96 protein-coding genes, 1 tRNA gene and 1 pseudogene (1 of these 98 running past the window's edge) are annotated in these 113,618 nt (G+C 69.0%); 55 read left to right on the forward strand and 43 right to left on the reverse strand.

Annotated features, from left to right (window positions below):
- The 5 genes from ACFQ27_RS02375 to ACFQ27_RS02395 form a co-directional block, all read left to right on the forward strand.
- Positions 1-559: efflux RND transporter periplasmic adaptor subunit (locus ACFQ27_RS02375; RefSeq protein ID WP_377352271.1), on the forward strand; the 559-nt coding region annotated here is incomplete at its 5' end.
- Entirely contained in the window at positions 556-3,786 is a 3,231-nt protein-coding gene (locus tag ACFQ27_RS02380) for an efflux RND transporter permease subunit (RefSeq protein ID WP_377352273.1), read from the forward strand. The genes ACFQ27_RS02375 and ACFQ27_RS02380, both read left to right, overlap by 4 nt.
- A gap of 5 nt (positions 3,787-3,791) precedes the next feature.
- On the forward strand, positions 3,792-4,130 hold the full coding sequence (locus ACFQ27_RS02385) for an ArsR/SmtB family transcription factor (protein WP_374345836.1): 339 nt from the start codon (positions 3,792-3,794) through the stop codon (positions 4,128-4,130).
- A 31-nt stretch (positions 4,131-4,161) separates the two neighbouring features.
- On the forward strand, positions 4,162-4,728 hold the full coding sequence (locus tag ACFQ27_RS02390; RefSeq protein WP_377352275.1) for a helix-turn-helix domain-containing protein: 567 nt from the start codon (positions 4,162-4,164) through the stop codon (positions 4,726-4,728).
- 3 nt (positions 4,729-4,731) lie between these two features.
- A complete protein-coding gene (locus ACFQ27_RS02395) occupies positions 4,732-5,235 on the forward strand; it encodes a GNAT family N-acetyltransferase (protein ID WP_377352277.1) in 504 nt (167 codons plus the stop codon).
- A gap of 3 nt (positions 5,236-5,238) precedes the next feature.
- Here the strand turns inward: ACFQ27_RS02395 and ACFQ27_RS02400 are convergent, their stop codons facing one another.
- Together ACFQ27_RS02400 and ACFQ27_RS02405 are read right to left on the reverse strand one after the other, a co-directional pair.
- On the reverse strand, positions 5,239-6,258 hold the full coding sequence (locus ACFQ27_RS02400) for a 2'-deoxycytidine 5'-triphosphate deaminase (protein WP_374345801.1): 1,020 nt from the start codon (positions 6,256-6,258) through the stop codon (positions 5,239-5,241).
- Between the two features lie 97 nt (positions 6,259-6,355).
- Entirely contained in the window at positions 6,356-6,574 is a 219-nt protein-coding gene (locus ACFQ27_RS02405) for a hypothetical protein (RefSeq protein ID WP_374345802.1), read from the reverse strand.
- Between the two features lie 206 nt (positions 6,575-6,780).
- Between ACFQ27_RS02405 and metZ the strand changes: the two genes are divergently transcribed.
- Positions 6,781-7,965: an O-succinylhomoserine sulfhydrylase gene (gene metZ, locus ACFQ27_RS02410; RefSeq protein WP_377352278.1), complete on the forward strand. Its 1,185-nt coding sequence runs from the start codon at positions 6,781-6,783 to the stop codon at positions 7,963-7,965.
- Positions 7,966-7,972: 7 nt separating this feature from the next.
- On the opposite strand, the gene ACFQ27_RS02415 is transcribed toward metZ, so the two are convergent.
- The gene (locus ACFQ27_RS02415) at positions 7,973-9,703 is read right to left on the reverse strand and encodes an alpha/beta hydrolase (RefSeq protein WP_377352279.1); all 1,731 of its coding nucleotides are present in this window, start codon (positions 9,701-9,703) and stop codon (positions 7,973-7,975) included.
- Positions 9,704-9,787: 84 nt separating this feature from the next.
- Positions 9,788-12,115, reverse strand: a complete 2,328-nt coding sequence (locus ACFQ27_RS02420; RefSeq protein ID WP_377352281.1) for a heavy metal translocating P-type ATPase — start codon at positions 12,113-12,115, stop codon at positions 9,788-9,790.
- 76 nt (positions 12,116-12,191) lie between these two features.
- Between ACFQ27_RS02420 and ACFQ27_RS02425 the strand changes: the two genes are divergently transcribed.
- The 5 genes from ACFQ27_RS02425 to ACFQ27_RS02445 all read left to right on the forward strand — a co-directional run bounded on the left by ACFQ27_RS02425 (position 12,192) and on the right by ACFQ27_RS02445 (position 17,734).
- A complete protein-coding gene (locus ACFQ27_RS02425; RefSeq protein WP_374345806.1) occupies positions 12,192-12,467 on the forward strand; it encodes a metal-sensitive transcriptional regulator in 276 nt (91 codons plus the stop codon).
- A 91-nt stretch (positions 12,468-12,558) separates the two neighbouring features.
- A complete protein-coding gene (gene ptsP / locus ACFQ27_RS02430; protein WP_374345807.1) occupies positions 12,559-14,823 on the forward strand; it encodes a phosphoenolpyruvate--protein phosphotransferase in 2,265 nt (754 codons plus the stop codon).
- A 361-nt stretch (positions 14,824-15,184) separates the two neighbouring features.
- On the forward strand, positions 15,185-16,144 hold the full coding sequence (locus ACFQ27_RS02435; protein ID WP_377352283.1) for a helix-turn-helix domain-containing protein: 960 nt from the start codon (positions 15,185-15,187) through the stop codon (positions 16,142-16,144).
- A 51-nt stretch (positions 16,145-16,195) separates the two neighbouring features.
- Positions 16,196-17,335: a flavodoxin-dependent (E)-4-hydroxy-3-methylbut-2-enyl-diphosphate synthase gene (gene ispG, locus ACFQ27_RS02440; RefSeq protein ID WP_374345809.1), complete on the forward strand. Its 1,140-nt coding sequence runs from the start codon at positions 16,196-16,198 to the stop codon at positions 17,333-17,335.
- Between the two features lie 105 nt (positions 17,336-17,440).
- The gene (locus ACFQ27_RS02445) at positions 17,441-17,734 is read left to right on the forward strand and encodes a hypothetical protein (RefSeq protein ID WP_374345810.1); all 294 of its coding nucleotides are present in this window, start codon (positions 17,441-17,443) and stop codon (positions 17,732-17,734) included.
- A gap of 80 nt (positions 17,735-17,814) precedes the next feature.
- Here the strand turns inward: ACFQ27_RS02445 and ACFQ27_RS02450 are convergent, their stop codons facing one another.
- Both ACFQ27_RS02450 and ACFQ27_RS02455 read right to left on the reverse strand, forming a co-directional pair.
- Positions 17,815-18,096, reverse strand: a complete 282-nt coding sequence (locus ACFQ27_RS02450) for a hypothetical protein (protein ID WP_377352285.1) — start codon at positions 18,094-18,096, stop codon at positions 17,815-17,817.
- Positions 18,097-18,244: 148 nt separating this feature from the next.
- The gene (locus ACFQ27_RS02455; RefSeq protein WP_377352286.1) at positions 18,245-19,018 is read right to left on the reverse strand and encodes a hypothetical protein; all 774 of its coding nucleotides are present in this window, start codon (positions 19,016-19,018) and stop codon (positions 18,245-18,247) included.
- Between the two features lie 202 nt (positions 19,019-19,220).
- Here ACFQ27_RS02455 and prfA point away from each other — a divergent pair, with 202 nt between their 5' ends.
- The 5 genes from prfA (at position 19,221) to ACFQ27_RS02480 (ending at position 24,626) form a co-directional block, all read left to right on the forward strand.
- A complete protein-coding gene (gene prfA, locus ACFQ27_RS02460; RefSeq protein WP_374345814.1) occupies positions 19,221-20,297 on the forward strand; it encodes a peptide chain release factor 1 in 1,077 nt (358 codons plus the stop codon).
- A 30-nt stretch (positions 20,298-20,327) separates the two neighbouring features.
- Positions 20,328-21,707, forward strand: coding sequence for an adenylosuccinate lyase (purB, locus tag ACFQ27_RS02465; RefSeq protein ID WP_377352288.1), 1,380 nt, complete (start codon positions 20,328-20,330; stop codon positions 21,705-21,707).
- Positions 21,708-21,722: 15 nt separating this feature from the next.
- Positions 21,723-22,499 carry an MOSC domain-containing protein gene (locus ACFQ27_RS02470; RefSeq protein ID WP_377352289.1) on the forward strand — a complete coding sequence of 259 codons (777 nt, stop codon included), beginning with the start codon at positions 21,723-21,725 and terminating at the stop codon, positions 22,497-22,499.
- Positions 22,496-23,365, forward strand: coding sequence for a peptide chain release factor N(5)-glutamine methyltransferase (prmC, locus tag ACFQ27_RS02475; RefSeq protein WP_377352290.1), 870 nt, complete (start codon positions 22,496-22,498; stop codon positions 23,363-23,365). The genes ACFQ27_RS02470 and prmC overlap by 4 nt, the downstream gene beginning before the upstream one ends.
- Positions 23,366-23,615: 250 nt before the next feature.
- Positions 23,616-24,626 carry a DUF4167 domain-containing protein gene (locus ACFQ27_RS02480; RefSeq protein ID WP_374345820.1) on the forward strand — a complete coding sequence of 337 codons (1,011 nt, stop codon included), beginning with the start codon at positions 23,616-23,618 and terminating at the stop codon, positions 24,624-24,626.
- A gap of 118 nt (positions 24,627-24,744) precedes the next feature.
- Here ACFQ27_RS02480 and ACFQ27_RS02485 read toward each other — a convergent pair whose 3' ends face one another.
- Positions 24,745-26,745: a TonB-dependent receptor gene (locus ACFQ27_RS02485; protein WP_377352292.1), complete on the reverse strand. Its 2,001-nt coding sequence runs from the start codon at positions 26,743-26,745 to the stop codon at positions 24,745-24,747.
- A gap of 137 nt (positions 26,746-26,882) precedes the next feature.
- Here ACFQ27_RS02485 and ACFQ27_RS02490 point away from each other — a divergent pair, with 137 nt between their 5' ends.
- The 3 genes from ACFQ27_RS02490 to ACFQ27_RS02500 all read left to right on the forward strand — a co-directional run bounded on the left by ACFQ27_RS02490 (position 26,883) and on the right by ACFQ27_RS02500 (position 28,734).
- Complete coding sequence (locus tag ACFQ27_RS02490; RefSeq protein WP_377352294.1) at positions 26,883-27,368, forward strand: Fur family transcriptional regulator; 486 nt, start codon at positions 26,883-26,885, stop codon at positions 27,366-27,368.
- 302 nt (positions 27,369-27,670) lie between these two features.
- Positions 27,671-28,096: an alternative ribosome rescue aminoacyl-tRNA hydrolase ArfB gene (gene arfB / locus ACFQ27_RS02495; protein WP_374345823.1), complete on the forward strand. Its 426-nt coding sequence runs from the start codon at positions 27,671-27,673 to the stop codon at positions 28,094-28,096.
- A gap of 95 nt (positions 28,097-28,191) precedes the next feature.
- Positions 28,192-28,734: a hypothetical protein gene (locus tag ACFQ27_RS02500; RefSeq protein ID WP_377352296.1), complete on the forward strand. Its 543-nt coding sequence runs from the start codon at positions 28,192-28,194 to the stop codon at positions 28,732-28,734.
- A gap of 37 nt (positions 28,735-28,771) precedes the next feature.
- On the opposite strand, the gene clpB is transcribed toward ACFQ27_RS02500, so the two are convergent.
- The 11 genes from clpB to ACFQ27_RS02555 form a co-directional block, all read right to left on the reverse strand.
- Positions 28,772-31,354 carry an ATP-dependent chaperone ClpB gene (gene clpB, locus ACFQ27_RS02505; RefSeq protein WP_374345825.1) on the reverse strand — a complete coding sequence of 861 codons (2,583 nt, stop codon included), beginning with the start codon at positions 31,352-31,354 and terminating at the stop codon, positions 28,772-28,774.
- Positions 31,355-31,471: 117 nt separating this feature from the next.
- A complete protein-coding gene (locus ACFQ27_RS02510) occupies positions 31,472-31,822 on the reverse strand; it encodes a response regulator (protein ID WP_374345826.1) in 351 nt (116 codons plus the stop codon).
- Positions 31,819-32,799, reverse strand: a complete 981-nt coding sequence (locus ACFQ27_RS02515; protein WP_377352395.1) for a sensor histidine kinase — start codon at positions 32,797-32,799, stop codon at positions 31,819-31,821. Before ACFQ27_RS02515 ends, ACFQ27_RS02510 begins: the two co-directional genes overlap by 4 nt.
- A gap of 232 nt (positions 32,800-33,031) precedes the next feature.
- Complete coding sequence (locus ACFQ27_RS02520) at positions 33,032-35,263, reverse strand: arylsulfatase (RefSeq protein WP_377352298.1); 2,232 nt, start codon at positions 35,261-35,263, stop codon at positions 33,032-33,034.
- Between the two features lie 69 nt (positions 35,264-35,332).
- Positions 35,333-37,258 carry an alpha/beta hydrolase family protein gene (locus ACFQ27_RS02525; protein WP_377352299.1) on the reverse strand — a complete coding sequence of 642 codons (1,926 nt, stop codon included), beginning with the start codon at positions 37,256-37,258 and terminating at the stop codon, positions 35,333-35,335.
- A gap of 22 nt (positions 37,259-37,280) precedes the next feature.
- On the reverse strand, positions 37,281-38,699 hold the full coding sequence (locus ACFQ27_RS02530; protein ID WP_377352300.1) for a M20/M25/M40 family metallo-hydrolase: 1,419 nt from the start codon (positions 38,697-38,699) through the stop codon (positions 37,281-37,283).
- A 228-nt stretch (positions 38,700-38,927) separates the two neighbouring features.
- Positions 38,928-39,359 carry a DUF1178 family protein gene (locus ACFQ27_RS02535; protein WP_377352301.1) on the reverse strand — a complete coding sequence of 144 codons (432 nt, stop codon included), beginning with the start codon at positions 39,357-39,359 and terminating at the stop codon, positions 38,928-38,930.
- Complete coding sequence (locus tag ACFQ27_RS02540) at positions 39,359-40,189, reverse strand: carbon-nitrogen hydrolase family protein (protein WP_377352303.1); 831 nt, start codon at positions 40,187-40,189, stop codon at positions 39,359-39,361. Before ACFQ27_RS02540 ends, ACFQ27_RS02535 begins: the two co-directional genes overlap by 1 nt.
- Positions 40,190-40,449: 260 nt before the next feature.
- A complete protein-coding gene (grxC, locus tag ACFQ27_RS02545) occupies positions 40,450-40,707 on the reverse strand; it encodes a glutaredoxin 3 (RefSeq protein WP_374348863.1) in 258 nt (85 codons plus the stop codon).
- A gap of 31 nt (positions 40,708-40,738) precedes the next feature.
- Positions 40,739-41,494, reverse strand: a complete 756-nt coding sequence (locus ACFQ27_RS02550) for a ComF family protein (protein WP_377352304.1) — start codon at positions 41,492-41,494, stop codon at positions 40,739-40,741.
- Between the two features lie 47 nt (positions 41,495-41,541).
- A complete protein-coding gene (locus ACFQ27_RS02555) occupies positions 41,542-41,895 on the reverse strand; it encodes a hypothetical protein (protein ID WP_377352305.1) in 354 nt (117 codons plus the stop codon).
- Between the two features lie 245 nt (positions 41,896-42,140).
- Here ACFQ27_RS02555 and ACFQ27_RS02560 point away from each other — a divergent pair, with 245 nt between their 5' ends.
- The 5 genes from ACFQ27_RS02560 to ACFQ27_RS02580 all read left to right on the forward strand — a co-directional run bounded on the left by ACFQ27_RS02560 (position 42,141) and on the right by ACFQ27_RS02580 (position 47,112).
- On the forward strand, positions 42,141-43,058 hold the full coding sequence (locus ACFQ27_RS02560) for a methyltransferase domain-containing protein (protein WP_377352307.1): 918 nt from the start codon (positions 42,141-42,143) through the stop codon (positions 43,056-43,058).
- Positions 43,059-43,646, forward strand: a complete 588-nt coding sequence (locus tag ACFQ27_RS02565; protein WP_377352309.1) for a hypothetical protein — start codon at positions 43,059-43,061, stop codon at positions 43,644-43,646. It abuts the gene before it with no gap.
- A gap of 207 nt (positions 43,647-43,853) precedes the next feature.
- Entirely contained in the window at positions 43,854-44,258 is a 405-nt protein-coding gene (locus ACFQ27_RS02570) for a helix-turn-helix transcriptional regulator (protein WP_377352310.1), read from the forward strand.
- 105 nt (positions 44,259-44,363) lie between these two features.
- The gene (locus ACFQ27_RS02575; RefSeq protein WP_377352311.1) at positions 44,364-44,900 is read left to right on the forward strand and encodes a DUF4199 domain-containing protein; all 537 of its coding nucleotides are present in this window, start codon (positions 44,364-44,366) and stop codon (positions 44,898-44,900) included.
- 55 nt (positions 44,901-44,955) lie between these two features.
- Positions 44,956-47,112 (forward strand): acylase, encoded by a 2,157-nt coding sequence (locus tag ACFQ27_RS02580; protein ID WP_377352312.1) that lies wholly within the window; start codon positions 44,956-44,958, stop codon positions 47,110-47,112.
- A gap of 147 nt (positions 47,113-47,259) precedes the next feature.
- On the opposite strand, the gene ACFQ27_RS02585 is transcribed toward ACFQ27_RS02580, so the two are convergent.
- Positions 47,260-50,499 carry an amidohydrolase family protein gene (locus ACFQ27_RS02585; protein ID WP_377352313.1) on the reverse strand — a complete coding sequence of 1,080 codons (3,240 nt, stop codon included), beginning with the start codon at positions 50,497-50,499 and terminating at the stop codon, positions 47,260-47,262.
- 290 nt (positions 50,500-50,789) lie between these two features.
- Between ACFQ27_RS02585 and ACFQ27_RS02590 the strand changes: the two genes are divergently transcribed.
- Both ACFQ27_RS02590 and ACFQ27_RS02595 read left to right on the forward strand, forming a co-directional pair.
- Positions 50,790-51,509, forward strand: a complete 720-nt coding sequence (locus ACFQ27_RS02590; protein WP_374347023.1) for a helix-turn-helix transcriptional regulator — start codon at positions 50,790-50,792, stop codon at positions 51,507-51,509.
- A 63-nt stretch (positions 51,510-51,572) separates the two neighbouring features.
- Complete coding sequence (locus ACFQ27_RS02595) at positions 51,573-52,094, forward strand: DUF1993 domain-containing protein (RefSeq protein ID WP_377352314.1); 522 nt, start codon at positions 51,573-51,575, stop codon at positions 52,092-52,094.
- Positions 52,095-52,127: 33 nt separating this feature from the next.
- On the opposite strand, the gene ACFQ27_RS02600 is transcribed toward ACFQ27_RS02595, so the two are convergent.
- From ACFQ27_RS02600 to ACFQ27_RS02615, 4 genes are read right to left on the reverse strand one after another with little or no spacing between them, the layout of a single operon-like run.
- On the reverse strand, positions 52,128-52,586 hold the full coding sequence (locus ACFQ27_RS02600) for a VOC family protein (RefSeq protein WP_377352315.1): 459 nt from the start codon (positions 52,584-52,586) through the stop codon (positions 52,128-52,130).
- A gap of 53 nt (positions 52,587-52,639) precedes the next feature.
- Positions 52,640-53,503 (reverse strand): P-loop NTPase fold protein, encoded by an 864-nt coding sequence (locus tag ACFQ27_RS02605; protein ID WP_377352317.1) that lies wholly within the window; start codon positions 53,501-53,503, stop codon positions 52,640-52,642.
- 9 nt (positions 53,504-53,512) lie between these two features.
- Complete coding sequence (locus ACFQ27_RS02610; RefSeq protein ID WP_374347009.1) at positions 53,513-53,641, reverse strand: hypothetical protein; 129 nt, start codon at positions 53,639-53,641, stop codon at positions 53,513-53,515.
- Positions 53,642-53,685: 44 nt separating this feature from the next.
- Positions 53,686-54,108, reverse strand: coding sequence for a (deoxy)nucleoside triphosphate pyrophosphohydrolase (locus tag ACFQ27_RS02615; RefSeq protein WP_377352319.1), 423 nt, complete (start codon positions 54,106-54,108; stop codon positions 53,686-53,688).
- Between the two features lie 280 nt (positions 54,109-54,388).
- Between ACFQ27_RS02615 and ACFQ27_RS02620 the strand changes: the two genes are divergently transcribed.
- Entirely contained in the window at positions 54,389-55,816 is a 1,428-nt protein-coding gene (locus ACFQ27_RS02620) for a DEAD/DEAH box helicase (protein WP_374347005.1), read from the forward strand.
- Positions 55,817-55,847: 31 nt separating this feature from the next.
- On the opposite strand, the gene ACFQ27_RS02625 is transcribed toward ACFQ27_RS02620, so the two are convergent.
- The 4 genes from ACFQ27_RS02625 to ACFQ27_RS02640 form a co-directional block, all read right to left on the reverse strand.
- The gene (locus ACFQ27_RS02625) at positions 55,848-57,776 is read right to left on the reverse strand and encodes an alpha/beta hydrolase family protein (RefSeq protein WP_377352321.1); all 1,929 of its coding nucleotides are present in this window, start codon (positions 57,774-57,776) and stop codon (positions 55,848-55,850) included.
- An 86-nt stretch (positions 57,777-57,862) separates the two neighbouring features.
- Positions 57,863-59,221 (reverse strand): tetratricopeptide repeat protein, encoded by a 1,359-nt coding sequence (locus tag ACFQ27_RS02630; RefSeq protein ID WP_377352323.1) that lies wholly within the window; start codon positions 59,219-59,221, stop codon positions 57,863-57,865.
- Positions 59,222-59,277: 56 nt separating this feature from the next.
- Positions 59,278-60,771 (reverse strand): bifunctional glutamate N-acetyltransferase/amino-acid acetyltransferase ArgJ, encoded by a 1,494-nt coding sequence (gene argJ / locus ACFQ27_RS02635; RefSeq protein WP_374347000.1) that lies wholly within the window; start codon positions 60,769-60,771, stop codon positions 59,278-59,280.
- Positions 60,768-61,769: a peptidylprolyl isomerase gene (locus ACFQ27_RS02640; protein ID WP_374346998.1), complete on the reverse strand. Its 1,002-nt coding sequence runs from the start codon at positions 61,767-61,769 to the stop codon at positions 60,768-60,770. Before ACFQ27_RS02640 ends, argJ begins: the two co-directional genes overlap by 4 nt.
- A 213-nt stretch (positions 61,770-61,982) precedes the next feature.
- Here ACFQ27_RS02640 and ACFQ27_RS02645 point away from each other — a divergent pair, with 213 nt between their 5' ends.
- The gene (locus tag ACFQ27_RS02645; protein ID WP_374346995.1) at positions 61,983-63,155 is read left to right on the forward strand and encodes an acetyl-CoA C-acyltransferase; all 1,173 of its coding nucleotides are present in this window, start codon (positions 61,983-61,985) and stop codon (positions 63,153-63,155) included.
- A gap of 254 nt (positions 63,156-63,409) precedes the next feature.
- On the opposite strand, the gene ACFQ27_RS02650 is transcribed toward ACFQ27_RS02645, so the two are convergent.
- Positions 63,410-64,636 (reverse strand): glycoside hydrolase family 1 protein, encoded by a 1,227-nt coding sequence (locus ACFQ27_RS02650; protein ID WP_377352325.1) that lies wholly within the window; start codon positions 64,634-64,636, stop codon positions 63,410-63,412.
- A gap of 157 nt (positions 64,637-64,793) precedes the next feature.
- Between ACFQ27_RS02650 and secA the strand changes: the two genes are divergently transcribed.
- Positions 64,794-67,550: a preprotein translocase subunit SecA gene (gene secA, locus ACFQ27_RS02655; RefSeq protein ID WP_377352326.1), complete on the forward strand. Its 2,757-nt coding sequence runs from the start codon at positions 64,794-64,796 to the stop codon at positions 67,548-67,550.
- Entirely contained in the window at positions 67,551-68,372 is an 822-nt protein-coding gene (locus ACFQ27_RS02660; protein ID WP_374346989.1) for a class I SAM-dependent methyltransferase, read from the forward strand.
- Here the strand turns inward: ACFQ27_RS02660 and ACFQ27_RS02665 are convergent.
- Positions 68,356-68,703 (reverse strand): hypothetical protein, encoded by a 348-nt coding sequence (locus ACFQ27_RS02665; RefSeq protein WP_374346988.1) that lies wholly within the window; start codon positions 68,701-68,703, stop codon positions 68,356-68,358. The genes ACFQ27_RS02660 and ACFQ27_RS02665 overlap by 17 nt on opposite strands.
- 203 nt (positions 68,704-68,906) lie before the next feature.
- On the opposite strand from ACFQ27_RS02665, the gene ACFQ27_RS02670 reads away from it, so the two are divergent.
- Positions 68,907-70,004, forward strand: a complete 1,098-nt coding sequence (locus ACFQ27_RS02670) for a serine hydrolase (RefSeq protein WP_374346987.1) — start codon at positions 68,907-68,909, stop codon at positions 70,002-70,004.
- On the opposite strand, the gene ACFQ27_RS02675 is transcribed toward ACFQ27_RS02670, so the two are convergent.
- Together ACFQ27_RS02675 and ACFQ27_RS02680 are read right to left on the reverse strand one after the other, a co-directional pair.
- Complete coding sequence (locus tag ACFQ27_RS02675) at positions 70,001-71,905, reverse strand: methyl-accepting chemotaxis protein (protein WP_377352329.1); 1,905 nt, start codon at positions 71,903-71,905, stop codon at positions 70,001-70,003. The genes ACFQ27_RS02670 and ACFQ27_RS02675 overlap by 4 nt on opposite strands.
- A 612-nt stretch (positions 71,906-72,517) precedes the next feature.
- Positions 72,518-75,274, reverse strand: coding sequence for a long-chain-fatty-acid--CoA ligase (locus ACFQ27_RS02680; protein ID WP_377352330.1), 2,757 nt, complete (start codon positions 75,272-75,274; stop codon positions 72,518-72,520).
- Between the two features lie 226 nt (positions 75,275-75,500).
- Here ACFQ27_RS02680 and ACFQ27_RS02685 point away from each other — a divergent pair, with 226 nt between their 5' ends.
- The 5 genes and pseudogenes from ACFQ27_RS02685 (at position 75,501) to ACFQ27_RS02705 (ending at position 79,306) form a co-directional block, all read left to right on the forward strand.
- On the forward strand, positions 75,501-76,514 hold the full coding sequence (locus ACFQ27_RS02685) for a sulfate ABC transporter substrate-binding protein (RefSeq protein ID WP_377352331.1): 1,014 nt from the start codon (positions 75,501-75,503) through the stop codon (positions 76,512-76,514).
- Positions 76,511-77,365, forward strand: a complete 855-nt coding sequence (gene cysT / locus ACFQ27_RS02690; protein ID WP_377352333.1) for a sulfate ABC transporter permease subunit CysT — start codon at positions 76,511-76,513, stop codon at positions 77,363-77,365. Before ACFQ27_RS02685 ends, cysT begins: the two co-directional genes overlap by 4 nt.
- Positions 77,362-78,258 carry a sulfate ABC transporter permease subunit CysW gene (gene cysW / locus ACFQ27_RS02695; RefSeq protein ID WP_377352335.1) on the forward strand — a complete coding sequence of 299 codons (897 nt, stop codon included), beginning with the start codon at positions 77,362-77,364 and terminating at the stop codon, positions 78,256-78,258. The genes cysT and cysW overlap by 4 nt, the downstream gene beginning before the upstream one ends.
- A pseudogene (locus ACFQ27_RS02700) lies at positions 78,230-78,928 on the forward strand (sulfate/molybdate ABC transporter ATP-binding protein); the annotation flags it as partial. The gene cysW and the pseudogene ACFQ27_RS02700, both read left to right, overlap by 29 nt.
- Positions 78,929-79,084: 156 nt before the next feature.
- Entirely contained in the window at positions 79,085-79,306 is a 222-nt protein-coding gene (locus ACFQ27_RS02705; RefSeq protein ID WP_374347021.1) for a TOBE domain-containing protein, read from the forward strand.
- Here the strand turns inward: ACFQ27_RS02705 and ACFQ27_RS02710 are convergent.
- Positions 79,294-80,754: a sulfatase-like hydrolase/transferase gene (locus tag ACFQ27_RS02710; RefSeq protein WP_377352337.1), complete on the reverse strand. Its 1,461-nt coding sequence runs from the start codon at positions 80,752-80,754 to the stop codon at positions 79,294-79,296. The genes ACFQ27_RS02705 and ACFQ27_RS02710 overlap by 13 nt on opposite strands.
- 212 nt (positions 80,755-80,966) lie before the next feature.
- Between ACFQ27_RS02710 and ACFQ27_RS02715 the strand changes: the two genes are divergently transcribed.
- Together ACFQ27_RS02715 and ACFQ27_RS02720 are read left to right on the forward strand one after the other, a co-directional pair.
- Positions 80,967-81,263, forward strand: a complete 297-nt coding sequence (locus tag ACFQ27_RS02715) for a UrcA family protein (protein ID WP_377352338.1) — start codon at positions 80,967-80,969, stop codon at positions 81,261-81,263.
- Between the two features lie 154 nt (positions 81,264-81,417).
- Positions 81,418-81,783 (forward strand): VOC family protein, encoded by a 366-nt coding sequence (locus tag ACFQ27_RS02720; protein WP_377352340.1) that lies wholly within the window; start codon positions 81,418-81,420, stop codon positions 81,781-81,783.
- Between the two features lie 4 nt (positions 81,784-81,787).
- On the opposite strand, the gene ACFQ27_RS02725 is transcribed toward ACFQ27_RS02720, so the two are convergent.
- The 3 genes from ACFQ27_RS02725 to pdxH all read right to left on the reverse strand — a co-directional run bounded on the left by ACFQ27_RS02725 (position 81,788) and on the right by pdxH (position 84,687).
- Positions 81,788-82,312, reverse strand: a complete 525-nt coding sequence (locus tag ACFQ27_RS02725; protein ID WP_374346969.1) for a thioredoxin family protein — start codon at positions 82,310-82,312, stop codon at positions 81,788-81,790.
- Between the two features lie 222 nt (positions 82,313-82,534).
- Entirely contained in the window at positions 82,535-84,028 is a 1,494-nt protein-coding gene (locus ACFQ27_RS02730) for a bifunctional aminoglycoside phosphotransferase/ATP-binding protein (RefSeq protein ID WP_377352342.1), read from the reverse strand.
- Positions 84,025-84,687: a pyridoxamine 5'-phosphate oxidase gene (gene pdxH, locus ACFQ27_RS02735; RefSeq protein ID WP_377352345.1), complete on the reverse strand. Its 663-nt coding sequence runs from the start codon at positions 84,685-84,687 to the stop codon at positions 84,025-84,027. Before pdxH ends, ACFQ27_RS02730 begins: the two co-directional genes overlap by 4 nt.
- A gap of 164 nt (positions 84,688-84,851) precedes the next feature.
- Between pdxH and ACFQ27_RS02740 the strand changes: the two genes are divergently transcribed.
- From ACFQ27_RS02740 to ACFQ27_RS02750, 3 genes are all read left to right on the forward strand, one after another.
- Entirely contained in the window at positions 84,852-85,187 is a 336-nt protein-coding gene (locus ACFQ27_RS02740; protein ID WP_374346963.1) for a hypothetical protein, read from the forward strand.
- 44 nt (positions 85,188-85,231) lie between these two features.
- Positions 85,232-86,851 (forward strand): NAD(P)/FAD-dependent oxidoreductase, encoded by a 1,620-nt coding sequence (locus ACFQ27_RS02745; RefSeq protein WP_377352347.1) that lies wholly within the window; start codon positions 85,232-85,234, stop codon positions 86,849-86,851.
- A gap of 184 nt (positions 86,852-87,035) precedes the next feature.
- Complete coding sequence (locus ACFQ27_RS02750) at positions 87,036-88,883, forward strand: ATP-binding protein (protein WP_377352349.1); 1,848 nt, start codon at positions 87,036-87,038, stop codon at positions 88,881-88,883.
- A gap of 3 nt (positions 88,884-88,886) precedes the next feature.
- Here ACFQ27_RS02750 and ACFQ27_RS02755 read toward each other — a convergent pair whose 3' ends face one another.
- Positions 88,887-90,188, reverse strand: a complete 1,302-nt coding sequence (locus tag ACFQ27_RS02755; RefSeq protein ID WP_377352350.1) for an alpha/beta hydrolase family protein — start codon at positions 90,186-90,188, stop codon at positions 88,887-88,889.
- Between the two features lie 89 nt (positions 90,189-90,277).
- On the opposite strand from ACFQ27_RS02755, the gene ACFQ27_RS02760 reads away from it, so the two are divergent.
- Complete coding sequence (locus ACFQ27_RS02760; RefSeq protein ID WP_374346956.1) at positions 90,278-90,997, forward strand: DnaJ C-terminal domain-containing protein; 720 nt, start codon at positions 90,278-90,280, stop codon at positions 90,995-90,997.
- Here ACFQ27_RS02760 and ACFQ27_RS02765 read toward each other — a convergent pair whose 3' ends face one another.
- Positions 90,998-91,756, reverse strand: a complete 759-nt coding sequence (locus tag ACFQ27_RS02765; RefSeq protein ID WP_377352352.1) for a CPBP family intramembrane glutamic endopeptidase — start codon at positions 91,754-91,756, stop codon at positions 90,998-91,000.
- Between the two features lie 129 nt (positions 91,757-91,885).
- On the opposite strand from ACFQ27_RS02765, the gene aroC reads away from it, so the two are divergent.
- The 3 genes from aroC to ACFQ27_RS02780 all read left to right on the forward strand — a co-directional run bounded on the left by aroC (position 91,886) and on the right by ACFQ27_RS02780 (position 93,939).
- Positions 91,886-93,007 (forward strand): chorismate synthase, encoded by a 1,122-nt coding sequence (aroC, locus tag ACFQ27_RS02770; RefSeq protein ID WP_374346952.1) that lies wholly within the window; start codon positions 91,886-91,888, stop codon positions 93,005-93,007.
- Between the two features lie 165 nt (positions 93,008-93,172).
- Complete coding sequence (locus ACFQ27_RS02775) at positions 93,173-93,658, forward strand: response regulator (protein ID WP_377352353.1); 486 nt, start codon at positions 93,173-93,175, stop codon at positions 93,656-93,658.
- A gap of 59 nt (positions 93,659-93,717) precedes the next feature.
- Positions 93,718-93,939: a hypothetical protein gene (locus ACFQ27_RS02780; RefSeq protein ID WP_377352354.1), complete on the forward strand. Its 222-nt coding sequence runs from the start codon at positions 93,718-93,720 to the stop codon at positions 93,937-93,939.
- A gap of 5 nt (positions 93,940-93,944) precedes the next feature.
- Here the strand turns inward: ACFQ27_RS02780 and queE are convergent, their stop codons facing one another.
- Both queE and queC read right to left on the reverse strand, forming a co-directional pair.
- On the reverse strand, positions 93,945-94,577 hold the full coding sequence (gene queE / locus ACFQ27_RS02785) for a 7-carboxy-7-deazaguanine synthase (protein ID WP_377352355.1): 633 nt from the start codon (positions 94,575-94,577) through the stop codon (positions 93,945-93,947).
- 10 nt (positions 94,578-94,587) lie between these two features.
- Positions 94,588-95,313, reverse strand: coding sequence for a 7-cyano-7-deazaguanine synthase QueC (gene queC / locus ACFQ27_RS02790; RefSeq protein WP_377352357.1), 726 nt, complete (start codon positions 95,311-95,313; stop codon positions 94,588-94,590).
- A 400-nt stretch (positions 95,314-95,713) separates the two neighbouring features.
- Here queC and ACFQ27_RS02795 point away from each other — a divergent pair, with 400 nt between their 5' ends.
- From ACFQ27_RS02795 to ACFQ27_RS02820, 6 genes are all read left to right on the forward strand, one after another.
- Positions 95,714-98,572: a TonB-dependent receptor gene (locus ACFQ27_RS02795; RefSeq protein ID WP_449304993.1), complete on the forward strand. Its 2,859-nt coding sequence runs from the start codon at positions 95,714-95,716 to the stop codon at positions 98,570-98,572.
- Positions 98,573-98,942: 370 nt separating this feature from the next.
- Positions 98,943-101,747 carry a TonB-dependent receptor gene (locus ACFQ27_RS02800; RefSeq protein ID WP_377352361.1) on the forward strand — a complete coding sequence of 935 codons (2,805 nt, stop codon included), beginning with the start codon at positions 98,943-98,945 and terminating at the stop codon, positions 101,745-101,747.
- Positions 101,748-102,123: 376 nt separating this feature from the next.
- On the forward strand, positions 102,124-104,616 hold the full coding sequence (locus tag ACFQ27_RS02805; RefSeq protein WP_377352362.1) for a TonB-dependent receptor: 2,493 nt from the start codon (positions 102,124-102,126) through the stop codon (positions 104,614-104,616).
- A gap of 243 nt (positions 104,617-104,859) precedes the next feature.
- Positions 104,860-105,966, forward strand: coding sequence for a response regulator (locus ACFQ27_RS02810; protein ID WP_374346941.1), 1,107 nt, complete (start codon positions 104,860-104,862; stop codon positions 105,964-105,966).
- A 65-nt stretch (positions 105,967-106,031) separates the two neighbouring features.
- Positions 106,032-106,655, forward strand: coding sequence for a class I SAM-dependent methyltransferase (locus ACFQ27_RS02815; RefSeq protein WP_374346939.1), 624 nt, complete (start codon positions 106,032-106,034; stop codon positions 106,653-106,655).
- Positions 106,656-106,663: 8 nt separating this feature from the next.
- Positions 106,664-107,629, forward strand: a complete 966-nt coding sequence (locus ACFQ27_RS02820; RefSeq protein WP_377352364.1) for a Gfo/Idh/MocA family protein — start codon at positions 106,664-106,666, stop codon at positions 107,627-107,629.
- A 4-nt stretch (positions 107,630-107,633) separates the two neighbouring features.
- Here ACFQ27_RS02820 and ACFQ27_RS02825 read toward each other — a convergent pair whose 3' ends face one another.
- The gene (locus tag ACFQ27_RS02825) at positions 107,634-107,846 is read right to left on the reverse strand and encodes a hypothetical protein (RefSeq protein ID WP_374346935.1); all 213 of its coding nucleotides are present in this window, start codon (positions 107,844-107,846) and stop codon (positions 107,634-107,636) included.
- A gap of 193 nt (positions 107,847-108,039) precedes the next feature.
- On the reverse strand, positions 108,040-108,276 hold the full coding sequence (locus tag ACFQ27_RS02830; protein ID WP_374346933.1) for a hypothetical protein: 237 nt from the start codon (positions 108,274-108,276) through the stop codon (positions 108,040-108,042).
- 340 nt (positions 108,277-108,616) lie between these two features.
- On the opposite strand from ACFQ27_RS02830, the gene ACFQ27_RS02835 reads away from it, so the two are divergent.
- Positions 108,617-109,234, forward strand: a complete 618-nt coding sequence (locus ACFQ27_RS02835) for an SOUL family heme-binding protein (protein WP_377352365.1) — start codon at positions 108,617-108,619, stop codon at positions 109,232-109,234.
- 48 nt (positions 109,235-109,282) lie between these two features.
- Here the strand turns inward: ACFQ27_RS02835 and ACFQ27_RS02840 are convergent.
- Positions 109,283-109,359 (reverse strand) — tRNA-Met (locus ACFQ27_RS02840).
- 97 nt (positions 109,360-109,456) lie between these two features.
- Between ACFQ27_RS02840 and ACFQ27_RS02845 the strand changes: the two genes are divergently transcribed.
- Positions 109,457-110,485, forward strand: a complete 1,029-nt coding sequence (locus ACFQ27_RS02845) for a glycosyltransferase (RefSeq protein WP_377352367.1) — start codon at positions 109,457-109,459, stop codon at positions 110,483-110,485.
- Positions 110,485-112,206 (forward strand): asparagine synthase (glutamine-hydrolyzing), encoded by a 1,722-nt coding sequence (asnB, locus tag ACFQ27_RS02850; protein ID WP_377352368.1) that lies wholly within the window; start codon positions 110,485-110,487, stop codon positions 112,204-112,206. Before ACFQ27_RS02845 ends, asnB begins: the two co-directional genes overlap by 1 nt.
- Positions 112,207-112,252: 46 nt before the next feature.
- Here asnB and ACFQ27_RS02855 read toward each other — a convergent pair whose 3' ends face one another.
- Complete coding sequence (locus ACFQ27_RS02855) at positions 112,253-113,365, reverse strand: NAD(P)/FAD-dependent oxidoreductase (RefSeq protein WP_377352369.1); 1,113 nt, start codon at positions 113,363-113,365, stop codon at positions 112,253-112,255.
- 187 nt (positions 113,366-113,552) lie between these two features.
- Here ACFQ27_RS02855 and ACFQ27_RS02860 point away from each other — a divergent pair, with 187 nt between their 5' ends.
- Positions 113,553-113,618 carry the 5' portion of a pentapeptide repeat-containing protein gene (locus ACFQ27_RS02860; RefSeq protein WP_374346923.1) on the forward strand. Its footprint extends 1,158 nt past the window's final position, so 66 of the gene's 1,224 nt are visible here — the first part of the coding sequence; its start codon is at positions 113,553-113,555; the stop codon falls past the right edge of the window.

Consider the following 113,618-nt stretch of genomic DNA (forward strand, 5'->3'; position numbering starts at 1 on the left):
CCAGCGGGGCGCCAGCGCCGAACTGGCCGGCCAGGGCGCGATCCTGGCCCCGGCCGCCGGCCGGGTGCTGACCGCCAGCGTGCCCGTGGGCTCGGTGGTCATGCCGGGCCAGAGCCTGGCCCAGATCACCGCCGGCCCCCTGGTGGTCCGGATCGAAGTCCCCGACGCTGACGCCGCGACCTTGAAGGTCGGCCAGGCGGTCACCCTGGATCCCGCCGACCTGGGCGGGGCGGTCACCCAAGGCCAGATCACCCAGATCTATCCGGCGGTGGCCGGCGGCCAGGTGAAGGCCGACGTGACCGCGCCGAACCTGCCCGCCAACCTGATCGGCCGGCGCGTGCGGGCCAGTGTCGCCATCGGCGAGCGCCAGGCCATCGTGGTCCCGCGCCGCTATGTCTCCACCCGCTTCGGCATCGACTATGTGCGCCTGGTCGCCAAGGACGGCGCGGTGACCGAGGCTCCGGTCCAGACCACCGCCGGCCCCAATGCGAGCACGCTGGAGGTGCTGTCCGGCCTGCATGAGGGCGATGTCCTGGCGCCGGTGGGAGCCGCACAATGAAGCTGGGGATTTCCGGGCGCCTGACGCGCGCCACCATCGCCTCGCCGCTGACGCCGCTGTTCCTGCTGGCGGCCATCGCGGTGGGCCTGCTCGCCCTGGTCAGCATCCCCCGCGAGGAGGAGCCGCAGATCAGCGTGCCCATGGTCGACATCATGGTTGGCGCGCCGGGCCTGCGTGCGCCGGATGCGGTCGAGCTGGTCGGCAAGCCGCTGGAGACCATCGTCAAGAGCGTCAACGACGTCGAGCACGTCTACACCTTCGCCGACGACAACAAGGTCATGGTCACCGCCCGCTTCAAGGTGGGCGTGGACCCGGACGCCGCGGCCGTGCGCATCCATGAGAAGCTGCGCGCCAACTATGACCGCATCCCCGCCGGGATCCCCGAACCCCTGGTTCAGACCCGGGGCATCAATGATGTGCCGAGCCTGGTCCTGACCCTGTCGCCCAAGCCGGGCGCGGAAGGCCTGTGGAGCGACCAGGCCCTCTATGAGGTGGCCGGCAAGCTGCGCACCGAAATCGCCAAGGTCGACGATGTGGGCCTGACCTTCCTCGTCGGCGGCCGGCCGCAGGAGCTGAGGATCGAGCCCGATCCCGCCCGTCTGGCCCAGCACGGCGTCTCCCTTGGCGCGCTGATGGACACCCTCCGCCAGGCCAACCGCGCCTTCCCGGCCGGCTCCCTGCGCGACGGCGGCCAGGCGGTGGACGTCACCGCCGGCCGGACGCTGGCCACCCCCACCGAAATCGGCCTCCTGGCCCTGCCCTCCACCAAGGGCGAGACGGTCTATGTCCGCGACGTGGCCAATGTGGTCGCCGCCCCGCGCGAGGACCAGGCCCGCGCCTGGCGCGCCGTTCGCGCCGACCAGGGCTGGACGCAAGGCCCCGCGGTCAGCCTGGCCATCGCCAAGCGCAAGGGCGCCAACGCCGTCGTCGTCTCTCATGCGGTCCTGCAACGGGTGGAGGGCCTGAAAGGGACCCTGCTGCCCGCCAGCCTGGATGTGGCTGTCACCCGCGACTATGGCGAGACGGCCAATGAGAAGGCCAACGAGCTCCTGATGCACCTGGGGCTGGCGACGGTGTCCATCGTCATCCTGATCGGCTTCGCCATCGGCTGGCGCGAGGCGGGCGTCACGGCGGTGGTGATCCCGACCACCATCCTGCTGACCCTCTTCGCCTCGAACCTGATGGGCTACACCATCAACCGGGTCAGCCTGTTCGCCCTGATCTTCTCCATCGGCATCCTGGTCGACGACGCCATCGTCATGATCGAGAACATCGCCCGGCACTGGGCGATGAGGGATGGCCGCAACCGCGTGGACGCGGCCGTGGACGCCGTGGCCGAGGTGGGCAACCCCACCGTCGTCGCCACCCTGACCGTGGTCTCGGCCCTGCTGCCGATGCTGTTCGTCTCGGGCCTGATGGGCCCCTACATGGCGCCGATCCCAGTCAACGCTTCGGCGGCCATGGTGTTCTCGTTCTTCGTGGCCGTGGTCATTGCGCCCTGGCTGATGATCCGCTTCGCCCGCAAGACCCTGGATCATATTGGGGGCCATGGCGGCGGCGATCATCACGGCGAGGGCAGGCTGGGCGCGCTCTATCGCAAGGTCGCCGGCCGGGTGATCCGGGATCGCCGCAGCGCCTGGCGCTTCCTGGCCGGCGTGGGCGTCGCGACCCTGGTCGCCTGCGCCATGTTCGCCACCAAGACGGTGACGGTGAAGCTGCTGCCCTTCGACAACAAGTCCGAGCTGCAGGTGCTGTTGAACATGCCGCGCGGGACCTCGCTGGAGGACACCCAGCGGACCCTGATGGCGGCGGCCAATGTCACCCGCGGCGTCGCCGAGGTCACGGCCATCGACGCCTATGCCGGCACGGCCTCGCCGTTCAACTTCAACGGCCTGGTGCGCCACTACTATCTGCGCAACGCCCCGGACCAGGGAGACCTGGCCCTGACGCTGGCGCCCAAGGGTGAGCGCAGCCGCAACAGTCACGCCATCGCGCTCGACCTGCGCCGCAAGCTGGCTGCGCTTGCCCTGCCCGCCGGCGCGGTGATCAAGGTGGTTGAGGCGCCGCCCGGACCGCCCGTCATGGCCACCCTGCTGGCCGAGATCTATGGCCCCGACGCCGCCAGCCGCCGCGCCGTGGCCGAGAAGGTGAAGGCCTTCTTCCGCCAGACGCCCTACATCGTCGATGTGGACGACAGCTACGCGCAGGCCCAGCCGACCCTGCGCCTGGTCCCCGACCGCACGCGGTTGGAGGCCCTGGGCGTCGCCGACCGCGAGGTGTTCGATTCCATCGGCGCGGCGCTTGGCGGCCAGGTGGTGGGCTACGCCCATCGCGGCGCCGACCGCGACCCGCTGGAGATCTCCGTGCGCCTGCCGCAATCGGCCAGGACCTGGGGCCAGGGCCTGGCCGCCCTGCCCGTCGCTCGGGGCCAGGACGGCAGGCTGGTCGAGCTGGGCGAGGTGGTCGACGCCTCGACCGAGGCCGGCTCCACCCACATCTTCCGCCGCGATGGCCGGGACATCGACATGGTGATGGGCGAGCTCGCCGGCGCCTATGAGGCCCCGATCTACGGCATGATGGATGTCGACAAGGCGATCCGGAAGGCCGACTGGCCCGCCGGCCTCAAGCCCGACATCCGCATGCACGGCCAGCCGACGTCCGAGGCGAAGCCGACGGTTCTGTGGGACGGCGAGTGGGAGATCACCTGGGTGACCTTCCGCGACATGGGCGCGGCCTTCGGGGTGGCGATCCTGGGGATCTATGTCCTGGTGGTGGCGCAGTTCAAAAGCTTCCGCCTGCCCCTGGTGATCCTGACGCCGATCCCGCTGACCCTGGTCGGCATCGTCATCGGCCACATCCTGTTCCACGCCCCGTTCACGGCCACCTCGATGATCGGCTTTATCGCCCTGGCCGGGATCATCGTGCGCAACTCGATCCTCCTGGTGGACTTCATCCGCCATCAGCAGGGCGAGGGCCGGCCCCTGCGCGACGTGCTGCTGGACGCCGGCGCCATCCGCTTCAAGCCCATCGTGCTGACGGCGGCGGCGGCGATGATCGGAGCCTCGGTGATCCTCACCGACCCGATCTTCCAGGGCCTGGCCATCTCCCTGCTGTTCGGCCTGGCGTCATCGACCCTGCTGACGGTGCTGGTGATCCCGGCGATCTACATCGTCCTGCGCGATGACGGGCGACCTCAGCTTGCGGACCCCGCTGGAGCGGCTACATGACACTTATGGCGAACATCGTTCTTGAACCCTGCGCCGACAGCGCCGCCGAACTTCAGGCCTGTGTCAGCGAGGCTGCGCGGCTGTTGAAGCTGTTGGCCAGCGAGCAGCGCCTGCTGCTGCTGTGCCGGCTGATCGAGGGCGAGGCCTCGGTGGGCGACCTGGCCGAGCATGCGGGCCTGGCCCAGTCCACGGCCTCGCAGCACCTGGCCAAGATGCGGGCCGAGGGCCTGGTCGCCACCCGGCGCTCGGCCCAGACCATCTTCTACCGCATCGCCGATCCCGCCGCCCTGACGGTGCTGAACACCCTGTCAGGCCTCTATCGCGGCGCCGCCAAGGCCGCTTGAAGCCGATCCATTCGTCTATTATCAGAGACGAATGGATACTTTCGTTGACGATGCGGGGCTGCGCCTGGCCGTCCGCCTGCGGCTGGAGCGCGAGGCGCGCGGCTGGTCCCTGTCCGACCTCGCCGAGCGCTCCGGCGTCTCTAAGGCGGCGATCAGCAAGATCGAGCGGGGCGAGACCAGCCCCACCGCCGCCCTTTTGGTGCGCCTGGCGGCCGCCTTCGACCTGACCCTCGCCGGCCTGCTGCTGCGCGCCGAGAGCAATGGCGAGCGGGTCAGCCGCGCCGCTGACCAGCCCCTGTGGCGCGACCCCGCCACAGGCTATCTCCGCCGCCAGGTGTTCATGCAGCCGGACCATCCGGTGGAGCTGGTCCGGGTGGACATGCCGCCCGGCGGGCGGGTGGAGATGCCCGCCTCCTCCTATGCCCGCATCCGCCAGGTGGTCTGGGTGCTGGAGGGCGAGATGACCCTCACCGAGGGCGGAACCCGCCACCTGCTGGCGGCCGGCGACGGCCTGGGGTTCGGCCCGCCCTCCGACGTGGTGTTCGAGAACGCCTCCACCGCCCCGGCCGCCTATGTCGTGGCCCTGGCCCGGAGCTGAGCCATGTTCGAGATCAGAGCCCTGACCCTCGCCGACCTCGACGCCCTGGCGGCCCTGCTGGTGGAGACCGTCGATGGCGGCGGATCGGTGAGCTTCATGGCGCCGCTTGCTCTGGAGGACGCGCGCAGCTTCTGGCGCAAGTCGCTGGAGGCGGCGTCGCGCGGCGAGCGCGTGGTGCTGGGCGCCTTTGCGGACGGCGAGCTCGCCTCCACCGTCACCCTCCACCTGGACTGCCCGCCCAACCAGCCGCACCGAGGCGAGATCGCCAAGATGATGACCGCGACCGCGCATCGCGGCCGCGGCGCCGCCAGCCTGGTGCTCAGCTGCGCAGAGGACATCGCCCGCAAAGCTGGCCGCACCCTGCTGGTCCTGGACACCGCCTCTGAGGGCGGAGCATCCGGGCTCTACGAGCGGCACGGCTGGATCTATGCGGGCGAAATCCCCGACTATGCGCTGAAGCCTCACGGCGGCCTGGTAGGCACCAGGCTCTACTACAAGCGGCTCTGACCTCTACTCCCAGGGCTGGAAGTGCTTGGACAGCTTCAGGCCCTGGCGCTGGTAGTGGCTGCCGTTCTGGCCGTAGAGGCGGGCCGGGCGGGCGGTGAGCGGCTCATAGACCATGCGCGCGACGACCTGACCGTCCTCCAGCAGGAAGGGTGTCTCGTGGCTGCGCACCTCGAGCACCCCGCGGGAGCCGACGGCGTTCGCCTCTTCCGTGCCGAAGCCGGGATCGAAGAAGCCCGCATAGTGGACGCGGAACTCGCCCACCGATGGGTCGATCGGGGTCATCTCGGCGGCTTCCAGCACCGGGATCTCGATCGCCTCCTTGGAGGCCAGGATGTAGAACTCGCCCGGATCCAGCAACAGCTCGCCATTCCTGGGGATCAGCGGCTCCCAGTAGTTGCGCGGGTCGTGGCCGTCGACGTGGTCCATGTCGATGACCCCGGCATGGCGACGGGCGCGGAAGCCGGCGACACCGTCGGTCAGGTCGACACCGACGCTGACCGTCTTCAGCTTGGGCGGCTCGCCGGTCTTCAGGCGCAGCTGGTTCAGCCGCGTGCCGGTGCGCACCAGGATCGAGAAGGTCTGGGGCGCGATCTCCACATAGGTCGGCCCGTGATAGCCGGCTTGGACATCGTCAAAGGCGGGCTGGTTGTCCGACAAGAGGCGCACGAAACAGTCCACCCGGCCGGTGGAGCTTTTCGGATTGGCGCGGGCGCTGATCCCGGGCGGCAGGGCCAGGCGCTCCTGCAGCTCGGCGATATAGACACAGCCCTTCTCCAGCACCGCCCCGCGGGTCAGGTCGAGCTCGTGCATCGCCACATCCAGGATGCGGCTGGCGACGGTGCGGTCATAGCGGGGCAAGAACGACGCGCGCACCCGCCAGGCCCGCGCGCCCAGGCGCAGGTCGAGGCTGGCGGGCTGGACCTGATCGAGATCGAAGGGCGTGGCCGAGGTGACGGCGCCCTGGGCGATCAGGTCTTCAATGGACTGGCAGGGCAGAATCCCGCCTTGGGCAGAATGGGTCATCGGCCGGACACTCGCCGCCGGGGCCGCCGATTGCAAGGCCTGCAACCTTCAAGACCGCAGCGGCGGGCGCCGGCCGATCCCCTCCCCCCAGGAGGGTTCAGTAGCTGCGGGCGGGACGCTTGGCGGCGATCTCGGCCAGCAGATAGATGGTGGCGCCCAGGCCCAGCAGGCCGACGGCTTGCGCGAAGCCCTCGACCAGCATCAGCGGCGCCGGAACCAGGCTCGCATAGGCGGCCGGAACGAACGAAATGACGACCTGGAGCGCGCCCAGCGCCGACAGGATCAGGCCCAGAAGCCGAAACAAGGTGAGCATCATTGGTGTTTCCTCCCTGCTCTTTTGCGGGAGGCTAGGCCGGACGAACGGTGTTCCGTAGACGATTCAGCCCTGAGCGCATGCGGATGCTTGACCCGCTCGCCTGGGAGGCGTTCAAGCGCGGCGGCTGAAGACCCGCGCAGGAATTCTGATTTCCTTCAGGTTCGCGCCTGGGCCATCAGCGCTTCAGACCCCGACAGGAGCCGACCATGGCCGAGACACCGCAAGACTGGCAGACCGAAACCAAGCTGGTGCGCGGCGGCATGGTGCGCTCGCCGTACGGGGAAATCTCCGAAGCCCTCTACCTGACCCAGAGCTTCTCCTATGAGAGCGCCGGGGCCGCCGACCGCCGCTTCTCCGGCGAGGAGCCGGGCTTCATCTACCAGCGGTTCGGCAACCCCACGACCCAGATGTTCGAGGATCGTCTGGCCCTCCTGGAAGGCGCCGAGGTCTGCCGCGCCACCGCCTCCGGCATGGCCGCGGTGCATGTGGCCCTGATGGGCCTGGTGCGGGCCGGCGACCATATCGTGGCCGGCCGGGCCCTGTTCGGTTCCTGCCGCTGGATCCTGTCGGAATGGATGCCGCGCTTCGGGGTCGAGGTTACCTATGTGGACGCCACCGACCTCAGCGCCTGGAAGAACGCGGTGCGGCCCAATACCAAGGCGTTCCTGGTGGAGAGCCCGGCCAATCCGCTGCTGGAAGTGACCGCCATCGGCGCCGTGGCCGAGATCGCCCATGCCGCCGGCGCCAAGCTGGTGGTGGACAATGTGTTCGCGACCCCGGTGTTCCAGAAGCCCTTGGCCCTGGGCGCCGACATCGTCGTCTATTCGGCCACCAAGCACATCGACGGCCAGGGCCGGGTGCTGGGCGGCGCGATCCTGGGCGCTGAGGCCGTGATGACCGAGGCCTACAAGGACATCCTGCGCCACACCGGCCCGGCCCTGTCGCCCTTCAACGCGTGGGTGCTGCTGAAGGGTCTGGAGACCCTGGAGCTGCGCGTCACCCGACAGGCGGAGAACGCGGCCAAGATCGCCAACGTCATCGCCGCCCATTCCAAGGCCAAGGCGGTGCTCTATCCCGGCCGTCCGGACCATCCGCAGGCGGCGATCATCGCCAACCAGATGACCGGCGGCGGCAATGTGGTGGCCTTCGACCTGGGCGACCGGGCCTCGGCCTGGCGGTTCCTGGACGCCCTGGAGATCGTCGACATCTCCAATAACCTGGGCGACGCCAAGTCCATGGCCACCCATCCGTGCACCACCACCCACCGCTCCATGCCCGAGGCCGAACGGCTGGAGATCGGCCTGACCGAGGGTTGGGTGCGGATGAGCGTCGGCCTGGAAAGCAGCATCGACCTGGCCCGCGACGTCAGCCGCGCGCTGGACGCGGCCTGACGGTCGGTCACTTCGCCGCCGGGATCGGCGGCTTGAAGTCGGGGGACCAGTGGGTGGCGGTGCCGGCGGTGACGTACCAACAGATCAGCAGGGCGCAGATCAGCGCCCCTGGGACATAGGCGTTGGTCCTTCGATAGGTGAAGGCGCCGATGATCCCGACCACCGCCATCAGCGGGATGAACTGGATCGCGATGATGACGTTCAGCGGCTCGGACGGGGTGGCGAGCAGGCCCGTGGTGAACAGGCTGGCGTACTGGACGCCGACCAGGATCGCGAAGCCGCCCGCCATGGCGACGGCGGCGGTCAGGTAGGCGGCGACCGGCCCCTCGCCCTTCACCGCCAAGTCGGCGCTGAGCGGCCGCAGGGCGACCAGGAAATAGGCCGTCCAGAGCGGCAGATAGCTGAGCGCGTAGCGGGCGTGGACGGCGTCCAACGGCTTCAGCCCCAGGACCCAGAAGCGGTAGTCGACCTTGAACAGGGCGTCGACCAGGGCCAGGGAGCCATAGCCCACCGCCATGACCGCCACGGCGAGCAGGATGGCCGGCCCGCCCAGCTTGGCCAGGTTCGACTTGCCCCGCCGCAGGACGAGGCCCAGGACCAGGGTGATCAGGCCGTTGAGGATCGCCCAGACCAGCAGCTGGTTGGTGACCCACTGGGGGAAGGCCTTCATCGGGAAGAACAGGTTCCCGAGCTTCATGAACGGGAAATAGGTCACGGCCGGGATGGCGATGATCAGCAACAGGCTGATCAGCCAGCGCCCGTCGCGCTTGAGCGTGGTGGGCTGGGGCTCAGCCGCCAGGCCCGCGAACAGCGGCGCGCCCAGCAGTAACTCGAAGGTCCCGAGCAGCAGCAGCACGAAGCCGACGAAGGCGGCCAAGGTGCCGACCTCCTTCCAGATCCAGACCTGGTTGTTCGGATCCAGCGGCCGGGCCTCGCCGTTCAGGGTGGTCTGGAACCAGTCGACGGCATGGCCGATCCCGGCGCGGGAGAAATGCTCCCACGGATGGGTGATCGGCGGGTTCCAGAGGATGCGGCCGGTTCCGGCGGCGATATCGCCATAGAGCCTGCCCTCCACCACCGGGCCGGACACGCCGAACAGACCTTGCAGGCGCGTGGAGGTGGCGACCATCGAGCCCTTGGGAACCTGCCACATCAGGACGGAGAACTCGTCGAACTTGCCGAACACCAGGGCGACATTGCGCGGGCTCGTCGGGGTGGCGGTGGCCGGGGCGCCCAGCAGGCCAGGGGTCGTGCCCTCCAGGACGATGGACCGATAGCCGTCGGGCTGGTCCGCCGCGGCCGAGAGCACGGCGCCGGCGCCGAGGCTGTGGCCCTCCAGCCCGATATTGCCGCGATCAACTTCCGGGCGGGACTGGAGATAGCGCAGGGCCGCAGGCCCGCCGAAGCCCTGGGCGGCCACCGTGGCGCCGGAATAGCCGTGGCCGGTCATATCCATGGCCAGCACCACAAAGCCCCGGCGCGCCAGCTCAATGGCGAAGGGGCTCTGCATCTCGCGGGTGTTGATATAGCCGTGGCTGACCAGCACGGCCGGGGCCGGATGGGCGGCGGTCGCGTTGGGCGGCAGATAGAGCAGGCCGCTCATCACCACCCCCTTGTCGCCCGGAAAGCGGACGTCGGTGACCTTGACCCCACCCGTGGTCTGGACCGCGTGGGCCAGGGCCGCGCCGATCAGGATCACCAGCCAGCCCAAGACGAATAGCCGCCACTTGCCGCGCATGGCCTTCACTCCCCCCAGTGTTTGTTAGGCGGGACTATGGGCGTCACGCGACCTTGCGGGAACCGGCAAAATGGGTCGGCCGAGCTAGAGCTTCACCCCGCGAAGCCTGAGCGCGTTGGCGACGACGCTGACCGAGGACAGGGACATGGCGGCCGCAGCCACCGCCGGCGACAGCACCAGGCCGAAGGCCGGGTACAGCACGCCCGCCGCCAGCGGCACGCCCGCCAGGTTGTAGGCGAAGGCGAAGGTCAGGTTCTGGCGAATGTTGCGCAAGGTCGCCCGCGACAGGATCGCCGCCCGTTCAAGCCCGGCTAGGTCGCCTGACAACAGGGTCACCCCGGCGCTCTCAATGGCCACGTCGGCGCCGGCGCCCATGGCCACGCCCACGTCGGCGGCGGCCAGGGCGGGCGCGTCATTGACCCCGTCGCCGGCCATGGCGACCACGCGGCCCTCGGCCTTCAGCCGGGCGACCACGGCGGCCTTGTCCGCCGGGGAGACCTCCGCCTCGACCTCGGTCAGGCCCAGGCGCTGGGCCACCGCCTGGGCGGTGACGGCGTTGTCCCCCGTCAGCATGACCACGCGCAGGCCCCTGGCCTTGAGGCGGGCAAGGGCGTCAGGCGTCGAAGCCTTGATCGGGTCGGCGATGGCCAGCAGGCCGGCCAGGGCGCCGTTGATGGCGACAAACACCACCGTCGCGCCCTCGCGACGCAGGGCGTCGGCGCGCTCGGCCAGCGGGGCGGGATCGACCCCATGCTCGGCCAGCAGGGCGCGGCCGCCGACCACCACGGCACGGCCCTCGACCCGGCCCAGGACCCCCTGGCCCACGGGAGAGCGGAAGTCCTGGGGTTCAGCCAGGGTCAGGCCTCGGTCCCGGGCGGCGCGGACGATGGCCGCGGCCAGGGGGTGTTCGCTGGCGCGCTCCAGCCCGGCCGAGAGACGCAGCAGTTCGGCCTCGTCGCGGCCGTCGGTGGGGACGACGGCGGTCACCGCGGGCTGACCCTCGGTCAGAGTGCCGGTCTTGTCGACCACCAGGGTGTCCACCGCCTCGAAGCGCTCCAGGGCGGCGGCGTCGCGGAACAGGACGCCGGCCTGGGCGCCCCGGCCCACGCCGACCATGATCGAGATCGGCGTGGCCAGGCCCAGGGCGCAGGGACAGGCGATGATCAGCACACTGACCCCGGCCACCAGGGCGTAGGCCAGGCGCGGCTCCGGCCCGAACAGGCTCCAGCCGACGACGGCGGCGAGGGCGGCGGCGACCACCCCCGGCACGAACCACCCGGACACCCGATCGGCCAGGCGCTGGATCGGCGCCCGGCTGCGCTGGGCCGCGGCGACCAGCTGGACGATCTGGGACAATAGGGTGTCGGCCCCGACCTTCTGGGCGGTCATGACGAAGCCGCCGGTGGTGTTCAGCGCGCCCGCGGTGACGGGATCGCCGGGGGCTTTGGCGACGGGCATGGCCTCGCCGGTGACCAGGCTCTCGTCCACCGCCCCGTGGCCCTCGGCGACGACGCCGTCGACCGGGATCTTCTCACCGGGCCGGACGCGCAGGCGGTCGCCAGGACGGATCTGGTCGACCGCGACGCTCTCGTCGCCTCCGTCGGCCCGGACCCGCAGCGCCGTCTTGGGCGCGAGGTTCAGGAGGGCGCGCAGGGCGCCTGAGGTCTGCTCGCGGGCGCGCAGTTCCAGGATCTGGCCCACCAGCACCAGCACCACGATGACCGCGGCGGCCTCGAAATAGAGCGGCGGCTCGCCATGCATGCCACGGAAGGCGGCCGGGATCATGGCCGGCGCCAACGTGGCGGCGACGCTGAACAGCCAGGCCACCCCGGTCCCCAGGGCGATCAGGGTGAACATGTTGAGGTTGCGGGTGACGACCGAGGCCCAGCCGCGGGCGAAGAAGGGCGCGCCGGCCCACAGCACCACCGGGCTGGCCAGGGCGAACTCGATCCAGGCCAACAGGTCGGGCGCCAGCGGCCAGTGCAGGCCGGTCAGGTGCGGTCCCATCTCCAGCACCAGCAGCGGCAGGGCGAGCGCGCCACCCAGCCAGGCTCGGCGGGTGAAGTCCTCAAGCTCCGGATTCGGCGGCGCCTCGGCGGTGACCAGCTCGGGCTCCAGGGCCATGCCGCACAAGGGACAGGAGCCCGGTCCTTCCTGGCGGATCTCCGGGTGCATGGGGCAGGTGTAGATGGTCCCAGGCGGGGCCGGCGGATCGGGCTCGCGCGGCTCCAGGTAGCGCGCCGGGTCCGCGGTGAACTTCGTATGGCAGCCCTGGGCGCAGAACCGATAGGTGCGCCCCTCGTACTCGGCGAAGGGCTTCTGGGCCTTCCGATCCACCTTCATGCCGCACACCGGATCGATGTCGAAATCCCCGTCGGGCTGGGCGGGGGCGTGGTTGTGATGATGGGCCATGGCGGATCTCCCTGCCCGCCAGATATACCCCCCGGGGGCATATTGCAATTACCCCCCATGGGTATAAGCTTCACCTATGGACCATGCCGCCAAGCCCAAGCTGCTCAATCGCCTGAACCGGATCGAAGGCCAGGTGCGGGGGATCGCCCGCATGGTCGAGGAAGACCGCTACTGCATCGATGTGCTGACCCAGCTGCAGGCGGTGCGCGCGGCCCTCTCCAAGGTGGAGACGGAGATTCTGAAGACCCACCTGGACCACTGTATCGAAGGGGCCATCGTCTCGGGTGACGCTGCGGAACAGCGCAGAAAGGCCGGAGAGCTGATCGAACTGCTCAGTCGAACGGCGCGGTGAAGCGTCGCAAGCAGGGAGGCCCTATTTCCGTCTCCGTTCCGACGTCCAAAGCTGCTAGACGAATGATCAGGGAGAGGAGAGCGGGGCCTTGATGCCGTCACCGACAGTCGCCATTCGCGGCCAGCGCAGCCTGTTGCGCCAGATCCGCGAAGCCTTGGCCGGGGGCGGTCCCGCCCAGGCGCGGCTGGACATGGTCGTGCGGATCATCGCCCGTTCGATGGTGGCCGAGGTCTGCTCGCTCTATATGCGCCGGGCCGTCGGCGACATGGAGCTGTTCGCCACCGAGGGCCTGGATCCCGGCGCCGTCCACGTCACCCGCATGAAACCGGGCGAGGGCCTGGTCGGCGAGATTATGCGCCTGGGCCGGCCGCTGAACCTGTCCGACGCCCCGAACCACCCGGCCTTCTCCTATCGCCCGGAAACCGGCGAAGACCCCTTCCACGCCTTCATGGGCGTGCCCCTGCTGCGCGGCGGCCGGGCCATCGGCGTGCTGGTGGTCCAGAACCGCACCGAGCGGGTCTATTCCGACGACGAGGTCGAGGACCTGCAGATCGTCGCCATGGTGCTGGCCGAGATGGTGGCCGGCGGTGAGCTGGCGACCGAAGGCCCGCTGAACGGCATCGACCTGGCGCCGACCAAGCCCGAGCGCATGAAGGGGGCCAAGTTCGCCGACGGCCTGGCCCTGGGCGTCGCCGTGCTGCACGAACCGCCCGTGGCGCCGTCCCAGCTGCTGGCCGAGGACATCGGCGCCGAGGACGCGCGGCTGAAGACCGCCATCCACGAGCTGCAGGCCCAGATCGACAGCATGCTGGAAGGCCAGCACGGCCTGGTCGAAGCCTCTTACGAGGTGCTTGAGACCTACCGCATGTTCGCCCACGACCGGGGCTGGAACCGGTCGCTGGAAGAAGCCGTACGCAACGGCCTGACCGCCGAGGCGGCGGTGGAGCGGGTGCGCTCGGAGCACCGGGCCCGCCTGGGCCAGGCCCGCGACCCTTACCTGCGCGAGCGGCTGCACGACTTCGAGGATCTGGCCGACCGGCTGCTGCGCCACCTGTCCGGCGACGGGGCCACGGCCCGCGCCCTGCCCGACGGCGCGATCCTGATCGCCCGGAACCTCGGTCCCGCCGACCTCTTGGAATATGACCGCACCAAGCTGAAGGGTCTGTTGCTGGAGGAAGGCTCGGCGGCCAGCCATGCGGCCATCGTGGCCCGCGCCCTGGACATCCCTTGCGTCGGCCGCCTGACCGGCCTGCGCGACAAGGTCAGCGAAGGCGACCCGGTCATCGTCGACGCCGAGACCGGCGAGGCCTATCTCCGCCCGCGTCCGGACGTGGTGAAGGCGCTTCAGGCCCGCCTGGAAGTCCGCCTGCAGCGCCGGGCCGAGTTCGCCAAGCTGCGCGACACCCCGGCCTTCACCCGCGACGGCGCCAAGATCACCCTGCTGATGAACGCCGGCCTGGACGTCGACCTCGACATCCTGGCCGAGACCGGGGCGGAGGGCATCGGCCTGTTCCGCACCGAGTTCCAGTTCATGGTGGCCGAGGAAATGCCCCGGTTCAGCGCCCAGGCCGCGCTCTACGCCCGGGTGATGGACGCCGCCGGCGATCTGCCGGTCACCTTCCGAACCCTGGACCTGGGCGGCGACAAGGTGCTGCCCTATCTTGAGGCTGAGCGGGAGGACAATCCGGCGCTCGGCTGGCGCGCCATCCGCATGGGCCTGGACCGCCCGGCCCTGCTGCGCCTGCAGCTGCGGGCCCTGATCGCCGCCGCCCGCGGCCGGGCCTTGCGCATCATGTTCCCCCTGGTGTCCAGTGTGGACGAGTTCCGCGCCGCCCGCGCCCTGGTGGACACCGAGGTCGCCTGGGCCCAGCGCCGCGGCCGGCCCGCGCCGTCGCGCCTGGACGTCGGCGCGATGATCGAGGCGCCGGCGGTGATCTGGCACCTGGACGCCCTGTTGCCGATGACCGACTTCGTCAGTGTCGGGACCAATGACCTGATGCAGTACCTGTTCGCCGCCGACCGGGGCAATCCGCGGGTGTCGGACCGCTACGACTTCCTGTCGCCGCCGGCCCTGCGCGCCCTGGAGGCGATCCAGCGCGGCTGCGCCGAGACGGGGACGCCGGTGTCGGTCTGCGGCGAGATGGCGGGGCGGCCTCTGGAGGCCTTCGTCCTCACGGCTCTGGGCTTTGAGCGGCTGTCCATGCCGCCGGCCGGGATCGGCCCGGTGAAGCAGATGGTGCTGTCCTGCGACCGGGAGGCCGCACGGCGCGGGGTTTCGACCCTGATCAAGAGCTCGGCCGGCTCGATCCGCAATGAGATCGAAACCCTGGCCCGCAAGCTCTATCTCGCCATCTAGGAGAAGTGGCGGGGGCGCTGTCCCTGCGACGCTCAGGAAAAGCCCGCCAGGGTAGCGTGAACAGCAGAACAGCCACGCTCGCGCGAGGCGCGAATTAACCATTCAGTCCGAAATATTCTATTGATTTCCGATGATTAGCGTGATACTTCAAATATAGAGTTAAGATCCGGCACGTCCGGGTCTTTTTGGGGGCGTAGAGGCGCGTGAGCGCCGACACGGAAGAGCAGGGGTGCGTGTAGCCATGCCGCTCGATACTGGCGGGGTTACGAATCTTCATTTGCCGACGGACTGGGATCGGGATCCCAGCGTCGCAGAGTCCTATATGCCCACCTTGGATTCCGCTCCTGATATTGGCGTCGCGTTGAAGACCGCCCGCGAGTTCCGCGGCCTGTCGCTGCAGGACGTCGCCGACCAGACCCGCATTCGCCGCGCCTATCTGGCCGCCATCGAAGAGATGCGGCTGGACGAGCTGCCCTCGCGGCCCTTCACGATCGGATATGTGCGCGCCTACGCCACGGCCCTGGGCCTCGACGCCGAGGCCGCCGTCGAGCGGTTCAAGGCCGATGAACCGGCCCCGGACGAGCCCCTTCGCGCCCCGGTGGGCGTCCGGCGCGATGGCGATCCGCGCCTGATGACCATGGTTGTCCTCGGCCTGCTGCTGATCGGCGCTGTCGTGCTGTGGAACGTCGCCCAGCGGGCGATGAACGAACAGGCCCCGCCGCCCTCCACCGCCCCGGCCAACGTCGCCGCCACGGTGGCGACCGCCAGCGGCCCGGTGTCCCTGGGCGCGCCGTTGCCGGCGCCGGTCGAGTCCACGACGCCGACCCCCTATGTGACGCCCGGCCTGGAAGCCGCCGCCGCGGCCTCGGGCTCCGCCGACGCCGTGGACGCGGTCCGCAAGGCCGCCGCCAAGAACCCGCAAGCCGAGGCGGTCGATCCGAACGCCCGCCCCATGCCGCAGGTCTTCGCCCCCGACGGCGCCGTCTATGGCGCCCCGGCCAACGCCTCGGTGGTCACCCTGCAGGCCCGCAAGCCGACTTCGCTGATCGTGCGGGGCGCGGACGGCTCGGTCTATTTCGCCCGCCAGCTGGCGGCCGGCGAAGCCTATCGGGCCCCGACCCTGAAGGGCGTCACCGCCGATGTGGTCGAGGCCGGCGCGGTCCAGGCTTTCGTGGCCGGCCAGAGCCGCGGCCTCTTGCCCGTGGGCCTGAACTCGGTGACCAAGCTGGCCGCCACGGCCCCGGCGCCGGTCGTCGCCCCTGTGGCCCCCGCGGCCCCGGCGATCACCCCCGCCAAACCGACGACCGCCGCGCCGCGCTGACATCGAACCGGCCTTGGGTTTTCCCGCGGCTGGGCCTATTTTCCGCACGCCATGACCGTGCAAGATCACACCCACGTCCGCCCGTGGCGCGCCATTGACCGGCGCGTCTCCCGCAAGATCCGCGTCGGCGATGTCGAGGTGGGCGGCGATGCGCCGATCACCGTCCAGTCGATGACCAACACCCTGACGGCGGACGCGGGCGCGACCATCGACCAGATCCGCCGGCTGGAAGAGGCGGGGGCCGACATCGTGCGGGTGTCCTGCCCGGACGAGGACTCCACCGCGGCCTTCTCGACCATCGCCAAGGCGGCCAAGGTCCCGCTCGTGGCGGACATCCACTTCCACTACAAGCGCGGCATCGAGGCGGCCAAGGCCGGCGCGGCCTGCCTGCGGATCAATCCGGGCAATATCGGCTCGCCCGCGCGGGTGAAGGAAGTCATCCAGGCCGCCCGCGACCATGGCTGCTCCATGCGCATCGGGGTCAACGCCGGCAGCCTTGAGCCCCACCTGCTGGAAAAGTACGGCGAGCCCTGCCCCGCCGCCATGGTCGAGAGCGCGCTGGACCACGCCCGCATCCTGCAGGACCACGACTTCCACGAATTCAAGATCAGCGTGAAGGCCTCCGACGTCTTCATGACCGTGGCCGCCTACCAGCAGCTGGCAGAGGCCATCGACTGCCCCCTGCACGTGGGCGTCACCGAGGCCGGCGGCCTGCGCTCTGGCACCATCAAGTCGTCCATCGGCATGGGCTCCCTGCTCTGGGCCGGGATCGGCGACACCATCCGGGTCAGCCTGGCGGCCGATCCGGTGGAGGAGATCAAGGTCGGCTTCGACATCCTGAAGTCGCTCGGTCTGCGCCACCGCGGCGTGAATATCATCGCCTGTCCGTCCTGCGCCCGGCAGGGCTTCAACGTCATTCAGACGGTGGAGACCCTGGAACAGCGGCTGGCCCACATCTCCACGCCCATGAGCCTGTCGATCATCGGCTGCGTGGTGAACGGCCCCGGCGAGGCCCTCTTGACCGACGTCGGCTTCACCGGCGGCGGCAAGGGCGCGGGCATGGTCTATCTGGCCGGGAAGCCGGACCACAAGATGGACAACGACCGCATGGTCGACCACATCGTCGAGCTGGTCGAGGCCAAGGCGGCCGAGCTGGAGAAGGCCCGCGCCGGCCTGCAGGCCGCCGAGTAGGGTTCGGCGAACGGCGCGCAAGAATCTCAAACCTGACGCCCGCGTCACCACTTGCGCGAGCGCGCCCAGCTTGATTAGGTGCCGCCTCCATCAGGGAGAGACATCATGTCCGCGGACGGCAACTGGAAGATCACCATCAACTCGCCCATGGGCGCGCAGACGGTCGATGCTTCGATCAAGACCAACGGTGACACCTTCACCGGCACCACCAAGGGCGCGATGGGCGAACAGGCCGTCGAAGGCAAGGTCGCCGGCGACAAGCTGACCTGGTCCACCGCCATCACCTCGCCCATGCCGATGACCCTCGAGTTCGAAGCCACCGTTTCGGGCGACAGCATGAGCGGCAACGTGAAGCTGGGCGCCTTCGGGTCGGCCTCGCTGACCGGCGTGCGCGCCTAGAGCCTTCGGGTTTAGAAGTTTACGGGAAGGGGCGGAGCGGCCGAGGGGTCGCCCCGCCCCTTTTTGTTGTCTGATCGGGCTCAGCCGTGCCGGCGCTGGCGGCCGCCGGTGCGCAGGAAGGCCTCGGCCTCGGCGGTCAGGGCCCAGCGATAGGCGCCGGGGCCGAAAGGACGGCGGAACAGGGGCTGGACTCCGCCATAGCCGGCGTCGCTGCGGCTGTGAGCGTCAAACACCGCCACGGCGCGGGCGCGCAGGTCCAGATCGGCGCTGTCCTGGCGGCGGTTTTCTTCCAGGCGGGCGATGACCTGATCGCGGTGGGCCGCGCCGCCCAGGTTAAGCAGGGCCTCAGCGATCTCTCCCACCAGGGGATCGATCCGGCTTGCGGAGCGGACCGGACGGCGTTGGGGAGGAAGCGGCCTGGACATGAGGGGAAGCTAATCCCGGCGGGTTGAGTCGAAAACCGGATGCACCGGAGCGGCGTCCGCCTTCACCCGGCAGGCGAGACTATGCTTAATGATGGCCGTCGTGGCCGTCGCCATGCCCATGATCATCGTGTCCGCCCGCCGGCGCCGGCGGCTGGATCCGCGGCGGCGCCTCGGCCAGTTCGCTCCAGCTGCGCTGTTCAAAGCCCTGATCAGCCACCTGCCAGACCAGGTGCACCAGCCGTCGGGCCAGGTCGGGATCGCCGCGCACGCCGCGGCTGGCCTGTTCCTCGGGCGTCCAGGCCAGGCGATCGACGGTGTCCTTGACCGACTTCAGCAGGACCCGCTTCTCGACCAGCTTATGCAGGCGCTGCTTGGGGCTGTAGGTCTTGTAGGTGGTCTTCTTCCACCACCAGACGCCCTCAGTGACGAAGCGGCCGCGACCTTCCGGATCCAGATCATCCAGCAGCATGTCCAACAGGGCGCGAGCGTCGGCGATCACCCCGTGCGGCGGGGCCTTGCCCTCCAGCACCTTGGCGAGCGAGGCCCAGACATATTGGAAACGCGGGGGAAAGTCGGTGGGGACCGCGCTGCTGAAGACCGGCGGCGGCGGTCCGGCCGGCTTATGGGCCGCATGCGGATCGGGCTTCTTGTCCTCGGGCTTGGCGGCGCAGGCGCAGACCAGGACCGTCGCGCCGAGGCCGCACCGGCACATCCCTGGACCAATCATCGGGGCGCCGATCATCTGCGGCGGCGCCAGGGCGTAGGGCTGGACCACCAGCGGCGCGGCCGCTGCGGGCTGGGGCGCGGCCTGTGGCGCAGGCGCGTGCGCGCCGCCCTCATGATGACCCTCCCCACTCATTTCGTCCGCTATCCCCCGAAGCGATCCCCGAAACATGGTTAACGACCATCAAAGCGCGGGCTTGGCAAGGGCTTGCCGCAGCGCAGCGCCACAGCGGCGGCGTACGGCGCGCCTGTAGGCCGCAGGGCGCGAATTCCGCCTGCGCGGGTGACGGCGGCGCGCCCAGGAGCTAGAAGGCCGGCTCGACCAAGGCAGGACCGACGTGAGACTTCCCCAGGCCAGACTAGACCAGGTGCTCGACCGCTTTCGCGAGATCGAGGCGCGCATGGGCGCGGCCACGGACGGGGGCGAGATCGTGCGCCTGTCCAAGGAGCACGCCGAGCTGAAGCCGGTGGCCGACGCCGTCATGTCCCTGGCCAAGGCCCGGGCCGAGGCGCCGGCCCTGGAAGAGATGGCGGCCTCCGGCGACGCCGAGATGGCTGAGCTCGCCCGCGAGGAACTGGCCGAGCTGAAGGACCGGCTGCCCGAGCTCGAACACGAGGTCGCCCTGCTGCTGGCCCCCAAGGACAAGGACGAGAACGCCTCGGCCATCCTGGAAGTCCGCGCCGGCACCGGGGGCGACGAGGCCGCCCTGTTCGCCGGCGACCTGTTCCGCATGTACCAGCGCTACGCCGCCACCCGCGGCTGGCGGGTGGAGATCGATTCCGTCTCCGAGGGCGAAGTCGGCGGCTACAAGGAAATCATCGCCTCGATCAGCGGCGACGGCGTGTTCGGCCGGCTGAAGTTCGAAAGCGGCGTCCACCGGGTCCAGCGGGTGCCGGAGACCGAGGCTGGCGGGCGCATCCATACCTCGGCCGCCACGGTGGCCGTGCTGCCCGAGCCCGAGGACGTGGAGATCGAGATCCGCGACCAGGACCTGCGCATCGACACCTATCGCTCGTCCGGCGCCGGCGGCCAGCACGTCAACAAGACCGACTCGGCGGTGCGCATCACCCACCTGCCCACCGGCATCGTGGTGACCAGCTCCGAGAAGTCGCAGCACCAGAACCGGGCGCGGGCCATGAAGGTGCTGCAGGCGCGCCTGTACGAAATGCAGCGCGATGCGCTCGACACCGCCCGGGCCGAAAGCCGCAAGAGCCAGGTCGGCTCCGGCGACCGGTCGGAACGCATCCGCACCTATAACTTCCCGCAAGGCCGGGTGACCGACCATCGGATCAACCTGACCCTCTACAACCTGCCCAAGGTGATGGAGGGCGAGGCCCTGGATGACGTGATCAATCCGCTGATCGCCGAGGACCAGGCCGCCCGCCTGGCCGCCCTGGAAGACGAATTCAACTAGGCGGACACCCGCCCGAGCCCCGGAGTCGCCGTGACCTCCCTGCCCCCCCAGCCGCTCAGCCCCCTCGATGGCCGCTACAAGTCCGCGGTCACCGGCCTCGCCGACTACCTGTCCGAAGCCGGCCTGAACCGGGCCCGGGTCGAGGTCGAGGTGGAATGGCTGATCGCGCTGACCGACCGGTCGCTGTTCGGCTCCAAGCCGCTCAGCGACGGCGACAAGGCCAAGCTGCGCGCCCTCTACCAGGATTTCGGCCAGGCCGAGATCGACTGGCTGGCCGAACGCGAGGCCATCACCCGCCATGACGTCAAGGCGGTGGAATACCTGGTCCGCGACCGGCTGGAGCAGCTGGGCCTGGGCGCCATCGCCGAGCTGACCCACTTCGCCTGCACGAGCGAGGACATCAATTCGACAGCCTATGCGCTCACCGTGCAGCGCGCCGTCTCCCGCGTGTGGTTGCCCAAGCTGCGCACCGTGACCGAGCTTTTGGCCGATCTGGCGCAGAAGCACCGCGACGCCCCGATGCTGGCCCACACCCACGGCCAGCCGGCCACGCCCACCACCATGGGCAAGGAGATCGGCGTCTTCGCCTGGCGCCTGCAGCGGGTCATCCGCCAGATCGAGAGCACCGAATACCTGGCCAAGTTCTCGGGCGCGACCGGCACCTGGTCCGCCCACCTGTCGGCCGAGCCCGGCGTGGACTGGCCGGCCGTGAGCGGAGCCTTCATCAGGTCCCTCGGCATCGACTTCAACCCCGTCACCACCCAGATCGAATCCCATGACTGGCAGGTGGAGCTGTATGACCGGGCGCGGCATGCGGGCGGCATCCTGCACAACCTGGCCACCGATGTGTGGACCTATATCTCGATGGGCTACTTCACCCAGATCCCGGTGGCCGGGGCGACGGGCTCGTCGACCATGCCGCACAAGATCAATCCGATCCGCTTCGAGAACGCCGAGGCCAACCTGGAAATCGCCGGCGGCCTGTTCGCGACGCTCGCCCAGACCCTGGTGACCTCGCGCCTGCAGCGGGACCTGACCGACTCCACCACCCAGCGCAATATCGGCGTCGCCTTCGGCCACTCCCTGCTGGCGCTCGACAACCTGCAGCGCGGCCTGGGCGAGATCTCCCTGTCGCAGACCGCCCTCGACGCCGACCTGGACAGCAACTGGGAAGTCCTGGCCGAGGCCATCCAGACCGTGGTGCGGGCCGAGATCGTGGCCGGCCGCTCGAAGATCAGCGACCCCTACGCCCTGCTCAAGGACCTGACCCGCGGCCGCCGCGTGGGCGCCCCGGAGCTGGCCGAGTTCGTGCGTGGGCTGGACATCGGCGAGGCCGCCAAGGACCGCCTGCTGGCCCTGACGCCTGCGACCTATGTGGGCCTGGCCTCCCGGGTCGTCGACGAACTCTGACCGCCCGAGGAGCCCATGGACGCTCACGTCGCCGCCCTCTACCGCCATCCGATCAAGGGCTTCACCCCGGAGCGCCTGAACACGGCCGCGCTCAGCGCCGGCGCCTGCTTCCCCAATGACCGTCTGTTCGCCGTGGAGAACGGTCCCTCCGGGTTTGATCCCGCCGCGCCGGCCTATGTGCCCAAGCAGAAGTTCACCGTGCTGGCGGCCATCGCCGAGGTGGCGCGGGCGCGCACCGCCTATGACGACGCGACCGGCGTGATGACCGCCACCGCCCCCGGCCTGCCGGCCTTTTCCGGCCGCCTGACAGAGCCTGCGGCGGCCGAGGCCTTCGCCGCCTGGGTCGGACAGTTGATCGGCGACGAAGCCAAGGGCCCGCTGAAGCTGGTCCAGGCCGACGGCCACCGGTTCATGGACCACCCGCTGGGCCACGTCTCCATCGTCAACCTGGCCAGCGTGCGGGACCTGGAGGCGAAGATGGGCCGTGAGATCGACCCGCTTCGCTTCCGCGCCAACCTCTATGTCGAGGGCTGGCCGGCCTGGGTCGAGAACGACTGGGTGGGCCGCGAGCTGATGGCCGGCTTCGCCCGCGCCAAGGTCTTCAAGCCCATCGTCCGCTGCGCCGCGACCCATGTGGACCCGACGACCGCTGAGCGGGACGCCGACATCGTCAAGGCGCTGTTCGACAGCTACGGCCACATGTTCTGCGGCATCTATATCCACGTCACCGACGGCGGTTCGGTCAGCGTGGGCGACGCCGTCACCACCCCACAAGCCGAGGCCCGAGCATGAGCCTGACCCTTCTGCAGGCCTGGCAGGGCGCCAAGGCCCGGCTGGAAGCCGCGGGCATCACCGGCCCGGTGATCGACGCCCGCCTCTTGGTGGAGGCCGCCGCCGACGCCACTCGCGCCGATATCGTGACCGACCCCTACCGGGCGCTCTCGCCCGAACAGGAAGCGCGGCTGGAGGACTATGTCAGCCGCCGCGCCCGCCGCGAGCCGGTCAGCCATATCCTGGGCCGCAAGGGCTTCTGGAAGATCATGCTGTCGGTGACCAAGGACGTGCTGACGCCGCGCCCCGACACCGAGGTGATCGTCGACGAGGTGCTGAAGGCGTTTCCCGAGGGCATGGCCTTCCAGATGCTGGACCTGGGCGTCGGCTCGGGCGCGATCCTGCTCTCCGTCCTGGCCGAGCGGCCGGCGGCCAAGGGGCTGGGCATCGACATCTCCGAGGACGCCCTGGCGGTGGCCCGCGACAACGCCGCCAATCTGGGCCTGGCGCGGCAGGTGGCCCTGCTGCGCGGCGACTGGACCGCGGGCCTGGGCGACGCGAGCTTCGACCTCGTGGTCTCCAACCCACCCTATATCGCCACCAAGGTGATCGAGACCCTGGACCCGGAGGTTCGGGACCACGAGCCGCGCCTGGCCCTGGACGGCGGTCCCGACGGGCTGGACGCCTACCGGCTGCTGGCGCCGGAGATCCTGCGGGTGCTGAAGCCTGGCGGGGTGTTCGCCGTCGAGATTGGCTATGATCAGAAGGACGCGGTCGAGGCCCTGTTCCGCGACGCGGGCGCGGCCGAGGTGCGGACCGTGCTGGACCTGGGCAATCGGGACCGCGTGGTGACCGGCGTGAAAAACCCCTTGGAAATCCGGCTCTGAATCGCTAATTCAGATTCCTGTCTCCACCCAATTCGCCGGTGCTTCAGGTTTCGGACCCCAGGGAACAGGGATTCGACGACCGCTCCGGCAGGCGCACCGTTTGCAAATGTGCGCGCCTCAAGCCCGGGCGGACGACGGGGAACACTTACGTCTTCAACACGAGATTGCTGGGCCCGACGCCCAGGCATGGCGAAGGAACAGGCCGCGCGTATCCGCTTAGGCCCCAGAGCGCCCAGATGGTTAGCAAAGAATGAGAGATTTCAAGGGTATGAAGCGTCAGCGCGGCCGCAATCGCGGCGGCGGCGGCGGGGGTAAGCCCCAGCAGCAGAACGCGAACCGGGCCTTCGATTCCAACGGGCCGGAAGGCGTGAAGGTCCGCGGCAACGCCCAGCACGTCTTCGAAAAGTACCAGCAGCTGGCGCGCGACGCCGGCACCTCCGGCGACCGGGTGCTCGCCGAGAACTACCTCCAGCACGCAGAACATTATTTCCGCACCATCCGGGCCATGCAGCCGCAGCGCCCGGCGAGCGAGATCCTGGGCCGCGACCAGTTCGTGTCCGGCTTCGACCTGGACTTCGAGGACGAGAGCGGCGGCCAGGCCGCCCCCGCCGAAGCCGAGGCCGATGGCCAGCCGTCCGAGGGCGAGACCGAGGGCCGCGAGCGCAACAACGGCTGGCGCGACCGCGACGACCGTGGCGACCGCAACCGTGACCGCGACCGGGATCGTGACGACCGCCCGCGCGGCGACCGCGACGACCGCCCCCGTGAAGACCGCCAAGGCCGCAATCGCGACCGCGACGACCGCTATCGCGATGATCGCCCCCGTGATGAGCGTCCCCGCGAAGACCGCGCCCGTGACGACCGTCCCCGGGACGAGCGTCCGCGCGAGGACCGCAACCGCGACCAGGGCGACGACCGTCCCCGCAATCGCGACCGCAATGACCGCTATGAGGGCGGCGGCCGCCGGGATCGCTGGCGGGACCGCGATGACCGTCCCCGTGAGGAGCGCGCCGATCCGCTGGCCGTGGTCGAGCCCCAGGCCCAGCCGCTGGTGGCGGTTGAGGATCGCCCCTCCCCCGTCCTGCGCGACGAAGACGGCGGCGAGAGCCACGCCCCCGCCTTCCTTCAGGCCAAGCCGCCCCGCGCGCCCGCGCCTGAGGCCGCCGCCGGTGACGAAGACGGCGCCGCCAAGCGCCCGCGCCGCCGCCGCGCCCCGCGCAGCTTCGAAGGCGGCGCCGCGCCGGAGAGCGAAGAGGCCTGAGGCTTCGGCTAGCCAGGTATGAAAAAGCCCCCGCGGGTGACCGCGGGGGCTTTCTTCTTAGGGCCTTGCGGATCCACGCGGTCGGGGGGCGTCTCGCGGGATCGGGACCCTAGAACCGTCAGAAGCTGTAGCCGACACCGATCCGCAGGCTGCGGCCCGGCAGCGGGGCCAGGTCCTTCAGGAACGAGGCGTGCTCGCGCGCCTGGGAGTCGGTCAGGTTGCGGCCATCGATCAGGATCTTGAAGTCCTGGTTCTTGAGCGGGCGGAAGACCAGCGAAGCGTTCAGCATCTCATAGCTGTCGGTGGGCAGCTCATGCTCGGCCACCCGGTTCTGGTCCGCCACGTGGCGCAGCTCGAGCTTGCCGGTCCACCAGCCGCCCTCGAAGATCGCCCGGCCGGTCACCGACCAGGGCGGCACCCGCGCGGCGGGGCCCAGGTCGGTCTCGCCATGCACATAGTCGGCGCCGCCCTCGAAGGTCAGGCTGCGCTCGCCGTCCTGCCAGAACAGGTAGGAGACCTCGGCCTCGGTCCCGTAGAACTTGGCCTCGGTCTGGACGAAGTGGAACACGTCGAGGCCGCTGCCCGCGTCCACCGCGCCGGTGCGGTAGAGGTCGATGAAGCCGTCGTACTTGGTCACATAGAGGTGCAGGTCGGCGTTCCAGCCACCGGCATTGTAGTGCAGGGTCGCATCCGCGGCGTAGGACACCTCGTTGTCCAGCTTGGTGTCGCCGACCTCATAGGCCAGGGTCGCCGGGTGCGGGCCGTCGGCGAACAGTTCCTCCTCGCTAGGCGCGCGGCTGGTGCGCGACAGGGCCAGGCCCAGGAACCAGCCCTCGGCCGGTCGGACAAAGGCTCCCAGCGAAGCCGAGACATTGGTGAAGTCCGCCTTGCCGGCCAGGCTGTCCAGCTTGCGCTGATCCAGGCGCAGGCCGCCTTCGACACCCCAGCTGTCCTTGTCCAGGCGTTGCAGGGTGAAGACGCCGGCCTCGGTGATCTTGGTGCGCGGCACCAGGGCCTCGTCGCCGATGGCGTCGAAGTCACGCTTCAGGGCCTGGACGCCCACCGCGCCCTGCCAACCGTCCTGGGCGCGCTGGATGAGCTCGACGCGGGCCTCCCAGCCGTCGGACAGGAAGGTGGTGCCCGGATCCGGGCCCTCGAACTCCGTGTGGGTATAGTCGGCGTAGCCGGCGGCGAACTTGATCTTGTCGAAGGGACCGAGGTCGACGTTCAGCGCCCCGCGGGCGTCGTAACGGGTCTGCTTCAGCCGGATCGAGACCGGATCAGCCTCTTCGGTCGGAACGCCATAGGTGGTCTCGGTGCGCTTGGCCGCCAAGCCGATGAAGCCCGCATCGCCGGTGTAGCTCATGCCCGCGCCATAGGCGTCCAGCTTCAGGGCGGTGTTCGCAACCTTGCTGTCATCGCCGCCCAGGAAGTCCTCGCCGTCCTCAGCCGCCAGCCGCGCCGACTTGGCCGGGACCGGGATGCTGTAGTCCTTGCTCTCCTTGTGGACCCCGTCGATCGTGAAGTTCCAGGGGCCGGTCCCGGCCTTCAGGGCGCCGGAATAGCTCTGACCCTTGTCCACGGTGGAGCCATCGGCCAGGACGCGGCCATGGACGCCGTCCACCGGCTGGTCCGGAATGCGGTCGTCGATGATATTGACCACCCCGCCGATGGCCGAGCCGCCATAGGCGAGCGCCGCCGGACCGCGCAGCACCTCGATGCGCTCGGCCTCCTGCGGGTCGGTGGCCACCTGGTGGTCGGGGGACAGGGCCGAGGCGTCGATCTGGCCCACCCCGTTGGTCAGCACCATCACCCGAGGGCCGGACAGCCCCCGGATCACCGGGCGGCTCGCGCCGGGACCGAAGAAGGTGGAGCGCACGCCCGGCATGCCGTTCAGCACATCGCCCAGGCCGCCCGAAGGCGCCTGGTCCAGATCGTCGCGCTTGACCACGTCGACGCTGGTGGTGGTGGAGTCGATGGAGACTACATAGGGCGCGCCCGTGACCACCAGTTCGGAGACGGCGTTGGGCGTCCCGGCCTCTTCGGCGGCGTGGGCGGCGCCTGTGGCCAGGGACAGGGCGGCCGCGCTGGCGGCGGCGAACAGGGCGGTGCGACGCATGAAAGTCCCCTGCAGAGGGGTTGAAAACCGCACCCTCTGTTATGAAATAACACTAAGGGATCGTTATGAGATAACATAACCAGCCGTCAAGCCCGGATACGCCTTCGGTTGCGGGAAATCGCGGAGACGAGTAGCCAATGGACATGGGAGCCGACTGTCATCACGCCGAGGGCGCACATCCGGGCCTGAAGGGCCAGGCTCTCAGCCACGCCCTGGTTGAGGCCGAGCGCCGCTGCGCCGCCACCCAGGAGCGCCTGACCGCCCCGCGCCGCCGGGTGCTGGAGCTGTTGCTGGAGGCCAATGGCCCGTTGAAGGCCTACGACCTCATCGCGGCCTTCGGCGCCCATGGCGAACCGGCCAAGCCGCCCACCGTCTATCGCGCCCTGGAGTTCCTGGAGCGCCTGGGTTTCGCCCACCGGATCGAGAGCCTGAACGCCTATGTGCCCTGCCGGCTGGACGGCCAGGGCCACCGGGCGGCCTTCGTGATCTGCGAGTGCTGCGGCGCGGCCGAAGAGTTCGAACCCGACTTCGACGCCCAACTCGCCGCCGCCGCCCCCTCCCGCTACGCCGTCCGCGCGGTGACTCTGGAAGCGCGGGGGCTGTGTCCGGCGTGTCAGGGCTAGAGAGCTTGGCCTAGGCGGGCTGTTTGTCCACGAACCACACGAACCCCACGAACAAGCCCGCCCCAAATCCCGCTCATCCCGGCGAAGGCCGGGACCCAGGTGAAGTCCAGGGCGTCCGAACTGTGATCACCAGCGCCATATGATCTGGACCCCGGCGTTCGCCGGGGTGAGCGGGTCGGGGATGAGGTCCGTTCGTGTGGTTCGTGTGGTTCGTGGACAGTCTGACGGCTCAGCCCCGTGCATTGCAGCCGCCGCCAGCGTACCCTGTCCCCACCCCTTCAACCGAGCCCCTCCGCGACCCCATGATCGAGATCCGCCCCGGCCTCTCCCTGGACGAGAGCGAGATCGTCGAGCGGTTCATCCGCGCCGCCGGGCCGGGGGGCCAGAACGTCAACAAGGTCTCGACGGCGGTGGAGCTGCGCTTTGACGTGCGCCGCTCGCCCTCCCTGCCCAATGAGGTGGCGATCCGGTTGATGAAGCTGGCGGGGCGCAGGCTGACCCAGGACGGCGTCCTGGTGCTCACCGCCATGACCCACCGGACCCAGGAGCGGAACCGGGCCGAGGCCCTGGAACGGTTGGTCGAGCTGGTCCGCAAGGCCGCCGAGCCCCCGCCGCCGCCGCGCAAGAAGACCAAGCCCACCCTCGCCTCCAAGGTCCGCCGGGTAGAGGCCAAGGTGCGGCGCGGCGGGGTCAAGGCCGGCCGCGGCAAGGTGCGCCACGACGACTGACGAGAGGCGGCAATGCCCAGAGCTGGGCGCCGCTCGCCGAACATGCTCATCGAAGACCTTGGCGCGCGCGCGTCAGCGGGCCTATGGTGACCGCCATGAAACGGACCGTCCGCCTCGCGCTCGCCTCGTCCCTGCTCCTGGCCGTCGCCGCCTGTGAGACCGCCGCGCCGCCGCCGCCCCCGCCGCCTCCGGGCAATGCGGGCCCGCCCTCGGCCAATGTGTTCCGCCCGGCGGACTTCTCCTGGTCGGCGGTGCCGGGCAAGGGGCGCATCGACGGCAAGCTCGCCTTCCGCAATGGCCAGGTGACCTATAGCTGCGCCGGCGCCGGCGTGATCCTGACGCCGGAGACCCTGTGGACCCGGCGGCGGATGACCATCCTCTACAATTCGCCCAACGCCGCGGCTCTGCCCGCCGACGAGGTTCGCGCCCGCACGCCGTCCGCGCCCAATGGCGACTATTCCGCCTTCGTGCGCCGGACCACCTGCGATGCGAACAACCGCTTCAACTTCCAGGGCCTGGCCAACGGCGCCTGGTTCGTGATCACCGTGGCCAAGCCCATCGGCGGCGGCGTCCCCGACATGGCCATCATGCGCCGCGTCGAAATCCGCGCCGGCAAGGCGGTCAACGTCGAGCTCTAGATATCCTCCCCCGCTAGCGGGGGAGGAGCTTAGAGCCCTAGTGCACCCGGGCCTTGCCGATGGCCAAGGCGTCCGCCTCGGCGTCCACGGCGATGACCGAGCCGTCCTCCAGGTCGCCGGCCAGCAGCTTGCGGGCGATGGGGTCGACCAGTTCCTTCTGGATCACGCGCTTCAGCGGGCGCGCGCCATAGACCGGGTCGTAGCCTTTGTCCGCCAGCCACTGCAGGGCGGCGGGCTGCAGGGCGATGGACATGCGCCGGTCGGCCAGCAGCTTTTCCACCCGCTGCAGCTGGATCCGGACGATGTTGTCCATCTCCGCCCGGCCGAGACGCTTGAACAGGATGATCTCGTCGATCCGGTTCAGGAACTCGGGCCGGAAATGGTGGCGGACCACGTCCATCACCTGCGGCCGGACCTCTTCGACGTCGTCGCCCTCGCCCTGGGCGGCCAGGAACTCTGACCCAAGGTTCGAGGTCATGATCAGCAGGGTGTTGCGGAAGTCCACCGTGCGGCCCTGGCCGTCGGTCAGGCGGCCGTCGTCCAGCACCTGCAAGAGCACATTGAAGACGTCCGGGTGGGCCTTCTCGACCTCGTCGAACAGAACCACCTGGTAGGGCCGGCGGCGCACGGCCTCGGTCAGGGCCCCGCCCTCGTCATAGCCGACATAGCCGGGAGGCGCGCCGATCATGCGGCTGACCGAGTGCTTCTCCATGTACTCGCTCATGTCCAGGCGGGTCACGGCGGTCTCGTCGTCGAACAGGAACTCGGCCAGGGCCTTGGTCAGCTCGGTCTTGCCCACGCCCGTCGGGCCGAGGAACAGGAAGGAGCCGATGGGCCGGTTGGGGTCCTGCAGGCCGGCGCGGGCCCGGCGCACGGCGTCGGAGACCGCGACCAGCGCCTCCTCCTGGCCGACCACGCGGCCGCGCAGGGCGTCCTCCATGGCCAGCAGCTTCTCGCGCTCGCCCTCCAGCATCTTGTCCACCGGGATGCCGGTCCAGCGGGAGACGACCTGGGCGATCTGCTCGGCGTCCACCACCTCGGGGCTGACGGCGTCCTGGCTGGCCTTGGATTCCTCCTCGGCCAGGCGGCGCTCCAGCTGCGGGATCTCGCCATAGGCGATCTCCGAGGCCCGCTGCAGGTCGCCGGAGCGCTGGGCGGAGACCAGCTCGGCGCGCAGACGGTCCAGGGCCTCGCGGGCCTGGGCGGCGGAGGAGACCTTCTCCTTCTCAGCCCGCCAGCGGGCGGTCATGTCTTCGGACTGGCCTTCCAGGTCGATCAGCTCGTCCTCGAGCTTTTCCAGGCGCTGCTTGGAGGCGGCGTCGCTTTCCTTGGTCAGGGCCTCGCGCTCGATCTTCAGCTGCACGATGCGGCGGTCGATCTCGTCCAGCTCTTCCGGCTTGGAGTCCACGGCCATGCGCACCCGGCTGGCGGCTTCATCGACCAGGTCGATGGCCTTGTCCGGCAGGAAACGGTCAGTGATGTAGCGGTTGGACAGGGTGGCGGCGGCGACGATGGCGCTGTCGGAGATGCGCACGCCGTGGTGCACCTCGTACTTCTCCTTCAGACCACGGAGGATCGACACCGTGTCCTCGACGGTAGGCTCGGACACGAACACCGGCTGGAAGCGTCGGGCGAGGGCTGCGTCCTTCTCCACGTGCTTGCGGTACTCATCCAGCGTGGTCGCGCCGACGCAGTGCAGTTCGCCGCGGGCCAGGGCGGGCTTGAGCAGGTTCGAGGCGTCCATGGCCCCGTCGCTCTTCCCGGCGCCCACCAGGGTGTGCATCTCGTCGATGAACAGGACGATGGACCCTTCGGCCTGGGTGACCTCGTTCAGCACCGCCTTCAGACGCTCCTCGAACTCGCCGCGGTACTTCGCCCCGGCGATCAGGGCGCCCATGTCGAGGGCGTGCAGCTGCTTGTCCTTCAGGCTTTCGGGCACGTCGCCATTGACGATGCGCAGGGCCAGGCCCTCGACGATGGCGGTCTTGCCGACGCCGGGCTCGCCGATCAGGACGGGGTTGTTCTTGGTGCGGCGCGACAGGACCTGGATGGTGCGGCGGATCTCCTCGTCGCGGCCGATCACGGGATCCAGCTTGCCGTCGCGGGCGGCCTGGGTCAGGTCGCGGGCGTAGCGCTTGAGGGCGTCATAGCCTTCCTCGGCCGAGGCGCTGTCCGCGGTCTTGCCCTTGCGCAGGGACTTGGCGGCCTCTTCCAGGGCCGCGGCGTTGGCGCCGGCGTCCTTGATGGCCTTGGCCGCGTCGCCGCCTTCCTTGGCGATGGCGATCAGCAGGCGCTCGGTGGTGACAAAGGCGTCGCCCGCGGCCTTGGCGCCGGCCTCGGCCTCGGCGAACACGCGGGCCGTCTCAGGCGCCATGTAGAGCTGGCCGGAGCCGCCCTCGACCTTGGGCCGCTTGGTGAGCAGGGCGTCGGCGGCCTGGTCGGCGGCGTCGGGACGTCCGCCCGCGCTCTGGATCAGGGCGCGGCTTAAGCCATCCTTTTCTTCCAGCAGCACCTTGAGCAGGTGCTCGGGCGCGAGCTGCTGGTGACGGCGGGCCAAAGCGAGGCTCTGGGCCGACTGGACGGCCTGTTTGGCGCGGTCGGAATAGACGTCGATGTTCATGGTGTCCCCTGACTAGGCGGAATAGCCGGGGAAGCCTTGATCAAGCGCAACCCCTGCAGCCTCGATGTAGTGTGGCCGTTGGGACACACAAGAGACCAGGACCGGATCTTTTGCGCCTCAGGACAGGCTGCGGACCACATCAGCCAGCAGGTGCGGGTCGATGGGCTTGGACAGGATCGGCGCCCCGCTGAAGGAGGCCGGCACCCCGTCGCGGCCATAGCCGGTGATCCAGGCGAAGGGCATCCGCCGCTGGCCCAGGATCGTGGCGGCCTGGAACGAGGTCTGGCCGCCGCCCAGGTTCACGTCGAGCAGGGCGAAGTCCACATCGCAGGTCTGGGCGAAGTCGGCGGCCTGGGCGGCGTTGGAGGCCACCAGGGTCACCTCGCAATTGAGCTCGGCCAGCAGGTCCTGGATCAGCATGGCCACCATGGCCTCGTCTTCCACCACCAGAACCCGGCGCGCGCTCATAGGGGCGCTCCGACCACGGTGCGGATCACGCAGACCAGGCCATCGGTGCGGAAGTCCAGCCGGACCTCGCCGGACAGGTCCGAGGCCAGGGCCTCCATCATCCGCAGGCCGAAGCCATGTTCCACAGGGGCGGTGACGGCGGGTCCGCCCTGCTCCCGCCAGGTCAGGATGAGGTCCTGGCCCGCGGTTCCCCCCGCCCAGCTGATCGAAACCTGCCCGCCGCCGGCCAGGGCGCCGAACTTGCCGGCGTTGGTGAACAGCTCGTGGAGGATCAGGGCCAGGGCCACGGCGGGCTTGGGCGCCAGCCAGGCCGATGGGCCAGAGCAGGTCGTCGCGCCGCCCGCGCCATGCGCTTCCACCGCGGCGGCGACGATATCGGTCACGGCCGCCCCCTCCCAGCTCTCGCGGGTCAGGATGTCGTGGGCGCCGGCCAGGGCGACCAGGCGCTTGTTCAGGGCCAGGGCCGCTGCCCGCGGCGTTTCGGAGTTGCGCAGGGTCTGCAGGGCGATGGCCTGGACGGTGGCCAGGGTGTTCTTCACCCGATGGTTCAGCTCGTTGACCATCAGGCGCTGTAGCTCGCGGACCCGGACATCCTCGGTCACGTCGCGCAGGATGCCGGTGAACAGCCGCTCGCCGTTCTGGCGCCACTCTGTGATCGACAGCTCCAGGGTGAAGGTCGAGCCGTTCTTGCGCACCCCGGCCACGGCCCGGCCGGACCCCAGGATGCGGCGGACGCCGGTCTCGCGCTCGCCGGTGGGGGATCGTACATCGCGATAGGGCGGAGCCATGATGTCGCGGACGTTGCAGCCCTGCATCTCATCGCCGCGATAGCCGAACAGGCGGGCCGCGGCCGGGTTGCAGGCGCGGATGACCCCGTCGTCGTCTATGACGACAATGGCCTCGATCGCGGTTTCGAAGATGGTTCGAAAAAGACAGGCCTCGCCGTGCAGGCCGAGATCGTCGTCGATCTCCGACACCGGCTCCAACCTCGCCTCCCGCGCGAATTCCCCATCCTGGGTCAACTGAATCCGAGATAGGGGGCGGAGTAAAGCGCCACCGCGTCAGAGCGCGTGATTAGGTCCTGCGGTCTACCTTCGGTCGCAGGCCGGACTGCGGCATGGCCAAGCTTGAGTTGAGCCCGGCGAGCCGGCCGCGCACCTGGCCGAATCGCGCGCCGCAAGCCGCCCGCGCGCATTCTGGCCTCCTCGCCTACTGCCGGCCCATCTCCGCCTCGCCCAGGGCCTCGCCGTCCAGGTCCTGCTCCGGGTCCATGGTCACCACAACCTGCCGCAACTTGCCCGTGAAGCTGAACGGAGCGGCATAGTCCGCCACCGGGCTACCCCGGTCGCGGCCGATGTCGAGGCCCGACCACGAGACGAAGGTGGTGAAGCCGAGCTTGGTCGCCACCTGGCCGGCCGGCTGGCCGTCCACCAGCAGGGTGAAGGTCCGCTCCGCTCCCTGCGCCACCGCCACGCCCAGCTTGTGCGGGCCGGGCGGGATGACGGCCTCGGAGCTCACCGCCACCTTGGCCCCGCCGACGTTGATCACGTGGTGCAGCCGGCCCTCGCGCAGGAACAGGCTGTAGCCGCAGGTGGCGTCGCCATGGGCCAGGATCACGCCCTGCGCCCCGTCCGGCGGGATCGTCAGGTCGGCCTCGATCCGGTAGCTGCGGCTGCGCACGTCCGGCGCCACGTCGGACGGCAGGTGCCCCATGCCGCGATGGAAGACGAAGCGCTTGCGCGGCCCATGATAGCGCTGGGCGTTGTCGGCGAAACGCGGTCCGAACCGGTCGTCCAGGGGCAGGACCTTGGCCGCTTCCGCCTCCGCCCACCACGCCTCGACCAGGGCCTTCAGCCGCTCCGGCTCGCGCTGCGCCAGGTCGTTCGTCTCCGAGACGTCGGCGTCCAGGTGATAGAGCTCCCAGACATCGTCGTCGAAGGACTTGCCGGGCGGGTGGAAGGCCACCGCCTTCCAGCCGTCCTTCCACAGGCCCCGGTGGCCGAACATCTCGAAATACTGCGCCCGGGTCCGGGCCGGTGCGGCCGCGTCGGTCAGGCTGGCGGCGAAGCTCTCGCCCTCCAGGGCCATCTGCGGCACGCCCCAGACGTGCGCCGGCGGCTCCAGGCCCAGCAGATCCAGCACCGTGGGGACGAAGTCGCTGGCGTGGGCGAACTGGGTTCGCAGCTCGCCCCTGGCCGGCAGGCGCTTGGGCCAGGAGATGACCAGCGGGTCACGGATGCCGCCCCCGTGGGTGTTCTGCTTGTAGCGGCGCAGGGGCGTGTTGGACGCCATGGCCCAGCCCCAGGGGAAGTTCGAATGGGTGTCCGGCCCGCCGATGTCATCGATCCGGGCGATCTTCTCGGCCAGGGGCTCGGGCTTCATGTTGTAGGGGCCCATGGCGTTGATCATGCCCAGGGGCCCGCCCTCCTGGCTGGCCCCGTTGTCGGACAGCACCAGGATCAGGGTGTCCTCGCGCAGGTTCGCCTGGTCGAGGAAGGCCACCAGCCGGGCCAGGTGCTGGTCGGCGTGATCGAGCATGGCCGCATAGGCGCTCTGCAGACGGACGAACAGGCGCTGTTCGTCGGGGCTGTGCTCGGCCCAGGCCTTCACCCCGTCATTGCGCGGCGGCAGGACAGTGTCCGCGGGCACGATCCCCATGGCCTTCTGCCGGGCCAGGCGCTGCTCGCGCTCCACGTCCCACCCGTGGGCGAAGACCGCGTCATAGGACTTGATCAGTTCGGCCGGCGCCTGGTGCGGCGCATGGCAGGCGCCGAAGGCCAGCCAGGCCAGCCAGGGCGTATCCGGCGCATCCGCCGTATGGTCGGCGATATAGCGGATGGTCTGGTCCACCAGGTCGGCGGTCAGGTGATAGCCGGCCTCGAACCCGCCATCCGGCGGATCGATGGGGGTGTTGTCCCGCACGAGCTCCGGCGCGTACTGGTCGGTCTCGGCGTCCATGAAGCCGTAGTAGCGGTCAAAGCCCCGCCCCAGCGGCCAGCCGTCGAACGGCCCGGTCGGCCCGGTCTCGGTCAGCGGCGTCGCGTGCCACTTGCCCACCATGTAGCTGCGATAGCCGTGGGCCTTCAGCATCTCGGGCAGGGTTCCGGCCTCGCGGGCGATCTTGCCGCGATAGCCCGGATAGCCGCTGTCGAAATTGGCCAGGCACCCCATGCCCACCGAATGGTGGTTGCGCCCGGTCAGCAGCGCCGCCCGCGTGGTCGAGCACATGGCCGTGGTGTGGAAGCCGGTATAGCGCAGCCCCTGCCCCGCCAGGGCGTCGATGGTCGGCGTGCGGATCGGCGAGCCATAGCAGCCGAAGTCCGAGAACCCGACATCGTCGAACAGCACCACCAGGATGTTCGGCGCGCCCTTGGGCGGCGTCACCGGATCCGGCCACCAGGGTTGGGAGTCCGCCAGGGTCCGCCCGATCTTCGCCGCCATGACCTGCTCCCGTCCCGCACAAGTTATTGGCACGAAAACTGCCAGTTAGGCGGCGGGTCTGGCTAGAGGTCAGTTGGGCGGATTGTGCTTTTCCAGGAAGGCGACCAAGGCGGTCAGCGCCGCCTTGCGCGTCTCGCCGCGCGAAAGCCAGTGGTCCTCGTCCTTGAGACTGATGAACTCCGCTGGCCGACCGGCCGCAAGGAAAGCCTTAGCAAGCCGCTCGGATTGCTCAGGCGCCACCACCGTGTCCTCGGTTCCGTGCAGGAGCAATAGGGGCGCGGAGCCGGCAACAGGCGTCGGCGCCGGGGCCTTGATCCGGACACCAGCGGGGTCCTCGGCACCGACGCTGCGCCCCCAGGCCCGGTAAGTCGCGGGCGAACGGCGCGAGGACAGCCAAGCCAGATGCGCCGCCGGATCGGTGACGCCGCCAACCGCCGCGGCGCACCTCACTCCACCTGCTGTGACCGCTGCATAGGCGCCAACCCCGACCCCAACGACACAGGCCCGCCCGCCATCTGCGAGGCCGGCCGCCTTTACGGCTGCGAGGCCATCAGCCACATCGTCCTTCCATCGGGACCAACGCCCATAGCCCGCGCGGTACAGATCGCCCCCTAGACCCGCCGTGCCCGGATAGTTGATCTGGAGCACAGCATAGCCCCGGCTTGCGAGGCCCTGCGCCATCCACTCAAAGCCAGGTTCATCCCGCTCGTTCAGGCCGTCGTGCAACAGGACCACCACCGGCGCGCCGGGCTTGGCGGCCGTCAGGAAGCCACCTAACTGGAGACCGTCGCGGGTGGCGTAGCTGAACGGCTTGCGCGGTGCGATGTCTGCCGCCTTTAGCTCGGGATAGAGGTCACCAATCCACTTCGAAGTCTTGGCGTCGAAATCCACAAGCGCATAGGCCGGCCCAGTCGTCGGCGAGTCCACCCGCACCACGAGCTTGCGGTGGCTGTCGTTCCAGGAGACGACCTCGACCCGATCTCCTGGATAGGCGGCCTGCGCCGCGCGCCAAATCGCCTGGTCGCGCGGAGACGCCATCGCATAGTCGATCTGGGCGGCTGACGTGGACACGAAACCCAACAGCACATCGGTGCGAGGATCGAGCACTGGCCGCGCCCCAGGGCCGGGCGCCCCGACGGGCTTCACCTCACCGCTGTCCATCAGAACCTGACTGAACACAGCCTGCCCTTCAGACCGCTCCTCAATCAGGGGCGAGCGCCCGTCCGCGCTGAGGCCGGCAAGCCAGGGACGGTCGATGGGCGCAATCCGGCTCACGACCTGATCCCACACGCCGTTCCGCAACACCTTCAGGGTCCACCGTCGCGACTGCGCCGCGAATTCGGTTTCGGCGAGCGGCTGTCCATCTTGTCCGACCAGCCAACCATCGGTACCCGGAAAGCCTTCCTTGAAGGCGCGTGCGAAGCCGAGTTTCAGGCCGATTCGCCACAAGCCGATGCGGGCGCCATTGTCGCCGAACATCAGGTGATCCATCAGCAGAGTAGTCTCGCCATCGACCGTCCGCACGGAAGGCAGGCTGAACAACACGGCACTTTCCGTGTCGCGGAGCAGGAACCGGAACGACCGGCTCGAGACGCTGTAGTCATAGAGGTGGGAGAGGTCACCCGGCTCGAAATAGAGGTTGGTCTCGCTGGACGCCCCAGACGCCTGGATTAGCAGGTGGTCATTGTCCGCCCATCGCACGCCCCGCAGCTTAGCGCCTTGGCTATCCAGGACCTGGGTCGCCCCCGTCGCCAGCTCCCGGACCGCGACCTTGCGCTCCGTCCCGTCGGTGACGATCAGGCCCAGGCGCGCGCCATCCGGCGAGATCGCGACATCCTCGATGGCGGGAAGCCGGCCATAGGCCTCAATAGGAGCCGCTGTCGCGGATGCGGCGAACAGGCCGGCGAAAACGCCGGCCAGACTAAAGACTCTACGAAACACGGCAGCCCCCCACGAACTTTCCGGGAGACTGCCGCGCAACTTCAGATCGATCAACCCGAAGTCGTCAAAGCTCGGGCTACTTCTGGGTCGCGTAGAGCTTGACCACCTCGTAGAGGAAGTCACGGCCCTCATAGAGCGAGCGGACGCGGATGCGTTCGTTCAGGCCATGCGTACCGCCGCCGTCCGGATCGCCGAACATGCCCGACAGGCCATAGGTCGGCACGCCCGCGGCGTTGGTGAAACGGCCGTCGGTGGCGCCGGTGGACATGGCCGGCACCAGGGGCACGCCCGGCCACATCTTGGCGGCGACCTTCTCGGCCGGGCCCAGAATGGCCTTGGTCAGGGCCGGCGGCGGGGTCACGGGGCTGGGCTTGCCGACCAGGGTCACCTTCACCGCCGGGTCGGCGAACACGCCTTCCAGTTCGGCGCGGATGGCCTGGATGTCCTCGCCAGGCAGGATGCGGCAATTGACGTTGGCCTCGGCGTGCTGCGGCAGGGCGTTGGGGGCGTGGCCGGCGTTCAGCATGGTGGCCACGCAGGTGGTGCGCATCATCGAGTTGCGGCTGGGGTCGCGGGCCACGATGGCCGCCGCGGCCGAATTGGTCGGGTCCTTGGCGAGCGCGGTCATGGCCGCCCCGGTCTCGCCGCCCTCGATGGGTCCCATGCGCTCAAAGTGGAAGCGGGTGGCCTGGTTGATCTTGATCGGGAAGTCATAGGCGCCCAGCCGGCTGAGCGCCCCGGCCAGGTGATAGATGGCGTTGTCCTTCACCGGCCGCGAGGAGTGGCCGCCCGGATTGGTCACGGTCAGCACATAGTCCTGATAGACCTTCTCGCCGGCCTGGATGCCCAGGAAGACCCGCTCGCCCTTGGCGTCCAGCCGCCCGCCCGCGCCCTCGTTCAGGGCGAACTCGGCCTTCATCACCTCGGGCCGGTTGGCCAGCAGCCACTCGACGCCGTTGAAGCTGTCCGGGCTTTCCTCGCCGCAGGTCAGCGCCAGGCGCAGGCCGCGCCGGGGTTTGAAGCCCTCTTTCTTGTAACGGATCATGTTGTCGGTGAACGACGCCGCCATGGCTTTGTCGTCGCTGGCGCCGCGGGCGTAGAAGTAGCCGCCCTCCTCCACCAGGGTGAAGGGATCGCGCACCCAGTCCGAGCGCTTGGCCTCGACCACGTCGATGTGGGCCAACAGCATCACGGGCTTCAGCTTGGCGTCGGTCCCCGGCAGGTCGGCGATCAGGGCGCCCCAGCGGGCGTCCTGCGGCGGCACGATCACCTGGACGTCCTTGTCCCCATAGCCCGCCGCCTTCAGCCGCGTGGCCATCTTCTCCGCGGCCGCCGTGCAGCTGCCTACCGACAGGGTGGTGTTGGTCTCGATCAGCTCCTTGTAGAGCTCGCGAAAGGCCAGCTGGTCCGGCCGGGGCGCCGTCTGGGCGCTGGCGGAGGTGGCGAGCGCGGCCGCCGACAGGGCGGCGCCGGCGGCGGCGGTGAAGCGGATCATCAAAAGCTCCGAGGTCTGAACTGAGGCGGGACCGTATGGCGCTCAGATAGCCCCGGCAACCCAAGTCGGCATGACGCCGGTCGTCTGACCACCGACGCCCCGAAACCGCTCATCCCGGCGAATGCCGGGATCCAGGTGAAGCCCACGGCGCATGCGGGCAGGCGCCAGATCGGATAACCTTGCGCTCTACGATCTGGACCCCGGCATTCGCCGGGGTGAGCGGCAAAGCTAGTTCACCTTCTTCGCCGCCTTGGCCGGGTCCGGCGGCAGGGGCGCGATGGGCACGCCGTCGTCGACCAGTTTGCGGATCTCCTGGGGCGAGGCTTCGCCATAGATGCCGCGGTCCTCGGACTTGCCCTCGTGGATGGCGCGAGCCTCGCGGGCGAAGGTGTCGCCCACATAGTCGAAGTTTTCTTCCACGTGGCGGCGCACCTGGCCCAGGGCCTCCATCATCATCTGCCGGGCCTGGGGCGGCAGGTCGGGCGTCGTGCGCTTGGTCCCGGCTACGGCGGGGGCCATGATCTGCTTGACCACCGCCTTGGTGGCGCAGACCGGGCATTCGAGCAGGCCGCAGGCCTGCTGGTCGTCATAGTCGGACGACGAGCCGAACCACCCTTCAAACTCGTGCCCGTGCTCGCAGGCGAGGGCGTACTTGATCATCAGACCACCCCAGGCTCCGAGAACGGCCTCGCGTTCTTCAGGTTGGGGATGGCGGCGCGGGCCTTGGCCGAGGCGGCCGGATCGATGTCGACCACCAGCACGCCGGGCTCGTCATGGGCCAGTTCGCCCAGCACCTCGCCCCAGGGGCCGATAGCGATGGTGTGGCCCCAGGTGCCGCGCCGATCCTCGTGGAACCCGCCTTGCGCCGGGGCGAGCACGAAGCTGCCGGTCTCAATGGCGCGGGCCCGCAGCAGCACCTCCCAGTGCGCCTCGCCCGTGGGCCGGGTGAAGGCGGCGGGCGAGGCGATCACCTCGGCCCCCGCCAGGGCCAAAGCCCGGTAAAGGGCCGGGAAGCGCATGTCGTAGCAGATGGTCAGGCCGAGCTTCAGCCCGTCGACCTTGGCTGTCACCGCCCGGTCGCCGGGCTCATAGGTCGCGCTCTCCCGCGCCGTCTCGCCATTGGGCAGGTCGACGTCGAACATGTGCAGCTTGTCGTAGGTGGCGACGATCTCGCCCGACGGCGCGATCAGGGCGGCGCGGTTGGCGGCCTTGCCGTCCTCGCGCTTGACCAGCGCCGAGCCCACCAGGATCGTGACCCCCAGCTCCACCGCCAGGGCCTGCAGGCCCTGCACCACGGGATCGTCGGCCAGCAGGGTGAGCTGCGGCAGCAACTGCTCCCGGTCCTTCTGCAGGATGTTGGTCCCCTCGGGCGTGGCGATGAACCGCGCGCCCTGGGCGGCGGCCCCGCGCACCAGCGGCGCCACGTGCTCAAGGGCGGCGGCATGGCGCGCCGGGGTGCGGGTCTGGATCAGTCCGACACGGTAGGTCATGGCTCACCTAGATGCGCGTCAGGGCGAGCTTTGCAAGAGGGCTCTGCAACCGCCGCCGACGCCGAGCATCCGGCCCACGCCACTTGGGACACAAAGGTCACGAAGAAAGCAAAGACCACAAAGGCGCGCTTTGCGCGCAATCGGTCCAGACATCGACGCCTCCAGATGAAGCGGCTTGGTGTCCTTCGCTTCCTTTGTGTCCTTCGTGTCCTGATACGACCTCGCCTGCGGCGCAGATCATCAGGAGGAAGTCCGACGCCTCAGGCCGCCAGCAGCGGGTCCAGCTCGCCGCGGGCTTCCAGGGCCATCATGTCGTCGCAGCCGCCGATGTGCTGATCGCCGATGAAGATCTGCGGGAAGGTCGCCCGCCCGCCGGCGCGCTGCATCATTTCCTGCTTCTTGGCCGGATCGAACGCCGCCTCGATCTCGTCGAAGGCGACACCCTTCTTCTCCAGCAGCGAGACCGCGCGGATGCAGTAGGGGCAGAAGGGCTTGGTGTAGATGGTGACCTTGCTCATGGCCTTCTAAACGCTGTTGTCCTCGAACGGACTATATGGGGCGGTTCGCCGCCTCTTTCACCCTCGCAATGACGGCCACATCGACGCAAGCCGCGCCGGCGGCCTTCAGGGCCCGCGCGCAGCCTTCCAATGTGGCGCCCGTGGTCATCACGTCATCGATCAGCAGGATGCGCTTGCCCACCACCCTTTTCGCCTGAGAGGCGGGCACGGCGAAGGCCGCCGCCACATTGCGCCGCCGCCCACCGCCGGACTTGCCGCCTTGGGTCTCCGTCGCCCGCACCCGGCGCAGCGCATCGGCCAGATAGGCCTTGTCCCACAGCCGGGCCAGGGGCCGCGCCACCTCCGCCGACTGGTTGAACCGACGCCGCAGCAGGCGGGTGGGATGCAGAGGCACGGGCGCGATCGCATCGGCGTCGGCCAGGAGATCCCGCGCGGCCCGGCTCAGCCAGCGCGCAAACATCGGCGCCAGGTCCGTGCGGTCCGCATGCTTCAACTGCAGGATCGGCCCGCGCGAAGCGTCGTCGTACAGGCACGCCGCGCGCGCCCGATCAAACGCCCGGGGCCTGGCCAGACACGCTGCGCACCGTACGCCTGGCCCTAGGCTGAATTCGAACGGCACGCCACAGCCGTCACAGACCGGATCGTCGAGGAAGGTCACCTGCGCCCAGGCTTCGGCGGACAGACCGCCGGTCAGGGCGCGGGCGCCGCCGTCCAGGGTCATGGGCGGGAGGATGAGGTCGAGCGCGGCCGTCGCGAGGCGTGTCAGGCTGAAGCCTGCAATATGCAACGGCTGCCGTCCGGCGCCAAACTGCCAAGCCTTACCCCTCGCCACCCTCAGTCCTTGCTCGGGCGGTCCAGCCGCCAGTCCAAGGCGAGGCACTCAAAGGTGTCATCGCGCAGATAGAAGAGGAAATGCCGGTGCACCTGCGTGGTGGGGCTGAGTACGGCCCAGTCGCTCGGCAGGTCGCGGTCCGGGTCATCCCCGACGATCTCAAAGAACTCCCCCCAGCGCGGCGCGAGGTCGCTGTAACGGCACTTGCCGCGATACCAGCCCTCATCATTGGTGGGTCCGAGCCGCCACCGCGCGCAGTCGTTGAACACCAAACTCCCGCGCTCACCCTCTAGCGCATCGAAGGCGAAGGCATTGAACTCGAAGTCCAGCTCCACAGTCGCACCGGACACGGTCACGCGTTCAGCGGGGGCGTTCGGCTCCGCGTTCCAGGTTCTATTCAGCTGAAGGAATCTTGGCGACGACACGCTCAAAGGTTGCATCAAGCCTAGGCTGGACGCCAGCGGGATCTCAATGCGACCAATAGTTAACCGCCCGGCTCCTCCAACGGGCTCCTGGCCGAATGCGCTTGAGGAGCTGGCGCAACACTTTCAACCGCGGCCCCGGTTCCCTCCAGCGCCGCGACACGCCATCTTGCGGGTTCATGTCGACGCCCCTCACCCCCCGCATCTTCGACCGCGCCCTGTTGCGCGCCCGGCTGGACCGCGCCGCGGCGACCTATGGCCAGGCCGATTTCCTCAAGCGCCGCGCCGCCGAGGACATCGTCATGCGGCTGGAGACGATCATCCGCGACTTTCCGGCGGCTGTCGATCTGGGCGCCCGCAACGGCGCCTTCGCCCGCGCCCTGGCAGAGAGCGACGCGGCATCCCGCGTGGGCCTGCTGGTCGAGACCGACATCTCACAAGGGATGCTGGCCGGCCGGGCAGGCGTCCGCGTCGCCGCCGACGAGGAGGCCCTGCCCTTCGCCTTCGCGAGCCTCGACCTGGTGGTCTCCAGCCTGGCCCTGCACTGGACCAATGACGTCGTCGGCGCCCTGATCCAGGTGCGCCGGGCGCTGAAGCCCGACGGCCTGTTCGTCGGCGCCCTTTTCGGCGGCGCGACCCTGACCGAGCTGCGCCAGGTCATGCTCGACGCCGAGGTGGAGCTGACCGGCGGCGCCGGCCCCCGCGTCTCGCCCTTCGCCGATCCCAACGACGCCGCCAGCCTATTGCAGCGGGCCGGCTTCGCCCTGCCGGTGGCCGATGTCGACCGGGTGACCGTGCGCTACGACCACCCCCTGAAGCTGATCGCCGACCTGCGAGCCATGGGCGAGACCAGCGTGCTGGCCGAACGCCACCCCCGCCCCCTCACCCGCGCCGTGCTGGGCCGCGCCTTCGAGCTCTATTTCGAGCGCTTCGCGGGCCCCGACGGCCGCATCCCCGCCACCTTCGAGATCCTCACCCTCACCGGCTGGACCCCGTCCTCCATCCAGCAACAGCCCCTCAAGCCCGGCTCGGCCAAAATGCGCCTGGCCGACGCGCTCAACACGGTGGAGCACCCGCTGCCGCGGGAGGAGGGGTGAGTGTCCGGAGTGGATGTCCGCTTCGTCGCCGGCCTGGATGACCACTCGACCTTCCCCGACATCGTGCGCGACGCCGGGTTGGACAAGCGTTTCGGCGTCATCCAGGACACCTATGTCCCCGACTCGCCGGACATGGTGTTCAACGAGACGCTCTGGCTGGCGCTGGTCGAGTTTGTCGGGACCTGGGCGCCGGACGGCGTCCTGACCGCTTGTCCGTCATTGGATCGCATGAAGGAACAGGCCTGGGACACGTTCCAGTCTGCCTGGCTGCTGCGGGCGCCGGAGGACCGCGATCCACCCGACGCCGTGTTCCTGCGCAGGGCGGACAAGCTGGTGCTCGGCCTGATCACCGACCCCTGGTACGCCATCGGGGGCCCGCCCCTCTACCACGACAGCTATACCTATTCGCTCTTCTCAAGCGCGGATCTGGGACCGCAAGTACAAGCGCATCTGAGGCAGGCGAACCTCGGCGGCCAATGGGCGCTGTCGGAGGAGGTCGTGCGGGTCTCACGGGTTCGACCGGGCGCCCAGGAACGGCTGCAGAAGGCCTTCAGTCTCGATTGGCTGAAGCCGCGTCCCAAGGCCTGAGTCCTCCAACCCAGGTCGTCATGGCCGGGCCTGTCCCGGCCACCCATGAACTCCGTTTGAGACGGCTGTGCGCTGGCTGCCCCGCCGCGCTCCAAACCCATCGATCCGGCGCGTATGGGTGGCCGGGACAAGCCCGGCCATGACGAGCGGTGGGGGCGTGGGATGAGCAGGATTGACGCCCGCACCTGATCCCGCACCATCCCAGTCATGGCGCGCACCATCCTCATCTGGGCCGTAGTCCTGGCCGCGGGGGCCTTCGCCCTCCAGTGGCTGGAGGCGCAGTACCTGCTGCGGGTGTTTCCGCGCGAGGCCTATGTGGGGCTGATCGGGCTGGGCTTTGCGCTGGGCGGCCTGTGGGTCGGCTGGCGGCTCAGCCATCGCCCGCCGGCGCCGGCCGCGCCCCTGGCCCCGGATAGTCTCGGGCTCACCGGCCAGGAGCGGAAGGTGCTCGCCGAGCTCGCCGCCGGCCGGTCCAACAAGGAGATCGCCCGGGCGCTCGGCCTGTCGCCCAATACGGTCAAGACCCACCTCGCCAACCTCTACGCCAAGCTCGAGGTCACCCGCCGCACCCAGGCGCTGAACCGGGCGCGGGAGGCGGGGCTCATCCCCTGACCCCCGCGCGCCGCGGAGAGGTGAGACGAATTCACCCTTTCGGGCGATGGCGCCACAGTGGCGCTGGCGACAGGCTCCGGGCCTGCGCAACACAAGGAGCCCGACATGGCCCGCCTCATCCTGACCTATGGCCTGATCTCGGGCCTCATCATTATCGCGGGCATCATCGCGACCCTGCCGCTGGCCCACAGTCCCGGCCATTCGGGCGGGGTTCTGCTGGGCTATCTGATCATGCTGATCGCCCTGTCGTCGATCCTGATGGGCGTGCGCCAGCATCGCGACCGGGTGCTGGGCGGCGCCATCGGCTTCTGGCCGGCCTTCGGGATCGGCCTGGCGATCGCCGCCGTGGCCTCGGTGGCCTATGTCGTCGCCTGGGAGGGCTATCTGGCGCTGACCCACTACCGTTTCATGGGCGAGTACGTGGAACAGACCCTGGCGGCCAAGCGGGCGGCGGGCGTCACCGGCGCGGCCTACGCCAAGCTTGCGGCCGAGCTGGAGGCGATGAAGGTCGCCTACGCCGATCCCGTCCAGCGCCTGCCCATGACCTTCCTGGAGATCTTCCCGGTCGGCCTTCTCGTGGCGCTGGCCAGCGCGGCCCTGCTGCGCAATCCGAAGTTCCTGCCGTCGAAGCCCGCCGGGTGATTTCCCAACCCGTCAAAAAGGCCTAGGTCTCCGGCTCCGTTCCGGAGACCGCCCCATGACCGACACGCCCGCGCCCAAGCCCACCGGCAAGCTCACCCTCTACCTGGTGCGCGGGATCATCGTCCTGATGGGCGTCTTCGTCCTGATCTCGGTGGTCATGAGCCTGATGGTGCGCAGCGCCGGGCCGAGCCCCGCCCTCGTCCAGCAGATGCTCGGCGCCGCCGACCGCTATGAGGTCCGCATCAAGCGCGACACCTACGGCGTGCCGCACATCTTCGGGCCCCGCGACGCCGACGTGGCCTTCGGCCTCGGCTTCGCCCACGCCGAGGACGACTTCATCACCATCCAGGAGACGGCGCTGACCTCGCGCGGCGACCTGGCCGCCGTGGTCGGCAAGTCCGGGGCGGTCACCGACTACCTGGCCCGCGTCCTGCGTGTGAAGGAGACGGTGGACGAGGGCTACGACAAGCTGCCCGCCGATGTCCGCCAGGTGGTCGAGGCCTATGCCGACGGGGTGAACTACTACGCCGCCCTGCACACCGCCCAGGCCGCGCCGGGCATGCTGCCCCTGACCGGCAAGGACATCGTCGCCGGCTTCATCTTCAAGACCCCGTTCTTCTACGGTCTGGACGGGACCCTGACCGAGCTGAACACCAAGGCGGAAGGCCCGGCCAAGAAGCTCCCCGTGGGCTCCAACGGCATCGCCATCGCCCCCTCGCGCTCCGCCGACGGCGCCACGCGCCTGCTGGTCAATTCGCACCAGCCCTATTCCGGCCCCGTCGCCTGGTACGAGGCGGTGCTGGAGAGCGGCCAGGGCTGGCACGTCGCCGGCGGCTTCTTCCCCGGCTCGCCCTTCATGCTGCACGGCCACAACGCGCATCTCGGCTGGGCCAATACGGTCAACAAGCCGGACCTGATCGACGTCTACCGCCTGACCGTGAACCCGGCGAACGAGAACCAGTACAAGCTGGACGGCCAGTGGAAGGCCTTCGAGGTCTCGGACGCGGCCTTGAAGGTCAAGGTGTTCGGCCCGCTCACCTGGACCGTCCACAGGCCGGTGCTGCGCTCAGCCTTCGGACCGGTGCTGAAGACACCCAACGGCGTCTTCGCCATCCGCTACGCCGGCATGGGCGAGATCCGCCAGGTCGAGCAGTACTACCGCCTCGACAAGGCCAAGGACTTGGCCGAATGGCGCGCGGCCATGGCCCTGCAGGCCCTGCCCTCGATCAACTACGTCTACGCCGACGAGAAGGGCAATATCGGCTACGTCTACAACGCCCAGTTCCCCAACCGCACGGCCAAGGCCGACTGGTCCGGGATCCTTCCCGGCGACCGTTCGGACCTGATCTGGAATGGCTACCTGCCCTTCGACAAGGTCCCGCAAATCTGGAATCCCAAGTCGGGCTACGTGTTCAACTCCAACAACACGCCGTTCGACGCCACCGCCCCGGCCGATGACCTGAAGCCCGCCGATTTCCCGGCCTCCATGGGCATCCAGACCAACACCACCAACCGGGCGATGCGGGCCCAGGAGACCTTCGGCGCGGATGCGTCGATCACGGCGGACGAGTTCGCGGCCTACAAGTTCGACATCGCCTACAGCCGTCGCTCCGAGGTCGCGGCCCTGATGGGCGAGCTCATCGCCCTCGACGCCAAGGGCGACGCCGACATCCTCGCCGCCCAGAAGATCCTCAAAGGGTGGGACCTGAAGACCGACGTGAAGAACCGTGGCGCGGCCCTGGCCCTGCTGGTCGCCCAGCCGGTGCTGACCGCCCGGGAGAAGCATCAGACCCCGGACCTGCGCGCAGCCCTGACCACCGCCATCGGTACGCTGAAGAAGCACTTCAAGCGGCTCGATCCGGAGTGGGGCGAGGTCAACCGCATCCGCCACGGCGACGTGGACCTCGGGATAGACGGCGGCCCGGACACCTATCGCGCCGTCTATGGCGAGCCCCAGAAGAACGGCAAGCTCACCGCCAAGGCCGGCGACACCTTCATCATGTTCGTGACCTGGGACAAAGCCGGCAAGCTCAGCTCCCAGAGCATCCACCAGTTCGGCGCGGCCACCAGCGACCCCCAGTCGCCCCACTACGCCGACCAGACCCCGATGTTCGTGGCCATGAAGATGAAGCCGGTCCTGTTCACGGCTGACCAGCTCAAAGGCCACATCGAAGAGGACTACACGCCGAAGGACCGCGCGCCGAAGCAGTAGGTCCTCCCCCGCTGGGGGAGGTGGCCCAGAGGGCCGGAGGGGGCCGCTTGCGCCAGCAAGCGGTTGCTGACTCAGCTACCGCCCCTCCGGGTCGGCCCCCTCAGTCGCTCCGCGACAGCTCCCCCAGAGGGGGAGCAACTTAGGGCATCAGTCCTCGGTCTCGGCCCGGGCCGCGGCGGCGGCCGCGCCGGCGCCCCAGGCTTCGCCGCCGGCGTCCTGGAACCAGAAGGGCTTGCGCGCCGGACCACCGAGCTCGGTCATGCTGAGCGCGTCGAACACCCGCCCGTTGGCCACCGTGTACTTGATGGCCGTGGTGTTGCGGATGTTCTCCAAGGGGTTCGCGTCCAGCACCAGGAGGTCGGCGAGCTTGCCCGGCTCCAGCGAGCCCAGGTCCTTGTCCAGGCCCAGGTACTTGGCGCCGGACAGGGTCGCGGCGTTCAGCACCCGCATCGGCGACATGCCGCCTTGGGCCATCATCCACATCTCCCAGTGCGCGCCCAGGCCCTCACGTTGGCCGTGCGCGCCCAGGTGGACGCCGACGCCCACGTCATCGAGCGCCTTCACGCCCCGGGCGATGTCGATGTGGTTGTCCTCGTCGGCCGGGATCATGGTCCGGCGCCGCGCGCGGCTGTCCAGGATACGGCGCGGCACGTATTGCGACAGCCGCGGGTCGGCCCAGACGTCAGAGTGCTGGTACCAGTAGTTCTCCCCGAACGAGCCGCCATAGGCGACGATCAGGGTCGGCGTGTAGCCCACGTCCGACTGGCCCCAGAGCTGCAGCACGTCATCATAGATCTTGGCCGGCGGGATCGAGTGCTCCACCCCGGTGTGGCCGTCGACCACCATGGTCATGTCGTGCTCGAACAGGGAGCCGCCCTCGGGCACCACCATCATCTTCAGCTGGCGGGCCGCCTCGATGATCTGCTGACGCTGGTCGCGGCGGGGCTGGTTGTAGCTCTTCACGCTGAAGGCCCCGAGCGCCTGCATGCGGCGCAGGGCCGAGAGCGCGTCGTCCAGGCTATCGACCTGGGTCGTATAGGGCGCCTTGGCCCCATAGAGGATGGTCCCGGTCGAGAAGATCCGCGGCGCGAGGATGTCGCCCGCCTTGGCCAGCTCACTGGCCGCGAAGATCTCGGCGCTGTCGTTCGACGGGTCGTGCAGGGTGGTCACCCCGAAGGACAGGGCGGCGTAGTTGATCCAGCTGCGCTGCGGGATGATCTGGTCCGAGCCCATGGAGCCGTGCCAGTGGACGTCGATCAGGCCGGGCATGATGGTCTTGCCGGCCACGTCGATCACCTTGGCCCCGGCGGGAACCGCGACGCTGGCGCGGGGGCCGACCGCGACGATGCGGTTGGCCTCGATCACCACCGTCCCGTCCTCGATCACCTGGTCGCCCTTCATGGTGATGATCCGGGCGCCGGTCAGGGCCAGCTTGCCGGTGGGCGCGGCGTACGGAACCGTGAAGCCGAGGTCAGTCCCATGCTCCGCCGGCTTGGGCAGGTCCTTGGGCGCCCCGTCGGCGAAGGCGAAGGCGTCCTTCACGTCGCGCGCATAGAGCTCCGAGCCGAGCGACCACCAAAGGCGCGAGGAATCGCCTGCCCAGTGCAGGTAGTTCCCGGCGTCGCGGGTGACGCGCGCCACCGGGAAGGCCGTAGTCTTGGGCGACAGCTCGACCGCCTTGCCGGTGGTGACCAAGGGGCTGACATAGGCGTTGAACCGCTCGGTCCACGCCACCCACTTCTGGTCGGGAGAGACCGCGTATTCGGTGGCGAAGTCGCTGATGACGTGGGTCCGCTCGTCGGCGCCGTCAAGGCTGATGGACTTCAGCGCCCGCTTACCTTCGGCCTCGCGGCTGACGAAGAACACCCGGTTCGCGTCCGATCCGAACTCCGGTTGCTCGCCGTCCTTCAGCAGACGGACGGGTTTTGAGCCGCCCTTGGCCGAGGCCACATAGAGCCCGGTGTCCTGGCCCCAGACCGCCGACAGCAGGTAGCCGTCCGTGGTGGCGCGGTAGACCACCTTGGCCCCGTCAGGGCTGAAGGCAGGCTCCAGGTAATGCCCCGGCTGGGCCGTGATCACCCGGCCCTCACCGCCCGTGGCCGGAACCACGCGCACCGTGCCGAACGCATCGTCGTTCCAGGTCGTGTAGACGATGGATTTCCCGTCGCGGGACCAGGCCGGATAGTACTCGTCGTCCGCGCTCTGCTGGGTCAGGCGCTTGGCCGCCCCGCCCTTCAGGTCCTTGATCCACAGCTTGCCCAGCGCCTGGTAGACCACCTTGTCGCCCTTGGGCGAGACGGCCGTCCAGCGCAGCATGCGCACCTTGAAGTCCTTGGGCGCCACCTCGACGGGGAAGCGCACGGCGCTCTCGATCCGCCGCGTCGCCTTCACATGGAACGGGATGTTGCTGACCGACTTGGTGGCCACATCGATCCGGTTCAGCTTGCCGCCGGCCCAGAACACGATGGCCTTGTCGTCGGGGGTCCAGGCCATGGCCGGATAGACCCCGTGGATGGCCCAGGTCTCCTGCATGTCGCGGTCCAGCCCGTCATAGAGCGGGATCTCGCGGCCCGAGGCGATGTCCATCACATAGAGGGTCGACTTGTACCGGACCCGCCGGATGAAGGCCAAGGCCTTGCCGTCATGGCTGGGGGTCGGACGGATCGAGCCCCCGGGGCCGTTCAGGTACTGGCTGACCTCGCCGGTCTGCCGGTCCAGCCGCTGGATCACATAGATCTGGCCGTTGACGTCCTTGGAGTACTGAAAGATCCCGCCCGGCGTCACGTCGTCGCTGAAATAGAGGTAGCGGCCGTCCGGCGAGAAGGCCGGCTCGTTGGTGTCCTTCTCGTCCGTGCGCTTCTTGGTCAGCTGCACGCCATCGCCGCCCGAGCGGTGATAGAGCCACATCTCCCCGGCCCCCAGCGAGCGGGTGTTGGTGAAGTGCTTGCGCGCGACGATGAACTCGCTGTCCGGCGACCAGGCCGGCTGGTTCAGCAGGCGGAAGGTCTCTTTGGTGACGGCGCGCAGGTCAGAGCCGTCGCGGTTCATCACCCAGATATTGTCGCCGCCGCCCCGGTCCGAGGTGAAGGCGATCCAGCGGCCATTGGGCGAATAGCGGGGCTGCATGTCCCAGGCGACGCCGGTCGTCAGGGCCTTGGCCTCGCCGCCCGCAATCGGGATCACATAGAGGTCGCCCAGCAGGTCAAAGACCACCTCCTTGCCGTCCGGGCTCACATCCAGGGACAGCCAGGTGCCGGAGGTGACGTCGATCTTGGCGTCCTTCGCCGGCCCAGGCGGGGCGTTCACGTCCCATTTGGGGGCCTCGGCCAAAGCCGGACCGGACAGCGCGACCACCGCAACACAGGCGGCGAAAAGACGGCGTAACATGTGACCCCCAAGGACTGCGGCCCTATCCCATAGGCTCAGACGGGCGGGGGTCAACCGCCCATCCCCTTCCAAAAATAGAACCGTCATGGCCGGGCTTGTCCCGGCCACCCATGAACTCCGCGGTGGACGCAGATGTGCGAGCCGAACCACCACACCCCAATCCCATAGTCAGGCGCGTATGGGTGGCCGGGACAAGCCCGGCCATGACGTTCAGGGGGCGGTGATGAAACTTGTCTCCTGCCACCCTGCTGACAGTATGCTGGCGCCAGGGAGAGCGCATACCGATGTCCATGCGACGCGCCGACAGACTGTTCCAGATCATCCAGATCTTCCGCCGCTCCCGCCGGCCGATCACCGCCGACGCCATCGCGCTGGAGCTCGAGACCTCCAAGCGCACCATCTATCGCGACATCGCCGACCTGATGGCCCAGCGGGTGCCGATCCGGGGCGAGGCGGGCGTGGGCTATGTGCTGGACGGCGGCTATGACCTGCCGCCCCTGATGCTCACCCCCGACGAGATCGAGGCCGCGGTTCTGGGCGCCCAGTGGGTGGCCAGCCGGGGCGACCCGGCGCTGGCCCGCGCGGCCAAGGACCTGATCGGCAAGATCGGCGCGGCGGTGCCCGAGCGCCTGCGGCCCTATGTGATCGAGCCCGCCTCAGGCGCCCCGCCGGCCTGGAAGGTCGTCCCCGACGGCCTCGACATGGCCCGGGTCCGCGCCCACATCCACGCCGGCCGCAAGATCCGGCTGGCCTACAAGGACGAGGCCGGCGCCGACAGCGAGCGGATCATCTGGCCGGTGACCATCGGCTATCGCGACACCACCCGCATGCTGGTCGCCTGGTGCGAACTGCGCGCCGACTTCCGCAGCTTCCGCACCGACCGGGTCACCGACGCCGAGTTCCTGGAAGACCGCTATCCCGAGCGCCCCGCCGTCCTGCGCGCCAAGTGGCGGCGCCAGATGGAGGAGATGCGCGCCCAGTGGCGCAAGACCGAGCCCTCCCCGAACTGAGCCCTGGCGCCCCGCCTCGCGCCGACCTATCTGCCTCGCTCAACTCTTCGATTGGATTTCCAGATGAGCTTTTCCCTCTACGACGCCTCGGCGCCCGTCTACCTGAACATGCTGCGCAACCTGGTCGCCATTCTCGACAAGGCCGCCGCCCACGCCCAGGCCAACGGCGTCGATATCGCCACCTATCTGGACGCCCGGATCGCGCCGGACATGCATCCCCTGACCCGCCAGATCCAGATGGTCAGCGACGGCGCCAAGGGCGGCGTCGCCCGCCTGGCCGGCGTCGAGGCGCCCAGCATGCCCGACACCGAGACCACCTTCGCCGAGCTGAAGGAGCGCCTGGCCAAGACCATCGCCTATGTCGAGAGCCTCAAGCCGGAACAGATCGCCGGCCGCGAGGACGAGACCATCGAGCTGAAGTTCCCGGGCCAGACCATGACCTTCACCGGCGCGAGCTTCCTGACCACCTTCTCGATGCCGAACTTCATGTTCCACGTCACCACCGCCTACGCGATCCTGCGCGCCCAAGGCGTGCCGCTCGGCAAGATGGACTTCCTGGCCGGCGCCCGGATGGCCGGCGCCTGACCTGGCTGGGCGGGGAGGCTCACCCCTCCCCGCTCACCCCGCGACCGCCGCCTCCAGGGCCGCGATGTCGAGCTTGGACATGGTGAACATGGCTTGCCGCGCCCGCTCGGCCTTCACCGGGTCTGGATGCCCCAGGCAGGCGTGCAGCTGCACCGGCACGATCTGCCACGACACGCCGAAGCGGTCCTTCAGCCAGCCGCAGCGGCCAGGCTCCCCGCCATCAGCGGTCAGCGCGGCCCACAGGCGATCGACCTCAGCCTGGTCCTGGCAGGACACCGACATCGAGAAGGCCTCGTTCAGCTTGAAGTGCGGCCCGCCGTTGAGGGCGATGAACTCCACCCCATCCAGCTTGAAGCTGACGGTCAGGGGCGGCCCGCCTGGCCCCGCGGCCTCGCCGCCCGTGACCTCGGAATTGGGGAACAGGCTCACATAGAAGCGGGCCGCGTCCAGGGCGCCGCTCTCGAGCCACAGGAACGGGGTGACTTTCGGCATGGCTCACATCCTCCTTATGACCCGAGGACGGCTGCGCCGGCGCCTCGCCGACATCAGGCGATGATTTTCCGCCCCTCGTCCATGGGCAGGACCAGATCGGCGCGGGCGGGCATGTCGGCCAGGATCCAACGGGTCAGGCGTTCGTAGTGAGCGATGAAGCGGGCGACGCCAGCGTCGTCCATCGCCCGGCCCTGGTCCTGTCCCTCCGCCGCCAATCGGGCCCGCAGCTTGGCCTCCTGCTCGCGGCGCCAGGCCAGCACCACCTCGAAGCCCGGCGCGCGTAACAGCACCTGGAAGCCGATGGGCGCGAACAGCCGCCGATAGGGGCCGGCCAGGGCGGCGTTGACGTAAGCGCGCCAGGCGCCGCCCGCGTCCTCCTCCCGCTCCAGGGTGTTGACCGGGGCAGCGAGGTCGGCCTCGGCTTGCGGCCGCGCGCCGACGCACCAGCCCTCGAACAGGATCACATCCACCGGCCCTGCGATCACCGGCCAGGTCTCCGGCGCGGCGCGGTCATCCACCGCCTTGTCGAAGCGCGGCAGGGCGATGCGGCCGGACTGGGCCAGGGCCGCCAGCACCTGGACGCCCAGGTCCACATCGTGCGTCCCCGGAACGCCGCGGGTCGCCAGCAAAGGATGGACCTCGCGGGCCAGGACCTGCCGTTCGGCGCGGGTCAGATAGAGGTCATCGATCGACAGGGTGGCGACCTTCAGGCCCCGCGCCTCGAGCTGGTGCGCCAGGACGGCGCTCAGGGTGGACTTGCCGCTCCCCTGCGCCCCGCAGATCCCGACCACAAAGCCTGGCCCTGTGCGGCGCGCCACGATGGTGTCGGCCAGCGGCGTGCAGACCCGCTCGACCACCTGGGCATAGGCGGGCGGCAGGCCCTCGGCGGCCAGGAATCGGGAAAGCCAGTCGTCCATAAGACGAGATTAGCTGATCGCCGCCTCGATGGCCGTCGCGGCCCGGGTCAGGATGTCATAGAGCTTGGTCTCAAACACGCTGAAGGCGGTGACCAGGGCCACGCCCAGCACGCCGGCGAAGATGGCGTATTCCACCATGGTCGCACCGGTCTCGTCAGCGGCGAACCGGGCCAGGAACCGGCCTAGATTAGGTCGCGCAGCCAGGCCACCAGCGGCGCGTCGGCCGGGGGCATCGGATAGTCGCCGAGTTTCGCAGGTTTCACCCATGCCAGCGCCGAATGCTCCTTGGCCTCGACCACGCCGTCCCACCGACGGACCAGGTACAATGGCATGAGCAGGTGAAATGAATCGTAACCGTGGCTGGCGAACACGAAGGGCGCCAGGCAGGCGTTGTTGACCGTGATCCCCAGTTCCTCGTTCAGCTCGCGGATCAGGCAGGCCTCCGGCGTCTCGCCGGCCTCGACCTTGCCGCCCGGAAACTCCCACAGGCCGGCCAGTGACTTGCCGGGCGGCCGCTGGCAGATCAGCACCCGGCCATCGGAGTCGACCAGGGCGGCGGCGGCGACGAGCAGCATGGACTTTGTCTGGGATTGGGGCTCGGACATGGCCCTTCCTCGCGGGCTGGGCGGCAAATTGCAATGGCCGCGCAACCTTGACTTTCCGCGCCCCAGGCCTCATTTGCATGTTGCGCTGCAAAAAACCTGTGGCGCTATCGGCGCTCCAGTCGCGTGATGGTCCCGGGTTCGGGACCAGCCTGTCGAGCGCCCTGAAGAGATCGCATAGATCGCCCCGCCACGCGGGGGCTTTCCACAAATGACCCGCGTCCCCGCGACCCTCGCTTGCAGCGATGGGCCGGTCTCGGCGCACATGTGAGAGATCTGACACTTGACTCAATTCACCGACCTCGGCCTGGCCAAGCCCCTGCTCAAGGCGCTCGCCGACGAGGGCTATGTCACCCCGACCCCGATCCAGGCCCAGGCCATTCCGGGCGTGATGACCGGCCGCGACCTCCTGGGCATCGCCCAGACCGGCACCGGCAAGACCGCCGCCTTCGCCCTGCCCCTGCTGCACCGGATCGCCAATGACCGGAAGCCGGCCCCGCGCCGCGGCTGCCGCGTCCTGGTGCTGTCGCCCACCCGCGAGCTGGCCACCCAGATCGCCGAGAGCTTCAAGACCTATGGCGCCCACCTGGGCGTCTCGGTGGCCGTGGTGTTCGGCGGCGTGAAGTACGGCCCGCAGATGCGCGCCCTGGCTGGCGGCGTCGACGTGCTGGTGGCCACCCCTGGCCGCCTGATCGACCACCTGCAGGAGAAGTCCATCACCCTGCAGGGCGTCGAGACCTTCGTCCTCGATGAAGCCGACCAGATGCTGGACATGGGCTTCATCGTCCCGATCCGGCGGATCGTGAAGCAGCTGCCGCGCATGCGCCAGAACCTGTTCTTCTCGGCCACCATGCCGAGCGAGATCGAAAGCCTGGCCGCCGAGCTCTTGAACCCGAACCCCCTGAAGGTGTCGGTGACCCCGCCCTCGACCACCGTCGAGCGCATCAAGCAGAAGGTCATCTTCGTCGAGAGCGCCCGCAAGCGCGCCCTCTTGAACGAGCTGTTCGCCGAGCGGGCCTTCAAGCGGGTGATCGTCTTCACCCGGACGAAGCGCGGCGCCGACCGGGTGGCCAAGTCCCTGGAACAGGCCGGCGTCACCGCCGCCGCCATCCACGGCGACAAGAGCCAGGGCCAGCGCGAGCGCGCCCTGGCCGCCTTCAAGGCCGGTGAGGTCCAGGCCCTGGTCGCCACCGACATCGCCGCCCGCGGCATCGACATCGACGCCGTCAGCCACGTGGTCCAGTACGAGCTGCCGCACGTGCCGGAGGCCTATGTGCACCGCATCGGCCGGACCGCCCGGGCCGGCGCCGACGGCTCGGCCATCGCCTTCTGCGGCGAAGAAGAACGCGGCCTGCTGAAGGACATCCAGAAGGTCACCCGCCAGACGATCCCGCATGAGGATCGCCGGGGCGACAAGAGCCTGCACCTGATGACCACCCACATGCCGGCCGAAGCCGCCGGCGAGGGCCGTCAGCGCCAGCCGCATCGCAAGGGCGGAAACCCGGACCGCCGGCCCGAGGGCCGCTCGGACCTGCCGCCCGGCCTGCGCAAGACCCGCAACCGCAAGCGCTCCGGCGGCGGCGCGGCGGCTGGCGGCAAGCCCCCGGGCCGTTCGGGTCCTGGCGCCTCGACCACGCCCATCGACCAGTCCCAGTTCAAGGGCCCCAAGCGCCAGGCCGCCGAGCCCAAGCGCTGGAGCCCCCTGGACTAAAACCTTAGGGCGCGATCCTCCGGGCTGCAGATCAGTCCGGAGGATTGTGCTTTTCGACAAAGGCGACGGCGGCGTTCAGCAGGGCGATGCGGGACGGCTCGTCCGACAGCCAGTGATCCTCGCCCTTCAGGGTGACCATCTGCACCGGCTTGCCCGCGCTCTTCAGGGCCCGCTCCATCGTCTTGCTCTGCTCAATCGGCACGACCGTATCGTCGGCGCCGTGGATCAACAGGATCGGCGCCTGGGCCTTGTCGGCCTGGCGAGCGGGCGAGATGTCCGCCGCCCCCGGTCCGGACGAGGCCCCCACGAGTTCGGTCCAGAACCGGCGGGCCCGTGAATCTCCCTGCTGGCGGACATTCACCCAGATAATGAACTTGGGCAGGTCCGTGACCGGGGCGACCGACACCGCGCATCGGTAGATGTCCTTCTGCAGGGTCACGCCGGCCAGGGCGGCGTATCCGCCGTAACTGGCGCCCACGATGCAGACCCGCTTGGGATCGATCAGGCCCTCGGCGGCCAGGGCGGCGACGCCGTCGGACAGGTCCGTCTGCATCTTGCGGCCCCATTCGCCCTGGGCGGCCCGGCGGAAGTCTTCCCCATAGCCCAGCGTGCCCCGATAGTTGGGCTGCAGCACGGCATAGCCCCGCGACGCAAAGGCCTGGGCGATCCAGTCGAAGCCGGGCTGATCGCCGGGCACGATCGGCCCGCCATGCGGCAGGATCACCAGGGGCAGGCCCTTGGCTGGACGCCCGCCCGGAAGGGTCAGGGCGCCTTCCAGGGGCAGGCCGTCCGCCGCCTTGTAGGCGAACATCCGCGACTCCCCGACGTCGGCGTCATGGACGGCGGGATACTCGAAGCCGATGGGCTTGGCCGACTTGGCGGCGATGTCGATGTTCCAGTAGGTGCCGGAATCGCCAGCGCCTTCGGTGTGGACCAGCATGTGGGTCATGCCGCTGTCGGCCGAGGCGATGTAGGACCGCTTGGTGCGGAACGCGCGGCGGGCCATCTCGACCCGCTTCTGCAGCGCCGGATCGTACATTTCGATCTTGGCCCCGCTGTCGCTGACCATCCCGATGACCAGGTGCGAGATGGGATCGCGCAGCGCATAGGCCGTGTTGTCACCCTGGGACAGCGCCTCCCCGGCGCCGCCCGAGACCGGGAGCTCCCGCAAGATCCGACCCGAGGCCCCCTCCTCGCTCAGGAGGACGGTGTCCGCCCTGCGGCCAAGCCCAAGGATCTCGATGGCGTTGACGCCCTCCTTATTGCGGGCGCTGTGCAGCACGGCTCCGCCCTTTGCGCCGGCGCGCACCTGGAAGACTTCGCCGTGGGTGTCGAAGGCGCTGCGGGCCACCACCTCGCCCTGGGCGTTGACCGCCCAGTCGCTGTCGCCCGCGCCGGCCTGGCTGATCTGGACCGCCTCGCCGGTGTCGAGGTCGACCCGATAGAGGTTCGGCTGAATTGGCCTGGGATTGAAGGTGGGCATGACCTGTTCGTAAGTCACCCCGCCCACATAGGCGTACCAGCGGCCATCCACCTCGGCGGCGCCGTACCAGCCGAACACGGCGCCCAGCATGGTGCGTGACTTGTCGAAGATGACCAGGGCCTTGCCGGTCTTCAGGTTAAGCACCCCGGCGCCCATCCATTCCTGGCGCGGAAAGCCTAGGGCCGGCGCGTTGATGCTGGCGCTGCCTAGCATGACCACGTGGTCGTCCCCGGCCCAGAACACCCGGCGCAGGTTCTGGGACCCCAGCGAGACCTGGGTTTCAGCGACCGCGTTGCTGGTGGCGACGAGCAGGCTCTGGGTCCCGCCATGGCGGACCACCATGGCGATGCGCTCGCCCCGGGGCGAAAGGGCCATGAACTCCACGCCGGGCAGCTTGCCATAGGCCTCCAGCGGCGGCGCGGCCTGGGCCAGGGTCGCCGTGGCCAGCCAGGCGGCGAGAAGCAGGAACAGTCTCAAGAAACACCCCCCATGGCGCGGCGACTCCGCGGCGCGCCCCCGAGGGACTATTCCCGAGGCCGAGCGGAAGCTCAACCTTTACGCGTTTAGCGCAGCGCCGCGCGTCCTGGGGCGAAACCCTGGAACAGGGCGCCGACCTCGGCGTCGAGGGCGGTGGCGTGGTCGATGTCGGACTGGCCGGACTTCAGGGCGCCCAGGGACAGACGGGCGACGCCGCGGCCATACCAGGCCTTGGCCATGGCGGGCCGCAGCGCGATGGCGGCGGCGAAATCGGTCTCGGCCTTGGCCGCCTGCCCCAGGCGCAGCCAAAGAAGCCCGCGATTGAACACCGCCGGCAGGGCCTTGGGATCCAGGCTGATGGCCCGGTCATAGTCGGCGATGGCGCGGGCGGAGTCGCCCTTCACCCGCCAGACCGCGCCGCGGCCGCCATAGGCCAGGGCGTCCTTGGGATCGCGGGCCAGGGCCTGGTCATAGTCGGCCAGGGCGCCGTCATAGTCGGCCAGGCCGAAGCGCTCCGCCGCCCGGCGGCGCAGCAGGTAGGCGCTCTCAGGCTGCTGGGCGAGGGCGGCGGTGAAGTCGGCCTCGGCGCCGGCATGGTCCTCGGCGTCGGCGCGCAGTTCGGCCCGCGCCACCAGGGCGGCCAGGAACTTCGGCGACAGGGCCAGGGTCTGGTCATAGTCGCGGGCGGCGGCGGCCTCGTCGCCCAGGGCGCGCTGGGCCACGCCGCGCACGAAATAGACGAAGGCGCGAGGCCGAAGCGCCACGGCCTGGTCCAGGGCCGCCAGGGCGCGCTTGGCGTCGCCCTCCAGCAGCCAGGCCCGGCCCAGCATCTCGTAGATGTCCGGGTCATCCTGGGCGCCGGCGGCCAGGGGCAGCAGGTCCTCCAGCGCGCCCTTGCCGTCGCCGGACCGCAGGCGGACGTCGCCGCGCAGCTCGTGCAGCCAGCGGCTTTCCGGCTTCTGGGCCAGGGCGTTGGAGAAATCCTCAGCCGCGCCGGCAAGGTCGCCCCGCGCCGCGCGCACCTGTCCCCGGCCGCCCAGGGCCAGCACATCGGAGGGATCGACGGCCAGGACATGGCCGAAGTCAGCCTCGGCCTTGTCGAACTCGCCCTTCAGCCGCCAGGCCTCGCCGCGCATGTCGTAGGCGATGGCCAGGTCCGGCGCCGCCTCGATGGCCGGGTTGAGCTCGGCCAGGGCGGCCTCGGCGTCCCCGTTCGACAGGGCCAGCAGGGCGCGGGTCAGGCCGCCGGCGACCGCCAGGCGGCCCCGCATCAGCGCGGCCTCATAGGCCTCCAAGGTCGGGCTGGCGTAGCCGGGAGCCGTGACGTCCGGCGGGTCCAGGCTGGGACGCGCCTGGGCGCCGGCGGCGGCCAGCCAGGCCACCCCTGCGATAAAGACGCCCAGTCTGCGCAACTCATCCCCCTGCAACAGCCTGCACGTGAGCATGCAAGGCCGCGCCTGCGCCAGCCGGCTCGCGCCCAGGGGGAACCGGCGCCGGCCGATCAGCTGCGGTAGTCGCCGTTGATGGCCACGTACTGCTTGGTCAGGTCGCAGGTCCAGACGGTGGCGGTGCCGCGGCCGACGCCGACGTCGACGCTGACCTCCAGCTCCTGGGCTTTCATGTAGGCGCTCATCTTGTCCTCGTCATAGGTGGGCGAGATGAGGCCGTCCTGGGCGGCCACCAGGGGCCCAAACTGGATGCGGATCCGGTCGCGGTCGATCTTCTCGTCCGCCCGGCCCACAGCCATGACGATCCGTCCCCAATTGGCGTCCTCGCCGGCGAAGGCGGTCTTGACCAGGGGGCTTTCGGCGATGGTGCGGGCGATCTTGCGGGCCGAGGCCGGGGTCTCGGCGCCGGTGACGTTGATCTTGACGAACTTGGTGGCGCCTTCGCCGTCACGGACCAGCTGCAGGGCCAGGTCCAGCAGCACGGCTTCCAGCTTGCGCCGGAAGTCGGCCAGGCGCTTGTCGCCGGCCCGGGTGATCTTGGGCGCCGAGGACTGGCCGGTGGCGAACAGCAGCAGGGTGTCGTTGGTCGAGCGATCCCCGTCCACCGTCACGCAGTTGAAGGTGGTGCGGGTATAGAGGCTGGCCAGGGTCTGCAGGGCGGCGGGCGCGATATTGGCGTCGGTGGCGACAAAGGCCAGCATGGTCGCCATGTCCGGCGCGATCATGCCGGAGCCCTTGCAGATGCCGGCGATGCGCACCTTCTCCCCGTCGATCTCGGCTTCCGCGTAGGCGCCTTTCGGGAAGGTGTCGGTGGTCATGATGGCGCGGGCGGCGCCAGCCCAGTTGTCGTCCACCAGCTTGGCTTCCACGTCGGGCAGGCGCTGGACGATCTTGGCGTCGTCGAGCAGCACGCCGATCACGCCGGTGGAGGCGATCATCACGTCGCGCTGGCGGCAGTCGAAGCGCTTGGCCACGGCCGAGGCCACCCGGCGCACGGCGTCGGCGCCTGGCTTGCCGGTGAAGGCGTTGGCGCAGCCGGCGTTGACCACCAGGGCCCGCGCATCGGCGCCCTTGGACAGCTCCAGGTGCTTGCGGCACCAGTCGACCGGGGCCGAGCCCACGCCATGGCGGGTGAAGACGCCGGCGGCGCTGGTGCCCTTGGCGAAGCGCATGACCATCAGGTCCTCGCGCTCGTGCTTGTAGAAGCCGGCCCGGGCGGTAGCGAGCTGGACGCCGGCGATCGGCGGAATGTTCGGGAAGGGCACGACCAGGGGCGAGACCGGCAGGGCGCCCTTGGCCGGCGCAGGCGTCGCGGGCTTGGCCTCCTCGTCGAACTGACGCGAGGCCTTGTCGGCGCGCTTCAGGGCCGCGCGCTTCAGGGCGCTGGCCAGAGGATCCAGGGCGCGCTCAAGGGTCTGACCGACCACCTCCACCGGCTTGGCGGCGACTTCCAGCGCCAGCTCGGCCGGCGACTTGGCGGGGGTCTTGGCGGTCTTCGCGGCGGGCTTGGCCTTGGCCGCGGGGGTCTTGGAGGGCGTCTTGGTCATGGCTTCACCGGCTTGGGCGCAGACGCGCCGGCTTTCGGGTCGGGGGTTTGGTCGGAGCCCTGGTCGGGGGCCTTGCCGGCGAGCCCAGGCGGGGCGCTGGCCGGCTCCTCGGGTTGGCCGGGCACGTCCTGCGGCGCCTTGATCAGGCTCTGCACCTTGGCGCGGCCGCGCAGCTTCTCCAGCAGGTCGCGGACCTGATCATAGGTCAGGAAGCGGACGATCTGCGGCCGGGCGGCCTCCAGCGTGATCGGCTGTTCCAGCCGGCGATCCTCGACCTTGACGATGGCGAAGCCCCCGTCGACCTCGAAGGGGCCGACGATCTGGCCGACCTTGGCGGCCTTCAGGTTGGCCTCATAGGCTTCAGGCATCACGTCGGTGGTGAAGTAGCCCAGGTCGCCGCCGTTGAACCGCGTAGCCGCGTCGGTGGAGCGCTCCATGGCCAGGGCCTCGAAGGAGGCGCCGGTCGCCAGCAGCTTCTTGACCGCGTCGGCCTCGGTCAGGGTCGGCAGCACGATCTGGCGGGCGTGCAGCTCCTCTGACTGCTTCGCGAGCTTGAGCTGTTCTTGATAGAGGCCGCGGATCGCGTTCTCGTTCACGGCGTCGGAGACCGTGCTCTCGACCAGCATGTCGCCCAGGATGCGCTCGCGGGCGGCGGCGAGGCGGCGCTGGGCCACCGGATCCTTGTCGAGCTTGCGCTTGAGCGCCTCGGTGGCCAGCAGCTTCTGGTCGATGACCTCGTCCATCACCCGCCGGAACAGGTCGGAAGACACATCCAGCGGCTCGCCCTCGCCGATCAGGCCTTGAGCGACCGCCTCGCGCTTGACGTCGGAGGCCCACACCGTACGGCCATCAACCTTGGCCACGGCCTGGTCACCGGGCTCGGGCGGACGTTCCGCGCCATTGCGGCCGCCGCAGGACGCCAGCATCAGCGAGGCGCTCAGCACCACGGCGATCATGCCGAAAGACCGCGCGATCCGGGTGAAATTTGCCTGAGCCATGAGGCCTCGCCTTCTGAAGGTTCGCCGCCCGGGGGCGTCCCCGTCCCTAGAGCAGGAAACGGTGAGGGGGAAAGGGTTTTTGCAGCGCCTTGAGCCAAGTCAGTCGGCGTCTCCCTAGCCATTTACGCTGCGGGACCCTAAGGTCGCCGCCGATCTAATTCCGGCGACGCGCCCCGCAAGGCCAGGCCGGTCCATATTTTTGGGAGGATTTTGATGTCACGCGAAGCCGTTATTGTTTCCTATGCCCGTACGGGCCTGGCCAAGTCGCAGCGCGGCGGGTTCAACATGACCCCGACCGTCTCCATGGCCGCCCACGCCGTGAAGCACGCCGTTGAGCGCGCCGGCGTCGACAAGGCCGCGGTCGAGGACTGCATCCTGGGCAACGTGGCGCACGGCGCGGGCAATCTGGGCCGTCAGGCCGCTCTGTTGGCCGGCCTGCCGATCACCACCTCGGGCGTGACCGTCAACCGCTTCTGCTCCTCGGGCCTGCAGACCATCGCCACCGCGGCCAACTATGTCCGCAATGACGGCGCCGACGTGGTCGTGGCCGGAGGCGTGGAATCCCTGTCCTTCCCGGGCGGCGGCGGCTCCATGCAGAACAACGACCCGAAGCTCGCCCAGCAGTATCCGGCGATCTTCATGCCGATGATCGACACCGCCGACATCGTCGCCGAGCGCTACAAGATCAGCCGCGAATACCAGGACGAGTTCTCGCTGGAATCGCAGCGCCGGATGGCCGCGGCCCAGCAAGCCAACAAGTTCGCCGACGAGATCGTGCCGATGGCCACCAAGATGAAGGTGGTCAACAAGGAGACGAAGGAAGAGTCGATCGTCGACTACGTGGTGAACCGCGACGAGTGCAACCGTCCCGACACCACCCTGGAAGGCCTGGCCAAGCTCGCCCCCGTCCGCGGTGAAGGCAAGTTCATCACCGCAGGCAACGCCTCCCAGCTGTCCGACGGCGCCGCCGCCGTGGTGGTCATGGAAGCCAAGGCCGCCGAGAAGGCCGGCCTGTCCCCGCTCGGCGCGTTCCGCGGCTGGGCCGTGGCCGGCTGCGAGCCTGACGAAATGGGCATCGGCCCGGTCTTCGCCGTGCCGCGTCTGCTGGAGCGTCATGGCCTGAAGGTCGACGACATCGACCTGTGGGAACTGAACGAGGCCTTCGCCTCGCAGTGCCTCTATTCCCGCGACAAGCTGGGCATCGACCCGGCCAAGTACAACGTCAACGGCGGCTCCATCGCCATCGGCCACCCCTATGGCATGACCGGTGCCCGCCTGACCGGCCACATCCTGCAGGAAGGCAAGCGCCGCGGCGCCAAGTGGGGCGTGGTGACCATGTGCATCGGCGGCGGCATGGGCGCGGCCGGCCTGATCGAGATCTTCTGATCAGGACGGACAACCGCGCCCATCGGCAAAGACTCGGCTGAAATCGCTCCCGCGATTTCAGCGGGGCGCGGCCGGCCTGATCGAGATCTTCTGATCAGGACGGACAACCGCGCCCATCGGCAAAGACTCGGCTGAAATCGCTCCCGCGATTTCAGCGGGGCGCGGCCGGCCTGATCGAGATCTTCTGATCTCAGCAGGCAGACCTCTGATCTAACGCGAACCCTCCGGTCCCCGTGGCCGGGGGTTTTGCTTTGTCAGGGTCCCTCCGGATGGGTGCGGGCGACGTCGCCCAGCCAGCGGGCGCTGTCGCGGACCTGGCGGGCCTGGGTCGCGCGGTCGACGCCGATCAGGCCGAAGGTCGGCCCGTAACCGTGCATCCACTCGAAATTGTCCAGGGCCGACCAGTGAAGGTAACCCCAGACCTCCGCCCCCTGCCCGCGGGCCTGGGCCAGGCCCTCCAGCGCCCTGCGGGTGTAGTCGACCCGCAAGGGATCATGGTCGGTGGCGATCCCGTTCTCTGTGACCAGGATGGGCTTGCCCGTGCGGGACCAGGCGCGGGTGACGGCGTGACCGAGCGCCTGGGGATAGACCTCCCAGCCCGTGAGCGTCAGGGCCTGGCCATCGGGCGGCGGCAGGCGGCCTTCCGGGCCAAACAGTTCGCGGGTGTAGGTCTGGACGCCGACGAAGTCGTCGGGGCCGGTGATGTCGAGCCAGCGGTCCTGGGTCTCGGCCTGGGCCCGCGCCAGATGCGCCTCGCCGCCCGGCTCGGCCTGCAGGTCCGGCAAGGCCAGGGTCAGTCCAACCGGCGCACGGACCTGGGCGCGGAGGGCCTGGACGGACAGGCTGTGCGCCCGCGCCAGCACCTCCGGCGCGCGGCCGCCATGGGTCAGGAAGGTCGAGAACCTGTCCGCCGCGATGCGCCGCCCCGCCGCCGCCCGCAGCTTCTCCAGCCGCCGAGCCCGCCGCGCATCGGGCAGGTCGTAGGCCAGGGTCGACAGGTTGATCTCGTTGAAGGTCATCCAGGCCCCGATGCGGTCGCCCAGCCGGGCGGCCACCCGCTCGGCATGGGCCGCGAACAGGTCGGCGGCCTCGGCCTCGTCCCAGCCGCCCGCCTGGGCCAGCCAGAGCGGCGAGGTGAAATGGTGCAGGGTGACCAGGGGAACCAGCCCGCGCTCCAGGCAGGCGTCGGCCATCCGGGCGTAGTGGTCCAGCGCCGCCTGGGAGACCTGGCCCCGCTCGGGCTCGATCCGGGCCCATTCCACCGAGAAGCGGTAGGCGTTCAGGCCCAGGCCGGCCAACAGGCCGATGTCGTCAACATAGCGGTGATAGTGGTCCACGGCGTCGCCCGACGGCTCGCGGAAGCCGCCGCTGCGGTCGGGAAGGTTCTCGAGCAGCCAGATGTCATTGCCGACATTGCCGCCCTCGACCTGATGGGCGGCGGTGGATGCGCCCCACAGGAAGCGGTTCAGGGGGGTGGTCATGGGCGCATCACATCCTTTGCGGCGCGGCGTCAGACGCGCCAGCCGCGTTGACACCGAAGGGACCGCTGCTTAAGTCAGCCTCGCCTAAAAAAGCGCGGAATCCGTGGTCAATCAGGGCGCTTCCGCCCTCCCCGCCCGCATCAACCGGACCTTTCCCTTGAGCATCTTCCAACGGTTCTTCGGCTCCTCCAACGACCGCAAGGTCAAGAGCATGTCGGCGCGGGTCGCCAAGATCAACGCTCTGGAGCCCCAGATCCAGGCCCTCTCCGACGAGCAACTGAAGGCCAAGACCCAGGAGTTCAAGGACCGGCTGGCCCAGGGCGCGACCCTGGACCAGATCCTGGAGGAAGCCTTCGCCGTGGTGCGCGAGGCCGCGCGCCGGGTGCTGGGCCAGCGTCACTACGACGTCCAGCTGGTGGGCGGCATGGTCCTGCACCAGGGCGGCATCGCCGAGATGCGGACGGGTGAAGGCAAGACCCTGGTCGCCACCGCGCCGACCTATCTGAACGCGCTCGCCGGCAAGGGCGTCCACGTCATCACCGTCAACGACTACCTGGCCCAGCGCGACGGCGACTGGATGGGTCAGGTCTACCAGTTCCTGGGCCTGACCACCGGCACCATCGTCCACGGCCTGTCCCAGGGCCAGCGCAAGGCGGCCTACCAGGCCGACATCACCTACGGGACGAACAACGAGTTCGGCTTCGACTACCTGCGTGACAACCTGGTCTATGACCCCGAGGAAATGGTCCAGCGCGGGCACAACTTCGTCATCGTCGACGAAGTGGACTCGATCCTGATCGATGAGGCGCGCACGCCTCTGATCATCTCCGGCCCCACCGAGGACCGCAGCGAGTTCTATAAGACCATCGACCTTCTGGTGAAGGAGATGATCAAGGACCCGGCCACCTTCGACCACGACGAGAAGCAGCGGCAGGTGATCCTGACCGAGGAGGGCTCCGAGCGGATCGAGGAGATCCTGGCCGAGGCCGGGCACCTGGCCGAGGACACGACCGGCCTGTACGACGCGGCCAACGTCTCGGTGGTGCACCACGTGAACCAGGCCCTGCGGGCCAACGTGCTCTACACCCGCGACAAGGACTACATCGTCCGCGCCGGCGAAGTGGTGCTGATCGACGAATTCACCGGCCGCATGATGCAGGGCCGCCGCCTGTCCGAGGGCCTGCACCAGGCCATCGAGGCCAAGGAAGGCACCCACATCCAGCCCGAGAACCAGACCCTGGCCTCGGTCACCATCCAGAACTATTTCCGCCTCTATCAGAAGCTGTCCGGCATGACCGGCACGGCCGCCACCGAGGCCCAGGAATTCGCTGACATCTACAAGATGGAAGTCGTCGAGATTCCCACCAACCGCCCGGTGGCCCGGATCGACGACGACGACGAGGTCTATCGCACCGAGCGCGAGAAGAACGAGGCGATCCTGAAGCAGATCGAGGACTGCTACGTCCGCGGCCAGCCCGTGCTGGTCGGCACGGTCTCGATCGAGAAGTCCGAAGTGCTGTCGACCCTGCTCGACAAGCACAAGTACGAGCTGGACGGTAAGACCAAGACCGGCATCCCGCACAATGTGCTGAACGCCCGCTATCACGAGCAGGAAGCCCTGATCGTGGCCGACGCCGGCGTCCCCGGCGCGGTGACCATCGCCACCAACATGGCCGGCCGCGGCACCGACATCCAGCTGGGCGGCAACATCGACATGAAGCTGGCCAAGTGGCGCGACGAGCAGCGCGGCCTGGGCCTTGAGGCGACCCCCGAGCAGGCCGCCGCCCAGCGCCAGCTGATCGAAGCCGAGATCAAGGACCTGAAGGAAAAGGCGCTGGCCGCCGGCGGCCTCTATGTGCTGGGCACCGAGCGCCACGAAAGCCGCCGCATCGACAACCAGTTGCGCGGCCGGACGGGCCGCCAGGGCGACCCCGGCCGGTCCAAGTTCTTCCTGTCCTGCGAGGACGACCTGCTGCGCATCTTCGCCGGCGACCGGCTGGACTCGATTATGCGCACCTTCGGCGTCCAGGAAGGCGAGGCGATCACCCACAAGTGGCTGAACAACGCCATCGCCACGGCCCAGAAGCGCGTCGAGCAGCGGAACTACGAGATCCGCAAGAACCTGCTCAAGTATGACGACGTGGTGAACGACCAGCGCAAGGCCGTGTTCGAGCAGCGCGCCGAGTTCATGAACGCCGCCGACCTGTCCGACGTCATCAACGAGATGCGCCAGGACACCGTCGAGGACCTGGTCACGCGCCACCTGCCGCCCAAGGCCTATGCTGAACAGTGGGATGTCGAGGGCCTGGACCTGCACGTGCAGTCGATGCTGGGCCTGCAACTGCCCATCGCCGAGTGGGCCGCCGAGGAAGGGATCGCCAACGAGGAGATCCAGGAGCGCATCCAGAAGGCCGCCGACGCCCGCGCCGCCGAGCGCGAGCAGGTGGTCAGCCCGGACCAGATGCGCAGCGTCGAAAAGAACTTCCTGCTGCAGATGATCGACATGCAGTGGCGCGAGCACCTGATGCATCTCGACCACCTGCGTAACGTCATCGGCCTGCGCGGCTACGGCCAGCGTGACCCGCTGAACGAATACAAGACCGAGGCCTTCTCCCTGTTCGAGAAGCTGCTGGTCGACCTGCGCCAGAACGTGACCCGCTGGCTGATGACGGTGGAGTTCACCTTCGCCGAGCCTGAACCGCAGCGCGGCGCCTTCACCGAGGTGCACATGGACCCGTTGAGCGGCGAAAACGCCGCCCAGATGGGGGCCCTGCCCGAAGGCTTGTCGCCGGAACAACGCCAGGCCCTGCCGATTTCCGCCCTGCCCCAGGGCTGGGAAGACACCGGCCGCAACGCCGCCTGCCCCTGCGGGTCGGGCAAGAAGTTCAAGCACTGCCACGGCGCGCTGGTCTAGATGACCGCCTACCACCTGGAGGTCGAGGGGCGCTGTCCTGTCTGCGAACAGGACGCCACCTTCATCTCCAGGGACCCGTGGCTGAGGGACCATTTCCTCTGCCAAAGCTGCGGCTCACAGCCCCGGGAGCGGGCGCTGATGCGCATCCTGGCCCAGATCGCCCCCAACTGGCGCGAACTGGCCATCCATGAAAGCTCGCCCTGCACGGCCGCGAGCCATCGGCTGGCCTCGCAAGCGCCGGGCTATGTGGCCAGCCAGTACGCCGAGGGCTACGAACTGGGGTCCATGCACCCGGAGTTCGGCCAGCGGGTGGAGGACCTGGAGCGGCAGACCTTCGAGGACGCGCGGTTCGATATCGTGGTCACCCAGGATGTGTTCGAGCACATCTTCGCCCCCGACCGGGCCATCGAGGAGATCGCCCGCACCCTGAAGCCGGGCGGCTTCCATATCTGCACCGTGCCGATCATGAACAAGGCGGAGCCCTCTGTGCGACGGGCGCGCCGGCGCAAGGACGGCGCGGTGGAGCACCTGTTGCCCGAGGTCTATCACGGCAATCCGGTCGATCCCCGCGGAGCTCTGGTGACCGTCGACTGGGGCTATGACATCGCCGACTATCTCGACCGCCACAGCGGGCTCAGCACCACGATCTGGACGCTTGAGGACATGAGTCAGGGCATCTCGGCGGAGTACATCGAGGTGCTGGTGAGCCGAAAGCCCAAGGCCGGCGAGCTGGAGCCTGACGGACTACCCCAGACCGACTGGCGCCGCCGGCTCAAGGCCTGGCGGCGAAAGACGGCGGCGCGGCTCAGCCCGCGTCGCTGAAGCGCGGATCCGTCAGCTCGGCGGTCGCAGCTTCCGAGGCCAGCCGCCAGCGATGCGATCCGGGCCCGAACGGCAATTCGAACAACCGCCCGCAGCCTAGGCCGCCCTCGGTGCTGCCGCGTTCAAAAGCCTCGATCAGGTCTTCCCGCAGGTCCTGAGGCGGGCGGCGGGCGTCGAAGCCGGCCCGGCGCGCCACGTCGGAAACCACCAGGTCGCGATGCGCCTCACCCCCCAGGCTGCGCAGGGTCTGGGCGATCTCGAACAGCAGGGCCTCGTTCAGGGTGGGACGGCGACGACGCACGCGACGCGGAAAGACAACGACCTCGGACATACGCCCCCCAGCGCCTTAACCCTTGACCTCTCGCGAATCGCCACAAGGTTACTTTCCGTGCAACAAGGTCGCGCCTCAAACTGGGTCGTTTTAGAAGGTGTGGTTCGGCGCTGGGCGCGGGGCGCCTGTCGCGCGAACAGGGTCGCGCCGATCCGCCCGCGCGCCTAGACTTCCGGCGAGTATGGATAAGCCGAGGGGGCTTCTTGCCGCGCCGCCGCGCCAACCTGCCGCTGTCACGTCTCCTGCCGCGCCTGGCCGTGGCGGGCGGCCTGCTGTCGCTGGTCCTGCTGGTTCCCACGGCCAAGACCGCCCCGGAACCCAAGGTCGACAGCCGGGTGATCCGCCAGGCGACCGGCGAACTGGCCGCCCCTGACCTCGCCGCGCGGATCCAGGTCCTGGGCAAGGGCTTCGACGGGCGGGTCGGCATCGCCGTGCGCGACCTCGATGAGGGCTGGAGCGTCAACTACGACGGCGACGGCGCCTTTCCCCAGCAGAGCGTGAGCAAGCTCTGGGTGGCCCTGGCGGTGCTCGACGCCGTGGACCGCGGCCGCCTGGCGCTTGAGGACTCTGTGGTGATCCGCAAGGCGGACCTCAGCGTCTTCCACCAGCCCATCCGCGCCAAGGTGGCGGCCACGGGGGCCTATGCCGCCTCGATCCGCCAGCTGCTGTCCGGGGCCATCAGCCAGAGCGACAACACCGCCAACGACGTACTCCTGTCCACCGTCGGCGGGCGCAGCGTGGTCCAGGGCGTGGTGGACGGGCGCAAGCTGTCGGGCATCACCGCCAGCCCCAGTGAGCGCGACATGCAGACCGAGACCGCCGGGCTCGACTGGCGGCCGGAGTTCTCCTTCGAGCACAGCTTCTGGACCGAGCGGGACAAGCTGCCCCTGGAGTTCCGCCGGGCGTCCCTGGACGAGTACCTGTCCCATCCGCCGGACGCGGCCTCGCCTAACGGCATCGTCAGCGCCCTGGGTCGGCTGCATGACGGCAAGCTGCTGGGGGCCGACACCACCGGCCTGTTCCTGCAATTGCTGGCCGAGACTGAGACGGGACCTAGCCGCCTGAAGGCCGGCCTAGGTCGCGGCTGGACCCTGGCGCACAAGACCGGCACCGGTCAGGTGATGGGGCCGGTGGCCACCGGGTTCAATGATGTAGGGATCATGACCGCCCCGGACGGCCACGCCTATGCGGTCGCCGTCATGATCGCCCAGACCCGGACCAGCGTCCCGGCGCGCGAGGCCTTGATGGTCGAGGTGGCCCGGGCGGTGGTGGCCCACCACGACCGGGCCCACGGGCTCTAGAATTCTTCCCAGCCGTCGCTGGCCGAGGGGGCCGGCGCCGCGGACCGGCCGCCGCCGGAGGCCGCCATGCGCGGACGGATCGCCTGGGCCTGCCGGCGGGGCGGCGGGCCGCCGCTGGTGCGGAAGCGGCCGACATAGCCCGCCAGGGTCTCGGCTTCCTTGCGTAGGCCATGGGTGGCGGCCGTCGCCTCCTCGACCATGGCGGCGTTCTGCTGCACGACCTGGTCCATCTGGTTGACGGCGCTGTTGACCTCGGAAAGGCCGGTGGCCTGTTCGCCGGCGGCGGAGGCGATGCGGGTCACCAGGCCGTCGATCTCGGCCACCTGGGTCACGATGCGCTGCAGGGCCTCGCCGGTCTGGCCGACCAGCAGCACGCCGGAGCTGACCTGGTCGGTGGAGGCCGAGATCAGCGACTTGATCTCGCGCGCGGCGTCGGCCGAACGCTGGGCGAGCGCGCGCACTTCGGAGGCGACCACGGCGAAGCCCTTGCCGGCGTCGCCGGCGCGGGCGGCCTCGACGCCCGCGTTCAGGGCCAGAAGGTTGGTCTGGAAGGCGATCTCGTCGATCACGCCGATGATCTGGCCGATCTGGCCCGAGGATTCTTCGATCTGGGTCATGGCCGCCACGGCCTGGCTCACCACGTCGCCGGAGCGTTCGGCGTCGGCGCGGGCCTTGGCGACCACGCTGGAGGCTTCGCGGGCGCCCGCCGCCGTCTGGTTGACGGTGGTGGTGATCTCCTCGAGCGCGGCGGCGGTCTCTTCTAGGCTGGCGGCCTGCTGTTCGGTGCGGCGGGACAGGTCGTCGGAGGCCTGGGCGATCTCCTCGGTGCCGGACTGCACCCCGCCCGTGGCGGTGGAAATGGCCGACATGGCGGCCTCCAGGGTGGACACCGCGGCGTTGAAGTCGTCCTTCAGCTTGGCGTAGCGCCCCGAGAAGCTGGCGTCGATGCGGGCGCCCAGATCGCCTTCGGACAGGCGGGCCAGGCCCGTGGCGAGGGTCTCCACGACCTGGGACTGTTCCTCGGCCGTGCGCTGGCGCTCGGCCTCGCTGGCGGCCTGGGCCTGTTCGCTCTCGCGACGGGCGGCTTGCGCCTCGGTCTCCAGGCGGTCATTGGCGATGGCGGCTTCCTTGAAGGACAGCACCGCGGCGGCCATCAGACCGACCTCGTCCTTGCGGCCCACGCCGGGCACGTCGACCGTCTTGTCGCCAGAGGCCAGCCGGCGCATCACCGCCGTCATGGCGGTGACCGGGGCGGCGATAGAGCCGGATAGGGTCAGCCCGCCGCCGATGGCGATGGCCGCGGTCAGGCCAATGCCGAGCACCAGGGCGATGTTCGAAATGCGCAGGGTGGCCGCCTGGGCCTTGGTCTCGATGTCCAGTTGGGCCTTGGCCTCGTCAACGACGGCCTGGATGGCGTCTTCCACCGGCTCCACCGCCTTGTCGGCGGGACCATCGTGGGCGACCAGGGCCACGGCCTGCGGGCGGGTCGCCGGATCGACGCCGAGCTGCTCGCCGGGTTCGATGGCGACGGCGCGGTAGTTGGCGTAGGCGTCCTCGATGGCCTTCACCCGGCCCTTGGCCGCGTCATCTTCACCGGCCAGGGTGCGCAGCTCGTCGATGGCGGCCAGGAACTTGGGCTTGTGCGCCTCTTCCAGGCGTTTGACGTAGTAGTCGTCCCCGGACAGCAGGAAGCCGCGCAGGGAGTTCTCCTGGCGCGTCAGACGGAAGGCGGCGGTGTTGGCCGCCTCCACCGCCGAGTAGGCGCGGTTCATCCGCTCCACCGAGCGCTGGAAGCCCATATTGTTGGAGAACAGGGTCACGCCCATGACGGCGATTGTGGCCAGCATGACAGCGAACACCACCATCAGCTTGGTCGGAATTCGAAGGTCGCCGAAACGCATCAGGTGGTCTCCCAGGCCACACCCTGGGGATCGCCCCCTGTCGGTGCTGAAGTAGACCCCGCGTAAACCTGCGCCTTTGCGGCAAGGTTAATCGGACCTTTCATCGGGTGTGGCAGGTTGTCGCAAACCTCCTGCGCACAACGCCAGGGACGCGCCGCCCAGAAACACGAAACCCCGGTCGCGACGGGCGCGACCGGGGTCGTGGCGATCGGCGGACCGACCCTGAGGCCGGCCCGCCGCGCCGAACCGTCCGCGCCCAGGAGGACGCCAATGGCGACGGACGATTTTCGGAGCGAGGCGCCCAAGCCACCGACCGCAAGGCGGCCGGGTGGCTCGGTCCGGGGCGGGATGTGGGGGGACGGTCCGCCTCGGAGATGACGCGGGGGCCGTTGGCCGGACGCGTCAGACGCTTACGCAAATTCCTGCCGGGACGAACCCGGAAGAGGTCAGCCCTTCAGCTTCGACCAGATCGTGGTTCCGGCCAGCGTGATCGCGAACAGCGAGAAGGCGGCGATGACGCCGTCGAGATAGATTTGCTGGAACTGGGACATGGGCGATCTCCTCTTCGCCCATCCAGAATGGCTCAGCTTGGAATCGGCGCTTTGACGAAGATCAAACCGCGCCGCGCATGAGCCCGATCAGGCGCTCGATCCGGCCACAATTGGCGCCCAGATCCGGCGTCGGCGTCCGGCCGATGGCCCGCAGGTCGACGCGCGCGCCGCGGGGATCGGGCTGCACCCGCACCACGAGGTCGTTGGGCAGGCCGAAGGCCAGGCTGCGAGCGGTGGCCTCGAGCCGGCCGGCGACGGGATCATCGGTGACCAGGGCCAGGCCCGCGCCCTCGATGGCGGCCTTGGCCCGGGCGTAGGCCTGGCGGGTGTCGCCGGGCAGGACCAGGGGCCGGGCCTGGGCGCAGGTCTCGGCGTTGACGTCGGCCACCCGGCGCCCCGCAAAGACCTGGGAGCCCAGGGGGATCACCGGGTCGATCTCCACCGGAATGGCGTCCGCGCCCCGCTCCCGCATCATGCGCTGGGAGAAGGTCAGGGGCTTGGCCCAGTCGGTGGAGACGTCATTGACCGGCGGATTGGTCACCTGGGCCTGGCGCATCCAAAGATAGCCGCCCAGCATGCCCAGGCTGATCAGCAGGACGACAAAGGCCTTCAGGCCATGGCGAGCGAAGCCGGCGAACAGGGCCAGGATCACGCCGATCAGGCCGGTGGCGACGCTGAGCAGAGCCACCTTGGGCGCCCATTCCAGCGTCAGCACCCCAAGACCGGTCTTCCAGTCCATCAGGCCCAGGCGGGTGCAGATCATGGCCGCGGCGACCATGACGGCGGGCGCCAGGGCCACAAGCGCGGCCAGGGTCAGATAGCCGTCCGCCGTGCCGCCGGGCTTGCGGGCGGGCTTGCGGCGCAACGGCGCGGCGTAGATGGGCGCCTCTGACGCGAGCGTCAGGGGCGCCTCGATTTCAGGCGGGGGCGGAGCCGAGGGCGCGAGGGCCGACGGCTCAACGGCGAAAGGGACGTGGGCGTCCGCCCGGGCCTCCGACTCTTCCTGGGTGGCGGGGAAGGCGGCCAGGGTCGGTTCGATCACCGTCAGACCGTGGGGCGTCTCCGCCTGGACCGGATGAGCCTGAGGGCTCCAGGCCGCCGGCTCCACCGGAAACTCCGCTGTGGGCGGCGGCTCCGGATCAGGGGCGTAGATCTTCGGCTCCGGCGGCGCGGCCAGGGCCACCGGGGCGGTGGCGGCGGTCGGCAGCTTGTAGTCCGCCATACGCTGACGGATCAGCTTCTTGTCGATCTTGCCGGTGGCGCCCAGCGGGATGTCGTCCACGAAGACCACGTCGTCGGGCATCCACCACTTGGCGATCTTGCCTTCCAGGAACTTCAGGAACTCTTCCTTGGTGGCGGTCTCACCGGACTTCAGCTTGACCAGCAGCAGCGGGCGCTCGTCCCACTTAGGGTGGAAGACGCCGATGACGGCGGCCAGCTCGGCCTTGGGATGGCCCGCGGCGATGTTTTCGATTTCGATGGAGCTGATCCATTCGCCGCCGGACTTGATGACGTCCTTCGAGCGGTCGGTGATCTGCATGAAGCCATGCTCGTCGAGGGTCGCCACGTCGCCGGTGTCGAAATAGCCCTCGCCGTCGAGGATCTCGCCGCCGTCGCCGCGGAAGTATTCGCCGACCACGAAGGGCCCCTTGACCATCAGCTTGCCGAAGGTCGAGCCGTCGTGCGGCAGGCGCTCGCCGTTGTCATTGACCAGCTTCAGGTCGATGCCGAGCGGCGGGCGGCCCTGCTTCAGCTTGAAGCGGAGCTGGTCTTCCTCGCTCATGGCCGCGATGGCGGCGTTGGGCGTGGCCTGGGTGCCGAGCGGCGAGGTCTCGGTCATGCCCCAGGCGTGGGTGACGTCGACGCCATAGTCGTCGCGGAACCGGCGCACGATGCTTTCCGGCACAGCCGAGCCGCCGATGACCACGCGCTTCAGGCTCGAGAGCTTGCCGTTGGTGGCTTCCAGGTGCTGCAGCAGCATCTGCCAGACGGTCGGCACGGCCGCCGAGAAGGTGACCTGCTCGGTCTCCAGGAGCTCGTGGATCGAGGCGCCGTCCAGCTTCTGGCCGGGCATGACCAGCTTGGCGCCCACGGCCGGGGCCGAGAAGGCGACGCCCCAGGCGTTCGCGTGGAACATCGGCACCACGGGCAGCACGGTGTCGCGCGCGCCGATGCCGAGCACGTCCGCGCCCATCGTCACCAGGGTGTGGAGGAAGTTCGAGCGGTGCGAGTACTGCACGCCCTTCGGATTGCCGGTGGTGCCGGAGGTGTAGCAGAGGCCGGCCGGGGTGCTTTCGTCGAAGCCGCCCCAGGCGCACTGGTCCGAGGCCTCGCCCACCAGGGTCTCATAGCAGAGCGCGCCGGGCAGCTCGGCGGTCATGTGCGCCGCGTCCGTGAAGACGATGATCTGCTTCACCGTCGGGATCTGGTCGCGGATCTGGTTCAGCACCGGCAGGAAGGTCAGGTCGGTGAAGATGACCCGGTCTTCGGCGTGATTGATGATGTAGACGAGCTGCTCGGAGAACAGGCGCGGGTTCAGGGTGTGGCAGACCGCGCCGATACCCATGATGCCGTACCAGGCCTCGATGTGGCGGGCGGTGTTCCAGGCCAGCGTCGCGACCCGGTCGCCCTGCTGGACGCCCAGGTTGCGCAGCACGTTGGACACGCGCTTGGCCCGGCCGTGGACCTCAGCATAGGTGGTCCGCACAATCGGACCTTCCACCGAGCGGGTGACGATTTCACGCCCGCCATGCCAGGACTTGGCGTGATCGATGATGCGATCGACCGTAAGCGGCCAGTCCTGCATCCTGCCTTGCATCTTGGGTTTCCTCCGGCCTTTGACCCTGTTGGGTTTCGCTTAGGCTAGACAGCGGTTGACGTCTAGGCAACGCGACGCCCGCGCCGGGCGAGATCGGCGCGCAACCACCTTGTCTATCGCGCCGGCCCGCAGAATTTCTGCGAGGCATTCCATTTTATTCCTATCGCTCATATGGAATTACAGAGGTTACACCCCCGGTGTCACCACACCACCATGAGGGGCCGCCATGTCGAAGCTTGAACTCACCCGCCGCGATATCGCCGCCGGCGCCAAGGCCGCGGCGGTCGCGCCCGCGGGCGTGGCCCAGGCCGCGCCGGCGCCGGCCACCCTGTTGAACGTCAGCTACGACCCGACGCGGGAGCTCTACAAGGAGATCAACGCGGCCTACGCCAAGTATTGGAAGGGCCGCACCGGCCAGACGGTGACCGTGAACCAGAGCCATGGCGGCTCCGGCAAGCAGGCCCGCGCCGTGATCGACGGCCTGGAGGCCGACGTCGTCACCCTGGCCCTGGCCGCCGACATCGACGAGATCTCCGAGCGCGCCAAGCTCTTGCCCGCCAACTGGCAGAGCCGCCTGCCGAACAACTCGACCCCGTACGTGTCCACGATCGTCTTCCTGGTCCGCAAGGGCAATCCGAAGGGGATCAAGGACTGGAGCGACCTGGTGAAGCCGGGCTTCGGCGTCATCACCCCTAATCCGAAGACCTCGGGCGGCGCGCGCTGGAGCTATCTGGCGGCCTACGCCTTCGGCCAGAAGAAGGGCGGCGACGCCGCGGCCCGGGACTTCGTGCGCAAGCTCTACAAGAATGTGCCGGTGCTGGACGCGGGCGCCCGCGGCTCCACCACCACCTTCGCCCAGCGCGGCATCGGCGATGTCCTGCTGTCCTGGGAGAACGAGGCCAAGCTGACCATCGACGAGTTCGGCCCGAACTTCGACGTGATCTATCCGTCGATGTCGATCCTGGCCGAGCCGCCGGTCGCCCTGGTCGACAAGAACGTTGACCGCCACAAGACCCGCACCCTGGCCACCGGCTATCTGAACTTCCTCTACAGCCCGCTGGCCCAGGACATCATCGGCAAGCACTTCTTCCGCCCGCGTGAAGCCGCGGCGGCCAAGAAGTACGCCGGCCAGTTCAAGCAGATCCCGCTGGTCACCGTCGACAAGGCCTTCGGCGGCTGGAAGAAGGCCCAGAAGGTCCACTTCTCCGACGGCGGCGTCTTCGACCAGATCTACGCATGACGGCGGCGGTCGCGCGGCCCGGACGGCGCCTCGTCCAGCCCTCCATCCTGCCGGGCTTTCCCCTGGCGATCGGGATCACCCTGGCCTGGCTGGGGCTGATCGTCGTGCTGCCGCTGATCGCGCTGGCCCTTCGGCCGGCGGAGATCGGCCTGTCCGGGGTGATCGAGACCCTGACCCAGCCTCGGGTGCTGGCGGCGCTGAAGCTCAGCTTCGGCCTGTCGGCCCTCGCCGCCCTGGTCAATGCGCCGCTCGGCCTGCTGATCGCCTGGACCCTGACCCGCTACGCCTTTCCGGGACGGCGCATCCTCGACGCCCTGGTCGACCTGCCCTTCGCCCTGCCGACAGCGGTGGCCGGCATCGCCCTGACCGCCATCTATGCGCCCAATGGCCTGATCGGGTCGCTCGCCGCCCAGGCGGGGATCAAGATCGCCTACACCCCGCTCGGCATCTTCATCGCCCTGGTGTTCATCGGCCTGCCCTTCGTGGTTCGCACCCTGCAGCCGGTGCTTGAGGACCTGGACACCGAGGTCGAGGAAGCCGCCCGCACCCTGGGCGCCACCGACCTGCAGCGGACCACCCGCGTGGTCCTGCCGACCCTCTTCCCCGCCCTGATTTCCGGCGTCAGCCTGGCTTTCGCCCGGGCGGTAGGCGAGTACGGCTCGGTGGTGTTCATCGCCGGCAACATGCCGCTGAAGACCGAGATCGCCCCGCTGCTGATCGTCATCAAGCTGGAAGAGTACGACTATGCCGGCGCCGCGGCGGTGGGCCTGGCCATGGTCGGCGCCGCCTTCGCGATCCTGGGGGTGGTCAACATCGCCCAGAACGCCCTGGTCCGCAGGGGCCGCGCATGAGCCTCGCCCCCGCCCGCGAAGTTCCCAACCGCGAGGGGCCTGAGCGCCCCACGGCCCGTGCGCCCCTCGTGCGCCTGCCGGGCCTTGCGCCCCTGTTCGTCCTGGCCACCACCGTGATCATGGCGGTGCTGGTGGGCCTGCCGCTGTTCACCGTCTTCCACGACGCCTTGTCCAAGGGAACCGAGGCCTACCTGGCCGCCCTGAAGGAGCCGGACGCGCTCGCCGCGATCCGCCTGACCCTGACGGTCGCGGCCATCTCCGTGCCCCTGAACGCCATCTTCGGCGTGGCGGCGGCCTGGGCGGTGACGCGGTTCGAGTTCGTCGGCCGCAACCTCTTGATGACGGTGCTCGACCTGCCCTTCTCCATCTCGCCGGTGGTGTCGGGCCTGGTCTGGGTGCTGCTGTTCGGGGCTCAGGGCTGGTTCGGGACCTGGCTGATGGACCACGACCTGAAGATCATCTTCGCCCTGCCCGGCCTCGTGCTGGCGACGGTGTTCGTCACCCTGCCCTTTGTCGCCCGCGAGCTGATCCCGCTGATGCAGCAGCAGGGTTCCGACGAGGAGGCCGCGGCCATCACCCTGGGCGCCTCGGGCTTCGCCACCTTCTGGCGCGTGACCCTGCCGAACATCCGCTGGGCCCTGCTCTATGGCGTCCTGCTCTGCAACGCCCGGGCGATGGGCGAGTTCGGCGCGGTCTCCGTCGTCTCCGGCCACATCCGCGGCCTGACCACCACCCTGCCCCTGCATGTGGAGGTCCTCTACAACGACTACGACTATGTCGGCGCCTTCGCGGCCGCCTCGGTCCTGGCCGGTCTCGGCCTTCTCACCCTCATCCTGAAGACAGCGCTCGAATGGCGGCACGCCGATGACCTTTCCCCTGCCCGCAAGCCCTGACGCCTCGCAGCTCGCCCTGGATATCCGCGGGATCTCCAAGACGTTCGGCCGGTTCCCGGCCCTGAACGACGTCTCTCTGCAGGCGCGCGACAAGGAGTTCCTGGCCCTGCTTGGTCCCTCGGGCTCGGGCAAGACCACCCTGCTGCGCGTGCTGGCGGGGCTCGAGACGCCGGACCAGGGCGAGATCCGCTTCGACGGCGGCGACTTCCTGGCCCTGCCCGCCCGCAAGCGCCGGGTGGGCATGGTGTTCCAGCACTACGCCCTGTTCCGCCACATGACCGTGGCCCAGAATATCGCCTTTGGCCTGACCGTGCGGCCGCGCGCCGAGCGCCCCAGCGCCAAGGCGATCCGCGAGCGGGTCGGCGACCTCTTGAACCTCGTCCAACTGCCCGGCCTGGAGAAGCGCTATCCGGCCCAGTTGTCCGGCGGCCAACGGCAGCGCGTGGCGCTGGCCCGGGCCCTGGCCATCGAGCCGCGCCTGCTGCTGCTGGACGAGCCCTTCGGCGCCCTGGACGCCAAGGTCCGCCGCGACCTGCGCCAGTGGCTGCGCGAGCTGCATGACCGGGCCGGAGTCACCACCGTCTTCGTCACCCACGACCAGGACGAGGCCCTCGACATGGCCGACCGGGTGGCGATCCTCAAGGACGGTCGCCTGGTCCAGCTCGGCCGACCGGACGAGGTCTATGACAACCCCGCCGACCCGCACGTGTTCGACTTCCTGGGCTCGGCCTGCCGGTTCGAGGGCACGGTCGAAGGCGCCCAACTGGCCGTCGCCGGCTGGCGCACCACGGCGCCCGCGACCGCGCCCCAGGGCCAGGTGCTGGTCATGTTCCGCCCCGACGAGGTGGCCATCGCCCCAGCCGACCAACCCGGCATCGCCGGCCAGGTGGAGAGCGTCTCCGCCCGCGGCCAGGACATCCGGGCCAATGTGCGCCTGACCTCGGGCGTGGTGGAGCTGAAGGTGCGCGCCGAGACACTCAGCTTCGCCCTGGCGCCCGGCCTGCCGGTCCGGGTCCAGCCCCTGCGGCCCCAGCTCTATCCGGCCTGAACCCCATCGGGCCAACGCCCGACCCCGCCATCCTGAACGAGCAGGCCCGTCAGGGTGCGGTCCAGGTGCTGATGCCGCCAGGCCAGCATCCCCTGCGCCTTGGCCAGGATCAACGACGGGTCGGTGACCGGGGTCCGCCAGGTGGGATCGGCCTCCAGGTCGAAGCACAGGGCTGAGCCGTCGCCGAACTGGACATAGGCCGTGGTCTCATCGCGCCGGACAGCCAGGTTCTGGCGCTCCAGCCGGCGGTCCCAGGGCCATTGGTGCGGTCCGAGTGGAATCGCCGCGCCACGCCAGTCGAACTCCCAATGCGCCGCCTCGCGCCACCAGGGCGGATCCTCGCCGGCCAGGAAGGGCGTCAGGGGCAGGCCGTCGCACTGGGCTGGAATGGCCACGCCCATCGCCTCGCAGAGGGTGGGCAGGATGTCGACGTTCTCGGTGAACCGCTCCACCACGGTTCCATGCGCCTTGGGCCGCCTCGGGTCCCTGATGATGCAGGGGATATGATAGCTGGCCTCGAAGAAGCCGCCCTTCTGGATCAGGCCGTGGTCGCCCAGCTGTTCGCCGTGGTCCGCCGTGACGATGATCAGGGTGTCGTCCCACAGGCCGCGGTCCTCCAGGGCCTTCCACAGCCGGCCGAGTTGGGCGTCGACCTCGTGGATCATGCCGAAGTACTGGGCCTGGATCTTCGCCATCTCGGCGGGGTCGTCGGGCGCCCGCAGGACGGAGCGCCTGAGGCTGTCGTGCAGCCGGTGACGGGTCTCGCCCATCGCGATGGGCGCGGGCATGTCCTCAGGGGCGTAGAGGTCGGCGTACCACCCTGCCGCCGCATAGGGCGGATGCGGGCGCAGCTGGGACAGGTGGGCGAAGCGCGGGCCCGCTTGAGCGTCGATCCAGTCGATCAGGCCGTCCGTGTGCCAGGCTGACAGGCTGTGCTCGGCCGGGCGGCCGGGTTCGCCGCCCACGGCGCCCTCGTAGTCATCCGGGACCTCGTAGCCCAGGTCGCGCAGCCAACGGACCCAGACGCCCGGATCGTGGGTCGCGAAGTTCAGCCCGACCTCGAAGCCCGGCAGGATCCCCTCCCAGGTCAGCAGGCGCGGATCCTCCGGGCCGGTCGCCTCGCGCGGGTCCACCGCCTGGTCGGTATAGCCGAACAGGGTCGGGACATAGCCCGCCCGCCGGGCCGCCCAGGCCACATTGTCCAGCCGCCGGTCCAGGGGCGCGCCATTGCCCACCACGCGGTGGTTCATCTGGTACGTGCCTGTGTACAGGCTGGCCCGGCCCGGACTGCAGGGCGCGGCCTGGCTGTAGTGCCGCGCGAACCGCACGCCCTCGGCCGCCAGGCGGTCAAGGTTCGGAGTCCGCGCCAAGGGATGGCCCGCCGCCGAAAGGCAGTCGCCGCGGAATTGGTCGAGGGTGATCAGAATGACGTCCACATGGACGAGCATGGATCGAGCATGGACGACTGTCATCCCCCGCCCGCAGGGATCATTACAGGCAAGTAAGTTATGTAAATATTCGAGAAGACATTACACCCATGTAATTCTGTTAAATCGGCGTCATTACACCGACTTAACAAGACTATATCGCCGATCTTCAGTAGAACAAACTCATCGGCCGCACAGAAACGGCCAAACAAAATTCAGACCGGAGAGCCCAAATGTCCAAGACCCGTTCCATCGCCGCCGTCGCCACCCTGCTTCTGGCCGGCCTGCCCATGATCGCCCTCGCCACCTCGGCCAACGCCCAGCCCGCCGTGATCAAGGTCTCCGACCTGAACCTGGCCAGCCCGACCGGCCAGAAGATCTTCACCCAGCGCGCCCACGACGCCGCCCGCACGGTCTGCCGCGTCACGCCCGGCACCCGCGCCCCGAACCGCGCCTGCCAGGCCGCGGTGGTCGCCGAGGCCCAGGAAAAGGCCGCCGCCATCACCCCGTCGATGATGGCCGCCCGCTAAGACCGGAATTCGAGACCGGCTCGACCGCTCCTGCCCCCCCGCGGTCCAGCCGGGGCCTTCTCCCGAGGCCCCCAAAAGAGAAGCCCGCCGTTGCCCCGGCGGGCTTCTTCATGTTCGGATGGCGCCAGGCTGAGGCTCAACCTGGAGGACGCCCATGGCGCAGGTCCGCTATCTGGTCCGCGATGTTGACCGCTCGATCCGCTTCTTTGTCGACCTGCTGGGGTTTGAGCTGCGTCAGCAGTTCGGGCCGGCCATGGCCATCCTGGCGCGGGACGATCTGACCCTGTGGGTCGCGGGCCCGCAGGCCTCCGCCGCGCGGCCCATGCCGGACGGCCGCCAGCCGGAGCCCGGCGGCTGGAACCGGTTTGTCCTGACCGTTGAGGACATCGAGGCGACCGTGGCCCGCCTGCGCGAGGCGGGCGCCGTGTTCCGCAATGAGATCATCACCGGGCCGGGCGGCCGACAGGTCCTGGTCGAGGACCCATCCGGCAACCCGATCGAGCTGTTCCAGCCCGCGTAGAACCCTACTTCACCCACTTGGCCAGGTAGTCGGCCAGGCTCTGGGGGGTCATGTTGCGGGCGTCGGACAGCTTGGAAACCTGGCCCTGGTTGAGCAGCTTGTCGGTCTTGGGATCGACGATCAGCAGGCTGGGCACGCCCTCCAGGCGCTGGGTGATGCCGTAGTGCGCCGGGACCTGCAGGTTCTTGTTGAACCGGCCCACGTCGACGATGACCTCGACATAGTGCTTGTCGACGAAGCGCTGCATCTCCGGCAGGTCGAGGGTGCCGGCCAGCACGCGGCAGTCGCCGCACCAGTTGCCGCCCAGGTCGATGAGCAACAGCTTGCCGGACTTCTTGGCCTGGGCCTTGGCCTTGGCGACCGCGGCGTCGACGGCTTCGGCGCTGGCGGCCTCGTCATAGGGATAGGGCAGCGGGGTCTTCAGCTGGGCGTAGCTGGAGATGCTGACCTTGGGCGCGGGCGTGGCCGCCTGGGCGGCGCCGGCGAAGGCCAGTAGGGCGGCGGCGGCGAGGGCCGGGCGCAGGTTCATGGGAAGTCTCCGGACGGAAGATGTCTTGGGACCTGACTAGAGGCGCCTTCTCCTAGCTCATAACCAGGATTTCACCGGGGCGATGCGGGTTTTCTAAAAGCCACCGCTGTCATCCCGGAAAGCGCGGAGCGCTTGTCCGGGACCCATATGCGTGGGGCTGTCCGGATAGTTCGGCGTCTATGGGTCCAGGTCTTTCGCTTACGCGAAAACCGGGATGACACCTTAGAGGGCGCCCCACGCCCTGACATTCTCGTCCACCGCCCGGGTCGCATCGACCTTGGTCCAGGTCACCTCGCCCACGTCGCGCTCGAGCTGCATCTTCAGGGTGGCGACGGTGGCGTCGGAGGCGTCGCCGGTGCGATGGGCGATGCGGTCGGCCAGCACCTCTGCGGGGGCGTCCAGCCAGACTCCGCGAAACGGAACCCCCGCCTCGGCGGCCAAGGCCTGCGGGCGGGCGCGCAGCTCCGGCTGGATAAAGGTGGCGTCCAGCACCACCGCGCGGCCGGCCGCCAGCAGGGACCGGGCGTCGGCGAACAGGGTGTCATAGACATCGGCGTAGAAGGCCGGCGAGTAGACGCTGTCGGGCAGGCGGGCGTCCGGGGCGACGCCCAGCAGCCGCTTGCGGACCTCGTCGGTGCGCAGGACCACCGCGCCGGGCGAGGCGCCAAGATGGGGTGCGGCGGCGCGGGCGAAGCTGGTCTTGCCCGCGCCCGACAGGCCGGTGACCGCGACCAGTTGCGGCGCAGCGGGCCTGAGGTGCGCGGCGGCGGCGGCGAGATAGGCCCGCGCCTCGGCGTCCTTGCCGGAATTGCCGCAGACGTGGGCCCGCACCACGGCCCGCACCGACAGCAGCAGGGGCAGCAGGGCCATGCCATCGCGCAAGGGCTCGCCCCAGGTCCGCGCCGCCTCGTCGAAATAGGCGGCCAGCACATGGGCCGCCGCCTGGCGCTTGTCCCGGAAGTCCAGGTCCATGAGCAGGAAGGCCAGGTCGTAGAGGACGTCGATCTCCGACAGCACATCGTTGAACTCGATGCAGTCGAACAGCATGGGCTTGCCGTTCTCCAGCACGATATTGCCCAGGTGCAGGTCCCCGTGGCAGTGGCGCGAGAAGCCGGCCGCGCGGCGGGCCTCCAGCAGGTCCGCCCGGCGGTCGAGCTCAGCATAGGTGTCGGCGATCACCGCCTCGACCTCGGCGACGCCCAGGCGATCCGCCATGCCCCGCAGCAGGTGGGCGTTGGAATCGATGGTGTATTTCAGGTTGGCGACGCCGCCGCCCTCGGGGCGGACCGGGGCCTCGGCGTGGACGCGGGCGACCAGCCGCCCCAGGGCGTCGGACAGGGGGGCGTCCACCAGGTCGGGCCGGGCCGACAGGACCAGGGTCTCGTCGAACCGGCGCATCTCCAGCGCATACTCGACCGTCACCCCGAACCCCTCGAGCTCCAGGCGGCCGTCGGCGGCGCGGGTCACCCGGCGCACGCCGCGATAGATGTCCGGCGCGGTAGCGCGGTTGAAGGCGAGCTCGCGCTCCAGCGCCCAGCGCCGCTGCTCCAGGGTGGAGAAGTCCAGATAGCCCAGGTCGACCCGGCGCTTGACCTTGAAGGCCGTGTCGCCGGCCAGATAGACGCGGGCGCAGGCGGTCTCGATGGGGTTGGGCTCCGACCGCGCGGCGAACCAGGCGGCGACCTCGGCCTCCTCGTCAGCCGGGCTCGGGCTCAAGGATAGAGCCTCTCGGTGGTCCAGCCGCCCTCCGCCCGGTGGAAGACCAGGCGCTCGTGCAGGCGGAAGGGACGGTCGCGCCAGAACTCGATCTTCTGCGGCGTCACCCGCCAGCCGGACCAGTGCGGCGGGCGCGGGATCTTCGACAGGCCGAACTTCAGGCCGTACTCGGCGATCTTCTTCTCGAAGGCCAGGCGGTCCGGCAGGGCCCTGGACTGTTCCGAGGCCCAGGCGCCTAGCTGGGCCGGGCGGGCGCGGGTGGCCCAGTAGGCGTCGGCTTCTTCAGGCGTGACGGCCGAGACCGTCCCGCGCACCCGCACCTGGCGGCGCAGGGACTTCCAGTGGAACAAAAGCGCGGCCTTGGGATTGGCCGCCAGTTGGCGCCCCTTGGCGCTGCCGAGGTTCGTATAGAAGACGAAGCCGTCGGGGCCGGCGTCCTTCAGGAGCACCATACGAACATCGGGCAGGCCGTCTTCGTCGGCCGTGGCGATGGCCATGGCGTTGGGGTCGTTGACTTCCTTGGCCGAAGCGTCCGCCAGCCAGTCGGCGAACAGGGCGAAGGGGTCCTCCGCGCTCAGGGCCGGAAGGTCGGCCTGGGCGACGTTCTTCAGGTACTCCTCCTCGCTGGGCGAGGCGGGGATGGCGGGCTTGTCGGTCATGGCCCGGCTATAGCGCGTCATGCGGCCAAACGGCAGGGGGTTCCCAAACTGGGGCCAAAGGGACTGGGTTTCACCGGCCCGCTCATCCTAGCCTTGCAGCGGACAAGGTCCTGCGACCGCAGGTCTCAGGGCGCCTTGGCCGTAACAGGATTAACGACGGACCCATGACCCTGGTGCGCAAGGAAGAGATGGCCGCCGCGCGGCTGGCGAGACTGGCCCCCGACCTCGACGCCCGGATGGCCGAGATCGTCGACGCCCTGCTGGAGCTGAGCGGGGCGGCCCACCGCGACGCGGTGATCGACCGGGTGGCTCATCGGCGCACCGGACAGGCCGCCTCCCCCGGCCTGAAGGCCGAATTGATCGCAGCCTTTGACGCCCATTGCCGCGCGCTCCGGTCCCGGGGCCTCGCGCCCCTGGTCCACCGGCCCTTCGGCGAGCGCTCGCATCGCTGGGCCCTGACCCCGGAAGCGGATGACTTCCTGCGCAGGGCGAGCCTGTAGACGGGCGCCTTCCCTTCCCGCCCCGAGCCGCTACATAGGCGCCGATGTTGCGCGTCAACGAGATCAAGCTGCCGATCGATCACCCGCCGCAGGCCCTGGAGGCGGCGCTGCGGGCGCGGCTGGGCCTCGAAGGCGCCGAACTGGTGCGATTCGAGGTGGCCAAGCGGGCCCATGACGCCCGACGCAAGACCGCGATCCTGATGGTCTACAATGTGGACGTCGAGGTCACCGACGAGGCGGCGGTGCTGAAGCGCTGCAAGGACGATCCCAAGATCGGCCCGACCCCGGACACCCGCTATCGCCCGGTGGCCCAGGCGCCGGCGGACCTGGCTGAGCGGCCGCTGGTCATCGGCGCCGGTCCCTGCGGGCTGTTCGCCGGCCTGATCCTGGCTGAGATGGGGTTCAAGCCCATCATCCTAGAGCGCGGCAAGGTGGTGCGGGAACGCACCAAGGACACCTGGGGCCTGTGGCGCAGAAGCGAGCTGAACCCGGAGTCCAACGTCCAGTTCGGCGAGGGCGGGGCCGGCACCTTCTCGGACGGCAAGCTCTACAGCCAGATCAAGGACCCGCGGCACCTTGGCCGCAAGGTGCTGACCGAGTTCGTGCAGGCCGGCGCGCCGGAAGAGATTCTGACCGAGGCCCATCCGCACATCGGCACCTTCCGGCTGGTGACCATGGTCGAGTCCATGCGCGCCAAGATCGAGGCCCTGGGCGGAGAGTACCAGTTTCAGTCGCGGGTGACCGACCTGCTGGTCGAGACCGCCGCCGACGGAACCCGCCGCGTGGCGGGCGTTAGGCTGCACACCGGCGAGGAGATCGCCGCGCGCCATGTGGTCATGGCCCTGGGCCACAGTTCGCGCGACACCTTCGCCATGCTGCTGGAACGCGGCGTATTCCTGGAGGCCAAGCCGTTCTCGCTCGGCTTCCGCATCGAGCATCCGCAGTCCTGGATCGACAAGGCCCGCTTCGGCCCCTTCGCCGGACACAAGGACCTGGGGGCGGCGGCCTATAGCCTGTCGCACCACTGTTCGAACGGCCGCACCGTCTATTCCTTCTGCATGTGCCCGGGCGGCACGGTGGTCGCCGCGGCCTCGGAGCCGGGCCGGCTGGTGACCAACGGCATGAGCCAGTATTCGCGCAACGAGCGGAACGCCAACGCCGGCATCGTGGTGGGGGTGACCCCGGACAAGGACTATCCGGGCCACCCCCTGGCCGGGGTCGAGTTGCAGCGGCGCTGGGAAGAGGCCGCGTTCAAGGCCGGGGGCGGGACCTATGCGGCGCCGGGCCAGAGGGTCGGCGACTTCCTCGCCGGTCGCCCCTCGCAGGCCCTGGGCGAGGTGATCCCCTCGTACAGGCCGGGCGTCACGCCCACCGACCTGTCGGCCTGCCTGCCGGACTACGCGATCACCGCGATCCGCGAGGCCCTGCCGGTCTTCGCGCGACAGATCGCCGGCTTCGCAGCCGACGACGCCGTGCTGACCGGGGTGGAGACCCGCACCTCCTCGCCCGTGCGGATCACCCGCGGCAAGGACCTCCAGAGCCTGAACACCCGCGGCCTGTTCCCGGCCGGCGAAGGCGCGGGCTATGCCGGCGGCATCCTGTCGGCGGCGGTGGACGGCATCAAGGTGGCCGAGGCTGTGGCCCTGGCGATCACGGATCATTAAGCTTTACGGCAAGTAAAACTTAATTCTTAACCGCCCGGTTCGGGGTTTGCCTCGTTCACACAATCTCTGAAACTGCCCAATTCGGGCGACTCTCCCGAAATATACTCAAGTTGTCGGACATTTTTTTAAGCGTAACGCCTCTCTAGTCGAAAGCCAGACCACAGGCCCCCGACTGGACGAGCCCTTGACTCAATTCGACCAGAAGACCGATCCGGCGAGCGATCCGCTCGACCTCGCCCTGTTGCGGCTGGCGCACCGCAACAACCTGACCACCATGGTGGTGCAGATCGCCGCTTCGATCGGCGTGGTGCTGGCCGCCCACCGAGGGGATCACCCGGTCTACCTGACCTGGCTGGGTGTGGTCCTGGCCCTGGCGGCGGCGCGACTGCTGGTCGACCGCAAGCTGGCCAGTATGCTGAGCGCCTCGCCCACCCCGCCGTGGCCGCAACTGAACCGCTGGTCCCAGGCGCACGCCGGCGGCCTGATCCTGAGCGCGGCGCTGTGCGCCGGGCTGGCCTGGAAGATGCTGCCGGTGGAAAACGCCGAAAGCCAATTCGTCATCATCATCATCCTGTCGGCCCTGTCCGGGGGCGCGATCGGCGTGCTGGCGCCCATGAAGCTGACCGGGCGGATCTATGTGAGCCTGATGCTGGCGCCGGCCTGCGCCCAGCTGCTGATGCTGGGCGGGCCCCAGGCGGTGCTGGGCCTGCTGGGCCTGGTGTTCTGGGGCGTCATGCTGGTGGGCCACCACAACAACCACACCCTGACGGTCCGCTCGATCAATCTGGGCCGCGAAAACCTCTCCCTGATCCGGCGCTTGAAGGAGCACGCCGACGAGGTCGAGGAGATGAACCACACCCTGGAGCAAAGGGTGGCCGAGCGTACGGTGGAGCTCCGCGACCTAGCGGTCCAGGCCCAGGCGGCCAACCGCGCCAAGTCGGAATTCCTGGCCACCATCAGCCATGAGATCCGCACCCCGCTGAACGGGGTGCTGGGCATGGTGCAGATTCTGGAGCGGGGCAAGCTGGACGACCTGCAGCGCGGCCGGGTGTCGGTGATCCGCGCCTCGGCCCAGATGCTGCTGGGCATTCTCAACGACGTGCTGGACATCTCCAAGATCGAGGCCGGTGCGCTCAGCCTGTCCTCGGCGCCCTTTGACCTGGCTCCGTTCGGCGAAGGCCTACGCCGGCTCTATGAGCCCCTGGCGCAGGAAAAGGGCCTGACCTTCACCCTGACCGTGACCGAGACCGAGGCCCTGCCCCGGATCGGCGACGAGGTGCGGCTGCGGCAGATCCTGTCCAACCTGATCTCCAACGCGCTCAAGTTCACCGACGAGGGCTCGATCCGCGTCGAGATCAACGCTCACGGCGACGACGTGGTCATGTCTGTGCACGACACCGGTGTCGGCATCGCGCCGCAGGATCAGGCCCAGGTGTTCGACAAGTTCGTGCAGGCCGACGGCTCGCACAACCGCCGCGCGGGCGGCACCGGACTGGGCCTGGCCATCTGCCGGGACCTGGCGACCCTGATGAAGGGCGAGATCGACCTGATCTCCGCGCCGGGGGTTGGCTCGACCTTCACCCTGCGCCTGCCGCTGCCGACGGCGGAGCGGCGCGAGGTCCGGCCGGCGCCGGCCGCGGTCACCCCGCGAGGTCCCAAGGTGCTGATCGTCGACGACAACGCCACCAACCGCATGGTGCTGCAGTCGCTGCTGCTCGACTACGGCGTCGCCGCCCAGACGGCGGAGAACGGCGCCGAGGCCGTGGACGCCTGGGCTGACCGCGAATGGAACGCCATCCTGATGGATATCAGCATGCCGGTGATGAACGGGATGGAAGCCACCCTGGCCATCCGCGAGCGCGAACGGGAGACCGGCCGCGGCCACACCCCGATCATCGCGGTCACCGCCAGCGCGATGTCCCACGAAACCGAGGCCTATCTGGCCGCCGGCATGGACGCCGTGGTCGCCAAGCCGGTGGACGCCGACACCCTGATGGCGATCCTGACCGACCGCATGCGGCTGGCCGCCTAGGGTTCAGGGCGCGGGGGCTGCGTAACGGAGCTCCAACCCCACCGCCGAGTTGCGGGAGAATCCCTTCCAGGTCTGGCCGGTGCCGCCGGGGCTGCGGGCGTCATAGGCCTGGGCCGAGGCCGGCCAGCGCCCGTCGGCGCCGTTCGTCACGTCACTGACCAGATAAGCCGCCCGGTCCGCCTGCCCTTTGACCTTCAGGTCCAGGAAGGCGGTGATCATGTGCTGATCGATCCCCATGATCCGGTCCTTGCGCCAGACGGGGTCTTCGAACCAGTGGAAGTCATAGAGCCGCTCGCGCATCTGCGGCGGGGCGGCGCTCATGCCGATCCCGTGGCCGGCGTTCTGGAAGACCAGCATCCAGCGTTCGGCCCGCCGCGCCTGGGCGAAGACCGGGGCGATCCCGTCGGTGAAGCCTACGGTCGCGTCATGGTCGCCGCCGATCAGCAGCAGGGGCGAGGTCACGCCCATCAGGCCCTCCGTTCCCCAGGCGCCGAAGCGGACCCCGGCTGGAGCGATGGCCACGACAGCCTTGAGCCCCGGAAGCGCCAGCTCCCCCTGCCGCGGACCGCCTGCGGCATAGGCCGCCAGGGCGCCATCGGGAACCGCCTGGACCAGAGGCCCCTTAGCGTCCAGCGCCGCGCCCGCCACGGTCAGGACCCCATAGCCGCCCATGGAGTAGCCGATCAGGGCCATGCGGTCGGGGTCGGCGGAGGCGAGGCCCGGCGCGTGCACCCGGGCGCGGTCCTGCAAGGTCCGGGCGACAAAGGCGATGTCCAGCGGGCGACGCAGCATCGGCCCGGGAAACCCGTTGCGATCAGCGATGTCCGGGTCGTTGTGATGGATCGCGGCGACCACATAGCCCTTGGAGGCCAGGTTCTCGCCCAGCCAGCTCATGGCCTCCGGCGCATTGCTGTAGCCGTGGGAGAGGATCACCAGCGGAAAAGTCCCGGCAGCCTCGGTCGCGTCCCGCACCGCCAGGCCGGGGACGGTGAACTCCGCCGGCGGACGCGGGGGCTCCCCGGGCAGGGCGGCGGAATAGACCACCGGCCGCGCGCCAGGCTTGGCCTTCGCCGGGTACCAGATCTCCACGGGCAGGACCCGGTCGGCCCGCCCCCCCTTGATCGGATCCGCCTGGTCGGGCTGGACCAGTGTGACCGACCGCACGCCCACGGCGTAGCCGCCCAGGGCGGCGAGCTCCGGCGCGTCCAGGCTGGGGATGCTGGGCGCGCGGTCGTCAGCGAGGACAGGGGTGGCGACCAAGGCCAGGAGCAGGGCGAGGATGGGGCGGCGCATGCGACTCTTCATGGCCGTCTCCTAGCCCGACAAGTTCGAAGAGATATGACAGCCGCGACGTGCTTAACGCGCCGTTGACCCTGTTCGCCTTAGCTGGCCCGATGAAGTCTGCGGGCGGTGGCATGGGCGTGAAGCAGGCGCGGGAGATCCTGCGCCTTTCGCCCTTTCACACCCCGGCCGAGCTGAGGCTGGCCTTCCGAGACGCCGCCAAGCGCGCCCATCCCGACCGCTCCGGAGGCGACGCCGAACGCTTCCGCCAGGTGGTCGAGGCCTTTCACCTGCTGCAGGGCCTGGCTGAGGCCCGCGCCCAGGCCAAGGACAGCATCATCCAGCCGCCCGCGCCCATCCGCCCGGCTCGCGAGGAAGCCCCCACCCTGGCCATCAGCCCGGCGACGGCCTTCGCGGGCGGGTCGGCCGAGCATGTCCTGGCCGACGGGCGACGCCTCCGCCTGACCCTGCCCGCAGGCCTGCGGACCGGCGACCAGGTGCGGGCCGGCGAGGTCCAGCTGACCGTGGCGATCCGCGGGGATGGCGACCTTCTGGTGCGCGGCGACGACCTGTGGCTGACCGTGCCGGTCGAGCCGCGCCTGTTGGCCGAGGGCGGCCGGATCACCGTGGAGACCCCGCTGGGCCGGCGCGTTGTCTGGATCACCAAGAAGGCCGGAGCGCGCGGACTGGTCCGCCTGCCGGGCCAGGGCCTGCCCGCCCGCGGCCGTCGGCGCGAGGGCCATCTGTTCCTGCGCCTGACGCCCCAGACCCGAACGACGGCCTCGGCGGCCCGCACCCTGCTGCGCCGCTTCGCCGCCGCCTGGGCCGCCTGATCAGGCGCGACGCCGCCAGGCCGCCGACAGGACGAGGGCCGAGGCGGCCATCAGCAGGCCATGAAGCCGCGGGTCGAACCAGGAGCCCTGGACCGGGAAAAGCTGCCAGGCCAGGTTTGAGGCGGCGTGGAACAGGATCGCCCCAGCCAGGCCCAGCCCGGCATGCCGACAGGCCTGGACCATGATCAGCCGCATGGCCACGGTCCCCAGGGTCCACCACGCGATCCAGGCCGGGGCGCGACCGACGGCGATGAGGGCCGGATAGTGCCAGAGCGCCCAGACGAGCCCCAGCAGCACCCCGCCGCCAAAGGTTCCGAACCGGGCCGTCAGCGGCGGCATGGCATAGCCAGTCCAGCCCAGTTCCTCGGCCACCGCGCCGGGCAGGAACAGGACCAGCAGGAGCGCCAGCCCCTGGGCCGTGACGCTGGGGTTGGGAACCTGCGCCCCTGCGGCGCGAAGGATCAGGAAGACCAGGATCGCCACCACGAAGGGCAAGACCGGGATCAGCCAGCTGCGCCCCGACATGCCCTGGACGTCGAGGATGCGCGCCAGCAGCCGGCGCACGCCGTCAGCCCCCTGATCATAGGTCGTCAGGGCCAGGGCGGCGGCCGCGGGACACAGGACCATGAGGGCCGCGACCGGCAAGCCGGGGAGAATCTGGCCACGGGCCAACAGCCAGAAAGGCAGAGAGATCAGCGCCACCAGGCCGAGGAAGGCCCAAATCCGCCCGGGCGGGCATGGCGCAGCCTGATCGTCCATGGCGGCCTCCCCAGCTGCGCGGGGCCGAGGCTTGGGCCTGGGATCCGTCGCCGCAATGATCCTGGTCAAGTCCGGCCGAGATTTGACAGCGTCTAGGCGCGCGCGTCTCCCGAGGCTAAAAGCGCCGCCATGTCGCACAACAGCTTCGGCCATCTGTTTCGTGTCACCACCTGGGGCGAGAGCCACGGGCCGGCCCTCGGCTGCGTGGTCGACGGCTGCCCTCCGGGGATCGGCCTGACCGCCGAAGAGATCCAGGTCTGGCTGGACAAGCGCCGCCCTGGCCAGGGCAAGTTCGTCACCCAGCGCCAGGAGCCGGACGCCGTGCGCATCCTGTCCGGCGTGTTCCAGGACGACCGCACCAACGGCCAGGTCACTACCGGCACGCCGATCTCCCTGCAGATCGAGAACGTCGACCAGCGCAGCAAGGACTATGGCGAGATCGCCCAGGCTTTCCGCCCCGGCCACGCCGACTACGCCTATTTCGCCAAGTACGGGGTGCGCGACTATCGCGGCGGCGGCCGGGCCTCGGCCCGCGAGACGGCCGCCCGGGTGGCCGCCGGCGCCGTGGCCCGCAAGATCCTTGAGGGCGTGACCATCCGCGCCGCCGTGGTCCAGATCGGGCCGCACGCCATCGACCGGTCCCGCTTCGACTGGGACCAGACCGAGCAGAACCCCTTCTGGTGTCCGGACGCCCAGACCGTGGCGGTCTGGGAGGAGCACCTGGAAAAGGTCCGCAAGGCCGGATCGTCCACCGGCGCGATCGTCGAGGTCGAGGCGGTCGGCGTGCCGCCGGGCTGGGGCGCGCCCATCTATGGCAAGCTGGACGCCGAGCTGGCCGCCGCCCTGATGTCGATCAACGCCGCCAAGGGCGTCGAGATCGGCGCCGGCTTCGCCTCCGCCGCCTTCTCCGGCGAAGAGAACGCCGACGAGATGCGGGCGGGCAATGACGGGCCGCTGTTCCTGTCCAACTCCGCCGGCGGCGTGCTGGGCGGCATCTCCACCGGCCAACCGGTGGTCGCCCGGGTGGCGTTCAAGCCCACCTCTTCGATCCTGACCCTGCGCCGCAGCCTGAACGAGGCGGGCGAAGAGGTCGACCTGCGCACCAAGGGCCGCCACGACCCTTGCGTCGGCATCCGCGCCGTCCCCGTGGTGGAGGCCATGACCGCCTGCGTGCTGGCCGACGCGTTCCTGCGCCACCGGGCCCAGACAGGCGGCGGAGCCTTTGCGCCGGGCCGCCACGAACGGGATTGAGCCACTGGCGGCTAACGGCGTTCAATTAAGTTGACGCGTTTTGTACGGCGCAGCTAAGCAACCCCAACCGCCGCAAGGTCAGACCATCGCCCTTGCGGATCGGGGCCAATTCCTGTCCGCGAGAGAAGTCACCTGTCAAATCCGCGCCTGGGACAGCTCAAGGTTTTGCTCGTCGACGACATCCGCAACTCTCGGGTGTTGTTGATGGAGATCCTGCGAGCGGTTGGCCTCAATCAGGTGTTCGAGGCCTCTGACGGCGCCGAAGCTCTCCAGTTTCTGCGCGGGCAGATGGTGGACATCGTCATGACCGACCTGGCCATGTCGCCCCTGGACGGCATCGACTTCGTGCGGCTGCTGCGCAACGCCCCCGACAGTCCCAACCCCATGCTGCCGGTGCTGATGATCACCGGCCACCTGACGGTGCGGCGCATCGGCGAGGCGCGCGACGCCGGGGTCAATGAGTTCCTGGCCAAGCCGATCACCGCGCGCGGGGTGCTGGAACGGCTGCAGCTGCTGATCGACCAGCCGCGCCCGTTCATCCGCACCATGGACTATTTCGGCCCCGACCGCCGCAGGCGTCAGGACCCGAGGTATGTCGGCCCGTGGCGCCGCGCCACCGACGTGGTCGCCCGCCAGCCGCTCAGCAGCTGAAACAGCCACCTTTTGGTGACCATTCAAGGTTAATCAGAGGCTGCCAAAAGGAGCCTCCCATGTCCGCCCCGCGCAGAATAGCCGCCTTCGCCCTGATCCTGGGCCTGGGCGTGAGCCAGTCCGGCTGCATCGCCCTGGCCGTGGGGACCGTCGCCGGCGCCGCGATCGGTATCACCGCCAAGGGGGTCGGCATGACCGCCAAGGGGGTCGGCAAGGCCGCCGGCGCGATCCTGCCAGGCGGGGGCCACAAGGACGAGCGCGCCGACAGCCGCCGCCAATAGGCCCCCTACGGAATGCCCAGGTACTTGTGCGTCTGGACGCTGAGCCGCCAGCGCGGATGGACCAGGCAGTAGGCGATTGCGGCCTGGGTGTTGGCCACCCGGTCCGGGCCGTCCATGGGCTGAAGCAGGAAGCGCTCGAAATCCATCGCCTCGAAGGCGCTGGGATCCACCCCCTTCTGCGGGAAGACCAGCTTCAGCTCCTGCCCCTTGGTCTGGACCACGGGCGCGGTGCTCTTTGGGCTGACGCAGATCCAGTCGACCCCTTCCGGAGCCGGCAAGGTGCCGTTGGTCTCCAGGGCGATCGAGAAGCCGCGGGCGTGGAAGGCTGCGATCAGCGGCTCGTCCAGTTGCAGCAGGGGCTCGCCGCCGGTGCAGACCACCAGGCGCGCCGCATCGCCGCCTTCCCACTTGGCGGCCACGGCGTCCGCCAGGGCCTCAGGCGTCGCGAAACGGCCGCCGCCTGGACCGTCCATGCCCACGAAGTCGGTGTCGCAGAAGGTGCAGACGGCGGTGGCGCGGTCCTCCTCACGGCCCGACCACAGGTTACAGCCGGCGAAGCGGCAGAACACCGCCGCGCGCCCCGCCTGCCCGCCCTCGCCCTGCAGGGTGAGGAAGATCTCCTTGACCGCATAGCTCATGACGCCGCCCTCATGGGATCGCCGTCAGCGGCCGGCCGGCCGCCACCCATTCGTCCCAGCCCTTGGCGCGCAGCTCACAGGCCGGACAGGCGCCGCAGCCGTGGCCCCAGGCGTGGCGCGCGCCGCGCTCGCCGCGATAGCAGGTGTGGCTGTCCTCGAGGATCAGATCCACCAGCGCCGCGCCGCCCAGGGCCTGAGCCAGCCCCCAGGTTTCGGCCTTGGTCAGCCACATCAGCGGGGTTTCGATGCGAAAATCCTGCGCCATGCCCAGATTGAGGGCGCCTTGCAGGGCGTCCAGACTGTCCCGCCGACAGTCCGGATAGCCGGAGAAATCGGTCTCGCACATGCCCCCGACAAGAATGCCCGCCTGGCGACGGTCCGCCAGGGCGGCGGCGTAGGTCAGGAACACCAGGTTGCGGCCGGGAACAAAGGTGTTGGGCAGGCCCTTTTCGGTGACCTCAAAGGCCCGGTCCTGCGTCATCGCGGTCTCGCCGATGGCGCCGAACCCGCGCATTTCCAGCATGTGATCCTCGCCCAGACGGGGCGCCCAGAGCGGGAAGGCGGAGAGAAATCTTTCGCGGATCACCGATCTTTGGGCGAGTTCGACCGCATGTCGCTGGCCGTAGTCGAATCCCACGGTCTCGACGCGATCATAGCGGGCGAGCGCCCAGGCGAGGCAGACGGTGGAATCTTGGCCGCCGGAGAACAGCACGAGGGCGCGAGAGGAGCTGGTCATGGCCCTCATATGCCGCCTGCCGAGGCGATCGGAAACCCCAGCGAGGGGCGCCGTAACGGCGCCCGCCCATACCCTCGCCAAGAATCGGACCAGGCCGGCGATCCGGGTGCGCACGCCTGAGGCGCGCCGGCATGGTGAAGGTTCGCGCAGGCCGGGAAAATCGGAGTCGGTTGCCCCTGCGGCGCCTCGGCAAAGCCTTGGCAATAAAGCCACAGCGCGATCAAGCATTTCATATTATCGGCGATCACTTAACGCTGTCCCGTTGACAGAACACCGGTCGCAGCAGGAGCCTCAGAGTCTGCTGGGGCATACGCCGCTGACCCCGGCCTTTCACCTGCGCGGCGGATGTTGGCGGACCGGACCGGCCTATAGAGTCCGGCCGCCATGGGAGGAAACACGTATGCAAAGAACTCTGCACTTGCGGAGCCTATTGGCCGTGGGCGCTTCAGCGGCCGCGCTCGCCGCCATGGCCCAACCGGCCTTCGCCCAGACTGCGGGCGCCACCGTCATCGAAGAACTGGTCGTCACCGCGCAGAAGAAGGAAGAGTCGATCCAGGACGTGCCGATCGCGGTTTCCGCGTTCAGCCAGGACACGCTCCAGAAGCAAAAGATCGACGGCGGCCCGAACCTGGTTCTGGCCATTCCGAACGTCAACTTCTCCAAGGGCAACTTCACCGGCTACAACTTCCAGATCCGGGGCGTCGGCTCCAAGCTGGTGGCCGGTTCGGGCGACGCCGGCACCGGCATCCACCTGAACAACGCCCCGCTGACCGCCAACAACCTGTTCGAGACCGAGTTCTACGACGTCGAGCGCGTCGAAGTTCTGCGCGGTCCGCAGGGCACCCTGTACGGCCGCAACGCCACCGGCGGCGTGGTCAACCTGATCACCAACAAGCCGGTCGACCACTTCGAAGCCAACGCCCGCATCCAGCTGGGCAACTTCGGCGAACAAAAGCTGCGCGGCATGGTCAACCTGCCGATCGGCGACATGCTGGCCGTCCGCGTCGCGGGCGCCACCCTGAAGCGCGACGGCTACGGCAAGAACATCGTCACCGGCAACGACGCTGACGACCGCGACCTGTACGGCCTGCGCGCCACCGTCGCCTTCACCCCGTCGGACGACTTCAAGGCCACCTTGATGTACGACCGGTTCCACGAAGACGACAGCCGTTCGCGGATCGGCAAGCAGTACTGCACCAAGGACAATGGCCCGGCCACTGTCGGCGGCGTCGGTTACTCCACCGCGGCGGGCGGCCTGGTCGGCCAGATCCAACGCGGCCTGTTCAGCCAAGGCTGCCAAGCCACCTCGCTCTATTCGTCGGGCGTGCTGGGCACCGTGAACTCTCAAGCCACCCTCGGCGGCCTGTTCGGCGCGCTGGGCGGCTTCCAGACCGGCGACGCCTACGCCGGCAAGACCCAGACCCCGGACGTGCGCGACATCGAGTCGACCTTCGACCCGATCTACAAGGCCTCGACCGACATCTGGGAACTGAACCTGGACTGGAATGTCACCGACGCTCTGAAGCTGACGTCGCTGACCGGCTATTCCAAGAACATGATCTACACCCGGCAGGACTATAACCGGTACACCCCGACGACGAACTTCAACACGTCGCCGAACCCGGTGAACGCCCTGGCGGCCCTGGGCCCGGCCTATGCCGGCATCTACGCCACCCTGTTCCCGGGCGGCGTGGTCAGCGACCCGCAGAACGGCAAGTTCAACCGCTTCACCACCTCGGACATCTCGGCCGGGAAGTCGAAGCAGTGGAGCCAGGAACTGCGTCTGCAGTCGGCCTTCGACGGTCCCTTGAACTTCAACGTCGGCGCCATCTACGTCGACTTCAAGGCCGATGACGGCGACTACTACGTCATGTTCAACACCGGCACCGCCTGGTACCAGGTGAACAACCTGCTGGGCACCGGCAACGCCAACTGCACCACCGGCGCCGGCTGCGTCGCGGTCGATCCCGGCAAGGATCCGAACCGCTCGGGCCGCAACTACTATGACAGCTACGCGCCCTACCACCTGAAGTCGAAGGCTCTCTTCGGCGAGGTGTACTGGCAGATGACGGACACCTTCAAGTGGACCCTCGGCCTGCGCTACACCGACGACGACAAGCGGATCGAGACCCACCCGGTCGCCCTGGGCGTCGCCCTGAAGGCCGGTGAGACCGCTGGTCCGCTGCCGGCCGTCAACCAGCACGTCCAGTTCAAGGAAACCACGGGCCGCTTCGGCTTCGACTGGAAGCCGGAACTGGGCTTCACCGACAGCACCCTGGTCTATGGCTTCTTCTCGCGCGGCTATAAGGCCGGTGGCGTCAACAGCCCCTGCACCAACACCGGCGGCGTGATCTGCGGCCCGCCGACCTTCGAGCCGGAATTCGTGAACTCCGTCGAATTCGGCATGAAGAACGCGCTGCTCGACGGCTCGCTGATCCTGAACGGCTCGATCTTCCACTACGACTACAAGGGCTATCAGGTCTCGAAGATCATCAACCGCGCTTCGACCAACGAAAACATCGACGCCAAGATCAAGGGTGTCGAACTGGAATCGATCTGGTCGCCGGTGCGTCCGCTGCGCTTCAACGCCAGCCTCGGCTGGCTGGACACCGAGATCGCCAACGGCACGTCCATCGACACCTTCAACCGGACCGGCGGCGACCCGCTGCTGACCGTGGTGAAGTCGTCGGCGGCCTCCAACTGCGTCGTCCGTACGGCTGACGCGGCCACGGCCCTGGCCATCTCCAACAGCCTGGGCAACCCGTTCGCCCTGCTGGGCGTCTGCACCCCGGCCTCCACGGCGGGCGCGGGCACCAAGCTGTCGGCCAACTCCAACGCCGTCGCCATCGGCACCAACGCCTTCGGCGGCCTGGTCTCGGACGGCGTGGCCACCAACCTGAAGGGTAAGGAGCTGCCGAACGCGCCGCACTGGACCTTCTCGTTCGGCGCCCAGTACACCTTCGACTTCGGCAACGGCTGGGATGCGGTCCTGCGCGGCGACTACTACCGCCAGACCAAGACCTTCTCCCGGATCTACAACTCGATGCCGGATCAGATCGACGAGTGGCAGAACGTCAACCTGACCCTGACCGTGTCCAACCAGGACAAGGGCTGGACCCTGGAAGGCTTCGTCAAGAACGCCACCGACGAAGAAGCGATCACCGACACCTACCTGACGGACGACTCTTCGGGTCTGTTCCGCAACGCCTTCTTCACCGAGCCGCGCACCTACGGCGTGGCCGTGACCAAGCGTTGGTAAGCACCTTAGGCTGATCCTCGGATCAGTCCGGAAGGGGCGGCGGAGACATCCGCCGCCCCTTTTTCGTGCCCGCGATTCCGCCGCCGAAGGGGCTTTCCCCTGCCCTTACGGGAGGTTCGGCCCACCATCCCAGATGCGTCAAAAAACGCCGGTCGTTTTTGTGCAGCCTGTTTGAAAGCGCGCCATTTCAGCCACAACCGGACCGTTGCGTGAGTAATTCAGGATAACTTATCGCCGGTCACAATTGACGCCGGCGTCAGCGAACGGGAGTTTTCGGCCGTCCGGTCGCCTCCCCGCGCCCGGGCTCACCGCAAGATAACAATTCCGGCGTCCAGGGGTGGCCAACACCCGAACGCTTTTGGGAGGATTCATGATGCACACCCACAGCCTGCGGCTGCGCTCCGCGCTCGCCGTCGGGGTTTCGGCTCTCGCCCTGTCTGCCCTGTCCGCGCCGGCGTTCGCGCAGGACAACACCACTGTCATCGAAGAACTGGTCGTGACCGCGCAGAAGAAGGAAGAGTCGATCCAGGACGTGCCGATCGCGGTCTCCGCGTTCAGCCAGGACAGCCTTCAGAAGCAGAAGATCGACGGCGGCCCGAACCTGGTTCTGGCCATCCCGAACGTCAACTTCTCCAAGGGCAACTTCACCGGCTACAACTTCCAGATCCGGGGCGTCGGCTCCAAGCTGGTGGCCGGTTCGGGCGACGCCGGCACCGGCATCCACCTGAACAACGCCCCGCTGACCGCCAACAACCTGTTCGAGACCGAGTTCTACGACGTCGAGCGCGTCGAAGTTCTGCGTGGTCCGCAGGGCACCCTGTACGGCCGCAACGCCACCGGCGGCGTGGTCAACCTGATCACCAACAAGCCCGTCGACCGCTTTGAGGCCAACGCCCGGGTCGAGCTCGGCAACTATGGCGGCCAGAAGTTCCGCGGCATGATCAACGTCCCGGTCGGCGATATGCTGGCGGTGCGCGTGGCCGGTTCGGCCCTGAAGCGTGACGGCTACGGCAAGAACATCGTCACCGGCAACGACGTCGACGACCGCGACCTGTACGGCGTCCGCGCCACGGTCGCCTTCACGCCGAACGACGACTTCAAGGCCACCTTGATGTACGACCGCTTCCACGAGGACGACCATCGTTCGCGGATCGGCAAGCAGTACTGCACCAAGGACACCGGCCCGGCCAATGTCGCCGGCGTCAACTACTCCACCGCCTTCGGCGGCCTGATCGGCCAGGTCCAGCGCGGCCTGTTCAGCGTCGGCTGTCAGGAAACCTCGCTGTACTCGGCCGGCGTGCTGGGCACCGTGAACTCGCAAGGCACCCTGGGCGGCCTGTTCGGCGCCCTGACCGGCCTGCAGACCGGCGACGCCTATGCCGGCAAGATGCAGACTCCGGACGTGCGGGACATGGAGTCGACCTTCGACCCCATCTACCAAGCCTCGACCGACATCTGGGAACTGAACCTGGACTGGAACGTCACCGACAGCCTGAAGCTGACCTCGCTGACCTCCTATTCCAAGAACGACCTGTTCACCCGGCAGGACTACAACCGCTACACCCCGACCGCCGGGTTCAACACCACGCCGAACCCGGTCAACGCCTTCGGCGCCGCCCTGGCCGCGGCTGGCCTGAACTACAACACCCTGTACGGCGCGCTCTTCCCCGGCGGCGTGGTCAGCGATGGCCAGAACGGGAAGCAAAACCGCTTCACCACCTCGGACATCTCGTCCAGCAAGTCGAAGCAGTGGACCCAGGAACTGCGTCTGCAGTCCTCGTTCGACGGCCCGATCAACTTCAACGTCGGCGCCATCTACGTCGACTTCAAGGCTGACGACGGCGACTACTACGTGATGTTCAACACGGGCACCGCCTACTATCAGGTCAACAACCTGCTGGGCGTCGGCAACCCGAACTGCACCAGCGGCGCGGGCTGCGTGCCGGTCGACCAGGGCGCGACCCCGAACCGTTCGGGCCGCAACTACTATGACAGCTACGCGCCCTACCACCTGAAGTCGAAGGCTCTCTTCGGCGAGGTCTATTATCAGATGACCGACACCTTCAAGTGGACGCTCGGCCTGCGCTACACCGACGACGACAAGAAGGTTGAGACCCACCCGGTCGCGCTGGGCGTCGCCCTGAAGGCCGGTGAGGCCGCTGGTCCGCTGCCGGTCGTCAACCAAGGCGTCCAGTTCAAGGAAACCACTGGCCGCTTCGGCTTCGACTGGAAGCCGGAACTGTCGTTCACCGACGACACCCTGGTCTATGGCTTCTACTCGCGCGGCTATAAGGCCGGCGGCGTGAACCCGCCCTGCACCAACGGCGGCGGCGTGGTCTGTGGCCCGGCCACCTTCGAGCCGGAATTCGTGAACTCGATCGAATTCGGCATGAAGAACACCCTGCTGGACGGCTCGCTCGTCCTCAACGGGTCGATCTTCCACTATGACTACAAGGGCTATCAGGTCTCGAAGATCGTCAATCGCGCTTCGACCAACGAGAACATCGACGCCAAGATCAAGGGTGTTGAACTGGAATCGATCTGGTCGCCGATCCGTCCGCTGCGGTTCAACGCCGCCATCGGCTGGCTCGACACCGAGATCGCCAATGGCTCGTCGATCGACACCTTCAACCGCACCCAGGGTGATCCCAACCTGATCGTGGTGAAGTCCTCGGCCGCCTCCAACTGCGTGGTCTCCAAGGCCACCGCGGCCACGGCGCTGACGATCTCCAACGCCACGAACAACCCCTTCGCCCTGCTGGGCCTTTGCTCGGGCGCCTTCGGCGCCGCCAGCGACGGCGTGGCGGTCAATCTGAAGGGCAAGGAACTGCCGAACGCCCCGCACTGGACGACCTCTTTCGGCGCCCAGTACACCTTCGACTTCGGCAACGGCTGGGATGCGGTTCTGCGCGGCGACTACTACCGCCAGAGCAAGACCTTCTCCCGGATCTACAACTCCAACGCCGACCGCATCGACGGCTGGCAGAACGTCAACCTGACGCTCACCGTGGCCAACCAGGACAAGGGCTGGATCCTCGAAGGCTTCGTCAAGAACGCCACCGACGAGGAAGCGATCACCGACACCTACCTGACCGACGACTCCTCGGGTCTGTATCGGAACGCCTTCTTCAGCGAGCCGCGCACCTACGGCATGGCCGTGACCAAGCGCTGGTAAGCGTCAAATCTGATCTTCGGATCAGGAAGGGCGGCGGAGCAATCCGCCGCCCTTTTTCTATGTGCACACCTTGGGTTTCGAAATTCCGGTGTGCAGCGCCAGGCGCGAGCCCAAGCTTCACCTTTGATTTACAAACGCGCCAAAGAACGGCGATCAGTTTTGTACGGCTAATTCGAAAACGCGGTATTTCAGCAACATTGCCGCTTCCGCGAGAGTGAATTGCGATCACTTAGCGTCCGCCACAATTGACGCGGGCGCCGCCCCCCACGACGTTCCCGCGCATCCGGACGCCTCCCCGCGTCCGGCCTCATTTGCACGCGCATCACGCGGGCGACGGTGACGTGAACCAACACGTCCCATCGCCTTGGGAGGATTTATGACGTCATTCAACAGCCTGCGGCTGCGCCTCGCGCTCGCCGCTGGGGCTTCGGCTCTCGCACTCTCCGCCCCCGCCCTGGCCCAGGAGGCCGCCGGCGACGACTTCACCATCCAGGAACTGGTCGTCACTGCGGAGAAGCGCGAGCAGGCGCTGCAGGACGTGCCGGTGGCCGTCTCCGCCTTCACCTCGAGCCAGCGCGACGTCGTCGGCATGACCGGCATCCAGGACTTCGTGAACTTCACGCCCGGCATGAACTATTCGGGCACCGACCGCGTCTCGCTGCGCGGCGCCGGCCGCAACACCTTCTATGTCGGCAACGACCCGGGCGTGGCGACCTATACCGACGGCTTCTACTCGGCCTCGTCGTCGGAGCTGTTCAAGACCCCGCTGTTCGTGGAGCGCACCGAGATCCTGCGCGGGCCGCAGGGCACGCTCTATGGCCGCAACGCCATGGGCGGCGCCGTGAACACCGTCTCCAAGCGCCCCGACCACGAGTTCGGCGGCGAACTCCGCGCCATGTATGGCGACTATGATCGCACCCGCGTCGAAGGCGTGGTCTCGATCCCCGTCGCCGACACCCTGCGCTTCAAGATCGGCGGCAGCCAGGACTGGCAGCGCCAGGGCTTCATCGAGAACATCGGCACGGCCAACGACGGCGGCACGATCAAGCGGACCTATTTCGAGTTCCAGGCCGACGCCGAGCTGGGCGACAACGCCACCGCCTGGGTGCGGTATTCGCGCACCAACTGGGACGACACCATGGGCGTGGGCGACCGCCTCGCCAACCTGGTGACGCCCTATGACACCACCCGCGTGTTCCAGCCGATCGGCGGCCTGCTGCCCAATCCGCAGTACGGCTACACCACCGCCAACCCGGCCGTGTCCGATCCCTACAAGATGAACACCAACCGCGACGGCTACGGCCACCTGCGCGGCAACCACCTGCTGACCGCCCAGGTCACCTACGATCTTGGTTGGGCCGACCTGAAGTACATCGGCGGCTTCCAGCAGTACAACTACCAGACGGGCGGCGACTATGACGGTACGAGCCGCGCCGGCCCGATCACCATCCCGGGCATGCTGGTCCCCTACTATCCGGACCAGACCACGGACTTCAACGAGCACAAGAAGTACTATTCGAACGAGATCAATCTGAGCTCGAAGGCCGACGGTCCGCTGACCTGGATCCTGGGCCTGTACCAGTACCACGAGAAGTATCGCCAGCAGATCCAGCTGGCCGCGCCGCAACAGGTCCAGCTGGCGACGCCGCTGACCCTGGCCGGCACGCCCGCGGCCGCCAACCCGGCGCGCAACTTCGCTGACCAGCAGGCCAGCCTGATCTCCAAGGCCTATGCGGTCTTCGGCCAGGCCACCTACCGGTTTAACGAGACCTGGGCCGTGACCGGCGGCCTGCGGTACACCAAGGACGAGAAGGACGGCTCTGAATCCCAGCGCCTGGTCCTGCTCAGCCCCTCGCTGTTCGGCGGCGCTGCGGCGTTCGACGTCTCCAGCGATATGGATGCGGCCACGCCTGGCGTGCAGAACTTCCGCAACCTGTCGGGCTCCTGGGACGCCGTCACCGGCTCCCTGGACGTGGACTTCACCCCGGACAGCGACAGCCTGTACTACGCCAAGTACAGCCGCGGCTATAAGTCCGGCGGCTTCCTCCTGGGCACGCTGGCGCCCCAGCCCCAGGCCAAGGAAGAAAAGGTCGACGCCTTCGAAGTCGGCATGAAGAAGACCATCGCGCGCCGCCTGATCCTGAACGGCTCGGTCTTCTACAACGACTACAAGGATCTGCAGCTGAACCTGCAGCAGCTGAACGCGGCCGGCACGGCCTCGGCGAACAACTTCGTCAATGTCGACGCCACGGCCTGGGGCGTTGAGCTGGAAGCCCAGTGGCAACCGACCCGCGCCCTGCAGATGTCGGCCTCCTATGGCTACCTGAACACCGAGATCACCAAGGGCTGCTGCTTCTACGACCCGGCGGACCCCTCGGCCCTGCTGCCCGGCGCCAAGCCGGCCGGCGGCGCCGCGGTGACCAACGGCGTGCGCCTGGTGTTCCAGGACCTGAAGGGCTCCAAGCTGTTCCAGTCGCCGGAGAACAAGTTCGCGTTCAACGCCAACTACACCTTCGACTTCGCGCCGGGCTCGCTGATCCTGTCGGGCACCTACACCTGGACCGATGCGACCATCTACCAGCCCTTCAACGATCCGGCCTTCGAGGTTCCCGCCTATGGAACCGCCGACTTCCGGGTGCTGTGGAAGGACGCCGACGGCAAGTACGACCTGATCGGCTTCGTGAAGAACGCCTTCGACGAGGAAGGCTTCACCTCCACCGGCTCCACCAACCCGACCGCCATTTTCGCCAACCCGAACCCGGGCCTGGCGGTCGGCGGGACCCCTTATCTGCGTCAGACCGGCGTCGCCATCAGCCGCGGCATCATCCAGCCGCGCACCTATGGCGTTGAGCTGCAGTACCGGTTCTAGCGCACCACGAGCTCCGGGTTTCCTCCCCGGGACTTTCAGGGCGGCGGAGAAATCCGCCGCCCCTTTTTTTGCCCGACGAGGCGAAATCGCCGCGACACCCAGATCGGGGAACTTCGGTATCGAAAAAATTTCCGTTCAATTTCCGTCAGTTGCACTTGATGGAACTGATTCGCAGCGAATTTAACGTCTCTGCAAGCGCTCGTGCGCATTCTGGGTAAAGGTAACCCAAGGCGTCCGCCCCGCATGTCGTCGCAACAGTTCGTATTCGAGCGCGTCACCAGCGAGATCCATCAGCAGATGGAGGGCGTGCTCGCGCTCGCCGACCGGCTGGCTCGCCAGCCGCTGGGCCCGGACGCCCAGGTCTGTGTGGCGGGCGTCATCGAGGCCTGCGCCAGCGTCCGACAGATCGTCTCGGCGACCATGGACCTGGAGGCAGCCGACGCGGCCGGTGTTAGCTTCAATCCGGCCGCCTGCCGCCTGCGCGACCTAGTGGACGACCTGGAAGCCCGCTGGGGCGAGCGCGCCCGCGCCTGTGGCGTGACCCTGCTGGTCTCCTATGACGGCGATCCCGACGCCACGGCGATGATCGACGCCGCCCGCACCATCCAGGCCTTTGACGGCTTCATCGCCCAGGCCCTGGCCGGGGTGCGCCGCGGGGCGGTGGAAGCCGCGCTGCGCGCCGTCGCCTGTGGCGACACCATCCGCATCCAAGGCCGCGTCCGCGGCGGGGGCGAGCGCAGCCTCGGCGAACGCGCCCTCGACATCCAGCAGATCGAGGCCCTGTTCGGCCTCGAGACCGCCCTGACCTCCGCCCTGGGCCACAAGATCCTGGCCAGCCTGGGCGGCCAGATCCGCGCCGACGACAACCTGGGCGGCGGCGAGACCCTGGTCTTTGAATTCGAGGCGCCCCGCGCCCAGCCGCAGGGCGAGGACAGCGGCCGGCCGGCCGAGTCCGCCCGCAGCGCCCACATCCTGGTGGTCGACGACAACGCCACCAACCGCATGGTCGCCGAGACCCTGTGCGAGATGTTCGAGTGCACCTCCGAGAGCGTCACCGATGGCGTCGAGGCGGTGGACGCCGCGCGCTCCGGCCGCTTCGACCTGATCCTGATGGATATCAAGATGCCGCGGATGGACGGCGTCGCCGCCACCCGCGAGATCCGCCGCATGGCCGGCCCCGCCGGGGCCGTGCCGATCATCGCCCTGACCGCCAACGCCGATCCAGAGGACGCCGCCGGCTACCTGGCCGCCGGCATGAACGGGGTCGTCGAAAAGCCAATGAAGCCAGACACCCTGCTGCGCGCCCTGCAAGAGAACCTCGGCGACAAGCCGGACGCCGCGGCGGCCTGATTTCCCCTGGCGGATCGGTCCGGCCGGTCTAAGCTCTCCCCCAAGTCACTCGGGGGAGGATCGCTGTGCCGTCACTCTATGAACGCTTCATCCTGCCCAAGCTTTTGACCTCGGCCTGCTCCTCGCCGCCGATGATGAAGCAGCGCGCCAAGGTGGTGCCGCGCGCCGCCGGCCGGGTTCTGGAACTGGGCGTCGGCATGGGCCTGAACCTTTCCTGCTATGACCCGACCAAGGTGGACGAGGTGATCGGCGTCGATCCCTCGCCCGAGCTGCGCCAGATCGCCCTGGCGGCCCCCAAGCCCGAAGGCCTGAAGGTCCAGGTGGCGGACGGCGTGGCCGAGGCCCTGCCCTTCGAGGACAAGGGGTTCGACACCGTGGTCTGCACCTTCACCCTGTGCTCGGTGCACCAGCCCAAGGCGGCCCTGGCCGAGGCGCGGCGGGTGCTGAAGCCCGGCGGGCGGCTGTTGTTCTGCGAACACGGCCTGGCGCCGGACCCGGATGTCGCCAAGTGGCAGCGGCGGGTGGAGCCGATCTGGAAACGCCTGGCGGGCGGGTGCCATCTGTGCCGCCCGGTGGCCAGCGCCATCGGCGAGGCCGGGTTCAAGGTCGACTGGCTGGAGACCATGTACGTGCCCAACACGCCGCGCATCGCCGGCTGGAACGAATGGGGCGCGGCGGTCGTCGCCTGAGCCACGCCATGACCCTTCGCATCGGCCTGATCGGCGCCTCGCGCATCGCCACCACCGCCATCATCGCCCCCGCCGCCGGGCGCTCAGACGTCCAGGTCACCGCCGTGGCCGCCCGTGATCCTGAGCGGGCGCGGGCCTATGCCGCGCCCCATGGCGTCCCGCACGTCGCCGCCGACTACGCCAGCCTGATCGCCCGCGACGACGTGGACCTGGTCTATGTCGGCCTGCCGCCGGCCGGCCACGCCGCCTGGACCATCGCCGCTCTGGAGGCCGGCAAGCCGGTGCTGTGCGAAAAGCCCTTCGCCCGCGACGCCGCCGAAGCCCAGGCCATGGTCGAGGCGGCGGGGCGGACGGGTCAGGTGCTGATCGAGGCCTTCCACTACCGTTTCCACGCGGTCATGGACCGGGCGCTGGCGCTGGTTCGATCCGGCGCCCTGGGCGCGCTGCAGCGCGCGCACGCGGTGTTCCAGGTCCCGATCCCCAAGGATATCGACGACCTGCGCTGGCGGGCGGACCAGGCGGGCGGGGCCCTGATGGACCTGGGCTGCTATCCCCTGCACATCCTGCGCACCCTGATCGGCGCGGAGCCTGAGGTCTTGTCAGCCCAAGGCGTGTTCGACAACGGCGTCGACGCCGCCATGAGCGCCAGCCTGGCCTTCCCCGGCGGGGTGGAGGCGCAGATCTCCTGCTCCATGATCCCGGACGCGCCCGGCGCCGTGGCGGTGCTGGAGGGCTCTGAAGGGCGGCTGGAGATCATCAATTTCATCGCCCCGCAGATCGGCTGCCGAATGACGGCGACCATCCGGGGCGAGACGCAGGTCCTGCCCACGGACGGGCCGACCACCTACGAGGCGCAACTCGACCATGTACTGGACGTGCTGGCAGGCCGCGCCGCCCAGATCACGGGCGGGGCGGATGCGATCGCCAACATGGCGGCGATCGATGCGATCTACCGGGCGGCGGGCCGCCCTTAAGGTCTTAGAGCTGGTTGAACTCGCCGCAGCGGCACTTCACGACCACGTCGCGCAGGGCCTCGGGACCGTCGGCGACATGGATCGGTTCGTTGCAGGCGCCGCAGGTGAAGGCGGTGCGGCCAGGCTGGCGGTCGTTCACGTCGATCTGGACGGCCTCGACGAGGGCGCGGCGGCCCACGAACAGGCTGGGGACCGTGCGAAGAGACGTCATGATCATGCGGGGTACTCCACTAAGCCCGAGCGGGGAGGCGCGGGATCTCGTCGGTTTATGACCAACGAATGTTGCAATGCAATGACTACTTCGCCCGTTAACTACAGAGGGCTGCTGATGCCGACTTTCCAGGCGATTTTTGCGCTGCAATAAGGCCCTGCGCGTGCGCCGACGACGACTTCGCGGTTAACGAATCTGATTAGCGCTCGACGCAGACGGCCGACAGTCTCGGGCTGCGGGGCTCGATGATTGCGGCGGCGCCGGCCCGCTTCATGGCCTTGTTGTCTGCCTCCTGCAGCTTGGCCATGGCGGCCTCGTCGGCGACCAACGCCTCACGGGCGGCTTCGCAGGTCGCTTTGGAGGTGAAGGTGGCGGTGTAGCTGGAGCCGGTCTGGCCGCTGATGAACCAGGTCACGAGCAGAATGAACTCTTTCATCGAACGCCCCCATTCGCCCGGATCGTTGATCGCGGCAGGGGCCTAGCCTCCCCGCAATGGGGCAGGACTGCCACGCGCCGGGCGAAGGCGTCAACCGGCGGACGGAACGGGGTTATCTGTCGGGCTGGGCCTGTCCTGGCGTCCGGCGTCGGCGCCATGTTCGATGCGACCCAGCTCGACCTCCGCGCGGGAAAAGACCTCCTCCTGGCCGGTGTCGAGGACGGGATCCTGGGGCGAAGGTTTGAGTGGGGCCTGGGTCATCATCAAGGAACGCGTCCGGGCGCGGGTGGTTGCCGTACCTCAAGGGCCGGGCCAGGCTTTCCCCGGTCTGGAGCCCGCCATGCGATCCCTGCTCGCCGTCCTCATCCTCACCGCCAGCCTGATCGGAGGCCCCGCCATGGCCATTGAGCAACCCAAGCATCAGGTGGAACGCGCCGAGGGCAAGTTCGAGCTGCGCCGCTATGCGCCCTATGTGGTGGCCGAGGTCGAGGTGGGCGGCGATCAGAAGCAGGCGGTGCAGGCGGGTTTCCGCAAGCTGGCCGGCTATATCTTCGGGGCCAACCAGGGCCGGGCCAAGATCGCCATGACCGCGCCTGTGGCCCAGGCCAGAAAGGGCGAGAAGATCGCCATGACCGCCCCCGTCGCCCAGACATCCGACACCGCCGGCCGCTGGACCATCCAGTTCATGATGCCCAGCGCCTACCGGCTCGACACCCTGCCCCATCCCAACGACCCGGACGTGAGGTTCCGCCAGGAGCCCGCCCGGCGCAAGGCGGTGCTGACCTATTCCGGCGTCGCCAATGCGAAGAATTTCGCCGAGCGGACGGCCGAGTTGGAAGGCTGGATCGCCACCAAGGGCCTCAAGGCCCGCTCAGGCGCCACACTGGCCCAGTACGACCCGCCCTGGACGCCCTGGTTCATGCGCAGGAATGAAGTGCAGATCGAGGTGGGGGACTAGCTCCGCCCCAAAAGCAAAAAGCCCCGCCGGAGCGGGGCTTTTCGGAAGTGGTAGCTGGGGGCGGGATCGAACCGCCGACCTGTGGGTTATGAATCCACCGCTCTAACCATCTGAGCTACCCAGCCGCCGGGCCTTTCGGCGAGGGGCGGTTTATAGGGATTGTTTTTCGCCCATTCAAGCGGCTTGGGCGCGAGGCAAAGGACGGCTAGTTTGCCGACCGACATGAGCGTGCTTCACCTCCTCGGAACGGCCGGCGAAGGCGGCGCGGAAACCTATTTCCTCGACCTCGTCGGGGCCTTGGCCCGTGCGGACGGGCCTCAGGCCTGCGCCATCCGCCCCAACGCCAACCGCGAGGCGGCGCTGGCGGCCGCCCGCGTGAGCGTGGAGACCTACCGATTCGGCGGTCCGCTGGACCTGATCACCAAGCCGCGCATCAAGACCTTCGCCCAGAAGCAGGACGTCAAGGTGGCCCTGGCCTGGATGAACCGGGCCGCAAGGCACACCCCACGCGGGCCGTGGGCGCGGATCGGGCGGCTCGGCGGCTACTACAATCTCAAATACTACCGCGGCTTCGATCACCTGGTGGCCAACACCGAGGACATCGCCGACTGGGTCGTGGCTCAGGGTTGGCCCGCAGGCCGGGTCCGCTACATCCCCAACTTCGCCGCCGCGCCGCCGGACACGGCGGCGGTGGACCGGGCCAGCCTGGACACCCCTGATGACGCCCCCCTGCTGCTGGCCATGGGCCGGCTGCACGAGGCCAAGGCCCACGACATCAACCTGACCGCGCTCACCCAGATCCCGGACGCCTATCTGTGGATCGCCGGGGCCGGGCCGCTGGAGGCCAAGCTGAAGGCCATGGCCGAGGCGATGGGCGTGGCCGGGCGCGTGCGGTTCCTGGGCTGGCGGACTGATCCGTCGGCGCTGTACCGGGCGGCGGACGTCTGCGTCTTCCCCTCCCGGTACGAGCCCCTGGGCAATGTGGTGATCCAGGCCTGGGCCCACGGCCTGCCGGTGGTGGCCGCCGCGAGCCAGGGGCCGGCCGCCCTGATCCGCGACGAGGCCGACGGCTTGCTGGCGCCGGTGGATGACGCCGAGGCCTTCGCCGCCCAGGTGAAGCGCGTGCTGGCCGATCCCATGTTGCGCATTCGCCTGGCCCAGAACGGCGCCGAGCGGGTGGAGGCGGAGTTTTCCGAGGCCGCGGTCGTGGCCCAGTGGAAGACGCTGTTCGCCGACTACGGAGCCGGCTGATGTGCGGCATAGCCGGGGTGCTGCACGGGCCCGGGTCGGCGCGCCCGATGATCGAGGCCCTGACCCACCGCGGCCCCAACGGGGTGAGGGTGGAGGATCATGAGGGCCTGTCCTTCGCTCACGCCCGGCTGTCGATCATCGACCTGGAGGGCGGCTGGCAGCCGTTGCATGCGGCCGGATCGACCGTCATCGGCAATGGCGAGGTCTATAACTATGTCGAGCTGGCCGCCACGTTCGGCCTGAAGGACGTGCTCGCGACCGGCTCGGATTTCGAGCCCCTGCTGCACCTGTACGAGAAGGAAGGTCCCGCCGCCTTCCAGCGCCTGCGCGGCATGTACGCCCTGTGCCTGGTGGGGGGGGACGGCCGCACATGGCTGGTCCGCGACCCGTTCGGCATCAAGCCGCTCTATGTGCTGGAGAAGGACGACGCGGTGCTGTTCGCGTCCGAGCCACGCGCCTTCCTCGAGGCCGGGCTGCTGGCGCCGGAGATGGAGCCCGAGGCCGCCGCCGAACTGCTGGCCTTCAACTACACCCTGTCGCCGATCTTCCGGGGCGTGCACCGGCTGGAGCCGGGCGAGATCGCCGAGGTGGTCGAGGGCCGGCTGGTGCGCCAGGGCCGGCGACGGCTGATCTCAGAGCCCGGTCACGCCCCCTCCGCCGCTTCGCGGTCCCCCTCCCCCGCCGGGGCGGGGGAGGAGCAATTGGTTCGGCGGCTGGATGCGGTGCTGGAGGATAGCGTGCGGGTGCACCAGCGCTCGGACGTGCCCTATGGCCTGTTCCTGTCGGGCGGAATCGACTCCGCGGCCGTGGCGACCCTGATGTCGCGGCTGAACGCCCGGCCGGTGACCGCCTTCACCTGCGGGTTCGATGCGCCCGGCGCGCGGGACGAGCGCGCCCAGGCCGAGCGGGTGGCCAAGGCCCTGAACCTGGACTGGCGCGAGACCCGGTTCGGCGAAGAGGACTTCTGGCGGATCCTGCCGGACGTCGCCTGGGCGATGGACGACCCCACCGCCGACTATGCGACCCTGCCGACCTACAAGCTGGCGGAAGCCGCCAAGGGGACCCTGACCGTGGTCCTGACCGGCGAGGGCGGGGATGAACTGTTTGGCGGCTATGGCCGTTATCGCCGGGCCCTGCGCCCTGCCTGGTTGGGCGGACGCGCCGCCGAGCCCCGGCCGGCGGATGCGGCGGCGCTGGACCGCTGGCGCGCTGCGGCGGCCCCGCCCAAGGGTCTCACCCGCCTGCAACAGGCCCAATGGCGCGACATCGAGACCTGGCTGCCCAACGACCTGCTGCTCAAGCTCGACCGCTGCCTGATGGCGCATGGACTGGAAGGACGCACGCCGTTCCTGGACCCCGAGGTCGCAGCCTTCGCCTTCCCCCTGCCCGACCGGTTCAAGGTGCGTGGGCGCTATGGCAAGTGGATCCTGCGCAAGTGGCTGGAGGGGGTCTGTCCGGCGGCTGAGCCCTGGGCGCGCAAGCAGGGCTTCACCGTGCCGGTGGACGCCTGGATCGCCCCGCGCGCCGCCGACATCGCCGAGCGGATCTGCGGCCTGGAGGCGGTGCGCCGCGTGCGCCCGGCCGATGCGGTGAAGGCGAGCTTCGAGACCGGCGGCGCCGAGCGCTGGCCGCTGCTGTTCTTCGCCGTCTGGTCCCTGATCCACCTGGAGAAGGCGAGCCCGTCCGAGGCCCTGAAGGCCTGCGTGGGGGAGCTGGGCTAGCCTAGTTTCCGCTCATCCCGGCATTCGCCGGGGTATGCGGTTAGGGTTACAGACCCAACCGGCCTGCAACCTCTTCGCCAATGGCCAGGGACGAGGTCAGACCAGGGCTTTCGATGCCGAACAGGGTGACCAGGTCGGCCATCCCGTGGGCTTCGGGACCGTCGATGCGGAAATCCGGCTGCTTCTCGCCGGGACCATGCAGCTTGGGACGGATGCCGGCATAGTCGGGGGCCAGGGCGCCGTCGGGCAGGCTGGGCCAGAACTTGCGGATGTAGCGATAGAACTCCGGCGCGCGGGCCGGATCGACGCTGTAGTCCAGGCTGTCCACATAGGCGAGGTCAGGGCCGAACACCGCCTGACCGCCCAGGTCGCGGCGATAGTGGGTGCCGAGCGCGCCGGGGATCGGCGGCGGATAGACCAACCGCGCGAAGGGCGCCTTGCCGGTCAGGCGGAAATAGACGCCCTTGCCATAGTGGCCCTTGGGGATGGTGGCGGTCGGGAAGCCCTCGATGGTCGCCGCCACCGCCTGGGCCGACAGGCCGGGCGCGGTGATCAGCCGCCGGGCCGTCAGGACGGTGGGCTCGTCGCCACCGGCCCGGACCTCGAAGCCGCCGGCCTCCAGGGGCGTCGCGCCCTCGAAGGGGGTGGAGGTGACCACGGCGCCGCCCGCGGCCTCGATCTCGCCCTGCAGGGCCAGCATGTAGCCATGGCTGTCGAACACGCCGCTCTCCGGCGAGATCAGAGCGGCGTCGCAGTTCAGCTCCGGCTCGAGCGCCAGGGCCTGGGCCTTGGTCAGGTGGGCCATGCCCTCGACGTCATTGGCCTGGGCTTGAGCCAGGATGCCGTCCAGCCGGGCGACCTCCTCGGCGTTGGTGGCCACCACCAGCTTGCCGCACTTGTCGTAGGCCACCTTGTGGCTGTCACAGAACGCATAGAGCGCGCGTCGACCCTGGACACACAGCCGGGCTTTCAGAGAGCCGGTGGGATAGTAGAGTCCGCCGTGCACGACCTCGGAATTGCGGGCCGAGACCCCCTCGCCGATGATCGGGCCGGCTTCCAGCACCGCCACCACCAGGCCCCGTCGCGCCAGGGCGTAGCCGCAGGCCAGGCCCACTGCGCCCGCACCCACCACCACCGCGTCAAAATCGAATTCCGCCATGCCCGCTGGTTAGCGGAATCGCTGCCGCAAGGGGAGCCGCAATCGAGTCCTGGCGCCAGCTGATGTCGGCATCCGGCGCAGGCGTGTCAGAACGCCACACCACCCGCCGCGGCCTCGCGCAACGGGATACGGTAAAGGATTGAGACACGTTTCGCGTTCATTCTGCCACCAACCTTAGAGGTGTAGGATGACGGCGTTCACCCAGGCGCAGCTCGACGAGGCCCTCAACGCGCACGAGCGGTTCGTGAACCGC

The organism is Phenylobacterium conjunctum, from assembly GCF_042679085.1.
GTDB classification, from domain to species: domain Bacteria; phylum Pseudomonadota; class Alphaproteobacteria; order Caulobacterales; family Caulobacteraceae; genus Phenylobacterium; species Phenylobacterium conjunctum.

Excerpts from the sequence above, each read along its gene's own strand:
- ACFQ27_RS02380 (WP_377352273.1), top strand. The coding sequence starts at position 556 with ATGAAGCTGGGGATTTCCGGGCGCCTGACGCGCGCCACCATCGCCTCG.
- ACFQ27_RS02385 (WP_374345836.1), top strand. The coding sequence starts at position 3,792 with ATGGCGAACATCGTTCTTGAACCCTGCGCCGACAGCGCCGCCGAACTT.
- ACFQ27_RS02390 (WP_377352275.1), top strand. The coding sequence starts at position 4,162 with ATGGATACTTTCGTTGACGATGCGGGGCTGCGCCTGGCCGTCCGCCTG.
- ACFQ27_RS02395 (WP_377352277.1), top strand. The coding sequence starts at position 4,732 with ATGTTCGAGATCAGAGCCCTGACCCTCGCCGACCTCGACGCCCTGGCG.
- ACFQ27_RS02400 (WP_374345801.1), bottom strand. The coding sequence starts at position 6,258 with ATGACCCATTCTGCCCAAGGCGGGATTCTGCCCTGCCAGTCCATTGAA.
- ACFQ27_RS02405 (WP_374345802.1), bottom strand. The coding sequence starts at position 6,574 with ATGATGCTCACCTTGTTTCGGCTTCTGGGCCTGATCCTGTCGGCGCTG.
- metZ (WP_377352278.1), top strand. The coding sequence starts at position 6,781 with ATGGCCGAGACACCGCAAGACTGGCAGACCGAAACCAAGCTGGTGCGC.
- ACFQ27_RS02415 (WP_377352279.1), bottom strand. The coding sequence starts at position 9,703 with ATGCGCGGCAAGTGGCGGCTATTCGTCTTGGGCTGGCTGGTGATCCTG.
- ACFQ27_RS02420 (WP_377352281.1), bottom strand. The coding sequence starts at position 12,115 with ATGGCCCATCATCACAACCACGCCCCCGCCCAGCCCGACGGGGATTTC.
- ACFQ27_RS02425 (WP_374345806.1), top strand. The coding sequence starts at position 12,192 with ATGGACCATGCCGCCAAGCCCAAGCTGCTCAATCGCCTGAACCGGATC.
- ptsP (WP_374345807.1), top strand. The coding sequence starts at position 12,559 with ATGCCGTCACCGACAGTCGCCATTCGCGGCCAGCGCAGCCTGTTGCGC.
- ispG (WP_374345809.1), top strand. The coding sequence starts at position 16,196 with ATGACCGTGCAAGATCACACCCACGTCCGCCCGTGGCGCGCCATTGAC.
- ACFQ27_RS02445 (WP_374345810.1), top strand. The coding sequence starts at position 17,441 with ATGTCCGCGGACGGCAACTGGAAGATCACCATCAACTCGCCCATGGGC.
- ACFQ27_RS02455 (WP_377352286.1), bottom strand. The coding sequence starts at position 19,018 with ATGAGTGGGGAGGGTCATCATGAGGGCGGCGCGCACGCGCCTGCGCCA.
- ACFQ27_RS02470 (WP_377352289.1), top strand. The coding sequence starts at position 21,723 with ATGGACGCTCACGTCGCCGCCCTCTACCGCCATCCGATCAAGGGCTTC.
- prmC (WP_377352290.1), top strand. The coding sequence starts at position 22,496 with ATGAGCCTGACCCTTCTGCAGGCCTGGCAGGGCGCCAAGGCCCGGCTG.
- ACFQ27_RS02480 (WP_374345820.1), top strand. The coding sequence starts at position 23,616 with ATGAGAGATTTCAAGGGTATGAAGCGTCAGCGCGGCCGCAATCGCGGC.
- ACFQ27_RS02485 (WP_377352292.1), bottom strand. The coding sequence starts at position 26,745 with ATGCGTCGCACCGCCCTGTTCGCCGCCGCCAGCGCGGCCGCCCTGTCC.
- ACFQ27_RS02490 (WP_377352294.1), top strand. The coding sequence starts at position 26,883 with ATGGACATGGGAGCCGACTGTCATCACGCCGAGGGCGCACATCCGGGC.
- arfB (WP_374345823.1), top strand. The coding sequence starts at position 27,671 with ATGATCGAGATCCGCCCCGGCCTCTCCCTGGACGAGAGCGAGATCGTC.
- ACFQ27_RS02500 (WP_377352296.1), top strand. The coding sequence starts at position 28,192 with ATGAAACGGACCGTCCGCCTCGCGCTCGCCTCGTCCCTGCTCCTGGCC.
- clpB (WP_374345825.1), bottom strand. The coding sequence starts at position 31,354 with ATGAACATCGACGTCTATTCCGACCGCGCCAAACAGGCCGTCCAGTCG.
- ACFQ27_RS02510 (WP_374345826.1), bottom strand. The coding sequence starts at position 31,822 with ATGAGCGCGCGCCGGGTTCTGGTGGTGGAAGACGAGGCCATGGTGGCC.
- ACFQ27_RS02520 (WP_377352298.1), bottom strand. The coding sequence starts at position 35,263 with ATGGCGGCGAAGATCGGGCGGACCCTGGCGGACTCCCAACCCTGGTGG.
- ACFQ27_RS02530 (WP_377352300.1), bottom strand. The coding sequence starts at position 38,699 with ATGATCCGCTTCACCGCCGCCGCCGGCGCCGCCCTGTCGGCGGCCGCG.
- ACFQ27_RS02535 (WP_377352301.1), bottom strand. The coding sequence starts at position 39,359 with ATGATCAAGTACGCCCTCGCCTGCGAGCACGGGCACGAGTTTGAAGGG.
- ACFQ27_RS02540 (WP_377352303.1), bottom strand. The coding sequence starts at position 40,189 with ATGACCTACCGTGTCGGACTGATCCAGACCCGCACCCCGGCGCGCCAT.
- grxC (WP_374348863.1), bottom strand. The coding sequence starts at position 40,707 with ATGAGCAAGGTCACCATCTACACCAAGCCCTTCTGCCCCTACTGCATC.
- ACFQ27_RS02560 (WP_377352307.1), top strand. The coding sequence starts at position 42,141 with ATGTCGACGCCCCTCACCCCCCGCATCTTCGACCGCGCCCTGTTGCGC.
- ACFQ27_RS02570 (WP_377352310.1), top strand. The coding sequence starts at position 43,854 with ATGGCGCGCACCATCCTCATCTGGGCCGTAGTCCTGGCCGCGGGGGCC.
- ACFQ27_RS02575 (WP_377352311.1), top strand. The coding sequence starts at position 44,364 with ATGGCCCGCCTCATCCTGACCTATGGCCTGATCTCGGGCCTCATCATT.
- ACFQ27_RS02580 (WP_377352312.1), top strand. The coding sequence starts at position 44,956 with ATGACCGACACGCCCGCGCCCAAGCCCACCGGCAAGCTCACCCTCTAC.
- ACFQ27_RS02585 (WP_377352313.1), bottom strand. The coding sequence starts at position 50,499 with ATGTTACGCCGTCTTTTCGCCGCCTGTGTTGCGGTGGTCGCGCTGTCC.
- ACFQ27_RS02590 (WP_374347023.1), top strand. The coding sequence starts at position 50,790 with ATGCGACGCGCCGACAGACTGTTCCAGATCATCCAGATCTTCCGCCGC.
- ACFQ27_RS02595 (WP_377352314.1), top strand. The coding sequence starts at position 51,573 with ATGAGCTTTTCCCTCTACGACGCCTCGGCGCCCGTCTACCTGAACATG.
- ACFQ27_RS02600 (WP_377352315.1), bottom strand. The coding sequence starts at position 52,586 with ATGCCGAAAGTCACCCCGTTCCTGTGGCTCGAGAGCGGCGCCCTGGAC.
- ACFQ27_RS02605 (WP_377352317.1), bottom strand. The coding sequence starts at position 53,503 with ATGGACGACTGGCTTTCCCGATTCCTGGCCGCCGAGGGCCTGCCGCCC.
- ACFQ27_RS02610 (WP_374347009.1), bottom strand. The coding sequence starts at position 53,641 with ATGGTGGAATACGCCATCTTCGCCGGCGTGCTGGGCGTGGCCCTGGTC.
- ACFQ27_RS02615 (WP_377352319.1), bottom strand. The coding sequence starts at position 54,108 with ATGTCCGAGCCCCAATCCCAGACAAAGTCCATGCTGCTCGTCGCCGCC.
- ACFQ27_RS02630 (WP_377352323.1), bottom strand. The coding sequence starts at position 59,221 with ATGCTCACGTGCAGGCTGTTGCAGGGGGATGAGTTGCGCAGACTGGGC.
- argJ (WP_374347000.1), bottom strand. The coding sequence starts at position 60,771 with ATGACCAAGACGCCCTCCAAGACCCCCGCGGCCAAGGCCAAGCCCGCC.
- ACFQ27_RS02640 (WP_374346998.1), bottom strand. The coding sequence starts at position 61,769 with ATGGCTCAGGCAAATTTCACCCGGATCGCGCGGTCTTTCGGCATGATC.
- ACFQ27_RS02645 (WP_374346995.1), top strand. The coding sequence starts at position 61,983 with ATGTCACGCGAAGCCGTTATTGTTTCCTATGCCCGTACGGGCCTGGCC.
- ACFQ27_RS02650 (WP_377352325.1), bottom strand. The coding sequence starts at position 64,636 with ATGACCACCCCCCTGAACCGCTTCCTGTGGGGCGCATCCACCGCCGCC.
- ACFQ27_RS02660 (WP_374346989.1), top strand. The coding sequence starts at position 67,551 with ATGACCGCCTACCACCTGGAGGTCGAGGGGCGCTGTCCTGTCTGCGAA.
- ACFQ27_RS02665 (WP_374346988.1), bottom strand. The coding sequence starts at position 68,703 with ATGTCCGAGGTCGTTGTCTTTCCGCGTCGCGTGCGTCGTCGCCGTCCC.
- ACFQ27_RS02675 (WP_377352329.1), bottom strand. The coding sequence starts at position 71,905 with ATGCGTTTCGGCGACCTTCGAATTCCGACCAAGCTGATGGTGGTGTTC.
- ACFQ27_RS02680 (WP_377352330.1), bottom strand. The coding sequence starts at position 75,274 with ATGCAAGGCAGGATGCAGGACTGGCCGCTTACGGTCGATCGCATCATC.
- ACFQ27_RS02685 (WP_377352331.1), top strand. The coding sequence starts at position 75,501 with ATGTCGAAGCTTGAACTCACCCGCCGCGATATCGCCGCCGGCGCCAAG.
- cysT (WP_377352333.1), top strand. The coding sequence starts at position 76,511 with ATGACGGCGGCGGTCGCGCGGCCCGGACGGCGCCTCGTCCAGCCCTCC.
- cysW (WP_377352335.1), top strand. The coding sequence starts at position 77,362 with ATGAGCCTCGCCCCCGCCCGCGAAGTTCCCAACCGCGAGGGGCCTGAG.
- ACFQ27_RS02705 (WP_374347021.1), top strand. The coding sequence starts at position 79,085 with ATGTTCCGCCCCGACGAGGTGGCCATCGCCCCAGCCGACCAACCCGGC.
- ACFQ27_RS02710 (WP_377352337.1), bottom strand. The coding sequence starts at position 80,754 with ATGCTCGTCCATGTGGACGTCATTCTGATCACCCTCGACCAATTCCGC.
- ACFQ27_RS02715 (WP_377352338.1), top strand. The coding sequence starts at position 80,967 with ATGTCCAAGACCCGTTCCATCGCCGCCGTCGCCACCCTGCTTCTGGCC.
- ACFQ27_RS02720 (WP_377352340.1), top strand. The coding sequence starts at position 81,418 with ATGGCGCAGGTCCGCTATCTGGTCCGCGATGTTGACCGCTCGATCCGC.
- ACFQ27_RS02725 (WP_374346969.1), bottom strand. The coding sequence starts at position 82,312 with ATGAACCTGCGCCCGGCCCTCGCCGCCGCCGCCCTACTGGCCTTCGCC.
- pdxH (WP_377352345.1), bottom strand. The coding sequence starts at position 84,687 with ATGACCGACAAGCCCGCCATCCCCGCCTCGCCCAGCGAGGAGGAGTAC.
- ACFQ27_RS02740 (WP_374346963.1), top strand. The coding sequence starts at position 84,852 with ATGACCCTGGTGCGCAAGGAAGAGATGGCCGCCGCGCGGCTGGCGAGA.
- ACFQ27_RS02745 (WP_377352347.1), top strand. The coding sequence starts at position 85,232 with ATGTTGCGCGTCAACGAGATCAAGCTGCCGATCGATCACCCGCCGCAG.
- ACFQ27_RS02755 (WP_377352350.1), bottom strand. The coding sequence starts at position 90,188 with ATGAAGAGTCGCATGCGCCGCCCCATCCTCGCCCTGCTCCTGGCCTTG.
- ACFQ27_RS02760 (WP_374346956.1), top strand. The coding sequence starts at position 90,278 with ATGAAGTCTGCGGGCGGTGGCATGGGCGTGAAGCAGGCGCGGGAGATC.
- ACFQ27_RS02765 (WP_377352352.1), bottom strand. The coding sequence starts at position 91,756 with ATGGACGATCAGGCTGCGCCATGCCCGCCCGGGCGGATTTGGGCCTTC.
- aroC (WP_374346952.1), top strand. The coding sequence starts at position 91,886 with ATGTCGCACAACAGCTTCGGCCATCTGTTTCGTGTCACCACCTGGGGC.
- ACFQ27_RS02780 (WP_377352354.1), top strand. The coding sequence starts at position 93,718 with ATGTCCGCCCCGCGCAGAATAGCCGCCTTCGCCCTGATCCTGGGCCTG.
- queE (WP_377352355.1), bottom strand. The coding sequence starts at position 94,577 with ATGAGCTATGCGGTCAAGGAGATCTTCCTCACCCTGCAGGGCGAGGGC.
- queC (WP_377352357.1), bottom strand. The coding sequence starts at position 95,313 with ATGACCAGCTCCTCTCGCGCCCTCGTGCTGTTCTCCGGCGGCCAAGAT.
- ACFQ27_RS02795 (WP_449304993.1), top strand. The coding sequence starts at position 95,714 with ATGCAAAGAACTCTGCACTTGCGGAGCCTATTGGCCGTGGGCGCTTCA.
- ACFQ27_RS02800 (WP_377352361.1), top strand. The coding sequence starts at position 98,943 with ATGATGCACACCCACAGCCTGCGGCTGCGCTCCGCGCTCGCCGTCGGG.
- ACFQ27_RS02805 (WP_377352362.1), top strand. The coding sequence starts at position 102,124 with ATGACGTCATTCAACAGCCTGCGGCTGCGCCTCGCGCTCGCCGCTGGG.
- ACFQ27_RS02810 (WP_374346941.1), top strand. The coding sequence starts at position 104,860 with ATGTCGTCGCAACAGTTCGTATTCGAGCGCGTCACCAGCGAGATCCAT.
- ACFQ27_RS02820 (WP_377352364.1), top strand. The coding sequence starts at position 106,664 with ATGACCCTTCGCATCGGCCTGATCGGCGCCTCGCGCATCGCCACCACC.
- ACFQ27_RS02825 (WP_374346935.1), bottom strand. The coding sequence starts at position 107,846 with ATGATCATGACGTCTCTTCGCACGGTCCCCAGCCTGTTCGTGGGCCGC.
- ACFQ27_RS02830 (WP_374346933.1), bottom strand. The coding sequence starts at position 108,276 with ATGAAAGAGTTCATTCTGCTCGTGACCTGGTTCATCAGCGGCCAGACC.
- ACFQ27_RS02835 (WP_377352365.1), top strand. The coding sequence starts at position 108,617 with ATGCGATCCCTGCTCGCCGTCCTCATCCTCACCGCCAGCCTGATCGGA.
- ACFQ27_RS02845 (WP_377352367.1), top strand. The coding sequence starts at position 109,457 with ATGAGCGTGCTTCACCTCCTCGGAACGGCCGGCGAAGGCGGCGCGGAA.
- asnB (WP_377352368.1), top strand. The coding sequence starts at position 110,485 with ATGTGCGGCATAGCCGGGGTGCTGCACGGGCCCGGGTCGGCGCGCCCG.
- ACFQ27_RS02855 (WP_377352369.1), bottom strand. The coding sequence starts at position 113,365 with ATGGCGGAATTCGATTTTGACGCGGTGGTGGTGGGTGCGGGCGCAGTG.